General features: G+C 57.8%; 102 protein-coding genes and 1 pseudogene (2 of these 103 cut by a window edge). 76 read left to right on the top strand and 27 right to left on the bottom strand.

Translation table 11 applies throughout. From position 1 onward, the window contains the following. Both sucB and IEU99_RS02365 read right to left on the bottom strand, forming a co-directional pair. Positions 1-1,966, bottom strand: the 5' portion of a protein-coding gene (gene sucB / locus IEU99_RS02370; RefSeq protein WP_188358273.1) for a 2-oxoglutarate dehydrogenase, E2 component, dihydrolipoamide succinyltransferase. Its footprint begins 179 nt before the window's first position; the window shows 1,966 of its 2,145 coding nt (coding positions 1-1,966); it begins with the start codon at positions 1,964-1,966; its stop codon lies beyond the left edge, outside the window. Between the two features lie 194 nt (positions 1,967-2,160). Next, positions 2,161-3,660 carry a leucyl aminopeptidase gene (locus tag IEU99_RS02365; RefSeq protein ID WP_128889501.1) on the bottom strand — a complete coding sequence of 500 codons (1,500 nt, stop codon included), beginning with the start codon at positions 3,658-3,660 and terminating at the stop codon, positions 2,161-2,163. A 116-nt stretch (positions 3,661-3,776) separates the two neighbouring features. On the opposite strand from IEU99_RS02365, the gene IEU99_RS02360 reads away from it, so the two are divergent. Next, positions 3,777-4,877, top strand: a complete 1,101-nt coding sequence (locus tag IEU99_RS02360) for a branched-chain amino acid aminotransferase (RefSeq protein ID WP_128889502.1) — start codon at positions 3,777-3,779, stop codon at positions 4,875-4,877. Positions 4,878-4,934: 57 nt separating this feature from the next. On the opposite strand, the gene IEU99_RS02355 is transcribed toward IEU99_RS02360, so the two are convergent. The 4 genes from IEU99_RS02355 to IEU99_RS02340 form a co-directional block, all read right to left on the bottom strand. Continuing rightward, positions 4,935-5,756 carry an adenosylcobinamide-GDP ribazoletransferase gene (locus tag IEU99_RS02355; protein ID WP_128889503.1) on the bottom strand — a complete coding sequence of 274 codons (822 nt, stop codon included), beginning with the start codon at positions 5,754-5,756 and terminating at the stop codon, positions 4,935-4,937. Positions 5,757-5,760: 4 nt separating this feature from the next. Next, the gene (gene cobT / locus IEU99_RS02350; protein WP_128889504.1) at positions 5,761-6,825 is read right to left on the bottom strand and encodes a nicotinate-nucleotide--dimethylbenzimidazole phosphoribosyltransferase; all 1,065 of its coding nucleotides are present in this window, start codon (positions 6,823-6,825) and stop codon (positions 5,761-5,763) included. Positions 6,826-6,893: 68 nt separating this feature from the next. Next, a complete protein-coding gene (locus IEU99_RS02345; RefSeq protein ID WP_128889505.1) occupies positions 6,894-7,421 on the bottom strand; it encodes a bifunctional adenosylcobinamide kinase/adenosylcobinamide-phosphate guanylyltransferase in 528 nt (175 codons plus the stop codon). 4 nt (positions 7,422-7,425) lie between these two features. Then, on the bottom strand, positions 7,426-8,067 hold the full coding sequence (locus IEU99_RS02340) for a DUF3043 domain-containing protein (RefSeq protein ID WP_229718341.1): 642 nt from the start codon (positions 8,065-8,067) through the stop codon (positions 7,426-7,428). 241 nt (positions 8,068-8,308) lie between these two features. Between IEU99_RS02340 and IEU99_RS02335 the strand changes: the two genes are divergently transcribed. Further along, a complete protein-coding gene (locus IEU99_RS02335) occupies positions 8,309-8,653 on the top strand; it encodes a HesB/IscA family protein (RefSeq protein WP_128889507.1) in 345 nt (114 codons plus the stop codon). 253 nt (positions 8,654-8,906) lie between these two features. Here IEU99_RS02335 and asnB read toward each other — a convergent pair whose 3' ends face one another. After that, positions 8,907-10,829 carry an asparagine synthase (glutamine-hydrolyzing) gene (asnB, locus tag IEU99_RS02330; protein WP_128889508.1) on the bottom strand — a complete coding sequence of 641 codons (1,923 nt, stop codon included), beginning with the start codon at positions 10,827-10,829 and terminating at the stop codon, positions 8,907-8,909. A 547-nt stretch (positions 10,830-11,376) separates the two neighbouring features. Here asnB and ctaC point away from each other — a divergent pair. The 12 genes from ctaC to IEU99_RS02270 all read left to right on the top strand — a co-directional run bounded on the left by ctaC (position 11,377) and on the right by IEU99_RS02270 (position 24,747). Beyond that, positions 11,377-12,480: an aa3-type cytochrome oxidase subunit II gene (ctaC, locus tag IEU99_RS02325; protein ID WP_128889509.1), complete on the top strand. Its 1,104-nt coding sequence runs from the start codon at positions 11,377-11,379 to the stop codon at positions 12,478-12,480. Between the two features lie 17 nt (positions 12,481-12,497). After that, positions 12,498-12,929, top strand: coding sequence for an aa3-type cytochrome oxidase subunit IV (ctaF, locus tag IEU99_RS02320; RefSeq protein ID WP_128889510.1), 432 nt, complete (start codon positions 12,498-12,500; stop codon positions 12,927-12,929). Between the two features lie 488 nt (positions 12,930-13,417). After that, positions 13,418-14,035 (top strand): aa3-type cytochrome oxidase subunit III, encoded by a 618-nt coding sequence (ctaE, locus tag IEU99_RS02315; protein ID WP_128889511.1) that lies wholly within the window; start codon positions 13,418-13,420, stop codon positions 14,033-14,035. 68 nt (positions 14,036-14,103) lie between these two features. Beyond that, positions 14,104-15,000 carry a cytochrome bc1 complex diheme cytochrome c subunit gene (qcrC, locus tag IEU99_RS02310; RefSeq protein WP_188358272.1) on the top strand — a complete coding sequence of 299 codons (897 nt, stop codon included), beginning with the start codon at positions 14,104-14,106 and terminating at the stop codon, positions 14,998-15,000. Further along, positions 14,997-16,214 (top strand): cytochrome bc1 complex Rieske iron-sulfur subunit, encoded by a 1,218-nt coding sequence (gene qcrA / locus IEU99_RS02305; protein WP_128889512.1) that lies wholly within the window; start codon positions 14,997-14,999, stop codon positions 16,212-16,214. The genes qcrC and qcrA overlap by 4 nt, the downstream gene beginning before the upstream one ends. After that, the gene (qcrB, locus tag IEU99_RS02300) at positions 16,211-17,833 is read left to right on the top strand and encodes a cytochrome bc1 complex cytochrome b subunit (RefSeq protein ID WP_128889513.1); all 1,623 of its coding nucleotides are present in this window, start codon (positions 16,211-16,213) and stop codon (positions 17,831-17,833) included. The genes qcrA and qcrB overlap by 4 nt, the downstream gene beginning before the upstream one ends. Positions 17,834-18,479: 646 nt before the next feature. Then, positions 18,480-19,091, top strand: a complete 612-nt coding sequence (locus IEU99_RS02295) for a C40 family peptidase (protein WP_128889514.1) — start codon at positions 18,480-18,482, stop codon at positions 19,089-19,091. 170 nt (positions 19,092-19,261) lie between these two features. After that, entirely contained in the window at positions 19,262-20,269 is a 1,008-nt protein-coding gene (locus IEU99_RS02290; RefSeq protein WP_371869461.1) for a C40 family peptidase, read from the top strand. 1 nt (position 20,270) lies between these two features. Further along, positions 20,271-21,401: a glycosyltransferase family 4 protein gene (locus tag IEU99_RS02285; RefSeq protein WP_128889515.1), complete on the top strand. Its 1,131-nt coding sequence runs from the start codon at positions 20,271-20,273 to the stop codon at positions 21,399-21,401. Between the two features lie 79 nt (positions 21,402-21,480). Continuing rightward, the gene (locus IEU99_RS02280; RefSeq protein WP_128889516.1) at positions 21,481-22,422 is read left to right on the top strand and encodes an ROK family protein; all 942 of its coding nucleotides are present in this window, start codon (positions 21,481-21,483) and stop codon (positions 22,420-22,422) included. 119 nt (positions 22,423-22,541) lie between these two features. After that, positions 22,542-23,267, top strand: coding sequence for a lysophospholipid acyltransferase family protein (locus tag IEU99_RS02275; RefSeq protein ID WP_128890795.1), 726 nt, complete (start codon positions 22,542-22,544; stop codon positions 23,265-23,267). Positions 23,268-23,613: 346 nt separating this feature from the next. Further along, on the top strand, positions 23,614-24,747 hold the full coding sequence (locus IEU99_RS02270) for an acyltransferase family protein (protein ID WP_421757482.1): 1,134 nt from the start codon (positions 23,614-23,616) through the stop codon (positions 24,745-24,747). A gap of 27 nt (positions 24,748-24,774) precedes the next feature. Here the strand turns inward: IEU99_RS02270 and IEU99_RS02265 are convergent, their stop codons facing one another. Continuing rightward, positions 24,775-26,061, bottom strand: a complete 1,287-nt coding sequence (locus IEU99_RS02265; protein ID WP_128889518.1) for a glycosyltransferase 87 family protein — start codon at positions 26,059-26,061, stop codon at positions 24,775-24,777. A gap of 159 nt (positions 26,062-26,220) precedes the next feature. Between IEU99_RS02265 and IEU99_RS02260 the strand changes: the two genes are divergently transcribed. Then, positions 26,221-26,736, top strand: coding sequence for a polyadenylate-specific 3'-exoribonuclease AS (locus IEU99_RS02260; protein ID WP_128889519.1), 516 nt, complete (start codon positions 26,221-26,223; stop codon positions 26,734-26,736). A gap of 88 nt (positions 26,737-26,824) precedes the next feature. Next, on the top strand, positions 26,825-28,213 hold the full coding sequence (locus tag IEU99_RS02255; RefSeq protein WP_164931146.1) for a class II 3-deoxy-7-phosphoheptulonate synthase: 1,389 nt from the start codon (positions 26,825-26,827) through the stop codon (positions 28,211-28,213). Positions 28,214-28,282: 69 nt separating this feature from the next. Here the strand turns inward: IEU99_RS02255 and IEU99_RS02250 are convergent, their stop codons facing one another. Beyond that, the gene (locus IEU99_RS02250; protein ID WP_128889520.1) at positions 28,283-30,631 is read right to left on the bottom strand and encodes a PASTA domain-containing protein; all 2,349 of its coding nucleotides are present in this window, start codon (positions 30,629-30,631) and stop codon (positions 28,283-28,285) included. 124 nt (positions 30,632-30,755) lie between these two features. Between IEU99_RS02250 and IEU99_RS02245 the strand changes: the two genes are divergently transcribed. Beyond that, the gene (locus tag IEU99_RS02245) at positions 30,756-31,124 is read left to right on the top strand and encodes an Rv2175c family DNA-binding protein (RefSeq protein ID WP_164931147.1); all 369 of its coding nucleotides are present in this window, start codon (positions 30,756-30,758) and stop codon (positions 31,122-31,124) included. Here IEU99_RS02245 and IEU99_RS02240 read toward each other — a convergent pair. Then, positions 31,093-32,574, bottom strand: a pseudogene (locus IEU99_RS02240) (alpha-(1->6)-mannopyranosyltransferase A); the annotation flags it as partial. The gene IEU99_RS02245 and the pseudogene IEU99_RS02240 sit on opposite strands and share 32 nt — an antisense overlap. 16 nt (positions 32,575-32,590) lie before the next feature. Continuing rightward, positions 32,591-33,721, bottom strand: a complete 1,131-nt coding sequence (locus tag IEU99_RS02235; protein ID WP_128889522.1) for a polyprenyl synthetase family protein — start codon at positions 33,719-33,721, stop codon at positions 32,591-32,593. Between the two features lie 257 nt (positions 33,722-33,978). Between IEU99_RS02235 and metF the strand changes: the two genes are divergently transcribed. Continuing rightward, the gene (gene metF, locus IEU99_RS02230) at positions 33,979-34,956 is read left to right on the top strand and encodes a methylenetetrahydrofolate reductase [NAD(P)H] (RefSeq protein WP_128889523.1); all 978 of its coding nucleotides are present in this window, start codon (positions 33,979-33,981) and stop codon (positions 34,954-34,956) included. Positions 34,957-35,016: 60 nt separating this feature from the next. Here metF and IEU99_RS02225 read toward each other — a convergent pair whose 3' ends face one another. Beyond that, positions 35,017-35,586 (bottom strand): GNAT family N-acetyltransferase, encoded by a 570-nt coding sequence (locus IEU99_RS02225; protein WP_229718340.1) that lies wholly within the window; start codon positions 35,584-35,586, stop codon positions 35,017-35,019. Between the two features lie 363 nt (positions 35,587-35,949). Between IEU99_RS02225 and IEU99_RS02220 the strand changes: the two genes are divergently transcribed. From IEU99_RS02220 to IEU99_RS02120, 21 genes are all read left to right on the top strand, one after another. Then, positions 35,950-36,363 carry an SAV_6107 family HEPN domain-containing protein gene (locus tag IEU99_RS02220; RefSeq protein ID WP_128889524.1) on the top strand — a complete coding sequence of 138 codons (414 nt, stop codon included), beginning with the start codon at positions 35,950-35,952 and terminating at the stop codon, positions 36,361-36,363. Between the two features lie 283 nt (positions 36,364-36,646). Beyond that, positions 36,647-37,030, top strand: coding sequence for a DUF3040 domain-containing protein (locus IEU99_RS02215; protein ID WP_128889525.1), 384 nt, complete (start codon positions 36,647-36,649; stop codon positions 37,028-37,030). Positions 37,031-37,583: 553 nt separating this feature from the next. Next, positions 37,584-38,015: a division/cell wall cluster transcriptional repressor MraZ gene (gene mraZ, locus IEU99_RS02210; RefSeq protein ID WP_123959905.1), complete on the top strand. Its 432-nt coding sequence runs from the start codon at positions 37,584-37,586 to the stop codon at positions 38,013-38,015. A 170-nt stretch (positions 38,016-38,185) separates the two neighbouring features. Further along, complete coding sequence (gene rsmH / locus IEU99_RS02205; RefSeq protein WP_128889526.1) at positions 38,186-39,178, top strand: 16S rRNA (cytosine(1402)-N(4))-methyltransferase RsmH; 993 nt, start codon at positions 38,186-38,188, stop codon at positions 39,176-39,178. 45 nt (positions 39,179-39,223) lie between these two features. Further along, positions 39,224-39,961: a cell division protein FtsL gene (ftsL, locus tag IEU99_RS02200; protein ID WP_229718339.1), complete on the top strand. Its 738-nt coding sequence runs from the start codon at positions 39,224-39,226 to the stop codon at positions 39,959-39,961. Between the two features lie 113 nt (positions 39,962-40,074). Beyond that, a complete protein-coding gene (locus IEU99_RS02195) occupies positions 40,075-41,982 on the top strand; it encodes a peptidoglycan D,D-transpeptidase FtsI family protein (RefSeq protein ID WP_128890799.1) in 1,908 nt (635 codons plus the stop codon). Between the two features lie 91 nt (positions 41,983-42,073). Next, positions 42,074-43,642, top strand: a complete 1,569-nt coding sequence (locus IEU99_RS02190) for a UDP-N-acetylmuramoyl-L-alanyl-D-glutamate--2,6-diaminopimelate ligase (RefSeq protein WP_128889527.1) — start codon at positions 42,074-42,076, stop codon at positions 43,640-43,642. Further along, the gene (locus IEU99_RS02185) at positions 43,639-45,156 is read left to right on the top strand and encodes a UDP-N-acetylmuramoyl-tripeptide--D-alanyl-D-alanine ligase (protein WP_128889528.1); all 1,518 of its coding nucleotides are present in this window, start codon (positions 43,639-43,641) and stop codon (positions 45,154-45,156) included. The genes IEU99_RS02190 and IEU99_RS02185 overlap by 4 nt, the downstream gene beginning before the upstream one ends. Next, complete coding sequence (mraY, locus tag IEU99_RS02180; protein ID WP_128889529.1) at positions 45,153-46,253, top strand: phospho-N-acetylmuramoyl-pentapeptide-transferase; 1,101 nt, start codon at positions 45,153-45,155, stop codon at positions 46,251-46,253. Before IEU99_RS02185 ends, mraY begins: the two co-directional genes overlap by 4 nt. 3 nt (positions 46,254-46,256) lie before the next feature. After that, positions 46,257-47,621, top strand: coding sequence for a UDP-N-acetylmuramoyl-L-alanine--D-glutamate ligase (gene murD / locus IEU99_RS02175; protein ID WP_128889530.1), 1,365 nt, complete (start codon positions 46,257-46,259; stop codon positions 47,619-47,621). 16 nt (positions 47,622-47,637) lie between these two features. Next, positions 47,638-49,173 carry an FtsW/RodA/SpoVE family cell cycle protein gene (locus tag IEU99_RS02170; RefSeq protein ID WP_128889531.1) on the top strand — a complete coding sequence of 512 codons (1,536 nt, stop codon included), beginning with the start codon at positions 47,638-47,640 and terminating at the stop codon, positions 49,171-49,173. Further along, positions 49,174-50,226: an undecaprenyldiphospho-muramoylpentapeptide beta-N-acetylglucosaminyltransferase gene (gene murG, locus IEU99_RS02165; protein WP_128889532.1), complete on the top strand. Its 1,053-nt coding sequence runs from the start codon at positions 49,174-49,176 to the stop codon at positions 50,224-50,226. Positions 50,227-50,306: 80 nt separating this feature from the next. Further along, positions 50,307-51,731: a UDP-N-acetylmuramate--L-alanine ligase gene (gene murC, locus IEU99_RS02160; protein WP_128889533.1), complete on the top strand. Its 1,425-nt coding sequence runs from the start codon at positions 50,307-50,309 to the stop codon at positions 51,729-51,731. Then, a complete protein-coding gene (locus IEU99_RS02155) occupies positions 51,731-52,378 on the top strand; it encodes a cell division protein FtsQ/DivIB (RefSeq protein ID WP_128889534.1) in 648 nt (215 codons plus the stop codon). The genes murC and IEU99_RS02155 overlap by 1 nt, the downstream gene beginning before the upstream one ends. 181 nt (positions 52,379-52,559) lie before the next feature. Beyond that, positions 52,560-53,804 carry a cell division protein FtsZ gene (gene ftsZ / locus IEU99_RS02150; RefSeq protein WP_128889535.1) on the top strand — a complete coding sequence of 415 codons (1,245 nt, stop codon included), beginning with the start codon at positions 52,560-52,562 and terminating at the stop codon, positions 53,802-53,804. A 3-nt stretch (positions 53,805-53,807) separates the two neighbouring features. Then, positions 53,808-54,533: a peptidoglycan editing factor PgeF gene (pgeF, locus tag IEU99_RS02145; protein WP_128889536.1), complete on the top strand. Its 726-nt coding sequence runs from the start codon at positions 53,808-53,810 to the stop codon at positions 54,531-54,533. A 163-nt stretch (positions 54,534-54,696) separates the two neighbouring features. Next, positions 54,697-55,137, top strand: coding sequence for a cell division protein SepF (locus IEU99_RS02140; protein WP_128889537.1), 441 nt, complete (start codon positions 54,697-54,699; stop codon positions 55,135-55,137). A gap of 156 nt (positions 55,138-55,293) precedes the next feature. Beyond that, on the top strand, positions 55,294-55,593 hold the full coding sequence (locus tag IEU99_RS02135; RefSeq protein WP_128889538.1) for a YggT family protein: 300 nt from the start codon (positions 55,294-55,296) through the stop codon (positions 55,591-55,593). Positions 55,594-55,897: 304 nt separating this feature from the next. Further along, positions 55,898-56,857: a DivIVA domain-containing protein gene (locus IEU99_RS02130; RefSeq protein WP_128889539.1), complete on the top strand. Its 960-nt coding sequence runs from the start codon at positions 55,898-55,900 to the stop codon at positions 56,855-56,857. Between the two features lie 314 nt (positions 56,858-57,171). Continuing rightward, the gene (gene ileS, locus IEU99_RS02125; RefSeq protein ID WP_188358271.1) at positions 57,172-60,324 is read left to right on the top strand and encodes an isoleucine--tRNA ligase; all 3,153 of its coding nucleotides are present in this window, start codon (positions 57,172-57,174) and stop codon (positions 60,322-60,324) included. 59 nt (positions 60,325-60,383) lie between these two features. Further along, complete coding sequence (locus IEU99_RS02120) at positions 60,384-61,724, top strand: DNA polymerase IV (protein WP_128889541.1); 1,341 nt, start codon at positions 60,384-60,386, stop codon at positions 61,722-61,724. A gap of 8 nt (positions 61,725-61,732) precedes the next feature. On the opposite strand, the gene IEU99_RS02115 is transcribed toward IEU99_RS02120, so the two are convergent. Further along, a complete protein-coding gene (locus tag IEU99_RS02115; protein WP_128889542.1) occupies positions 61,733-62,674 on the bottom strand; it encodes an asparaginase in 942 nt (313 codons plus the stop codon). Between the two features lie 155 nt (positions 62,675-62,829). On the opposite strand from IEU99_RS02115, the gene IEU99_RS02110 reads away from it, so the two are divergent. Beyond that, complete coding sequence (locus tag IEU99_RS02110) at positions 62,830-63,495, top strand: WKL family lipoprotein (RefSeq protein WP_128889543.1); 666 nt, start codon at positions 62,830-62,832, stop codon at positions 63,493-63,495. A 105-nt stretch (positions 63,496-63,600) separates the two neighbouring features. Here the strand turns inward: IEU99_RS02110 and IEU99_RS02105 are convergent, their stop codons facing one another. Beyond that, complete coding sequence (locus tag IEU99_RS02105) at positions 63,601-64,488, bottom strand: hypothetical protein (protein ID WP_128889544.1); 888 nt, start codon at positions 64,486-64,488, stop codon at positions 63,601-63,603. Between the two features lie 192 nt (positions 64,489-64,680). On the opposite strand from IEU99_RS02105, the gene lspA reads away from it, so the two are divergent. The 4 genes from lspA to IEU99_RS02085 all read left to right on the top strand — a co-directional run bounded on the left by lspA (position 64,681) and on the right by IEU99_RS02085 (position 66,969). Further along, positions 64,681-65,190 (top strand): signal peptidase II, encoded by a 510-nt coding sequence (gene lspA, locus IEU99_RS02100; protein ID WP_268234352.1) that lies wholly within the window; start codon positions 64,681-64,683, stop codon positions 65,188-65,190. Next, positions 65,183-66,106: an RluA family pseudouridine synthase gene (locus IEU99_RS02095; protein ID WP_128889546.1), complete on the top strand. Its 924-nt coding sequence runs from the start codon at positions 65,183-65,185 to the stop codon at positions 66,104-66,106. The genes lspA and IEU99_RS02095 overlap by 8 nt, the downstream gene beginning before the upstream one ends. An 89-nt stretch (positions 66,107-66,195) precedes the next feature. Further along, positions 66,196-66,405, top strand: a complete 210-nt coding sequence (locus IEU99_RS02090) for a YgaP family membrane protein (RefSeq protein ID WP_128889547.1) — start codon at positions 66,196-66,198, stop codon at positions 66,403-66,405. 24 nt (positions 66,406-66,429) lie between these two features. Continuing rightward, positions 66,430-66,969: a hypothetical protein gene (locus tag IEU99_RS02085; RefSeq protein ID WP_128889548.1), complete on the top strand. Its 540-nt coding sequence runs from the start codon at positions 66,430-66,432 to the stop codon at positions 66,967-66,969. Here IEU99_RS02085 and rarD read toward each other — a convergent pair. After that, positions 66,941-67,801: an EamA family transporter RarD gene (gene rarD / locus IEU99_RS02080; protein WP_128889549.1), complete on the bottom strand. Its 861-nt coding sequence runs from the start codon at positions 67,799-67,801 to the stop codon at positions 66,941-66,943. The two genes, IEU99_RS02085 and rarD, sit on opposite strands and share 29 nt — an antisense overlap. A 107-nt stretch (positions 67,802-67,908) precedes the next feature. Between rarD and dnaE the strand changes: the two genes are divergently transcribed. Next, positions 67,909-71,469 (top strand): DNA polymerase III subunit alpha, encoded by a 3,561-nt coding sequence (gene dnaE, locus IEU99_RS02075; RefSeq protein WP_128889550.1) that lies wholly within the window; start codon positions 67,909-67,911, stop codon positions 71,467-71,469. A 67-nt stretch (positions 71,470-71,536) separates the two neighbouring features. After that, on the top strand, positions 71,537-72,829 hold the full coding sequence (gene ilvA / locus IEU99_RS02070; protein ID WP_128889551.1) for a threonine ammonia-lyase IlvA: 1,293 nt from the start codon (positions 71,537-71,539) through the stop codon (positions 72,827-72,829). Here the strand turns inward: ilvA and treZ are convergent. Beyond that, positions 72,826-74,505: a malto-oligosyltrehalose trehalohydrolase gene (gene treZ / locus IEU99_RS02065; protein WP_128889552.1), complete on the bottom strand. Its 1,680-nt coding sequence runs from the start codon at positions 74,503-74,505 to the stop codon at positions 72,826-72,828. The genes ilvA and treZ overlap by 4 nt on opposite strands. Before the next feature lie 41 nt (positions 74,506-74,546). On the opposite strand from treZ, the gene IEU99_RS02060 reads away from it, so the two are divergent. The 3 genes from IEU99_RS02060 to IEU99_RS02050 are packed head-to-tail and all read left to right on the top strand — an operon-like array spanning position 74,547 to position 75,839. Further along, positions 74,547-75,182: a YigZ family protein gene (locus IEU99_RS02060; protein WP_128889553.1), complete on the top strand. Its 636-nt coding sequence runs from the start codon at positions 74,547-74,549 to the stop codon at positions 75,180-75,182. A 58-nt stretch (positions 75,183-75,240) separates the two neighbouring features. Next, the gene (locus IEU99_RS02055; protein WP_229718373.1) at positions 75,241-75,468 is read left to right on the top strand and encodes a hypothetical protein; all 228 of its coding nucleotides are present in this window, start codon (positions 75,241-75,243) and stop codon (positions 75,466-75,468) included. After that, positions 75,465-75,839 carry an RNA-binding S4 domain-containing protein gene (locus IEU99_RS02050; RefSeq protein WP_128889555.1) on the top strand — a complete coding sequence of 125 codons (375 nt, stop codon included), beginning with the start codon at positions 75,465-75,467 and terminating at the stop codon, positions 75,837-75,839. The genes IEU99_RS02055 and IEU99_RS02050 overlap by 4 nt, the downstream gene beginning before the upstream one ends. Before the next feature lie 9 nt (positions 75,840-75,848). Here the strand turns inward: IEU99_RS02050 and IEU99_RS11030 are convergent, their stop codons facing one another. The 7 genes from IEU99_RS11030 to IEU99_RS02020 all read right to left on the bottom strand — a co-directional run bounded on the left by IEU99_RS11030 (position 75,849) and on the right by IEU99_RS02020 (position 84,425). Further along, positions 75,849-75,971 (bottom strand): hypothetical protein, encoded by a 123-nt coding sequence (locus tag IEU99_RS11030; protein WP_268234351.1) that lies wholly within the window; start codon positions 75,969-75,971, stop codon positions 75,849-75,851. A 107-nt stretch (positions 75,972-76,078) separates the two neighbouring features. Beyond that, positions 76,079-77,098 carry a GTP pyrophosphokinase gene (locus IEU99_RS02045; protein ID WP_229718337.1) on the bottom strand — a complete coding sequence of 340 codons (1,020 nt, stop codon included), beginning with the start codon at positions 77,096-77,098 and terminating at the stop codon, positions 76,079-76,081. A gap of 7 nt (positions 77,099-77,105) precedes the next feature. After that, positions 77,106-79,484, bottom strand: coding sequence for a malto-oligosyltrehalose synthase (treY, locus tag IEU99_RS02040; protein ID WP_128889557.1), 2,379 nt, complete (start codon positions 79,482-79,484; stop codon positions 77,106-77,108). A 91-nt stretch (positions 79,485-79,575) separates the two neighbouring features. Further along, entirely contained in the window at positions 79,576-80,229 is a 654-nt protein-coding gene (locus tag IEU99_RS02035; protein WP_128889558.1) for a hypothetical protein, read from the bottom strand. Positions 80,230-80,325: 96 nt separating this feature from the next. After that, on the bottom strand, positions 80,326-81,633 hold the full coding sequence (locus tag IEU99_RS02030; RefSeq protein ID WP_128889559.1) for a 3'-5' exonuclease: 1,308 nt from the start codon (positions 81,631-81,633) through the stop codon (positions 80,326-80,328). A gap of 15 nt (positions 81,634-81,648) precedes the next feature. After that, positions 81,649-83,829: a glycogen debranching protein GlgX gene (gene glgX / locus IEU99_RS02025; RefSeq protein WP_128889560.1), complete on the bottom strand. Its 2,181-nt coding sequence runs from the start codon at positions 83,827-83,829 to the stop codon at positions 81,649-81,651. Then, positions 83,826-84,425, bottom strand: coding sequence for a TetR family transcriptional regulator (locus tag IEU99_RS02020; protein ID WP_229718336.1), 600 nt, complete (start codon positions 84,423-84,425; stop codon positions 83,826-83,828). The genes glgX and IEU99_RS02020 overlap by 4 nt, the downstream gene beginning before the upstream one ends. A gap of 222 nt (positions 84,426-84,647) precedes the next feature. Here IEU99_RS02020 and IEU99_RS02015 point away from each other — a divergent pair, with 222 nt between their 5' ends. The 16 genes from IEU99_RS02015 to pyk all read left to right on the top strand — a co-directional run bounded on the left by IEU99_RS02015 (position 84,648) and on the right by pyk (position 98,552). Beyond that, positions 84,648-85,307: an Rv0361 family membrane protein gene (locus IEU99_RS02015; RefSeq protein WP_128889561.1), complete on the top strand. Its 660-nt coding sequence runs from the start codon at positions 84,648-84,650 to the stop codon at positions 85,305-85,307. A 133-nt stretch (positions 85,308-85,440) separates the two neighbouring features. Then, the gene (locus IEU99_RS02010; protein WP_128889562.1) at positions 85,441-85,947 is read left to right on the top strand and encodes a hypothetical protein; all 507 of its coding nucleotides are present in this window, start codon (positions 85,441-85,443) and stop codon (positions 85,945-85,947) included. 259 nt (positions 85,948-86,206) lie between these two features. Continuing rightward, a complete protein-coding gene (gene hisD, locus IEU99_RS02005) occupies positions 86,207-87,520 on the top strand; it encodes a histidinol dehydrogenase (protein WP_128889563.1) in 1,314 nt (437 codons plus the stop codon). A 162-nt stretch (positions 87,521-87,682) separates the two neighbouring features. After that, on the top strand, positions 87,683-88,786 hold the full coding sequence (locus tag IEU99_RS02000; RefSeq protein WP_128889564.1) for a histidinol-phosphate transaminase: 1,104 nt from the start codon (positions 87,683-87,685) through the stop codon (positions 88,784-88,786). A gap of 45 nt (positions 88,787-88,831) precedes the next feature. Beyond that, positions 88,832-89,431, top strand: a complete 600-nt coding sequence (gene hisB, locus IEU99_RS01995; protein WP_128889565.1) for an imidazoleglycerol-phosphate dehydratase HisB — start codon at positions 88,832-88,834, stop codon at positions 89,429-89,431. Between the two features lie 2 nt (positions 89,432-89,433). Then, positions 89,434-89,634 carry a CG2302 family histidine operon protein gene (locus IEU99_RS01990; RefSeq protein ID WP_128889566.1) on the top strand — a complete coding sequence of 67 codons (201 nt, stop codon included), beginning with the start codon at positions 89,434-89,436 and terminating at the stop codon, positions 89,632-89,634. Positions 89,635-90,000: 366 nt separating this feature from the next. Then, positions 90,001-91,245 (top strand): MFS transporter, encoded by a 1,245-nt coding sequence (locus tag IEU99_RS01985; protein ID WP_128889567.1) that lies wholly within the window; start codon positions 90,001-90,003, stop codon positions 91,243-91,245. Positions 91,246-91,256: 11 nt separating this feature from the next. Next, on the top strand, positions 91,257-91,886 hold the full coding sequence (hisH, locus tag IEU99_RS01980; protein ID WP_128889568.1) for an imidazole glycerol phosphate synthase subunit HisH: 630 nt from the start codon (positions 91,257-91,259) through the stop codon (positions 91,884-91,886). A 59-nt stretch (positions 91,887-91,945) separates the two neighbouring features. Continuing rightward, complete coding sequence (priA, locus tag IEU99_RS01975) at positions 91,946-92,674, top strand: bifunctional 1-(5-phosphoribosyl)-5-((5-phosphoribosylamino)methylideneamino)imidazole-4-carboxamide isomerase/phosphoribosylanthranilate isomerase PriA (RefSeq protein ID WP_128889569.1); 729 nt, start codon at positions 91,946-91,948, stop codon at positions 92,672-92,674. Further along, a complete protein-coding gene (locus tag IEU99_RS01970) occupies positions 92,671-93,462 on the top strand; it encodes an inositol monophosphatase family protein (protein ID WP_128889570.1) in 792 nt (263 codons plus the stop codon). Before priA ends, IEU99_RS01970 begins: the two co-directional genes overlap by 4 nt. After that, positions 93,441-94,217, top strand: coding sequence for an imidazole glycerol phosphate synthase subunit HisF (hisF, locus tag IEU99_RS01965; RefSeq protein ID WP_128889571.1), 777 nt, complete (start codon positions 93,441-93,443; stop codon positions 94,215-94,217). Before IEU99_RS01970 ends, hisF begins: the two co-directional genes overlap by 22 nt. Before the next feature lie 5 nt (positions 94,218-94,222). After that, on the top strand, positions 94,223-94,579 hold the full coding sequence (gene hisI / locus IEU99_RS01960) for a phosphoribosyl-AMP cyclohydrolase (RefSeq protein ID WP_229718372.1): 357 nt from the start codon (positions 94,223-94,225) through the stop codon (positions 94,577-94,579). Further along, positions 94,576-95,181: a TIGR02234 family membrane protein gene (locus IEU99_RS01955; protein WP_128889573.1), complete on the top strand. Its 606-nt coding sequence runs from the start codon at positions 94,576-94,578 to the stop codon at positions 95,179-95,181. The genes hisI and IEU99_RS01955 overlap by 4 nt, the downstream gene beginning before the upstream one ends. 87 nt (positions 95,182-95,268) lie before the next feature. Beyond that, positions 95,269-96,075, top strand: a complete 807-nt coding sequence (gene trpC / locus IEU99_RS01950; RefSeq protein ID WP_128889574.1) for an indole-3-glycerol phosphate synthase TrpC — start codon at positions 95,269-95,271, stop codon at positions 96,073-96,075. Positions 96,076-96,153: 78 nt separating this feature from the next. Further along, positions 96,154-96,975, top strand: coding sequence for a prolipoprotein diacylglyceryl transferase (lgt, locus tag IEU99_RS01945; protein WP_229718371.1), 822 nt, complete (start codon positions 96,154-96,156; stop codon positions 96,973-96,975). A 158-nt stretch (positions 96,976-97,133) separates the two neighbouring features. After that, complete coding sequence (gene pyk / locus IEU99_RS01940; RefSeq protein WP_128889576.1) at positions 97,134-98,552, top strand: pyruvate kinase; 1,419 nt, start codon at positions 97,134-97,136, stop codon at positions 98,550-98,552. Positions 98,553-98,605: 53 nt separating this feature from the next. Here pyk and IEU99_RS01935 read toward each other — a convergent pair whose 3' ends face one another. The 3 genes from IEU99_RS01935 to IEU99_RS01925 form a co-directional block, all read right to left on the bottom strand. Continuing rightward, complete coding sequence (locus tag IEU99_RS01935; protein ID WP_128889577.1) at positions 98,606-100,981, bottom strand: glycogen/starch/alpha-glucan phosphorylase; 2,376 nt, start codon at positions 100,979-100,981, stop codon at positions 98,606-98,608. Between the two features lie 94 nt (positions 100,982-101,075). Then, positions 101,076-102,284, bottom strand: a complete 1,209-nt coding sequence (locus IEU99_RS01930) for an amidohydrolase (protein ID WP_128890801.1) — start codon at positions 102,282-102,284, stop codon at positions 101,076-101,078. Positions 102,285-102,351: 67 nt separating this feature from the next. After that, the gene (locus tag IEU99_RS01925) at positions 102,352-103,665 is read right to left on the bottom strand and encodes a DUF4921 family protein (protein ID WP_128889578.1); all 1,314 of its coding nucleotides are present in this window, start codon (positions 103,663-103,665) and stop codon (positions 102,352-102,354) included. A gap of 25 nt (positions 103,666-103,690) precedes the next feature. Between IEU99_RS01925 and IEU99_RS01920 the strand changes: the two genes are divergently transcribed. Next, positions 103,691-104,098: a hypothetical protein gene (locus IEU99_RS01920; protein ID WP_128889579.1), complete on the top strand. Its 408-nt coding sequence runs from the start codon at positions 103,691-103,693 to the stop codon at positions 104,096-104,098. On the opposite strand, the gene IEU99_RS01915 is transcribed toward IEU99_RS01920, so the two are convergent. After that, a complete protein-coding gene (locus tag IEU99_RS01915) occupies positions 104,062-105,144 on the bottom strand; it encodes a glycerate kinase (RefSeq protein ID WP_128889580.1) in 1,083 nt (360 codons plus the stop codon). The two genes, IEU99_RS01920 and IEU99_RS01915, sit on opposite strands and share 37 nt — an antisense overlap. Positions 105,145-105,300: 156 nt before the next feature. On the opposite strand from IEU99_RS01915, the gene gdhA reads away from it, so the two are divergent. From gdhA to smc, 10 genes are all read left to right on the top strand, one after another. Continuing rightward, entirely contained in the window at positions 105,301-106,644 is a 1,344-nt protein-coding gene (gene gdhA / locus IEU99_RS01910) for an NADP-specific glutamate dehydrogenase (protein WP_128889581.1), read from the top strand. 128 nt (positions 106,645-106,772) lie between these two features. Continuing rightward, entirely contained in the window at positions 106,773-107,789 is a 1,017-nt protein-coding gene (locus tag IEU99_RS01905; protein ID WP_128889582.1) for an esterase/lipase family protein, read from the top strand. Between the two features lie 298 nt (positions 107,790-108,087). Continuing rightward, positions 108,088-109,098 (top strand): esterase/lipase family protein, encoded by a 1,011-nt coding sequence (locus IEU99_RS01900; RefSeq protein WP_128889583.1) that lies wholly within the window; start codon positions 108,088-108,090, stop codon positions 109,096-109,098. Between the two features lie 88 nt (positions 109,099-109,186). Beyond that, positions 109,187-110,296 (top strand): HNH endonuclease signature motif containing protein, encoded by a 1,110-nt coding sequence (locus tag IEU99_RS01895; protein WP_164931148.1) that lies wholly within the window; start codon positions 109,187-109,189, stop codon positions 110,294-110,296. Positions 110,297-110,350: 54 nt separating this feature from the next. Continuing rightward, a complete protein-coding gene (locus tag IEU99_RS01890; protein WP_128889585.1) occupies positions 110,351-111,061 on the top strand; it encodes an ATP synthase subunit B family protein in 711 nt (236 codons plus the stop codon). Between the two features lie 12 nt (positions 111,062-111,073). Next, positions 111,074-111,580 (top strand): YceD family protein, encoded by a 507-nt coding sequence (locus IEU99_RS01885; protein WP_128889586.1) that lies wholly within the window; start codon positions 111,074-111,076, stop codon positions 111,578-111,580. Next, positions 111,577-112,338, top strand: coding sequence for a ribonuclease III (gene rnc, locus IEU99_RS01880; RefSeq protein ID WP_128889587.1), 762 nt, complete (start codon positions 111,577-111,579; stop codon positions 112,336-112,338). The genes IEU99_RS01885 and rnc overlap by 4 nt, the downstream gene beginning before the upstream one ends. A 128-nt stretch (positions 112,339-112,466) precedes the next feature. Next, complete coding sequence (locus IEU99_RS01875; protein WP_128889588.1) at positions 112,467-113,927, top strand: alanine/glycine:cation symporter family protein; 1,461 nt, start codon at positions 112,467-112,469, stop codon at positions 113,925-113,927. Continuing rightward, entirely contained in the window at positions 113,928-114,203 is a 276-nt protein-coding gene (locus IEU99_RS01870; RefSeq protein ID WP_128889589.1) for an acylphosphatase, read from the top strand. 30 nt (positions 114,204-114,233) lie between these two features. Then, a protein-coding gene (smc, locus tag IEU99_RS01865) for a chromosome segregation protein SMC (RefSeq protein WP_128889590.1) crosses the window boundary here: on the top strand, positions 114,234-115,343 show its 5' portion. The gene runs 2,343 nt beyond the window's last position; the window shows 1,110 of its 3,453 coding nt (coding positions 1-1,110); it begins with the start codon at positions 114,234-114,236; the stop codon falls past the right edge of the window.

The raw sequence follows: 115,343 nt of genomic DNA, 5'->3' as shown, positions 1-115,343 counted from the left end.
GAATAGCGGCGGTACCCAGGATGCCGGCCTGCGGAGGCACGAGGATCGGGGTATCAGACAGTGCGCCTTCAGAGCCGATGTTGGTGATGGTGAAGGTAGCGCCGGAGAGGTCCTGTGGCTTGAGCTTGTTGTTGCGAGCCTTATCGGCAAGCTCAACGATGGCCTGAGCCAACTCGGGCAGGGTCTTTTCCTGTGCCTTGTGAATCACCGGAGTGAGCAAACCGCGAGGAGTGTCCACGGCGATAGCCACGTTCACGTCAGCGTGGTAGGTCATTTCCTTCGACTCAGCATCGTAGGAAGCATTGACGTTGGGGTGGCTGACCAAAGCCTCAACCGTTGCCTTGACAAAGAAGGGCAGGTAGGTGAGGTTTACGCCGTACTTTTCCTTGAAGGCAGGCTTTGCGGTCTTGCGCAGCTCGGCCACCTTGGTCACGTCGACTTCCTGGAGGTGGGTGAGCTGTGCGGAAATCTGCAGCGCTTCCACCATCTTCTTGGCGGTGATCTCACGGATGCGCGAGACCTTCTGCGTGGTGCCGATCAGCTCTGCCTTCTCAGGATCCACCGACTTGGTAGACCAGTTGGCGCGCTCGCCCTTCGGTGCTTCCTTGCTTTGCTCGGCAGGAGCATCCTGCTGCGACTTCGAACCCTCGGCAGCGGCCAGCACGTCCTGCTTGCGGATGCGACCACCAATGCCGGTGCCCTCAACGGAGTTGAGATCCACGTCGTGCTTTTCGGCGAGCTTGCGTACCAGCGGGGTCACATAAGGAACCTTGCCGGAAGTAGCGCTTTCCTTCTTGGACTCTTCGGCCTTCTTCTCAGACTTCGGAGCTTCCTTCTTGGGCTCCTCAGCCTTCTTTTCAGGCTTGGCTTCTTCCTTCTTGGGCTCTTCCTTAGGCTCTTCGGCCTTTTCTTCGTCCTTGGAATCCTGCTTCTTCTCGCTCTTTTCCTCGGACTTGGCAGCGCTTGGGTCGCCAACGCGCACGATGACGTCGCCGACGTCTACCGTCTCGTCTTCTTCGGCGAGGATCTCCAAGATGGTGCCGGCTACGGGGGAAGGAACCTCGGTATCAACCTTGTCGGTGGATACCTCAAGCAGTGCCTCGTCTACCTCGACGGTGTCGCCGACGGACTTCAGCCACTGGGTGATGGTGCCTTCGGTGACAGATTCGCCGAGTTCCGGCATCACCACATCGGTGGCTTCACCGCTGGCCTCCTCGCTGGAATCCGAGGAGTTGGACGACTCTGCTTCTTCCACCGTGTCGTTGTCTTCCTTGTTCTCGGCTTCTTGAATAGCCTCTTCGGAAGGAACATCGCGGTCTTCTTCGGCAACGTCATCCGAGTCATCCGAGTCATCGGAGCCTGCTGCATCGGCGTCACCGATGCGCACGATAACCTCGCCAACATCAACGGTGTCGTCTTCTTCGGCCAGGATTTCCAAGATGGTGCCGGCTACGGGGGAAGGAACCTCGGTATCAACCTTGTCGGTGGATACCTCAAGCAGTGCCTCGTCTACCTCGACGGTGTCGCCGACGGACTTCAGCCACTGGGTGATGGTGCCTTCGGTGACGGACTCGCCAAGCTCAGGCATAGCCACATCGGTGCCCTTGCCAGAGGACTTAGCGGCAAGCTTTGCCTCTTCTTTGTCCTCAGAGGTTTCCTCGGAAGCTTCTTCAGCGCTGCTTTCCTGAGACTCTTCCTCCTTGGAATCCTGATCCTCGGAAGCTTCATCGGCATCACCGATCACGGCGATCACGTCGCCGACATCGACCGTGTCGTCTTCTTCGGCGCGGATTTCTAAGATGGTGCCGGCTACGGGGGAGGGAACCTCGGTATCGACTTTGTCGGTGGATACCTCAAGTAAAGGCTCGTCTACCTCGACGGTGTCGCCGACGGACTTCAGCCACTGGGTGATGGTGCCTTCAGTGACGGATTCGCCAAGCTCAGGCATCTCTACGGAGTGCGCCATGTGTTTAGACTCCTCGAAAGTTTGCAAAAATGAACGTATATACCTTCAGACAGTACCGTGTTTTGGCCACGAATGTGACCTTGGCCAATGGGCGCGTGAGCCGTCACCACGGTTGAGGCTCGCGCTTTGGCGTCGCCGGCATCATTGTCTGCTGCCTGCCAGGAACAATGCCGGCGAGGATGCCACGAGCCCCCCTAGTCCTGATGGGAATTCGCCAGCGTCTGAAGGGCTGCGATAAAGGTGCGGACTGGAACGCCGGTACCACGCTTGGGGGTGTAGCCGTGGGCGCTGCTGGAGTAGCCAGGGCCTGCGATATCGAAGTGCACCCATTGCACTCCCTCGCTGACGAAGTGGCTCAAGTACCAAGCAGCCACCATCATGCCGCCCTTGCGGTCGCGGGAGATGTTTTGCAGATCAGCCACCGGGGACTTGATGGCCTCGCCGAGTTCTTCGGGCATGGGCATAGCCCAGGCCTGTTCGCCGACGTCATTGCCGGTATCGGCCATGAAGTCGCAGAATCCATCAGAACCCATCACGCCGGCTGTGCGATCGCCTAGGGCCACGAGCTGCGCGCCGGTGAGCGTTGCCACCTCCATGAGGTATTCGGGCTCGTCTTCGCATGCGCGTGCGATGGCATCGGCAAGCACCAAACGGCCTTCGGCGTCGGTGTTGAGAATCTCGGAGGTTAAGCCACCATAGTGGCGGATGACATCGCCGGGACGATACGCCGAGCCGCCAGGCATATTTTCTGCCAGAGGAATGGTGGCGGTGACCTCAATGTCGATACCCAGGCGAGCAGCAGCAATGATGGTGCCCACCACGGCCGCGGAACCGCCCATATCGGAGATCATGTCGTCCATATTGGCGCCCGGCTTGATGGAAATTCCGCCGGTATCGAAGGTGATGCCCTTGCCCACCAGCGCTACACGGTGCTTGGGGTTTTCGGGCGACCAACGCAGACGAACCAGGCGAGGCTTGCGTGCGGATCCACCGCCGACGGCCACGATGCCGCCGAAGCCTTCTTCTTTGAGCTGCTCAAAATCCAACACCTCGACCTCAAGGTCGAAGGCCTCGGCGTAGGAGACGAGCTCATCGGCATAGGTTTCGGGGTAGAGCGAGGAAGAAGGCGTGTTCACCAAGTCGCGGGCCAGCATCACCGATTCGGAGGTGATGAGGGCTTGCTCGAATACTTCCCGCTCGTCTTCATCGCCAAGGAAGCTCAACAGCTCCACCGGGGCCTTGCCCGATTCCTTCGAGCGAACGCCACTGAAGTGGTACGCACCGAGCAGGAATCCCTCAACGGCAGCCTGCATACCGAAGGCACCGAGCGTCACCACAGCATGACGAACCCCGGCGAGTGAACGAGCAGCAGCACCGCAGGCACGACGCAGGGATTCATCGCTAAGTTCTTCGGCCTCACCTAAACCAACGCCCAGCAGGAAATCAGCATCGACGTTTTCTGGCGCGGGAACTCGCAGCAATTCACCCTCGCTGCCCTTGGCGCCCAGAGCCTCGAAAGTGGTGAGCAAGCTGCGCGAGGTTGGGGCGTCGAAAAGCTCCGACACTGCAAGTTCGATGGAATCTTCTGCCGAAAACAGTGGCACCACAATGGCGTTGCTGCCCTGAGGTAGCGAAGAAAGCAGCTCAGCATTACTCCGGCTACCGGTGGCTGGGAGGTTAGTGGAAATACTCACGAAAAATGCACCTTTGCTTGTCGACGTTACGTGGTGGCCGCTAGGGGTAGTTGCAGCACACCCAACAGAGCCTAATCAACCGCCACGATTCTTGTGGCGGTGTAGGTTGAAATACTATGAGCGAACTTTCATTTAGCATTCATAGAACTGAAAACCCCACCTCCCCGGAGCGCCTCGCTGAAATCCTCGAGGCCCCGGGATTTGGCAACTACTTCACCGACCACATGGTCACCATCGACTGGAATGCCGAAGAAGGCTGGCACAACGCCCAAGTGCGCCCCTACGAGCCATTCAGCATCGACCCCGCCAGCTCCGTGCTGCACTATGGCCAAGCAATTTTCGAAGGAATTAAGGCCTACCGCCACGAAGACGGCCACATCAAAACCTTCAGGCCAGAGATGAATGCACGCCGCATGCAACGCTCCGCTGAGCGCATGGCTATGCCCGAACTGCCTGAAGATCTCTTTATTGAATCGCTGCGGCAGTTGGTTGACATTGATCAGCAGTGGGTGCCCAAAGCCGGGGGAGAAGAAGCGCTCTACCTGCGCCCCTTTATGATCGCCACCGAAACCACCCTGGGCGTGCACCCCTCAGCTACCTACACCTACGCGGTGATTGCCTCACCCGCAGGTGCATATTTCTCCGGTGGAATTCAGCCCGTGTCGGTGTGGCTTTCCGAGGACTACACCCGCGCCTGCCCCGGAGGTACCGGTGCCGCGAAGTTCGCCGGAAACTACGCAGCCTCCCTGGCCGCCCAAGCCCAAGCAGCAGAAAAGGGCTGCGATCAAGTGGTGTGGCTGGATGCCATTGAGCACAAGTACATCGAAGAAATGGGCGGCATGAACCTCTTCTTTGTCTTCGGCGAAGGCGAGGATGCCCATGTGGTTACTCCTCGACTCTCCGGTTCCCTGCTGCCAGGTGTGACCCGTGATTCCCTCCTGCAGGTAGCTCGCGACTGCGGCTACACCACCGAAGAACGCCTCGTATCCACCGATCAGTGGCGCGAGACCGCCCAAAACGGCGAAATGAGCGAGGCATTTGCCTGCGGTACCGCCGCGGTGGTGACCCCAGTTGGTTTTGTGAAGTCCACAGCGGGCGAATTTGAGGTAGCACACGGCAAAGCGGGCAAGATCACCATGCAGCTTCGCGAGGTGCTCACCGGCATCCAGCGCGGCAGCGTAGAAGATACGCACAACTGGATGCACACCCTGGTCTAAAAAACCATAAGAAAAGCGCCCGGCACACACGGTGGTGTCGGGCGTTATCTTTTGCCTCTAGTAGCTCAGGGCAAGGACTACCAGGGCAATGGTGGTGCACAGGTGAATAACAAAACCACAGCAATCGCCGTTGAGGCCTTCAAAGCGGCGATGGCAGTGCCTGCTCAGGACGAAGGCGCTAGCGCAGCTCACCGCCAAGGCAAGCAGGCAGGCAAGCCCAAACGCTGGGGCAAACGGCAAGGTAGCAACACACACCACCGCATAGCTAGTGATCCACAACAGCAAGCGTGAGGTGGGAATAGTGCCGATGATTTGCGCTGCAAACCCAGTGGGCTTCATGGGTTTGCAACTCTTGTGGCACACAAAGAGCACCCCAAGGCGCCCGATGGCAGGCCCTGCCGCGATTGCTGCTAAACGCAGGGGGATATCCCACGAGGTGCTGGCAAGGGTTCCGATGGCCGCTGTTTGCGCCAGCAGCGACAACAAGCCCGAAGCGGCGCCAATGAGGCCGATGTGTGGATCGGCAAGCACCTCGCGAGCTTTCGCCGGAGAGCCATAACTGCCGAGCGCATCAGCGACATCGCCAAGGCCGTCTAAATGCATAAAACGGCCGAATAATTCCATCGCCGTGACGGCCAACACCCCAACCAATAAAGGGGAGGCTTCAAGGGCAATACCCACCCCAGCCACGAGTGCCGCGATGACGCCATAGACCATGCCCACGAAGGGCACAGAGGTAATCACCCTGGCTCCTGTGATGCGATCAAAAGCAGTGGCGCCCCGAATGGGCAGGATGCTTAACCAGCTCAGTGCGGTCAGCGGCCCTTCTACGATGGCAGGGCCGTGGGAGCCTTCAACGAAATCGACTTTGTCGGACATACGTTTAGATGCTGCGTTCCGGGGGAACCGCATCGCGCCCGGAAACCTGGGCAGATTCAAACGTGGCCATATCGTTCATAATCGCGGTGGCCATGTGCACAAAAGGCACCGCCGCTGCCGCACCTGAACCCTCGCCGAGGCGCAAACCCAAGCGCACGAAAGGCTCAAGGCCGAGATAGTTCAGCGCGAAGCTATGGGCAGGTTCAGCCGATTGATGGCCTGCTTGCCACCAGCGGCGCGCGCCGGGGGCGAATTGCTCTGCAAGCAAAGCCGCTGCAGTGACCACCACGCCATCAAGGATGACAGGAGTGCGACGGACTGCAGCCTGCGCCAAGAAAGCTGCCATTGCCACGAGCTCCGGAGAGGTCACGCTGCGGGCCAAATCCAAAGGGGCGTGGCGGAAAGTGCGGGCGCGGAACATCGCGTCGCGCACGGCCGCAACTTTGCGCATCCAGCCTTCATCATCAACGCCAGAGCCACGGCCGGTGACCACCACGGGCTCTTGGCGGGTGAGCAGGCCGATGATGACTGCCGATGGGGTGGTATTGCCAATACCGAGGTCACCGGCCATCAAGAGATCGGCTCCTGCATCGACTTCCTCATCAGCGATGCGCTTACCAATTTCGATAGCCCGAACGAGCTCTTCTTCGCTCATGGCGTCTTCGCGATCAATCGAGCCGCAGGATTTGGAAACTCGCTCATCTCCGAAGACATCGTGGTTGAGCGAAATATCGGCGACGCGCACACCGGTGCCAGATTGATTGGCAATCACATTGACCCCCGCGCCACCGCGGCGGATATTCTCCGCCATCTGGATGGACACCTCGATGGGGTAGGGGGAAACATTTTTGGTGGCAATGCCGTGATCGCCGGCAAAAACGACCAGGCGAGGGCGTTGGATCTTCGCCGGAGGCACTTGTCCTTGGCAAGCAGAAAGCCACACTCCAAGATCTTCTAAGCGCGCGAGGGAGCCAGTGGGTTTGGTCAACTCCAATTGGAACTCACGGGCCGCGCGCTCATGCTCGGCGCTTGGCTCTTGGATTTTTGGGAAAAAGTCCGAAGGTTGCATCTCAGCTTTAAGTCCTCAGTAATAGGCGCGGTGATCCCACATAACGCACGTCGCTTCAGCGAGCTTTGTTATGCAGGTTTCAACTTTAGCTTCTGGCCGGCCACCACAAGCAGAACTTCCTCGCACACCTCGGCTACCGCCTGGTTCAAGGTGCCTAAACAATCGCGAAACGCCCGGGCCGAGGGATGCTCGGGCACGATGCTCATGCCCACTTCTGCGCTGACGATAATGACATCACCCGTGGCAGCATCAAGCGCCTGGACTAATTCCTGCTCCAGGCCCGCCAAGAGCGCTCGGGGATCATCCCAGCCTTGTGCTGCATCAATACGGGCGGTCAACCAGGTCGCGAGATCGTCGACAAGCATCGTGCCTGAAGCATGCTGGCTTAGGCACTCACAAAGATCAGTCTTGTCCTCGGTGCGCCAATGACTCGGGCGGCGTTCGACGTGGCGGGCGATGCGGGCTTGGAAATCTGCATCAAAGGCCTGGTCAAAAGGCCGAGCGGTAGCCACATATACACAATCGCCATCGCCAACAAGGGATTCAGCGATGCCGGATTTTCCGGACCTGGCACCGCCGAGCACAAGCGTGCGCACCCCGTTAAACCACCTTCTGGCCGAGCTCTACGCGCGGCTTCGGGGTACGCCAACGACGCGGCTGAGTAGCGCGCGAATAGGCATAAAAGCCCATGGAAGAACCACGAAGCTTGGTGTCAGGGAACTTCTCACGAGTGGCTCTGGAGGCGGCGCGACCCAACACGATGCCTTCGACCAAAAAGGCCAGCATCATAAGCATCGCTGCCATCGAGGCGATGCTGGCGAAGGTCGGAGCCCACTGCCCAACAAAGAGCACCACCAGCAGCAAAAGGGCTACCGGCATGACAAAGTTGCTGGCATAGCGCCTGGAATCGACAAAATCTCGCAAGAAACGCTTCTCGGGGCCGCGGTCGCGATCAAGCAGGTACTGCTCCTCGCCGCGATCCATACCGGCTTGAGCCTCACGCTGGCGCTGCTTGCGTTGCTCCTTTTGCTTAGCTTTATATTCCTTCCACTCCTCGGAAGACATGGAAGCCTTGAGCTCTTTTTTCTCCTTTCGAGACTCACTCCACGATTGCTGCGGAGCAAAACGAGCCTCAAAGTTGCCGGCGTGCTGCTCGGCTTCCTTGCGCTTCGGGGTCGGCCGACCTTTCTTAGGGGTATAGCCCTTGGGAAGATTCTCAGTATTATCCTGCGATTGATTCACGCTCACTAGGGTACAAGCCCGCGAAAGTTTTTCGGGAATAGCACCGCACTGCCGGGGGTTGTATCCGGTGGGTGCCAAACCCTGCACGCCACGGCTTGGCGCGATGGGCTTGAATGGTTGCCCTAGCGTCTTTTCGCAAATGTAGCGTAGGCTACAACCGCTACCGCAACTCGTTCTAAAGTATGAGCGTTGCACGGAGCGAGAAAAACTTTTGTACGAACATCGAGGAGAACGAGCACTGATGACCACTGCCAACACCAATACCGGCGTCATTCTCACCGAGGCTGCTGCCGCCAAGGCAAAGGCATTGCTAGGCCAGGAAGGCCGCGATGATCTTTCCCTGCGCATCGCCGTGCAGCCCGGTGGCTGCGCTGGACTGCGCTACCAGCTTTACTTCGACGACCGTGAGCTCGACGGCGACAAAGAAGACATCGTAGGCGGCGTTCGCCTCGTGGTGGATAAGATGTCCGTTCCTTATCTCACCGGCGCAAAGATCGACTTTGCCGACACCATCGAATCCCAGGGCTTTACCATCGATAACCCCAACGCCGGTAGCTCCTGCGCTTGTGGTGACTCCTTCAACTAACCCCACACAAGGCCCGGGTTACGCGGGCCTGATTTAAAAAACACCCGCTGCCTTCATGCAAAGGCGGCGGGTGTTGTGCTTTTTAGCTGGGGCGCGCTAGGGGTGCTGGGGGAGCGGGCGCGGTGCCGGCTAGTTGTGCGGGGCGCGGTGCTCCTGGTTCGGCGGAGCGGCGCGGTGCTAGGGAAGCAGTGCTCCGGCCTGCCGCGCCCGCCCGCTTTTGTTCCGCTCGTTTGTGAGCGCTAGAACCCTGCCTTTAGAGGTAGACGGGGTAATCGCGATCTTCGATGCCCGGGTCGATGCGGTGCTCGACGAAGATGCCGTGCCAGACCATGAAGGCGAGCACCGTCCACAAGCGGCGGGAGTGATCGCTTTGGCCATCGCGGTGCTCGTTGAGCATGGCAAGGACGGCCTTTTTATCAAAGATCTCATCGGTTTGAGATGCGTTGATTTGGTCCTGCGCCCAACCGAAGAGCTCGTCACCGGCAAGCCAATTGCGCATCGGCACAGGGAATCCGAGCTTCTTGCGGTGCAAGACGTGCTCGGGAACGATCTGCTCCATAGCCTTACGCAGGGCGTACTTGGTGGTGCCGTGCGAAATCTTGAGGTCATAGGGGATCGTCTCTGCCACGCGGAACACTTCTTTATCAAGGAAGGGAACGCGAAGCTCAAGAGAGTGCGCCATATTGATCTTGTCGGCTTTGACCAAGATATCGCCGCGCATCCAGGTGAACAGGTCAAGGTGCTGCATGCGCGCAACTGGATCCATATGGCGAGATTCCGCGTAGATCGGTGCGGTGACCTCGCGGTGATCCCATTCGCGCTTGGCCCAAGGAATCACGCGTTGCATTTGCTCGAAGTTAAAGGAACGAGCGTTGCCGTAGTAGCGCTCTTCCATCGTCATGGAGCCGCGGTCGAGCAGGGACTTGCCCTTCACGCCCTCGGGGAGCATCTTGGAAAGCTTGCCCAGATTGCGGCGCAAGGGGGAGGGGATCTTTTCAAATGGTGCAAGCGATAGCGGCTCTTTATAGATGGTGTAGCCACCAAAGAGTTCGTCGGCACCCTCGCCGGACAACACGACCTTGACATGCTTGCGTGCTTCTTGAGCCACGAAATACAGCGGCACCAGGGAAGGGTCAGCTACGGGATCGTCGAGGTACCACATGATCTTAGGGATCGCGTCGGCGTATTCCTCGGGGCTTACGATCTTGACGATGTGCTCTGCGCCGATGGCTGCGGCCGATTCCGCAGCTACATCAACTTCTGAGTACCCTTCGCGCTCAAATCCGGTGGTGAAGGTAAGCAAGTTGGGGTTGTGGCGCTTGGCAAGGGTGGCAATTGCGGTGGAGTCGATGCCGCCGGAAAGGAAAGAACCGACGGTCACATCGGCACGCATGTGCTTTTCCACGCTGTCTTCCAAGGCCTTGGCAATGCGGTCGAAAAGATCCTGCTCCGCGCCCTTCGGCACGGGTTGTGCCGGGAATTGGGGGCGGAAATAGCGTTCTTGCTCAACCTCGCCACCGGGGTACACCGTTGCGGTGCAACCGGATTCAATGCGGCGGATTTCTTTGTGCAGGCTTTCAGGTTCCGGCACATACTGCAGATCCACGTAGTGCTCAATGGCCCTGCGGTCAAGGTCGAGGCCGAGACCGATGTCCTCGGACATCTCCAAAATGCACTTCTTCTCAGAGGCGAAGACGGTGCCTGCTTCGGTGGTGGCGTAATACAGCGGTTTGATGCCGAATTGATCGCGAGCGAGGAAAAGTTTGCGCTCGTAGGTGTCCCAGATGGCAATGCCGAACATTCCGCGCAGGTGGCGCACAACGTCTTTGCCCCAGTGGTGGAAGCCCACGATGATCGGTTCGCCATCGCCTTCTGTATAGAAGGAGTAGCCGGCTTCTTGCAGTTGTTCGCGAAGCTCGAGGTAGTTGTAGATCTCGCCATTGAATGTCATGGCGTAACGGTGCGGTTGGCCTTCCGGGCCCCAGCGCAGCGGCTGATGGGAGTGCTCAAGATCGATAATCGAGAGACGGTTAAAACCGAACACCGCGGTCTCGTCGTGCCAGGCGCCGGCCTCGTCTGGGCCGCGGTGCCGCATGCATGGCAATGCCTTATTAATAGAGTCCACGAACGCTGCTGCGTTGTCGTGGCTAGTGACCATTCCTAGAAGCCCGCACATACCGAGGCGAGTCTCCCTTCCTTATCGTTTGTGTGCTTTGCTGCTTGAGCCCGCGATAACGGAATAAAGCTCGACATATCAGAAGCACCAATCTACTCTCTCGGAGCCGAAAACGCTGTATTGCAACAAGCCTTGAGCTTTTCGACGATCCGGGGGTTCGAGGGCAGAAGGGTCGCTGAATCAAGGTGCGTTAGTCGGTAGGAATAGTGGGGTATCCATAAGGTTGATATGGCGGTTCACGCTTGTGATATGGACTACACGAGCAGTGTTGGGGTGACGTTCAGACGAGCCCCTGAAATGCCATTCATGCCGTTTACGCTGCGTTGAGCCATGTTAAGCAAGCTGGCAAATGCCTGAAACCGCTGCAAGGTGGCTGTGAGTAGCGTTCAAAATCCGCCGGTAAATGCGCTATCCTGCGTTAATAGACGTGAATGGAAAAGCCAGCGGCATGTCCAAAGTGCGTTTGCCAAGAACCAAACTTGGTAAATCCCCAGGGCATCGGCAGGTTTTCATTCGAAGAACTAGTGCAATAGGAAGGCAGACGCGCGTGAAACAACAGCAGCAGCGTGGCTTTAGCCGTAAGGCACTGCTAGCCGGTGTCCTCGGCATCGGTGGCTTCGCCCTTGCGGGATGCGACGTGGAGGCTCCGGGCGGCGTGCTCGGCAAGGCGCTCGCATTCGGCTGGCCGGAAGGTATTACGCCGGAAGCAACCGCAATGTATAACTTCTGGGTTTGGGTTTGGGTTGCAGCCTGGACCATCGGCTTCATCATGTGGGGCCTGTTCATCTACGGCATGTTTGCTTGGAGTGCTAAGCGCGCCAAGAAGGCTGGCAAGGATGAGTTCCCCCGTCAGACCCAGTACAACATCCCGCTTGAGCTTGTGCTCACCATTGTCCCAATCGTCATCGTGATGGTGCTGTTCTTCTTCACCGTCCAGACTCAGGACAAGGTCACCGCTTTGGACAAGGATCCAAAGGTGAAGGTGGACGTGACCGGTTACCAGTGGAACTGGAAGTTCGGTTACCGCGAGGTTGCCGGTGAGCTTACTCAGGACGGCAACGACTACAACGGTGTAGACGAGGTTCGTCAGCAGCAAGCTGAAGAGACCAAGTACGACGACGAGGGCGCTGGCATTAAGCACCCCAACCCGATCAATGGTCGTTCCATTGGCGATAAGTCCTACTTGAACTTCGACAAGATCGAAACCATCGGTACCACCAACGTGGTTCCCGTTCTGGTGCTTCCTTCCGATACCGCCATCGAGTTCTCCTTGGCATCGGATGACGTATCCCACGCATTCTGGGTTCCCGAGTTCCTGTTCAAGCGCGACGTGTACAACCACCCCGAGCAGAACAAGCAGGAACGTCGCTTCCAGATCGAGAAGATCGAAGAAGAGGGCGCCTTCGTTGGTCGCTGTGCTGAAATGTGCGGTACCTACCACGCCATGATGAACTTCGAGATCCGCGTTGTGTCCCCAGAGAAGTTCAAGCAGTACCTGCAGTACCGCATCGACAACCCTGAGGCGGAGAACTCCGAAGCCTTGGCTTCCATCGGCGAAGCCCCCTACGCCACCAGCACCGCGCCGTTCAACCCGGACCGTGCGACCGTCGATGGCGACAACGCCCAAGATCCCAACGGCGCGCAACGCTAGAACGAGAGGACTGAACAATGAAGGCTAGCTCCAAGATCATGTACGGGATCTCCGTATTCATGTTCATCGTCTCCATCATCTACGTGTTCGCAACCATTCACGTATCTGACTCCGGCAACATCAAGGGCTATGAGTGGGCAGGCGGTATCTCCCTGTTCCTCGCCACTGCACTTTCCTTGATGCTCGGCGGTTACCTCCACTTCACCGAAAAGCGCATCGACGTGCTCCCAGAAGACTGGGAAGAGGCTGAGATTTCCGACGGTGCCGGCACCCTGGGCTTCTTTAGCCCCGGTTCCATCTGGCCTCTGGCAATGAGCGGCTCCATCGCTCTGCTCGGCTTCGGCATCATCTACATGCACTACTGGTTGATCGCATTGGGCGCTGTGTGCCTGATCTACACCACCACGATGCTGAACCTTCAGTACGGCCTTCCGAAGGAAAAGCACTAGTTCCTTCTCGCGTCTGCAAACGCCCCGACACCCCTCGCTTTGAATGGCGGGGGTAGTGTTCGGGGCGTTCGTGTATTTCACGGAGGCGCAAAATAAAACCCACGTGATAAGGGGTATGTGGGGCTTGAGTCTTTGCAATGTCGTCCCGCGGGGGAGGGGCATACAAAAGTTGGTATCGCCGGTATCTTCGGCCTCCACGATTGTGAATTAACTCTCACGCTAAAAGGGCATGTATCAAAGGAAACTGTGATCCCTGAGACGTAACTGAAAGCAGTCTTTTGAGAACCTGGATTGCGCTTTTCAAAGAAGCGTTAAATGACCTGCGAAAACTGTGCGTCGTTTAGCTAGGTCAAAAAGTTCCACGCAAAGAAAAAATTTTTTCTGCAGGGATCTGACGGTGTGGGGGTGCCAAATGTAGTGCTCGAAAAGCGAAAACGGGCGGGGGCAAAAACGTGACTCACCCGGCGGGAACCGCCATACTAGAACACGTGACGAGCGCAATTGGAAACAAAGGTATGGCAGCACCACAACGTGTTGCGGCACTGAACCGACCCAACATGGTCAGTGTCGGCACGATTGTGTTCCTGTCTCAGGAATTGATGTTCTTCGCCGGCCTGTTCGCGATGTACTTCACCTCGCGCGCAAACGGCATCGGCAATGGATCTTGGAAGGAGGGAGCGGATCACCTCAACGTCCCATACGCACTGGCAATCACCATCGTGCTGATTTCTTCGTCCTTCACGGCGCAGTTCGGCGTGTTTGCTGCAGAGCGTGGCGACGTCTTCGGTCTTCGCAAGTGGTTTGCGATCACCATCCTGCTGGGTTCGATCTTCCTGGTTGGCCAGGCATACGAGTACTACCACCTGGTAGAGCACGGCATGACCATCCCCAGCAGCGTCTACGGTTCTACGTTCTTCATCACCACCGGCTTCCACGCGGCTCACGTGCTCGCAGGTGTGCTGGCATTCGTCGTGGTGATGCTGCGCATCAGCAAGGCGAAGTTCACCCCAGCACAGGCAACCGCCGCAATGGTGACGTCGTACTACTGGCACTTCGTGGACGTTGTCTGGATCGGCCTGTTCATCACGATCTACTTCATCCAGTAGGACGCGGTTGTGCATAGCGTTTCGACGCTGACCGCCCCTCACTTTCCGTATTCGAGACACAAAGGGAAATGATGGATACCAATCCCACCAATCACGAGGCAGTCGAGCAGACTGTCTCGGCAACAAAGGCAAAGAAGGTGAAGACGCGCCGCAAGCTTCGCCGTACGCTTGCTGGAGCATTCGCACTTTCTGTTGGCCTTACCGGTGCCGGACTGCTGGTGAACGCCGCAACCCCGGACGCCCAAGTTGCTACGGCCCAAAAAGATGAGCAAGCACTCATCGAAGAGGGCAAGACCATTTACGACACCGCCTGCATCACCTGCCACGGTGCCAACCTGCAGGGTGTGAAGGAACGCGGTCCGTCCCTCGTCGGCACCGGCGCTGGCGCTGTGTACTTCCAGGTTCACTCCGGCCGTATGCCGATGACCCGCAATGAGGCACAGGTGCCCCGCAAGCCTGCGCGTTACACCGAAGCCCAGATTCTGGCTTTGGCCGCATACGTAGACGCCAACGGCGGTGGCCCCGGCATCGTTTATAACCAGGACGGCTCCATTGCTATGGAATCCCTCCGCGGTAAGAACTACGACGGCAAGATCGATCCAGCCGATGTCGCTCGCGGCTCCGATCTGTTCCGCCTCAACTGCGCCTCCTGCCACAACTTCACCGGCCGTGGCGGCGCACTGTCCTCCGGTAAGTACGCACCTGTGCTTGATCCCGCCAACGAGCAGGAGATCTACCAGGCCATGCTGACCGGCCCTGAAAACATGCCGAAGTTCTCCGACCGCCAGCTCACCGCTGACGAGAAGAAGGACATCATCGCCTTTATTAAGTCCTCCAAGGAAACCCCCAGCCCCGGTGGTTGGAGCCTCGGTGGTCTCGGCCCCGTTACTGAGGGCATGATGATGTGGCTCGTCGGAATCGTGGTCCTCGTGGCCGCCGCATTGTGGATTGGATCGCGCTCATGAGCAATAACGAGAAGCAATACACCGAAAAAGAACTCAACGGTATGAGCAACGATGAGCTCGCACGTCTGGGCACTGAGCTCGACGGCGTGACCGTTGCATACCGCAAAGAGCGCTTCCCGATCGACAACGATCCGGCTGATAAGCGCGCTTCCCGCACCGTCGGCATCTGGTTGGGCATCGGCATCGTTGCCGCCATCGCCTTCCTGGCCGTGTACCTGTTCTGGCCTTGGGAGTACAAGGCACTGGGCGAAGAAGGCCTGTGGTTCTACACCTTCTACACCCCATTGCTCGGTCTCACCGCTGGCCTCGCCATTCTTGGCCTGGGTATCGGCGCAACCCTGTACGTAAAGAAGATCATCCCCGAGGAGATCGCCGTACAGCGTCGCCACGATGGTCCTTCCGACGAGGTCGACCGCCGCACCATCGTTGCTTTGCTCAACGATTCTTGGCAGACCTCCACCCTTGGACGCCGCAAGGTCATCAAGTCCATGCTCGGCGTCGGTGGCCTGCTCGCCGGCCTCGTGGTCATTGCACCGCTCGGCGGCATGGTGAAGAACCCCTGGAAGAAGGGCCCGCTCGGTATTCAGGGTGACGGTACCCTCTGGACCTCCGGTTGGACTCTTCACAATGAAGGCGTGAAGCTTTACCTCGGCCGTGACACCGGTGTCGTTGCCGAAAAGCACGAAAGCTCCATCGGCGATCACTACACCACTCAGGGTGTTACCCGCCTGGTGCGTATCCGCCCCGAGGATCTCGCTGCTGGCGCAATGGAAACTGTGTACCCCTTGCCCGCAGACCTGGTCAACGATGGCGATCAGTACGACGCCAAGGCTGATGTTTTCGAAGAGCAGATGCACTCCATCCACGGTCCTCGTAACCCTGTGATGTTGATTCGCCTGCGCTCCGAAGATGCGCTGAAGGTTGTTGAGCGTCAGAACCAGGAAGATTTCCACTACGGCGATTACTACGCCTACTCGAAGATCTGCACGCACATCGGTTGCCCGACCTCGCTGTACGAGGCTCAGACCAACCGCATCCTGTGCCCGTGCCACCAGTCGCAGTTCGACGCTTTGCACTACGGCAAGCCGGTATTCGGTCCTGCTGCCCGTGCTCTGCCTCAGCTGCCGATCACCGTTGACGAAGAGGGTTACCTCGTCGCCGCAGGCAACTTCATCGAGCCTGTCGGCCCGGCATTCTGGGAGCGTCAGTCATGAGCAACAAACTAGCCGAAATCGGCAACAACATTGACTCGCGGTACACGGCTTCTGCCGGTATCCGCCGTCAGATCAACAAAGTATTCCCGACCCACTGGTCGTTCATGCTGGGTGAGATCGCTCTCTACAGCTTCATCATCCTGCTGCTGACCGGTGTGTACCTGACCCTGTTCTTCGATCCTTCGATCACCAAGGTCATCTACGACGGCGACTACCTCCCACTTAACGGTGTGGAAATGTCCCGTGCATACGAAACCGCACTGAACATCTCCTTCGAGGTTCGCGGCGGTCTGTTCATCCGCCAGATGCACCACTGGGCAGCCCTGATGTTCATGGTCGCCATGACCGTGCACATGCTGCGCATCTTCTTCACCGGCGCATTCCGTCGCCCGCGTGAAGCAAACTGGATCATCGGTGTTGTCCTGCTGCTGCTGGGCATGGTTGAAGGCTTCATGGGTTACTCCCTGCCCGACGACCTGCTCTCCGGTGTTGGTCTGCGCATTATGTCGGCCATCATCGTTGGTATGCCAATCATCGGCACCTGGCTGCACTGGCTGATCTTCGGTGGCGACTTCCCCTCCGATTTGATGCTCGACCGCTTCTACATCGCTCACGTGCTGTTGATCCCGGGCATCATCCTCGGCCTGATCGCCGCTCACCTTGCCCTGGTTTGGTACCAGAAGCACACCCAGTTCCCGGGCGCTGGTCGCACCGAGAACAACGTGGTTGGCGTTCGCATTCTGCCGCTGTTCGGCCTGAAGGCTGCTGCCTTCGGTCTGCTCACCGCTGGCGTGCTCGCACTGATGGCTGGTCTGACCTCCATCAACGCCATCTGGAACCTTGGCCCGTACAACCCCTCGCAGGTATCCGCAGGTTCTCAGCCCGACATCTACATGCTGTGGACTGACGGTGCTGCCCGTGTCATGCCCGCTTGGGAGCTCTACATCGGCCGCTACACCATCCCTGGTGCCTTCTGGGTAGCCATGCTGTGTCTGGTGCTCGTGATCCTGTTGGTGACCTACCCCTTCATCGAGAAGAAGATCACCGGCGACGATGCACACCACAACTTGCTGCAGCGTCCTCGCGACGTTCCAGTTCGCACCTCCCTGGGTGTTATGGGCATCGTGTTCTACTTCCTGCTCACCCTCTCCGGTGGTAACGACCTCTTCGCTTACCACTTCGATATCTCGCTGAACGCTATGACTTGGGTAGGCCGCATCGGCTTGATCATCCTGCCGCCGCTGTCTTACTTCATCACCTACCGCATCTGCATCGGTTTGCAGCGTTCCGACCGCGAGGTGCTCGAGCACGGCATCGAGACCGGCACCATCAAGATGATGCCGAACGGCGCCTTCATCGAGGTGCACCAGCCACTTGGCCAGGTCGACGAGCATGGCCACGCTATCCCGCTGGAGTACCAAGGTGCAGCCGTACCGAAGCAGATGAACCAGCTCGGCTTCGCAGGCTCCCCCGGCCGCGGTAGCTTCTTCTCCCCGGATCCTGTTGATATCCGCGAGAAGGCAGCACGCATCGAGGAAGCCAACCACCACGAAGAGGTGGAGATGTACGAAAACCTCCAGCGCGCCAACCGTGCACGCGACGAGGAACAAGAGCGCTAGTCACCGCTCCATCGAATACGGAAAGTCTCTTCCATAAAAGAGGCCGGCATATGCCGGCCTCTTTTTTCATTCCTTATATATAGGAGCAAGAAAAGTTAGCCATGCTGCCTCAAGGGCGTCCCATGGGCTGTGGGGGAGTGATCTCTAGGGCAGAGGTGCTGATATTGATCGACATTATGGCGTTATGTATCGCCCTATACGTCACCAAAAGCACCGCGATATGGCACTGAAACGCTCGGTGTGAGCAAGAACACATCGAGTAAATGTGGTGTCTTATTGAAACTATGGCGGGTTGCGTTAAAGCCTTCAAGTAATACTTGATAGTTCTACGAAAAGCCCAGTTCAACGGGTGGAAATACCGTGCCGGTTTTAGTGCTATGCTTGCAGGAAATCTTCGGGGGCGGGGTAGAGGTTATGTGGTCTTGAAACGATCACGGGTTGATAACGAAATGATTACGGCGTTTCGAGTAGACAATGTTTGTTGCAATTTCGTAACCTAATCGAGACATTTCGTGAAGGGCTTCAAGAGGAAGCGTGGAACGGACAACGAAGAACTAGAACGTCTTCGAAGTCTCAGATGAGTTAAAGAGAAATTGAAGCCGTAACGGGTTTCCCGTTGGACAAGAAATGATTTGGAGAATCAATCGTGGCTAAGCACCGTCGCAACAAGCAGAACGCCCGCAACGCAGCCGTAGCATCGGCAGCAGTGGTGGGCGCTGCAGCAGCCCTGGCCCCCGCCGCGCAGGCATTCGAAATCACCGAGCCTTTCACCGGCCAGTCGGTACAGGTTCCTGGCGTTGACGCGCTCAACACCGGCAACATCACCAACCTGGTAGAGGCACCCTTCGCTCAGCAAGGCATCGACCTGGGTCTTGGCTCCCTCGCGGCCGCTCCGGTTTCCGCTCCTTTGTCCTCTGAAGGTCAGAAGATCGTGGACGCTGCTCGCACCAAGATCGGTTCCCCTTACGTGTGGGGCGCTGCAGGCCCGAACGCCTTCGACTGCTCCGGCCTGACCTCCTGGGCATACAGCCAGGTTGGCAAGTCCATCCCGCGCACCTCCTACGACCAGGCTGCTGCCGGCCGTAAGGTTTCCCGCGATCAGCTCCAGCCCGGCGACATCGTTGCCTTCTACTCCGGTGCATCCCACGTTGGTATCTACACCGGCCACGGCACCGTGATCCACGCTCTGAACGAAGGCACCCCGCTGTCCGAGTCCCCGCTGGACTCCATGCCGTACCACAGCGCTGTTCGCTTCTAAGCGCAACGCTTTCTTGAGCCGTCACCTGAAATAAGGTGGCGGCTTTTGTAGTTCTGCCCCTCGTTTCACATGCTTCACAATTTTGGTGTTTGTGTATTAAGAATCGGCGGTGTGCGGCTATAGTGACCTAAGATTTGCTTTTCTTCCGTAGCGTTAAAGGATCTGGTGACGTGAACTTCCATTCCAAAAAGCTCATCGCTGCAGTGGGCTCAAGCCTCCTGCTGCTTGGTATGGCACCCAGCGTGTCCGCAGATGAGGTTGATGCGTTGATCCAAGAGATGGACCACATCTCTCATGAAGCCAGCGCCAAAAACGAGGAAGTAAAGCAGCTCCAGCTCGACCTAGAGCGCGGAGACGACAAGCTGGACGAGCTCAAAGCTCGCGCCGCAGCGGCCGCTGTGGAGGCTGATAAAGCCCGAGACCGGGAACAGGCCTACCGCCAGGAAGTCAACCGTCTTGCAGGCTCCAAATACCGCGGCGCCACTATCGATCCTTTGAGCAATGCGCTCGGCGCCGACTCGCCGCAGTACGCCATCGACCGTGCTTCCTACATGTCCACCCTGACCCGCAACGCCAATGAGGCACTGAAGGACTTGCGTCAGGTTACTCAGCAAGCCGCGAAGAAGCGCAGCGAGGCAGACCGTTCTGTAGCGGCAGTGACCTATGAACAGAACTCACTGAAAAAGCGCGAAGAGGAGCTCGACCGCCAGCAGGCAGAACTCAAGCAGCGCACCGATGAGATCCTGGATCGAGTCAATGGCCTCTCGGCCGAGCAGCGCGCCCGCTGGGAACTGAAAAACGGCCCGCTGCCCATCGATCCCGCTGCGCTTTCAGCCGCCGCTTCTGGTGCCGTTCAGGCAGCGTTGAGCAAACTTGGCGCCCCTTATGAGTGGGGCGCGGCAGGCCCGGATGCCTTTGACTGCTCCGGCCTGGTGGTGTGGTCCTTCCTGCAGCAGGGTAAACAAGTCCCTCGTACCTCTCAGGCGCAAATGGCAGGTGGTACGCCGGTGGATGTGAATAACCTCCAGCCGGGCGACGTGGTGGGCTATTACCCTGGCGCAACCCACGTTGGCATCTACATCGGTGATGGCAAGTTGGTGCACGCCTCCGATTACGGCATCCCTGTGCAGGTTGTGGCCGTAGACTCCATGCCCATCTATGGTGCACGTCGCTACTAACGTGCCAAAGCTTCTACTCGTAACCAACGACTTCCCTCCAACCCTTGGGGGGATTCAGTCATACCTGCGTGATTTTCTCGGCACGCTGCCACCTGAAAATGTGGTGGTATTTGCATCCACCCAAGACGAGGCCGCAGCGCAGCACTACGATCGGCACCTCGAGTACCCGGTCTATCGTTGGCATCGCAAAGTCATGCTGCCAACGCCGGCTACGGCACGCCGGATGCAGGAGATCATCGCCGAAGAGGGCATCGACACCGTGTGGTTTGGAGCAGCAGCCCCACTGGCGCTCATGGCCGCTCAGGCTCGCAAGGCCGGAGCGCGTCGCGTGATCGCATCTACCCACGGCCACGAGGTTGGTTGGGCCATGACACCTGTTGCCCGCCAACTGCTTCGCGTGATTGGCAATAACGTCGATGTCGTTACCTATATCTCCGATTACACTCTGGGCCGAATCCAAGGGGCCTTTGGCTCCCATCCCGCCTTCGAGCATTTACCTTCTGGAGTAAGCCTCGAACGCTTCAGTCCACCCGAGAACGTAGAGGAAGTTCGCAGCAGCCTGGGTTGGGATGGTCAGCTAGTGGTGTTGTGTACCTCCCGTTTGGTGGCTCGCAAAGGTCAAGACACGCTCTTAAAGGCGTGGCCTGAGGTGTTAAAGCGCCACCGGAATGCCCGGCTGGTGATCGTGGGGCAGGGAAGTTATGAGCCAACATTGCGTAAGCTTCGCGCGCAGCTTGGTCCCGATGCCCGCACCGTTTCGATGCCGGGCCGGGTATCGGAGACGACGATGGAGCAGATGCTTCACGGTGCTGATATTTTTGCCATGCCCTGCCGCACCCGGGGCTATGGCCTTGATGTTGAAGGCCTGGGCATTGTCTATCTTGAGGCTCAGGCAGCCGGTTTGCCGGTGATCGCCGGCGATTCCGGTGGGGCGCCTGAAACCGTCACCCCAGAAACGGCCATCGTGGTGCCAGGTGGCAATGTGTCTGAGCTTATTTGTGCGCTCGATGAGCTTTTGGGCGACGCTGAGCGTCGAAAAGCTATGGCCTTAGCTTCTCGACGCCACGTAGAAGAGCACTGGACGTGGGAAATTATGGGGGCTCGCCTGCGTGCCATCGTGGGGTTTAGCTAAAGCGCTTTGCAGGCAGATATACTGCTTTGCTTAGACATCAGGTGTATAAAGACCTGCCCCGGACGCAGAAGGCCCCACCATGCCGCTCATTGAACCCGACCAACCCGTAACCGTCGGATTTGATATTGGTGGCACCAACCTTCGGGCGGCAGTCGTGGCATCGGGCACCATCGTCGAGCAACGATCGGTGGATACCCCCAAAGATGCCGAGGAGCTGCAGCGAAGCATCGTCGAATTAGTCGAAGCAATCCGCGAACACTACAACGTCACCGGTGTTGGACTGGCCATCGCAGGCTTTCTGGATCCCGAATGCGAAGTGGTTCGCTTCGCCCCACACCTGCCTTGGCGTGATCGCGAAGTGCGCAAAGAACTCAGCCAGGCTCTAGGCCTTCCCGTGCGCCTTGAGCACGACGCCAACTCCGCCGCGTGGGGCGAATACCGCTTCGGTGCTGCGCAGGGCGTGGAAAACTGGGTACTCTTCGCCGTCGGAACCGGCATTGGCGCCACCCTGATGGATCAGGGTCGGATTTATCGCGGCGCTTTTGGCACGGCACCAGAATTCGGTCACCTCTGCGTGGTGCCGGATGGACGCCCCTGCCCCTGCGGCAAACGCGGCTGCCTCGAACGCTATTGCTCGGGCACTGCACTGGTGCAAACCGCCCAAGAAATGCTGGAAGCCCAACCCGAACGCGATTCGGTGCTGCGTGGCCAAGGCGATTTCAGTGGCAAAGCCGTCATGCAAGCAGCACGGGCAGGCGATGCGCTCGCCCTGGAAGTCTTCGACGACTTTGCCACGTGGCTCGGTAAGGCACTGTCGATCGTTGCCGATGTTCTCGACCCCGGATTGATCGTCATCGGCGGTGGCGTTGCCAGCGCCTGCGATCTGTATTTGGAGCGCGCAAAACAAGTCCTCGCGGAGTCGATCGTGGGGGCTGGTCACCGACCCCTGCCCCAAGTGCGCTGCGCGCAACTTGGGGGAGATGCGGGCATGATTGGCGTGGCAGATTTAGCTGGCCAATAACAAGAAATGTCGCTGTGAGATGCGGAGATAATTCCAACTACATCCCTTGATAATTTCTTTGAAAAAATCTCCGGAACTGCGATATTGTCAATTGCATGCGAATCCTCGGAAGTGCGAACATCCCCAATAAGTGGTACTGGGTTTTCAAGCATGTGCTCATTGGGCCTTGGCTAAAAGTGCTCAATCGACCCGAGGTTGAACACCTTGAGCGCATTCCCAACCAGGGGCCTGCCATTTTGGCCTCAAACCACCAGGCCGTGATGGATTCCTTCTACTTCCCGCTGGTGTGTGAGCGACAACTGACATTCCCGGCGAAAAGCGAATACTTCACCGGCACGTCGCTCGTCGGCAAGCTACAAAAGTGGTTTTTTACCTCTGTAGGCCAGATGCCAATCGAGCGTGGATCTGCCGAGGCGGGAGATCAACTCCTTGAGGCGGCCACCAAGGTGCTCGATAACGGAGACCTCTTCGGTATCTACCCAGAAGGCACCCGTTCCCCGGACGGTCGCGTGTACAAGGGCAAGTCGGGGATGGCTCGAATCGCATTGCTGTCAGGAGTCGATGTCATTCCTGTGGCCATGATCGATACCCGCAAAGCCAATCCGATTGGCTCCTGGATTCCACGCCCGGCCAAAGTTCGCATGAAAATCGGCCAACCCATCGCCCCGCGCGCCTTCGTAGAAGAAGCTGGACTCGACCCAGATTCCCACGAAGCAGCCCGCTACCTCACCGACCACGTCATGCACACCCTCGCAGAGCTCGTCGGCGTGGAGTACGTCGACATCTACGCCTCAGAGGTGAAGGCATCGCTCGAAGCGGGTAAGGGCTACCCCGAAGGAGCCTAAGCCCCTTCGCCGATAATTCGCCACGAAACCGCCAGGATACGGCTTTCTTTAGGCCAAGTCTCTGGAGCGGTTCGTGGCGTTTCTTGCGTGAAGTGACTATGCAGCGCCTTAAAGCGACGCTAAACTGGAGGTTTGTTTGCGTGTCACCAGTGCGTTGCCAAGCGTCAGGTGAGCATAGCGTGGCGATGAGGCCGCTTTGCCTCAGGCGAAGGTTCACCAACTAACGCTGTGCTCAACACTGCAGAGACACACAAGCACCTGGTGCGTATAACAAGCCACCATGCCCTTAGATGCCTGGAAATGCCTGGAAGGAGCCGTCGTGCCAGTCGCCGCGCCTCAACAACGCATGGCGTGGCCAGACGTAGCCAAGGGGCTGTCCATCCTGGGCGTGGTGCTCTTGCATATCACCCTCGCTGTTCCCGATGGCTCAGAAACCTTCGGTGCCCACGCCAATGAACTGCTAGCGCCGTTGAGAATGCCACTGTTTTTCCTGGTTAGCGGGTTCTTCTCCGTCAAGGTATTCCGGTTCAGCTTTGTCCAGCTATGGACGAAGCGCCTCTGGTTCCTCGCGGTGCCCTATCTGTGCTGGGCTCCGGTGGAGATGTGGCTGAAAAATTACGAGTGGTTTGCGTTCCTTGGGCAGCCGATGCCCGAGAAGGACTACTACATTGACTCACTCATCGAGTCGAGCAACATGTATTGGTTCCTGCACTCCCTGGTGCTGTTTACTATGGTCTTGTGGGCAACCAAGGTGCTCCCAGCTTGGGCCAGGTGGGGCGTGCTTGTCCTGGTGATCATCTTCGCGCCCGTCTTTCCTTATCCACCCCTGGTAGCCAAGGTATCGACCTACTTACCCTGCTTTTTAATTGGTGCGTATGGCAGGCCACTGATTGAGCGTTTTGCCAACCAAGCCTTAAAACCATGGGCGCTGTTGATTGGGTTGCTCAGCTACATGGCAGCCAAAGAAGTATTGGTCCAAGCTGAAAACATCAACGATGCCCAGTTCCACCAAGTGCTCAACACCGTGGCCACGGTGCTGCACCTGCCCGGTGGCATCATCCTGGCAGTGCTGCTGGCCAAAATCCCTGTGCTTGGAGAAGCACTCAAGCGCATCGGCCGACACACCCTGGTGATCTATATCAGCCACCCCATCGCCTTGACGGTGATCTTCGGGTACGGGTTCCGCTACCGCGAAGGCGGGATCGGCCTGGATGTGCCCGAATTAATGGGGCACACCACTACCTGGGTCCTGCTGTGCATTCCAGTGACCATCGCAGGGGCATTCGCCATGCAATTGCTGAGCAAATTGCCGGTGATCGGATGGACGCTTTTCCCTCCGAGCCCAGAGGCCTTCCATGCCTGGCTGCGTCCCCACAGCGCCAAGGCGCGGAAACGAATGCGCGCCATGCGAGCACTGCACCCGGTGGAGCGCCGGGCGCGGGAGCAAGCACAGCGCGAGGATCGTCAGGCGCTTCAATAACACGCCTGGATTGCGGCGCAGAGCAGCCTAGGATTCGGCGGCGCTTTGAACTGCAGGCGCCTTTTGTGTTCGCACCGGCAATACGCACATGAGCACAATGGCGATCAGCGCGAATTCAACAAAGGCGTTGCCAAAGAGTTGCTGGCTTAAGCTCCACGCGCGTTCGGCATCTTGATCACGTGGCAACATCCAGTGAGGGGCTCGAACGGAAAATACAGTAAATACCAGCGTGAAAGCGCCCAGCAGCCAACTGGAACGTTCGATGGCTGCGTAGGTCAATGCAAGGAGCGCCGGGGCAATCCATACCCAGTGGTGCGACCAGGACACTGGCGAACACAATAACGCCACCGCTGCGTTTGCCGTGACCCCGTACACCACGGCGGGGTCATCGGCGCGAAGCGAAACCCGCCACATGGCAAAAGCAATGAGCGCGATGCTGAGGACGACAAGCAACAGCCATAGGGCAGAAGATTCCACGCCCGCGCGCGTGAGCACACCGCGAATGGACTGGTTGCTCGGCCAAGCGAGGTTACCGATGCGCCCGGGATCGCGCAGGGTGCTAAACCAGTATGTGCTTGAGCTTGCAGGTGCGAGCACCCAGGCGATAGCGCTGAGCGCGAGGGCACTGAGCACTGAAGTTGCCGCAGCACGCCATTGGCGATTGACAAGGAAGTACAGGCCAAAGACAGCCGGGGTGAGCTTGATGGCTGCGGCCAATCCGACGAGGATGCCTCGGGGGAGCCGCTTTTGTTTTGGCACGATGTCGAGCACCACCAGCCACATCAACACCACATTGACCTGTGAGAAGCTCATGGTCTCGCGCATGGGTTCAAGCACGAGCATCAGGGGGAGCACCACCGTTGCTAGACCACGGACTTGCGCTGAAGTCCACATTGGAAGCAGGCGACGGCTCACCATCACCAACACGTGCCACAGCAGCAAGGCGGTGATCACGTTGAGTATCGTCGCGCCAATATTGACTGGGAAAAGAACGAAGGGGCTAAACAGAATGGCCGCCAGCGGCGGGTAGGTGAAAGGAAGATAGATGCCCCACACCGAGTAGTCGCGGGTATAAAGATTCTCGCCAGCTAAGTAGGCCTTAGCGCCTTCCCGGTAGACGTCGAAGTCAATATGGTAGCGAAACCACTCATCCACGCTGAGGGTGCCAAAGGGAACCGCGTAGAGCGTATGAGAGAGGTTCCACGACACCATCCAGGCGCAAGCAATGAGCACTGCAAGAGTTACCACGAAAGGGTGGCTGACAATGCGCGCTAGTTCGGGCAGTGTTCCTTGAGGTCTTGGAGTAGGGGTCACACTGGCTGATTCTAGATCCCCGTCGAAGGGTGCGGTGCGTTCGCCTTGGTGGCCGTGGTTTAGGCTTGGGGTTGGCGCAGATCTGCGAAGTCAAGCTTCAGCGTGCGCACCAAACCCGTGACGAAAACCCAATGCCTCAAAAAGTAAGGTTGCCTGGCAGTGCGTTATTTCTACGACACCGAGTTCATTGAAGACGGCTCTACTATTGAGCTTGTCTCCATTGGCATCGTCGGCGAAGACGGCAGTGAATACTATGCCGTTTCTACTGAGGCGAATCATCAGCTCGCTAACCGCTGGGTTCGTGACAATGTGTTAAATAAACTGCCGAATCCCTCAAACCAAGCCTGGAAGTCGCGGGAGACGATTCGCCGCGAGGTGCTCGATTTTCTCACCCACCACGATGACAGGCCTCAGCTTTGGGCGTGGGTGGGTGCCTATGATCACGTGGTGCTGGCACAGCTTTGGGGCGATATGCGAAGCATGCCACGGCAACTCCCGCACTATACTCGTGAGCTGCGCCAATACTGGGAAATGGCCGGCAAGCCAGCGCTCCCGGAAGTGCCTGCAGGCAACCACGATGCCTTGGTGGATGCACGCCATAATTTAGAGAAGTTCAAAGCCTGCATGCGGGTGTTGCCGCTGGATGCACAGAACCAATTCCAGAGCCGGGCCTGAAATATTTGCCCATGAGGTTGCCCCCGCCATATGGGTATAAGTGGCGGCAGAGGTTGGGATTTTGCGCACTCGTGCTAGACATATGTGTGTGAGTTGGACAGTTGATATCCCCAAAGACGTGCTTCCCGATCTGCCACCGTTGCCTGATGGATTGCAGCAGCGCTTTGAAGACGTCGTCGCCCGCGATGCCAAGCAGCAGCCCTCTTGGGATCGCCACATGGCCGATAACGTGCGCAAAATTCTTGAATCCGTGCCCCCAGTGGTCGTTGCACCGGAGATCCGTAAGCTCAAAGAGCAGCTTGCCGACGTCGCCAATGGCAAAGCATTTTTACTGCAAGGCGGAGATTGTGCTGAGACTTTTGAGTCGAACACAGAGCCACACATTCGCGCCAATGTGAAAACGCTGCTCCAAATGGCTGTGGTGCTCACCTACGGCGCATCCACCCCAGTGGTGAAGATGTCTCGTATCGCTGGCCAGTACGCAAAGCCGCGTTCCTCTGACCTTGATGGCAATGGTCTGCCGAACTACCGCGGCGACCTGGTCAATGGTGTCGACGCCACTGAAGAAGCGCGACGCCACGACCCAGCTCGTATGATTCGTGCCTACGCAAACTCCTCCGCCGCCATGAACCTGGTGCGAGCACTCACGGCTTCCGGTACTGCGGATCTTTCCCGCCTGACCGAGTGGAACCGTGAATTCGTAGCGCAATCGCCAGCGGGTGCTCGCTATGAGGCACTGGCTCAAGAAATTGAGCGCGGTTTGGACTTCATGAACGCTTGTGGCGTCCACGATGACACCCTGCGTGCAGCAGATATCTTCTGCTCGCACGAGGCCTTGGTCGTGGACTATGAGCGCGCCATGCTTCGCCTCGCACAAAACGACGAAGGCGAGACAGAGCTCTACGATCTCTCCGCCCACCAGCTCTGGATTGGTGAGCGCACCCGCGGCATCGAAGATTTCCACGTGAACTTCGCTGCCTTGATCGCTAACCCCGTGGGCATCAAGATCGGCCCGACCTGTACTCCGGAAGAAGCTGTGGCCTACGCCGACAAGCTCGACCCCAACTTCGAGCCCGGCCGCTTGACCATGGTGGCAAGGATGGGCCACGACAAGATTCGTAGCGTCTTGCCGGGCATCATTGCTGCAGTGGAAAACTCCGGCCACAAGGTGATTTGGCAGTCTGACCCAATGCACGGGAACACCCATACCGCTTCGAATGGGTACAAGACCCGTCACTTTGACAAGGTGATCGATGAGGTTCAGGGCTTCTTCGAGGTACACCGCGCTTTGGGCACGCACCCTGGTGGTATTCACATCGAATTCACCGGCGAAAACGTCACCGAGTGCCTTGGTGGCGCCGAGGACATCACCGATGTTGATCTGCCCGGCCGCTATGAGTCTGCCTGCGACCCTCGCTTGAACACCCAGCAGTCTTTGGAATTGGCCTTCTTGGTTGCAGAAATGCTGCGTAACTAAATAGGGCGAACCCAAAACCAACAAACGCCGCGCTCCTAGATTTCTAGGCTGCGCGGCGTTTGCTGTGTCTTAACCACCGATGACTTTTAAGGTGATGGTGCTGCCGGGTGGGGCGCTACCGCCTCGCGGGCTTTGAGAATAAACTCGCGCGGCATTATTGCCTGAGCTTGCCTCGACCTTAAAGCCTGCATCTTCGAGCATCTGAATAGCATCGCCAAGCTTTTTATTTAAGACGTTTGGAATCTTGACCTCGCCAACCAATTCCATGCGCACTTGAGCTGTAGCCGGATCAACCAGGGTGCCGGGCGATGGCCATACTCGAGCTACCTCGTCTGGGCGCTTACCGCTATAGCTATCTGAACGGCTCACCTCGGTGACAACCACTCCAGCATCGGCTAAGACTTGCTCGGCCTCGTGCTGAGAGAGCCCCTCGACATCGGGAATTTTGATTGCGGTGGAGATCTTCAGCGTCACGGTGGAGTCGCGAGGTACCGCGGTGCCGGCGGGAGGCTCGGTAGCGAATGCATCGCCGGCTTCCTCGTCGCCGTTGAACTCTTCGGCCTCAGTGACACGCAAACCGGCCTCTTCAAGCTTTTTACGGGCCTGTTCAGCACTATCGCCTCGCACGCTGGGAATTTTCACCGGTGCAGGACCTTTAGAGATTTTCACCCTTACCTGGCTATTCGCCGGTACTACGGTGCCTGCTTGTGGGTCTGTTCCAATGACTTGGCCCACCGGAATGGCATTGTCGTATTCCTGTTGCTGCGACGCCACTGATAGCGTTACCTGTTTCAGCGCGGCGGTGAGATCATCCACGGTGCGACTCGGTGGCACCTCTGGCACCGTGGGCTGGCCTTGAGAGACCAATAAGGTGATGTTGTTGCCTTTAACGGCCTTGGACCCGACCTCTGGCCGGGTCCCTATCACTTGATCTGCGGGTTCATTGGAATACTCTTGTTCAACTCTGCTGCTAAACCCCGCATCTTCGATCATGGCGGTGGCTTCCACTTGGTCTAAGCCCAAGACTTGGGGAATCTCCCCATATCGTCCTGAGCCGAACCACCACGCACCAATAGCGATGGCGCCGGTGAACAAGGCAACCACAATCATCCAAATGGCGAACTTCCAACCAGAGCGGTTGCTTGCTGGCTTGACGTACTCCTGGGCGTGCTGCTGAACCTGGGGCGCCTGATGCTGATACTCCTCTGGCCTTGCAACCGGCTGCTGAGGCGCCGGGTAGGAGGCGGCAGGGGAGTAGGCAGGCGTTGGTGCCGCCACCGGTGGCATCGCCGTGGTCTCAGGCGCCTTGGGTTCATCATCATGGCCGTCGGGTTCCTGATAGTCAGGAAACAGCGCCTGCGTTTCATTGGGATTGTGGGCAGGTGCACCGCCGATAATCTCCGTGGCGCCCTCGGGCTTTCCAGAGGAATCCTCTCCAATGACTTCGGTACCGAATACCTCGGTGGCGTCTTGCTCGCGGGGGATATTGGTGGTGAGCAAATCAGTAGGGCCAATCGGGGCCACCATGGATTCCGATGCGCGATGAGCTGCTGCATTCAGCGGCACGGGAACTTGGAAGGCCGGCAGTGCAAGCTCTTGAGCCACGTCTTCTAAGGCGTGCAAGAACTCCTCGGCATCGGCAAAACGCTCTTCTGGATACCGCGTCGTTGCGGTGCCGACGAGCTCGTCGATAAGCGGAGGAACCCCAGCGATACGACTACTCGGTGCTGGAACGTCCTGGTCCAAACGGGCATAGGCGTGAGCGATTTGGGAGCTGCCATCAAAAGGTGTGGTGCCGGTAAGAAGCTCGAACAGCACGATGCCTGCTGAATACACATCGCTGGCGGGCGTGAGTTCTTCACCGGATACCTGCTCAGGCGAAAGGTAGCTGACCGTGCCAACGATTTGAGCACTGGTGGCCTGGGCTGCGGAGGCGGCTCGCACGAGGCCGAAATCTGCCAGCTTTACGCTGTGATCGCTGTGGATTAACACATTGTCGGGCTTGAGATCTCGGTGGATCATCCCCGCCTCGTGGGCAACAGCTAAACCGGTGAGCACCTGGCGCATCACGGCAACGGCGGCATGAGGTGGCATAGGCCCGCGTTCTGCGAGCAATTCCCGCAAGGTGCCGCCCGTGATCAATTCCATGACCAGGAATACTTCGTCGCCATCGGCTGAGAAGTCGTACACCCCAACGAGGCATGGGTGGCTAAGCTGCGCCATGGAACGTGCTTCACGCTGGAAACGCTGGCGAAATACCGGGTCGTCTAAATAGCGCTCGTGCATGACCTTGGCGGCTACCAGGCGCCCAAGGCGCACATCGAGGCAGCGGTACACCGTGGACATGCCGCCCTTGGCGATGGGCGCTTCGATCCGGTATCGGTTCTCTAAAAGATCACCTGCTTTAAGCTCTGCCATAGCTAATAGTATGGATGATGATGCTTTGGCATTGCGAACCTGGGTCGGAACTGTTGCCCCATCGTAATGAACTTGCCGTAGCGAAAACGTGGATTTGGAGCCTGTAACGGCTAGATTTGGCTAGGTGAGTTCGAAACAAGTTTCCTGGACCGTGTTAAGCCCTGAAGAGCCCTTGCTCTCTGTACCCGAGTATGCGGAGCGACTTGGCATTCCCGTTACCCGCGTGCATGACCTCATTGGCGAGCACAAGCTGATTTACGTGGTCAAAGACGGCGTGAAAATGATCCCCGAGGCATTCTTAAGCGCCAAGGGCACCACCAACAAGTTTGTTCCTGGCTGCATTGCTTTGCTTGCCGACGGCGGCTACTCCGATGAGGAAATCTTCAAATACCTCTTTGAAGAGGATGATTCCCTACCTGGTCGCCCAGTTGATGCCCTCCACGGGCACCTTGCGCGCGAAGTTATGCGCAGGGCTCAAGCCGCCGCGCTGTAGTGTCTCGCTCGAGTTTGAGAATGTGGCTTGTCATCCACCACGCCACAATCAACAGCAGCACCATCCACACTGGGTTATAAAGCTGGTGGTTGCCGCTGCCGGTAAATGCCATGGCAACCACAATCGAGGCACCGATGCTTAAACCGCGAAGCCAGCGGGGGCTGCGGAAGGTGCCCACTAGCGATAACACGCTGGCGTAATACCAAGGCAAGGTCACTGCGTTAAATACAAACGCCACCGTGTAGGCCGCCGCGGTGCCGCGGATGGCATCGCTCGGCGTTTTGCGGAAATGCCACCAGGTAAAGACCAAACCGATGAGCATGCCCACCATGGAGAGGCTGCGTACCACCGCCAGCACCGCGTTATAGGGGAAAGGCTCGATCACGAGCCCGCCCACGCTGGCGATCGCGCCAGTAATCAGCGATGGCAGTGCGAGGGGGTTGATCACCTTGGTATTGCCCGTCAGTGCTGCAATCCAGCCCCAGGATGCGCCAGAAAGCCAAGTGACCAGGGCCAAAATGCCGATGGTGATCAATGCGCCTAATACCGCGGTGCGTATAAACGTGGTCCAACGTTTCGCCGCTGGTTGCTGGGACACCACGATCCACACGGCAAATGGCAGGGCGATTGCTGCGGTGGCTTTCAGCGACATGCCGATGGCGATGATCGCTACACCTGGATAAAAGTGGCCTCGCAGCACCGCGAGCAGCCCGAGGCTTACGCATCCGACCATGATGGCCTCGTTGTGCATGCCGCCGATGAGGTGGAACACCATCACCGGATTCGCAACACCAATCCACAAAGCGTAGGCAGGGTCTGCGCCCAGGATGGTGGCGATGCGCGGAACCGACCAGGCGATCGCGGCGAAGCCTGCCACCGAGGCGAGTTTGAATAGTGCGATTTCGGCGGCGATGCTGCCGGGGAACAGGCTCGTGATGATCTTGCCGAGCCAAAGGTGCAGCGGGCCATAGGGGGTGGTGGTGTTGCGCCAGTCGTGGGAAACCTCATACAGCAGCGGCCCGGGGTTTGCGGAGGCGCCCTGGGTATAGGGGTCGAAGCCATCGCGAAGCAACGCCCCCTGCATGAGATATGAGTAGATATCGCGCGACATGATCGGGGCAGCGAACACTAAGGGCAGCACCCAAATCGTGATGATTCGAAGCAGGTCTGTGCTGCGCAGCGAACCTCTGGCGACGAGCCTGCCGGTGAGGAACCAGGCAAAAAGCAGCAGGGCCGTACCAACCCACAACGTGATATTGGAAAAGCCTGCGCCGTGGCCATAACTCAAAAATTCAAGGCCTAAAGCCTCCAGCGCGCCGCCACGGTGCCTGATGGCGCCGCCACCGAAGGATCCAAAGAACATCAGGATCGAGCCAAAAAGCCCCAACAGTGTGGGGTTGAATGCATCGAAGCGACGGGTGGTGAACTCGGCCATGGTCTCTCTTTTAGTGCTGCTGGAATGCGTCTTAGGATTTTCTTGAAGTGGCTAGCTGCGTGAGGCGGTACAGCATATCCATGGCCTCATCGGAGACGCCTAAGGCGCGTACTCGTTCGAGGTTGGCAATACCGGCGTCGGTGAGCTGTTCAATCCTTCGTTCGACTTCTTCCACAGCGCCGGTCTGGCGAATCAGCGAGGCCAACTGGGCAATGTCTTCTGGGTCTTCAATGGTGCCGACTTGCTCACGGATCTGGGCTGCCCAATCATTGCGTCCTTGCTCGAGGGCCAATTCGATGGCTCGGGTGACCAAGACCGTTCGTTTTCCTTCGCGCAGATCATCACCTGCGGGCTTTCCGGTGACCTCGGGATCGCCAAAAACGCCGAGCAGGTCGTCGCGAAGCTGGAAGGCGATGCCGATGTCCCGGCCGTATTCGCGTAGTTCCTTAATCAGCTCGGGGGAGCCTTGGGCGATCGCGGCGCCGATGTGCAGGGGGCGTTCGATGGTGTAGGCCGCTGATTTGAAACGATTGACGTTTTCCGCCAGTTGCAGGCTCTCACTGCCTTCTGATTCCAGGAAAATATCCAGCAGTTGTCCACCGATGACTTCGGTACGCATGGCGCGCCACGGTTCGATGGCTGCAACGATCTTGTCCATCGGCACTTTCGCGGTTAAAAACATATCGTCGGCCCACACCAGAGCCAGATCGCCCGCCAAAATCGCAACGGATTCGCCAAAGTGTGCTGCATCGCCGAGCCAGTGGTGGTTGGCGTGGTGGTGTTCTGCGGCACGGTGCACCGTTGGTTGGCCACGCCGGGTGTCGGAGGCATCAATCACGTCGTCGTGGGCGAGGGCGCAGGCCTGGATCAGCTCCAAAGCGCTGACCATCTGTAGCACTGCCTTGGCGTCGAGGGCATTATCGCCATCGCCAATTTCACCACCTGCGGCGTAGAAGCCGGCGAGCGCGTAGGCGGGACGAATTCGCTTGCCGCCGCTAAACACGAGATCTTTTAAGAAGTCCACGGCCAAAGCCGCTGGTTCGCCGATGCGTGCGATCTCTGGTTCGCGTTGCTCAAAAAAGCGCTTGAGTGTTGCTTCTACTTCCGTGACAAGAACCGGAAGATCCATGAGTTCGCTGTGCTGAGCAGGGCCTTGGGTCATTGCTGTGCATCAACTTTCCAAAGAGGGGATCAATAAGTGCGAGTGCGTAACTGTTACTAGCCTATGCCAGATCTGAATCGCGGCCTTTGTGCCACCTCCAAAGGTTGGTCTTAGCGCCATCAGAAATTGCTATGAAGCCGCGATCCTCACGCCCGGCGAAACGCAGTGGGTTCGTGGGGGTGCAGCGTGAATAAAAATACCGCCATCGGGCGGATTGCTTAGTATCGCCAAGCATAAATCTTCTACACTTTGCACCCATGCCTAGCATTCATGCTCGCTATCAGCGGCCTATCACCGACGTCATTGCCGACACCCCTCCGGGGCTTGTGCCTTTTTCAGTGGAGTTCATGCCCCCGCGCGATGATGCTGCTGAGCAACGGCTCTGGAATGCTGCCGTAGATTTCCACGATCTCGGTGCCGCCTTCGTCTCCGTGACGTACGGGGCTGGTGGATCGAGCCGCGAGCGCACCCTGCGTGTGGCAAAAAAGCTAGCCCAGCACCCCTTGACCACCCTGGTGCACCTCACCTTGGTCAATCACACCGTGGAGGAACTCCAGCAGATCCTGCGTGATTATGCAGATGCCGGCCTTTCCAACCTCTTAGCCCTTCGAGGCGACCCTCCGGGCGCAGATCCTTTGGGGCCGTGGGAGAAAACCGAAGGGGGCCTTGAATATGCCAGCGACCTCATTGAGATGGTGCGATCTCTGGAAGAAACCAAGCACTTTGAGGTTGGCATTGCGACGTTTCCTGAAGGGCATTTCCGCAGTCCTTCCCTAGAGCACGACACCGAGATGACTGTGCGTAAACTGCGCGCCGGGGCGGAATTTTCCATCACCCAGATGTTCTTCGACGCGGACTACTTCTTGCGTCTTCGTGATCGTCTCGTTGCGTGTGACCCGGAGCAGGGAGCCAAGCCGATTATCCCGGGCGTGATGCCGATTACCAGTATTCGCTCCGTGAAACGCCAGATTGAGCTATCCGGTGCTACGCTGCCGGATTCGCTTCGACGCCAACTGCTCGAAGCAGACGAGCGAGCCAAGATCACTGGTGCCGATGAAGTGCGCAAGGTGGGCATCGAGATCACCACCCAGATGGTCGACCGCCTCATTCGGGAAGGCGTGCCGGACGTGCACTTTATGACGATGAACTTCGCCCGTGCCACCCAGGAGGTCCTGCATAACTTGGGCATGGCGCCGGCGTGGGGCACAGAGCTCGGCCACGACGCTTTGCGGTAGAGCAACAAGCGGCCACGTGCTGTGCTGATAGCGCTGCGCTTTTTGTAGGGGGAATTGCGGTTACTGCGTTACCTGGCTCGGGGCGCGCAGTACCGCGAAGGGGCGGGGATCTCCAAGGAAGTAGAAATTACGCAGTACATCTTCAAACCCCACGGAGCGATACAGGTGAAAGGCAGCGCTGCGCTCCTGAGGCACTTCCGGGGTGGATAACAAGATGTTTGGGGTGTGAACCTGATTGAGTAGGTGCTGCAACAGCGCCCTGCCAATCCCTTTGCCTTGGGCGCGGGGATGCACGTGGATTTCTGCGAGCTCAAAGTAATTGCGAAGCCATAGTGCCGGAGCTTCTGTGGGGTGGGAACCAGGGTGCTGACGGCGAATGCCTTGGCTGATCTGCCGGTACCACCAATGTTCTGGCCTGCCAATAAAACCGTAGGTCACGCCAAGAAGCTCCTCGCCGCGTAATGCGCACGCAGCTACGAAGCCTGCTTCCATTACTGCTGATCGCCAGGAATGAATGGCTCGGGTGCGCAGAGAAGCTTCGTATCCCATCGCCTCGATATACAGGTCGACCAGCGCCGGAGCGTGGGTGGAAAAAGCTGCCGGAGGGAGATCGAGGATGGAATAACTCACCCCACTATGCAATCACGTTTCTTGTTGTTGTGGGTGCAGTTTTGCCCTCGGCATCTCAGGGGTTTCACCCGCGGGGGAGGAGGCCGTGAAGCGATAGGTGCAGCGATGACACCTGGGGCTTTTCGTGATTTGCCCATGACTTGCTATTTGCTCACGCAACCCCTGGCTTAACAGGTGATGCTATATGCCCGAGATGTGCGTGAGCTGGTGGAAGTGGGGCGAAAAATTTTTCTCAACCACTTTCGAAAATCGAACGACTGTTCTATACTGTTGATGAGCGGCTTGGAGGTTGTTTTCTAGAGTTTGGGTCAATCAAAGCGTGCAGAAAGCGTCAGTTCTGCAGGGATGAAAAGGAGCGGCACCATGAATACCGTTGTTTCTGCCACCACCGGATATCAGCGTCCCGGTAAGGCTGGCCAGTTGCTACATCAATCGGCAATGCTGCAGCGTGAAGCCGTCGCGATGCTCGAACGCGGAGACATCACTGTGGCTTTGGAATATGCCTACCGTGCAGCACTCCGTGTGGCGGGGGCGTGGGTTTCCCAAACCCCAATTGCTCGCCGGGTGCGCAAGCCTCAAGGCGTTTGGGCTCAGTTGGAACTCAGCGGCGAAGCCGGTCAGGCTTGGGCTCGAGAGTTTCACCCCTGGTCCACCCTTCGCGCACGGGCATCAATGGGGCTCGAGGTTGATGTCGATGCAGCGAAGGTTCGCGCACTGATGTCGCTAGTCGAGGACTTTGCTCAAGCTATCGATGGCGCAGCTCCCATGGCGGCCTAAAAAGGAAAGGCCTAGAAGAAAGAGAACTGCTTAAAAGCCCAAGGTGACAGTTCGCTTGCTTGGAAAATGTCTTCTGGCGGCTTCGGGGAGAGAAAGTTTTTCGCTCGCGGGCGTACAAAAAGTGTGGGAGCGCGGAACTTTAACGCTACGCTGGGCGTTATATTGAAGTGAAAGCCCCTTAGCGCGCTGAAGTTATTGCGACAATTTGCCTGTTAGCTTGCAAAAACATCGGCAATGGCAGCGTGCTGAGCAGCACCCCTAAGAGATCAACCGGAGGCAAAAGGTGGCACTTTCAGAGCAGGAACAGCGCGCCCTGTATGAGATCGAGCGTTCCTTGATGGCTGAGGATCCGAAGTTTGGCCGTTCGGTTGCCCGCGAGGGTAATGGCGGTATCGGGCACTTCTCGCTTCGCGGTATCGCCATCGTGGTGATTGGCTTGGTCATGCTGGTCGGTGGCATGGCATTGGCGCAGTCCAACCTCATGTTCGTCGCGCTGAGCGTGGTGGGATTCCTCGTCATGTTTGGTGGTGCCATTTGGATGCTTCGTGGCGGTGGCGGCGCTCCGGCAGCGAAGACCTCCAAGAAAGTAAAGGCAAAGCCGGCCAAGAGCCAAGGTGGCTTCGCCAGCAAGATGGAAGAAAACTTCAAGCGTCGCTTCGAGAACTAACGAGCGTCGCTTCGAAAACTAACTCAAGACCCGCACCTTGAGGGTCATGCCGCAGCCAAATCCTGGCTGTGGCTTTTTCATTTGCCTCACACGAGACCTAGGTGCCTGCAGGCCTTCTGGGGGATGCGGCTGGAGGGCCGTTATCGGGGCGTGCGAAGCCTCGATCCCCTCATTCCCCACATTCACCCACCCGAGCTTAAAGCGCGCCAAGATTTCCCCACTTTGCTCCACTGAGGCTTAGGAGTGTGTGGTTTAAGCGCGTTATAGAGGTAATAACAAACCATTGTGGCTGTTGTGGGATCGAATCAACGCTGATTTTTGGGTACTGCGTGGCGGGTATGGGTGCGTAGTCCCCACTCGATTGCTTGGCTATTATGCCTGTTAGAAGGGTATTAGTTGAGCGTCTTTTTTCTATTTTGAGTGTTGCTCCTGTTGTTTGTGGGGGAAAGTGGGGTAAGGTGGGCGACAGTGGATCACTAGCGATAGCGATGTGGCTGGTGTGAAACGGAGAACAGACTGGAGTTGTAGAGCCTGAGGGAGGTAGGTGACCAGCATGTTTCTTGGTACCTACACCCCAAAACTCGACGACAAAGGTCGCCTCACGCTCCCGGCGAAGTTCCGTGAAGACTTAGCAGGTGGCTTGATGGTGACGAAGGGGCAAGACCACAGTCTTGCTGTGTACCCCCGCGAGGAATTCGCGGCACGTGCCCGCAAAGCAGCGGCCGTATCGCGAACCAATCCGGAGGCACGCGCCTTTATTCGTAACCTTGCCGCCAGTGCTGACGAGCAACGCCCGGACGGTCAAGGGCGCATCACGCTATCGGCCGCGCACCGTGAATACGCGGGGTTGAGCAAGGAATGCGTCGTGATCGGCTCGGTGGACTTCCTCGAAATCTGGGATGCAGAGGCATGGAGCGCCTACCAGGAGCAAACCGAGGCGGCATTCGCTGCTGCTGAAGGCGAGTTTCTTGGCGATCTGATCTAAACAGTGCCCAAGGAGTGTACGTAGGACCTCCGCTCGGGGCGCGCTCTGGTGTACTTCCCCGATATCAGAGCGCCCCCGGGTGGGGATCTGTGTACACCCCAAAGCACACTGCACACACTGCAATCGCTGCAATCCACAACATCGACACCAACGCAAAAGGCAGGATCGACATGGCGCACCCCGAAACGCACCACGGTCACATTCCTGTCATGCGCAATCGCATGGGCGACCTGCTTGCCAAACCCATCGAGGCAATGGGCGAGCGTGCCGTCATCCTCGACGGCACCCTTGGCGCCGGAGGCCATAGCGAATACTTCTTAGAGCGCTTTCCTCAAGCACACGTGATCGGCCTCGACCGTGATAGCCGTTCGCTTGTCGACGCCCGCGCGCGCCTTGCCCCTTTCGGTGATCGCTTCCTAGCGCTGCACTGTCGTTTTGATCAATTCGAGCAGCCCCTGGCTGAGGCCGCCGCCGATGAGCAGCCCGCGGCCTGCCTTGCGCTCGAGCATGGCTTCGGTGGAGCCCTTTTCGATCTCGGTGTCTCTTCCATGCAACTCGACGAAGAAGAACGCGGCTTTGCTTACCGTGTCGACGCTCCATTGGACATGCGCATGGATCCAGCGACCTCGCTGACCGCAGCGACGGTGCTGAATACGTATAGCCATGGGGAACTTGCCCGAGTGCTCAAGGTCTACGGCGAGGAACGCTTCGCCGGCAAGATCGCCAGTGCCGTGATTCGTGAGCGCGAGAAGGAGCCATTTGATAGCTCTGCTCGTTTAGTGGAATTGCTGTACGCCACCATCCCCGCAGCAGCGAGGAGAAGCGGTGGGCACCCGGCGAAGCGCACATTCCAAGCGCTGCGCATCGAGGTGAACAAAGAGCTTGAAAGCATCGAGCAGGCCCTGCCAGCAGTGTGCAACCGTCTCGCCAGTGGAGGTAGGGCGGTGTTTATGTCCTATCAATCTTTAGAAGACAAGCTGGTCAAGCGCTTCTTCAAAGAGATCACTACCTCCAGCTCACCGCCAGGATTGCCGATGGAGCTGCCGGGGCATGAAGCGAAATTCTCGCTCATTACCCGAGGAGCTGAACAGGCTTCTGAGCAAGAAATACAAGACAACCCAAGAGCCGCTTCTGTTCGCGTCAGAGCAGTAGAAGCCCGATAAGAATTCCAAAACACCAAACTTTCCAGCCCCATTCAGGAGCCCATCATGACGATGACGCAAGGCACGCGCCGCCAGTCGAGCCACACCTCCCGCGACTTCAGCACGCATGCCTCCGTGATGGATGCGCCCACTCGTCGGGTTCGTAGCCCGCAACCAACACCGCAGCGCCGTCGCTTCCAGCACAAGCCCGGCTCGCAGCAGGTGTTTTCCTATCGTGGGCGTCGAATCGAACAAAAGAAGGCCGACCGCGGCCTGGTTCGCTTCGTCATCACCTTGACCTTGGTGTTGGTCATTGGTGTTGGCATCGCCATGGGGCTATCGGGCATGACCACCGCGCAGTCGTTTAAATTGCAAGAACTCCGCGCAACGGAATCCACGCTGGGCAATCAAATCGAAACGCTGCACCGCGATGTAGCCAATGCCAGCTCCACCGCCGAGCTGGCTAAAAAGGCCGCCGAAATGAACTTAGTGGTTCCCGATCAACCCGGCGTGTTGGCAACTGATCCGGAAGGCAACGTGGTTGAGCAGCGCCCCGCATCAGATTTGACCCGCCCGATTGTGGATATCAACGGCGATGCGATCCGCTCGAGGGCTGCTTCGAGTAATCCTGCAAAAACTGACGAGCTCAACGGTCAGCTCAATCCTGTTCCGAACCAAACTGCGCCACGTTCCGGCAATACTGCACCAAATGGCGCTACGCTTGCGCCGTACCCTGGGCAGGCTCCGCAGGCACCCGCACCGGCGGCGCCGCCCGCAGCCGAGACAAGAGGTGAGGCTCGATAGTGGATCGCTACTCGAACGACCCCCGCGGCGGGCGCTATTCCCGAAACGCGCGTTCGGGTGATCGCCCACAGCACTCAGGAGCGGCCGAGCATGAGGCCGCTCTTCGTCGTGAAATGAATACCCGTAAGCCTCAAGGGCGCGGGCAACGCGATGTGTTGCGTCGACGCCTGAAGCTGGCCGTCACCATCGGCGTGACCTTGGCTGTTGTGCTCACCGCCAGGTTGGGCTGGGTGCAGCTTGTTTGGGGCCCTGACCTCAGTGAGAAGGCCTCGCAACAGCGCACACGCATTTATGTTGATCCCGCGCGCCGCGGTGAGATTTCGGATGTTCGTGGCCAGCAGCTCGCTTACACCATGCAGGCGCGTTCGCTGACGACTTCTCCGGTGGTGCTGCGCAAAGAGCTACGCACGCTTGCAGATTTCCAACTTCAAGAGTCGAGTGATTACTACGACCTGAAAGAATCCGAGCGCGATGAACGCCTCGATGCGAAGGTAAAAGAGGAGATCGAGCGCTATGCCCGTGAAATTCCTCGTGCGATTGAGCAAGCCGGGGCGTCGAATGCTGAAGTCAGCGAAAAAGACATTCTGAACAAACTCAAGTCTGACTCCACCTACCAGGTGTTGGTGCGCAACGTTGATCCGGACGTAGCCGAGCAAATCGCCAAAGACTTCCATGGCATTGCCGCCGATATGCAAAGCATTCGGCAGTACCCCAATGGGGCCATCGCGGAAAATGTGATTGGCAAGATTAGCCAAGATGGAGAAGGCCAATTCGGCTTCGAGGCTTCCAATGACGGCATCTTGGCCGGAGTGGATGGCAGGAAGACCTTCGACGTCTCACCCGATGGCGTGGTGATTCCTGGCACCATGCGTGATGAAATCCCAGCCACCAATGGCGCCAAGGTACACCTCAGCCTTGATCTGGATCTGCAAACTTATGTGCAGCAGCAAGTAGAGCAAGCTGTGGCTAATTCAGGTGCAAAGAGTGCCTCCGCGGTGGTCCTGGATGCCAAAACAGCCAAAGTGATGGCCATGGCCAATTCGGCCACCATCAATCCCAATGGGGACATTGAAAAGCAGCTTGAACGTGGCAAAACATTTGCCAACACCACCATTTCTGCACCATTTGAGCCGGGATCTGTGGCGAAGGTGATTACCGCTGCCGGTGCAATTGAAGATAAGAAAACCACCCCAGATGAAGTGCTGCAGGTTCCAGGCAGCATCGATATGGCCGGGGTGAATGTCCGTGACGCATGGGTTCACGACGTTGCGCCTTATACCACTACTGGTGTGTTTGGTAAGTCTTCAAATGTGGGCACGTTGATGCTTGCCCAACGTCTCGGGGAGCAGCGCTTTAATGATCTGTTGCTGAAGTTTGGCATTGGCCAAACCACCGGCATTGAGCTTCCGAGCGAATCGGCTGGCCTTTTGCCCAACCTTTCGCAGTGGTCCGGCGGTACTTTTGCCAACCTGCCCATCGGGCAGGGCATGTCGTGGACGCTGCTGCAAATGGCCGGGGTGTATCAGGCCATTGCTAATGATGGCGAACGCATTGAACCGCGGATCGTCGATCATGTCGAAGACGCTTCTGGGTCTGTCGTGGAACAGCCCGAGCCGGAAAAGGTTCAGGTTGTCTCACCGGCGACGGCTCGTACCGTTCGCGACATGTTCCGCTCAGTAGCCCAAAGCGACCCCACTGGCGTGCAGCAGGGTACTGGCCCGCAGGCGGCGATTGATGGCTACCAAGTCTCAGGTAAGACCGGTACTGCCCAGCAGGTTGATCCCAACACCGGCGCGTACTCTAATTCGCGTTATTGGATCACCTTCGCAGGTATCGCGCCGGCGGATAATCCCCGCTATGTGGTGGCGATCATGCTGGATCAGCCTCAACGAGGAGTACACGGTGAGGGCGGACAATCCGCAGCGCCTCTGTTCCACGACATCGCTTCCTGGCTGCTCAATCGTGATAATGTGCCGCTTTCTCCGCCGCCAGAAGGCCAATTGGTGCTGGAGGCGCGTTAATGCGTGGTGAGATCGAAATGAGCACAGCAGGTGCTAGCCTTGACACTTTCTGGTGTGAGTGTCAAAAGAACGTTGTTGAAGGGAGCAAGGCATGAACATGCGGGTTGCGGATGTTGCACGCATCGCCGGTGGCACCGTGCACGGTGATGGTGACGTCATGGTGCACGGCATCGGATTGGATTCCCAAGAGCTGGCTGAAGGGGCACTGTTTGCCGCCCTGCCAGGCACCCGTAATCACGGCGCACGATTCGCTGCCGATACCCAAGCCGCAGCGATTCTGAGCGATGCTCAAGGCCTGGAACTTCTCCAGCAGGCAGGCGAACAGCGCCCGGTGATCGTGGTAGACGATATCCGCACCATCCTTGGTTCGGTGTCTTCGGCTTTGTACGACAACCCCTCCCAAAAGCTGTGCGTTATCGGCATTACCGGCACCTCAGGTAAAACCACCACGAGCTATCTGCTCGAGGCCGGGCTGATGCATGCCGGCCTCCACGTTGGCCTCATCGGAACGACTGGCACGCGCATCAATGGCGTGAAGGTGCCCACCCAACTCACCACTCCCGAAGCCCCGAAGCTACAAGAGCTTTTCGCACGCATGGTGGAACAAGGCGTTACCCACGTGGTGATGGAAGTGTCTTCTCACGCCCTGGCATTGGGTCGCGTAGGCGGCACCCAATTTGATGCCGCGGGCTTTAGCAACCTCACCCAAGACCACCTGGACTTCCATCCCACGATGGAAGACTATTTCGAGACAAAGGCAAAGCTCTTCGATCCATCGAGTGAGCTTAGCCCCGAGAAGTCAGTGATCTGCATTGATGATGAATGGGGCCAGGCCATGTTTGGGCGCGCCAAGCATCCCTGGGCGTTGGCGTCGAAAAGCTCCCAAGAAGGCGAAATTGTAGCCAATTACTTCGTTGAAGACGCACAAAGTGATGACGCAGGCACGCAGCGCTTCGTCCTGCACGCACGCGACAAACGCATCCCGGTAGACCTCAATATGCCCGGAGCCTTCAATATCACCAACGCAAGTTTGGCAATCGCCTTGGCAGATGCTGTTGGTGTGGATGCAACGGTGGTGGCTGAAGGCGTTGCCGGTGTGGGCGTACCGGGGCGTATGCAGCGTATCGACGCAGGCCAGGACTTCATTGCCGTCGTTGACTATGCCCATAAGCCCGCTGCAGTGGCCGCGGTGCTCGACACCATCCGTGCTCAAACACCTGGGCGCGTGGCAGTTGTGCTTGGTGCCGGCGGCAACCGTGACGTATCCAAGCGCGCGTTAATGGGCGAAGCCGCGGCGAGCCGGGCTGATTTGCTCATCGTGAGCGACGATAACCCGCGTGATGAGGATCCATCGCAGATTCGTCAAGCCATCATTGAAGGTGCCCAAGGCGTTGAAGATGGTGCGCAGGTTGAAGAAGAAGGCGACCGCCTCGAAGCAATCCGCAAGGCAGTGCGATGGGCGCAAGCAGGCGATGCCATCGTGGTAGCCGGTAAAGGCCATGAAGTAGGCCAGTTGATCCGCGGAGTGCAGCATCATTTCGATGATCGCGAAGCACTCGAAACCGCGATCCACGAGGCACTCAACACCCAAGAACACAGCGCTGAACACAGCGATGAACCCAGCGCTGATCCCAGTGCTCAAGCAGGCGATAACGCATGATTCCCCTCAACTTAGCTAGCATCGCCCAAGCCTGCGGTGGCACGTTGAGTGCCAGCGCCACGGGTGATGAGCGCATCACCGGCAAGGTGGAATTCGATTCTCGCAAGATCGCACAAGGTGATCTTTTTATTGCCTTGCACGGTGCCCGCGTTGATGGTCACGACTTTGCAGATCAAGTGATGGACGCTGGTGCTGCAGGCGCCTTGCTCTACCGCGATGTAGGAGTACCTGGAGTGCTTGTGGCCAAGGTGGAGCAGTCTGCCTCCAATGCTTATGCCACCGCGCATGACAGCACTGGTGCTGCAGCCAGCGTGATCGCTGGGATGAGCAAGTTGGCACGCTATGTTTGTGATCAACTCACCCCTCAGCTTTGCGTGGTAGGAGTGACTGGCTCTGCCGGAAAAACCTCGGCAAAAGACATGATGGCCAGCATTTTTTCCGCACAAGCCCCCACTGTGGCGCCACCTGGCTCTTTTAATAACGAGATCGGGCATCCTTATACGGTGCTGCGTTGTGATACCGACACCCGCTTTTTGGTGAGCGAACTTTCCGCCAGGGGAGTAGGCCATATTCGGGCCCTTACTGAGGTGGCCCCGCCGCATATCGGTGTGGTACTCAACGTCGGTTCTGCACACCTTGGAGAGTTCGGTTCGCAAGCCACCATCGCTAAGGCCAAGGGTGAATTGGTTGAGGCGCTTCCCGCTGATGGCGTGGCGGTGCTCAACGCCGATGATCCGCTCGTTGCTGCCATGGCTTCACGCACCGATGCCAAGGTCATGACCTTTGGCACCGCCGAGGATGCCACCGTGCGAGCAAGCGAGATCCGTCTTGATGCCCAGGCGCGCCCGGCGTTTCGCCTGCACACCCCCGAAGGTGATGCAGAGATCCAGCTCGGCGTATCTGGCGAGCACCAGGTGTGGAATGCGCTCGCAGCCCTTGCCGCAGCCCTTGCTGCCGGCGTGGATCTTTCTACCGCAGTCACCGCGATCCAGGCCCACCGCAATGCATCGGCCCACAGGATGGATGTACGCCACCGCGGCGATGGCCTGACGGTGATTGATGATGCCTACAATGCCAATGCTGAATCGATGCGAGCAGGCATTCGTGCCGCGGTGAGTACGGCGCGGGGCCGGCAAGGCCGGGCCATTGCGGTGCTCGGGCCGATGGGGGAGTTAGGTCAAGATTCCGCCCAAGAGCACGAGCGCCTCGGAACAGAGCTCGCGGCCTTAGGCGTGGACAAGCTCGTGGTGGTTGGCGATCAACCGGACGCCCAAGCTCTTGCGCGCGGCGCGGGATCGTTGACGGAAGCTGTGACGCAGACGCCTGAGCAGGCTGCGGGTGTCGTCGAAAAGCTTGCTGGCCCACGCGATACGGTATTGGTCAAGGCTTCAAATGCATTTCAACTTTGGCGTGTGGCCGATGCCCTGATGGCCAACGACGCGATCAATGAAGATCACAACGCGATCAATAAAGATCAACAGGAACTATCCGAACTGCAGGTGAATGACAAGTGACCCAAATCATCATCGCTGCCGCTGTGGCGCTGCTGGTATCGGTGCTGCTAACCCCGGTGCTGATCAAACGCTTTAGCGCCGAGGGAATCGGCCAGGAAATTCGTGAAGAAGGGCCGAAGTCTCACCTGCGCAAACGCGGCACCCCCACCATGGGCGGCATCGCCATTATCACCGCGATCTCTGTGGCGTACCTCGTCACCGGCATCTATGGCGAACTCACGCACCAAGGTGGTTTTAGCGCCACGGGTGCAGTGGTGATGTTTTTGATGCTCGCCCTCGGTGGTTTGGGCTTCGCTGATGACTTCATCAAACTCTACAAAGGCCGCAACCTCGGCCTGAATAAAAAAGCCAAGCTCATCGGGCAGTTCGCCGCCGCGATGATCTTCGGCGTACTCATCTTGCAGTTCCCCGATGAAAATGGCCTCACCCCAGGTTCTACGCATCTAAGTTTCCTGCGGGATATCGGTAGTTGGGATCTGGCGGTAGGCCCAACGATCATCGGCATCGTCGTGTTCCTCGCCTTTATCTACATTCTTGTCTCTGCCTGGTCTAATGCCGTAAACCTCACCGACGGCCTTGATGGGCTCGCAGCCGGCACCACCGGCATCGTGATGGGCGTCTACACCTTGATCACTTTCTGGCAGTACCGAAACGCCTGCACCGCCGGGGCAGAGCCGGGTTGCTATAACGTGCGTGACCCCCTCGACCTTGCCATCCTGGCCGCCGCTGGTATGGGCGCTTGCGTTGGCTTTTTGTGGTGGAATGCTGCACCGGCGCAAATTTTCATGGGTGATACCGGCTCACTGGCCCTCGGTGGCTTGGTCGCTGGCATCTCGGTGACCTCGCGTACCGAATTGCTCATGATCATCGTTGGTTTGCTCTTCGTGCTTGAGGCTGCATCGGTGGTCATCCAAGTGGCAAGCTTCAAAACCACCGGTAAGCGCGTATTCAAGATGGCTCCGCTGCATCACCACTTCGAGCACATCAATTGGGCCGAAACTACCGTGGTGATCCGCTTCTGGTTGCTCGCCGGCCTGTTCGGCATGATCGGCATCGCCTTGTTCTACGGCGAGTGGCTCTCCCTGGCGGGGGTATAACCCATGGCTTCAACTCTGCTCGACGGCAAGATTGTGGTGGCCGGCGCCGGCATCTCTGGCATCGGTACCGCCCGTTTACTGCAGTCGCTCGATGCGCAATTTGAGCTTGTCGACGCCTCCGCGGCAGCACTCGAACGTGCAGAAGGGATCCCCACCGCCCTCATTGGCTCCGACACACTCGACGGCGTGGCACTGGTCGTTACCTCTCCCGGCTGGCGCCCCGATTCGCCTTTGCTGGTCGAGGCACAGCAGCGCGGCATCCCCGTGATCGGTGACGTGGAATTGGCCTACCGTCTTGATCGTGATGGTGCCTTTGGGCAACCGCGCACCTGGATGGTGGTGACCGGCACGAACGGAAAAACCACCACCACCGCCATGCTCGCGGCGATGATGCAAGCAGGTGGCTTTGAGGCTCAAGCGGTAGGCAATATCGGCGTTTCCATCGCAGAGGCTTTGTTAGGCGAGCGCGTCGATGTGCTTGTTGCGGAGCTATCGAGCTTCCAATTGCATTGGGCACCAACGCTTGTGCCTGATGTGGGCGTGTTGCTGAACCTCGCCGATGATCACATTGATTGGCACGGCAGTTTCGAGGCCTATGCCCAAGCCAAAGCGAAGGTCCTGGCAGCACCAGTGCATATCGCAGGTATTGAAGATCCGGCGGTGGCTGAGCTGGCGGACGATCGCACCATCGGTTTTCGCCTTGAAGCTCCCCAGGCCAATGAGCTTGGCGTAAGAGACGGCATGCTCGTCTCTCGTGCTTTTGGTGATTCCAATCTTGTTTTGGCGCAAACCGAAGGCATCCAACCTCCCGGGCCTGCCGGCATTGCCGATGCCTTGGCAGCCGCCGCGGCTGCACGCTCCCAAGGGGTCAGCGCAGAAGCAATCGCCTCGGCGCTCGAAGGCTTCCAGGTGGCTGGACACCGCGGCCAAACAGTAGAAAACGAGGGTGGCGTCCTGGCCGTGGACAATTCCAAGGCCACCAACCCCCATGCCGCGGATGCTGCGCTTGCCGGATTTGAGTCGATCATCTGGATTGCCGGTGGGCAGCTCAAAGGCGCAAGCGTGGAAGAGCTCGTGCGCACCCACGCCCACCGCATCAAAGCGGCCGCGCTGCTTGGTGTGGATCGCGAGGAGATCGCCAGCGTGCTGCGCGAATATGCACCGGATGCGGAAATCATGTGCACCGCAAGTACCGACCCGGATAAGGCAATGGGCGAGGTTGTGGGCTTCGCGCTTTCTCGTTATGAGCAATCAGATGCCATTGTGTTGGCACCTGCGGCCGCAAGTTTAGACATGTACACCAGCATGGCGCAGCGCGGTGATCTTTTTGCCTACTACATTCAAGCATTAACCAAGTCAGCCAGATAGATCTTGAGGAGACACCATGGCACAGGGGTTGAACACCATTGCAAAGGCTTTTGGTTCGCGCCTGCGTGAAACCAGGCGCCGCCCCCTGGCCGACTACTACATCCTGATCATTGTCATCGGGCTGCTCACGGTCATTGGTGTCACGCTCGTGGCATCCAGTTCCATGACCTGGTCCATTTCGGCCGGCGGTAGCGCCTGGACTACCGCGCTACGCCAGACCATCATGGTGATCCTCGGCCTTGGTGCCGGCTGGCTGGCATTGCGAGTACCACCAGGTGCCGTGCGCCGTATGGCCTTGCCCTTTTTGGTGATCTCCATCCTCTTACTCATCCTGGTGCTTACCCCGCTTGGTACGGGCTATGAGCAGGTGGGTTCGCAATCGTGGTTGGTGCTTGGCCCCTTATCCTTCCAGCCCTCCGAGGTGGCGCGTATCGCCATTGCCGTATGGGGCGCGAGCTTCTTAGCCAATGGGGAACCCGGCACCAAAGAATTCAACCGACGCATGTACTGGTTTTTAGGCGTCAGTCTTGCCATGTGTGGATTGATTGCCATGGAACACGACACAGGCATGGCCGTGACCTTCCTGATCGTGGTCTTTGCCGTCTCGGTATTCGCAGGCCTTGATAGCCGCATGGTGTGGGGCACTGTCATCGCGGCCTTCGGCGCAATCGTCATTGTCTCTTTGGGTGGCGGCTATCGAAGCGACCGCATTGCCGTGTACTTCGATGCTCTCTTCGGGCGTTTCGACGACACCTCCGGCAAGGCCTACCAGTCCTATCAGGGCTTCCTTTCGCTTGCCGACGGTTCCCTCACCGGCTTGGGTCTAGGACAATCGCGCGCAAAGTGGTTCTACTTGCCTGAGGCCAAAAACGACTTCATCTTCGCGGTGGTAGGCGAGGAGCTCGGCTTTGTTGGCGCAGCCGTCATCGTGGCACTGTTTGCCACCTTGGGCGTGGTGGGATTCCGCACCGCGAAGCGCTGCTCGAATATGTACCTATCCCTGCTCGCCGGTGCGCTTACCGCATCGGTGGTGGTGCAGGCCTTTGTCAATATGGCCTATGTGGTTGGTCTTGTACCCGTGACAGGCATTCAGCTTCCGCTCATCTCCGCCGGTGGTACTTCCGCGATTATCACCCTTACGGCCATGGGCTTGCTGCTGAGCTGTGCTCGCCATGAACCCGAAGCTATCTCCGCCATGCGCTCCTATGGCCGCCCCACCCTCGACCGGATCGTTGGTTTACCTGAGCCTTCACTCGAGGGTATCTCTGCCAATAAAGCTGTACGAACCAAAGCAGCAGAGTCTGCCCGTGGTGCTCGCTCTGATACACGCCGTAGGCCAGCTCCAAGCCGAGAAGCTGGAAGAACTCGTCCACAGCGAGTAACCCCGGAGCGTGCGAATCCTCGTCGCGCAGAAGCGAAACCGGCCGCAGATACCGATGCCGAGCGTTTCAGCGGATATCGATCGCGCCGATCCCACGGCGGCGCTGGTAGCCTGAATAACCGTTCACGGGGGCAACACCCCGCCCCACATCGCGACCGCAGGAGGCGCTAAATGCAACACAGGAAGATCGTGGTTGCAGGCGGAGGAACCGCAGGCCACATTGAGCCAGCCATGGCAGTAGCAGAGGCGCTTCGTGAGCGCGGCTTTGACGTAGTGGCACTCGGTACTAACCGAGGATTGGAAACCACTATCGTGCCCGAGCGCGGTTTCGAGCTGGCATTGATCCAACCGGTGCCGGTACCGCGCAAGCTGAACATGGATCTTGTGCGTTTGCCGCTGCGTGTGTGGAAAGCCATGCGCCAATCACGCCAGGTGCTCAAAGACGCCGATGTGCTCATCGGTTTCGGCGGCTATGTTGCAGCCCCCGCCTACATCGCTGCACGATCCTTACGTATGCCCATGCTGGTGCACGAGGCCAATGCGCGTGCCGGTATGGCCAATAAGCTCGGCGTGTGGCTTGGCGGCATGGGACTCAACGCCGCACCCGACTCCGGCATGAAGGGCGAGGTTGTAGGCATCCCGATCCGCAATATGGAAGATCCCGAGGCCAAAGATCGCGCCGTGGAACTGTGGGGATTAGACCCAGAAAAGCCCGTGGTGCTGGTCACCGGCGGCTCGCAGGGAGCGGCCTCGATTAACTCGGCAGTAGCCGAGGGCCTTGACCGGGTGCTCGACCAGGGCATCCAGGTGCTGCATTCCTATGGCAAGAAAAACGAGGCGCCTGCATCCCGCGAAGGGTATGTGCCTGTGCCATATATCGAAGATATGGCCGCCGCATACGCCATTGCCTCGCTGGTGGTCTGCCGTGCAGGTGCTATGACGGTGGCGGAAAACACCGCTGCCGGCGTGCCAGCGGTGTATGTGCCACTGCCACATGGCAATGGAGAGCAAGGGCTGAACGCTTTGCAGGTGGTGCAAGCCGGCGGGGCGCAGTTGGTAGAAGACCAAGACTTCGACGGCACGGCCTTTGCCGACTATGTCACCGGCATCTTGGGTGATGATTCGCTTCGCGCCAGCATGGCAAAGCAAACCCAAGAAAGCGTTGGCGCCAATGCCGCAGAGCACATAGCCGATATGGTCTTACACATCACCAACGAAGATTAACCTCGCTGGATAGCATCACACTTGCCCGATGTCGTTGAACCACGACGTTTGACCCCCACCACAAAGGACACCAAAAGCTCATGATCGACCTCAGCCGTGTGCACATGATCGGAATTGGCGGTGCAGGCATGTCGGGCGTTGCCCGAATTTTGCTCGCCCGTGGTGCCACCGTATCTGGCTCCGATGTGAAAGATTCGCGGCCGCTTTTGGCCTTGCGATCCATGGGCGCCAAGATCGCCGTTGGCCACGCCAAGGAAAACCTTGAGCTTTCGGGCGAACTTCCCACGGTGGTAGTGACCTCCTTTGCCGCTATTCCGCAGTACAACCCGGAATTGGTGGCAGCACGAGATGCCGGCATCCCGGTGATCCGACGTTCCGACTTGCTGGCGGAGCTCATGGAGGGCTACCAACAGGTGCTGATCGCCGGCACCCACGGCAAAACCTCCACGACCTCGATGACGGTAGTGGCGATGCAGGCAGCCGGATTGGATCCAAGCTTTGCCATTGGTGGCCAGTTAAATAAGGCGGGCACCAACGCCCACCACGGCACGGGCGCTGCGTTTGTGGCGGAAGCCGATGAGTCGGATGCCTCCTTGCTTCGCTATAAGCCATCGGTGGCGGTAGTGACGAATATTGAGCCCGATCACCTTGATTATTTCCGTTCCGAGGAAGCCTATTTCAAGGTGTTTGAAGACTTCGCCGGAAGGATCGTCGAAGGCGGCTCCCTCGTGGTTTGCCTTGATGATCCCCATGCAGCAGCGCTGGGTGAGCGTTTCCACGACCGCCTGCAGGTTTTGGGCTATGGCACGGCCGAAGCGGCGAAGCGTTATCCCGAGCTGGCACATACCGTAGTGGAATCAATGCAGGTGGAAGCAGCCGGCACCCGCTGCGCCATCCGAGTGGGCGATCAGCACACCGAGGTATTGATGCGCATTCCTGGCACGCACATGGTGCTCAATGCCGCAGCCGCGTTAACGGCTGGGGTGCTCGCCGGAGGCGATTTGGAAGAACTTGCCCAGGGCATTTGTGATTTCTCCGGTGTGCGTCGTCGCTTCGAATTCCACGGGGAAGTCAACCAAGGCCCTGCCAAGCGTGCGCTGGTGTATGACGATTACGCCCACCATCCCACCGAGGTTGCTGCGGTGCTTCGCGCGGCTCGGGAACGCCAGGAGGCGATCGGTGGCGGCAAGATCATCGCCGTATTCCAACCGCACCTGTATTCGCGCACTATTGAATTTGCCGATGAATTTGCTCAGGCTTTGTCGCTTGCCGACGCCGCCGTGGTGTTGGATATCTACGGTGCCAGGGAGGAGCCGGTGGAAGGGGTGAGCTCGCGGATCATCACCGAATCGATGACGATCCCCACAGTGTTCGAACCCACCTTCCTCGATGTGCCAGAGCGCGTTGCTGAGATTGCAGAAGAACGAGACATGATCCTTACCATCGGCGCAGGCAGCGTGACCATGCTTGCCGATGAGATTTTGAAGCGTTTGAAGGAATCCTAATGTCGAAGCGGGTGTGGCTGAGCCTTGTGCTCCTCGTGGTGGTGGCGGCCATCCTGGCGGCAGTAGCGTGGTTTTCCCCGCTATTTGTGGCCAATAAGATTGAGGTGGAAGGCAATCAGCGCAGCAGTGTTGAAGAAATTGAACAAGCTGCTGATATCCCACAGGACGCAAAGCTTCTGCCTTTATCCAGCAAGAACATCGCTACCCGAGTAAGCCAATTGCCGTGGGTGGCAAAGGTGTCTGTGCACAAGCAACTGCCCGATACCGTCGTCATTGAAGTCTCGGAGCATCAGCCGGTTGGCTATATCGATAAATCCGATGGCCACCACATCTTCAACACCGAGGGCACGGTGTTTATGATCAGCGATGATCCCGCCGGTGCCACCAAGGTCATTGGCGATGATGAAGCTTCCCAGGAAGCCGCAGCCACGGTGCTGGCTGCCATCGATCCTGAGCAACGCGGCAGGATTGCAGAGATCGAGGCGAAAAATCCCAATGCGATTTCTTTGAAGTTGGATAATGGCCACACCATCTTTTGGGGTTCTTTAGAAAACACTCACAATAAGGCGGTGGCGATGAAGGCCGCGCTTGCTCGTGAGGAGCAGTTTGTAGATATTAGCGCCGCACCCGATATCGCTGTGCGATAAAACCGCAGGTCAAAACTCTCAAGTAGAAGTTTAGGGTCTCGACACGCGGGGAAATGTCCGCCACATTTTGCCTCGCGTCGTTCAAGATGGTTGTAATGCATCGCCAACCCAGGGTCGTTTCCAGTGGCGATGAGTCGCATAGCTAGCAACAAACTTGTGAAAAGAAAGGCGAGCCTCGCTCATGACTTCCCCAGATAACTACCTCGCCGTCATAAAGGTCGTCGGTGTCGGCGGCGGTGGCGTCAATGCTGTTGACCGCATGATCGAAGAAGGTCTCAAGGGCGTGGAGTTCATCGCCGTGAACACCGACTCTCAGGCGCTTATGTTCTCCGACGCCGACGTGAAGTTGGATATCGGACGCGAAGCCACCCGTGGCCTCGGTGCCGGCGCCAACCCCGAGGTTGGTCGCACCTCCGCTGAGGACCACAAATCCGAGATCGAAGAAACCCTCAAGGGTGCCGACATGGTGTTCGTTACCGCAGGCGAAGGTGGCGGCACCGGCACCGGCGCTGCACCCGTGGTTGCCAGCATCGCCAAGAAGATGGGCGCGCTGACCGTCGGTGTGGTTACCCGCCCCTTTAACTTCGAAGGCAAGCGCCGTACCCGCCAGGCCATGGAGGGCATCCAGGCACTGCGCGAAGTCTGCGACACCCTCATCGTCATCCCCAACCAGCGCTTGCTGGAGATGGGGGATCCGGACCTCACCATGGACGAAGCCTTCCGTGCTGCCGACCAGGTGCTCTACAACGGCGTGCAGGGCATTACCAACCTCATCACCATCCCCGGCATGATCAACGTCGACTTTGCCGACGTGCGTTCCGTGATGGCAGACGCAGGCTCCGCACTCATGGGTGTCGGTTCCGCCTCTGGCGATAATCGCGTATTCGAAGCAGCTCAGCAGGCCATTAACTCCCCGTTGCTCGAAGCCACGATGGAAGGCGCTACCGGCGTGCTGCTGTCTGTTGCTGGTGGTTCCGACCTCGGCCTGCAGGAAGTCAACGATGCATCCAGCATGATTTCCGAGCTTGCCGACGACGACGTGAACCTCATCTTCGGTACGATCTTCGACGATAACCTCGGCGATGAAGTGGTCGTGACCGTGATCGCCACCGGTTTCAATGGCGTAGAAAACAAGCTACCTTCAAAGAAGGAGCCAGAACAGGCCGCGTCTTCGCCTACTCCGGCACCGGAATCGAGCTCGCTGTTCCAGCAGGACGAGGCCCCAAGCCCACGTCATGCGCTCAGCGATGAAGAGCCGCAGCGCTACGACTCCACGCGCCAGCAGCCACAGCGTGGCGAGGCTCGCGAAAACTACGGTTCACGTTCGGGTCTGTTTACCAACCGCGAAGAACGTCGCGATAGCTACAACGATCGCTACAACCGCGGCGATGAAGACGATATCGACGTTCCGGACTTCCTTCGCTAAGGCATGAGCACTGGAAACGACCGCCCCGTCCGCAAGGTATTTAGCACCAAAGCGGGCGGGGTCTCGCTTAAGCCCTACGCCTCGTTTAACTTGGCCACCCACGTCGGTGACGATCCAGAGCATGTAGCCGCGAACCGTCAACGCCTGCAAAGGATCCTTGATCTGCCAAAGATTCAATGGATGGAACAAATTCATTCCAATACCGTGCGGGTAGTCGAGGAGTACCAACCGGAGCCCATTGAGGCCTGCGATGCCATGGTGAGCACCTTAAGAGGCGTCGGCCTTGGTGTGCTGGTGGCAGACTGTGTGCCCATTTTGCTCTCGGACCACGAAGCAGGGGTCATTGCGGCGGTCCACGCCGGACGACTCGGTGCAAGAAACGGCATCCTGCCAGCCACCGTTCGCTGCATGCTGGAGCTCGGCGCGCGAGCCGAACATATCCACGCCTTGCTTGGCCCTGCTGCTTCAGGCAGCAACTACGAAGTACCAGAGCCCATGGCCCGGGATGTAGAGCAGCACCTGCCTGGTTCGATGGTGCGCACCAGTGCAGGTACCGCAGGTTTGGACCTGCGCCGCGGCTTGGTGGTGCAGCTTTATGGCCTGGGTGTGCACAATGTGTACTCAGATCCCCGGTGCACGATCGAGGATGAGTCTTTCTTTTCCTACCGGAGAGAGGGCACGACTGGGCGCCAGGCAGGTGTGGTGTGGTTGCCGGAGCACAACGGCTAAAAAGATTCACCAAAAGTTTAATCTTTCAACCGTGTCATTCGCGCAAGAACACCCACTTGGCAGATAGGTTTTAAGTCAGGCAGTACATCTTGCATAACGCAAGGCAGCACAATTTTTTCCGAAACGCAGTTCACTGAGCAGGTGAACACCGAAAGGGACACAGATGTCATTTGTGAAGAAGACCAAGGAATTCTTCGGGCTCGACGAGGCCGCGGCCTACGAAGAGGATGCTTACTACGGCGAGCCTCGCTACGAGCACACCTCGAGCTACGCTCCTGAGCGTTCCTATGACCGCTACGAGGCTTATGATCGCCGAGATGTACGCGCTGCGTATCCTTCTTCGATCGTGACCATCAGCGCTCACTCCTACAGCGATGCAAAGCGTGTGGGCGAGGCTTTCCGTGACGGTGACGCTATCGTGCTGGATCTGCGCGACCTGCCCCGCGATGAGGCAAAGCGTTTTGTGGACTTCTCCGCCGGCCTGGTCATGGCTGTTGATGGCGATCTGTGGAAGCTGGACAACATGGTGTTCGGTCTTCGTCCTCCGCAGGCCGAGGATCTGAGCCAGGAAGATCTTCGCCGCTCTGCTCGCGTGCACTCATAGCCGAATCTTTCTTCGGCGCCGTTAAAGCACCGGCTCATCTTTGATCCCTCACCACCTGCTGTGCGAGTGTCCCTCAGCGCTATAAAGAAGGTGGTGGGGGATAACTCATGTAGAATGCCGGTGTTCAACTAATAGAAAAGAAATCGTGGGAACCTCGTGAGTCTAGTTTTTGACATCCTGATTCTGCTCCTCACCATCTACACCTGGATCTTAATTGCGCGCATTCTAATTGAGATGATCCAATCATTTTCGCGCCGTTTTACTGCCCCGAGTTGGTTTATGGTGATTGCCGAATTCTTCTTCGTGCTCACCGATCCACCGGTGCGTCTGCTTCGTCGTTGGATTCCACCACTTCGTCTCGGCCAGGTCGCCTTGGATGTTTCCATCCTGGTGTTGTTCTTCGGCATTCAGTTGTTGATCCTTTTGCTGCGTGTGCTGCAGGCGCAAATTGTATAAGGTTGAGCTTGAACCTGAGGTATGCGGCACTTTTTAATAATCCGCGACCTGGGCTTTTCTAAGTTTTTCAAGGCAATTTGCCTGTCAAAGTGGGAAAGCAGCAGGAAGGTTCGCTAAACTTTCAATGGAAACAACTAGTTGCAGCGATACTTTGGTTTCCTAACCGAGTGCCGGTGCACAATATTTTGATGAATTTTGTGCAAAGTTCCCACAATCTTCCGGTTGTGCGTTATTTTGGACAAAGACACATATTGTTCCTGGGTGTTACCTGGGAGCAAAGAACCATCTCGAAGGGAAGAGCTCCATGCCGCTGACTCCAGCCGATGTGCATAACGTCGCTTTTAGTAAGCCACCGATCGGCAAGCGCGGATACAACGAGGACGAGGTAGACCAGTTCCTTGACCTGGTTGAGGACACGCTTGCGGAGATCCAAGAAGAAAATGAGGACCTCCGTCAGCAGGTTGAGGAGCTGAAGGCAGAGGCAGGCCAGTCCGGCCCCGCTCCGGTTCGTACCGCTTCCTCCACCGACGAGTCCAAGATCCGCGAGGAAATCGAGGCATCGCTCAAGGCCGAGTACGAGGGCAAGCTTGCCGACGCCCGCCGCGCCGCAGAGCAGGCGCAAGGCGAACTCGCAAGTGCTCGCAAGGAACTGAAGTCCGCACAGGAAGAGGCCCGCCGAGCCAAGTCGGCTGGCGCTCAGCCCCAAGCTGCCGCTGCCGCACCCGTCGCAACTGATGAGCCCGCCAGCGCCGAGACCCACATGCAGGCCGCCAAGGTGCTCTCGCTTGCTCAGGAGATGGCTGATCGCCTCACCTCCGATGCTCGCGCCGAGTCCGACTCCATGCTCACTGAGGCTCGCGAAGCCGCCGAGCAGCGTGTACGCGAAGCTGATGAGCACGCGAAGCGCACCGTCAGCGAGGCAGAGCAGAAGGCTCATGCACAGCTCTCCGACGCTAAGCAGCGCTCCGAAACCATGGTGGCTGAGGCCAAGCAGAAGTCCGAAAAGACCATCGCCGACGCCAACGCCCAGGCAGAAGCTCAGGTACGCAAGGCCGAGGATAAGGCCAATGCCCTCCAGGCAGACGCAGAGCGTAAGCACACCGAGATCATGGCTACTGTCAAGCAGCAGCAAAACGCTCTGGAGACCCGCATTGCAGAGCTGCGCACCTTCGAGCGCGAATACCGCACTCGCCTGAAGACCCTCCTGCAAAGCCAGTTGGAGGATCTCGAAAGCCGCAGCACCTCCGCACCGGAAGGTCGCTAAGCCAACGTTGGGCGTTTACGCCCGATCAGCCCCGCCTGAATAAGGTGGGGCTGCTTTTGTTTGAGGTGGCGCTGATGCATCCTTGGCGCGATGCGCTATAGTGAGTGTCCATATGGCGTTGATCCGGCAATCACCGGTGAGCCTTCGGAAGAAACCTCGCGGCTTGTTCAAGCCCATGGGGAAGTAGAACCGAACGGGTGGGACCGTTATCTCCTTCATAACGAAGTGGAGTGGCAAAGCTGCTCAAGCAGGGTGGTACCGCGTGGGAAACCGCGTCCCTGCCAATAAAACAGACGTTATGAAGGAGCAACATCATGGGTGATATTGGCAAGGTATATCCGCGCGTAGATATGACGGGCGGATCTTCAAAGTTCCCGGATATGGAACGCGAAGTCCTGGATTATTGGAAGAAAGACGACACCTTCCAGGCCACGATCGAGCATCGCAAGGGCAATGAAGAATACGTCTTCTACGATGGCCCTCCTTTTGCCAATGGTCTGCCACACTACGGCCACCTGCTTACCGGTTACGTCAAAGACATCGTTCCGCGCTACCAGACCATGCGCGGCTACATGGTGCCCCGCGTCTTCGGTTGGGATACCCACGGCCTTCCAGCCGAGCTAGAGGCTGAAAAGCAGCTCGGTATTAAAGACAAAGGCGAAATCGAGCAGATGGGCTTGGCCAAGTTCAACGATTACTGCGCGACGTCGGTGCTTCGCTACACCAAGGAGTGGGAAGAGTACGTCACCAGGCAGGCGCGCTGGGTGGACTTCGAACACGGCTACAAAACCATGGATCCCGGATACATGGAATCCGTGATCTGGGCATTCAAGCAGCTTTATGAAAAAGGCCTGGTCTACCAGGGCTTCCGCGTATTGCCGTACTCCTGGGCAGAGCACACCCCGCTGTCGAATCAGGAAACTCGCCTTGACGATTCCTACAAGATGCGTCAGGACCCAACGCTGACCGTGACCTTCCCAATCACAGGTGTGCGCAAAGGTGCCACGGCCGATAAGGATCTCGTGGGCGCACTCGCGCTTGCATGGACCACCACTCCGTGGACCTTGCCATCCAACCTCGCCCTCGCAGTGAACCCAGAGGTTGAATATGTACTGCTGGCACCGGGACAGGGGTGCGTCGACAAGCTTGAAGGCCAACGCGTCTTGCTGGCTCAGGCTCTGGTTGGGCAATATGCCAAGGAACTGGGCGACTATGAATTGCTCCAAACACTGAAGGGCAGCGAGCTCGTAGGCCTTGAATATGAGCCGATTTTTGGCTACTTCAAGGATCAGCCCAACGCCTTCCAGATTCTTGGCGCTGACTACGTCACCACCGAAGACGGTACGGGTATCGTGCACCAAGCACCGGCATTCGGTGAAGACGATATGAACACCTGTAAGGAAGCAGGCATCGACGTCGTCATCCCTGTGGATCTCGACGGCAAGTTCACCTCCGAAGTGCCCGAATACGCAGGCCAGTTGGTCTTTGATGCCAACAAAGACATCATCCGTGACCTCAAAGCTGCAGGCAGGGTGGTACGCCACCAGACCATCGAGCACTCCTACCCGCACTCCTGGCGCTCCGGCGAGCCCCTGATCTACATGGCGCTGCCATCGTGGTTTGTTAACGTCACCGAGATTCGCGACCGCATGGTAGAACTCAACCAGGAAATCGAATGGATGCCCGAGCACATTCGTGATGGCCAATTTGGCAAGTGGCTTGAGAATGCTCGCGACTGGAATATCTCGCGTTCACGCTACTGGGGCTCGCCCATCCCGGTGTGGGTATCGGATAATGACGAATATCCGCGCGTAGACGTCTACGGTTCGCTCGATGAGCTCGAGCAAGATTTCGGTGTGAGGCCAAAGAACCTGCACCGCCCCTACATCGACGAGCTCACTCGACCCAACCCAGATGACCCAACGGGCAAGTCCACCATGCGCCGCGTTCCCGACGTGCTCGACGTGTGGTTCGACTCCGGCTCCATGCCCTTTGCCCAGTTCCATTACCCCTTCGAGAACAAAGAGTTCTTCGAGGAGCACAACCCGGCCGACTTCATCGTCGAATACATCGGTCAAACCCGCGGCTGGTTCTACCTGCTCCACGTGCTTTCTGTAGCACTGTTCGATCGCCCCGCGTTTAAGAAGGTCGTGGCCCACGGCATCGTGCTCGGTGATGACGGGCTCAAGATGAGCAAGTCCAAGGGCAATTACCCCAACGTCAATGAGGTCTTCGACCGCGACGGCTCCGATGCGATGCGCTGGTTCCTCATGTCGAGCCCCATCCTTCGCGGTGGCAACCTCATCGTGACTGAGCAGGGCATCCGCGAGGGGGTGCGCCAGGCACTGCTGCCGATGTGGAATGCCTACTCCTTCCTGCAGCTCTACTCCTCCCAGCCTGCCCAGTGGTCGGTGGATTCCACCAACACGCTGGATCGCTATATCCTGGCCAAGCTGCACGATCTTGTTGCCAACACCACCGAGGCTCTGGATAACACCGACATTGCGCGTGCCTGCGATGAGGTGCGCTGGTTCTGCGATGCCATGACCAACTGGTATGTGCGCCGATCCCGTGACCGTTTCTGGGAAGGCGATCAAGCACACCCAGAGGCCTTCAACACCTTGTACACCGTGCTCGAAACCCTCACCCGCGTTGCAGCCCCGCTGCTGCCGATGGCAACCGAAGTGATCTGGCGCGGACTCACCGGTGGTCGTTCTGTGCACCTGCAGGATTACCCCAACGCTGCCGACTTCCCAGCCGACGACGCGCTGGTGGCAGCCATGGACGATGTGCGCAAGGTGTGCTCGGCAACCAGCAGCATCCGCAAAGCCAATAAGCTGCGCAACCGCCTGCCCCTAGCCAAGCTCACAGTGGCGTTGCCACAGGCCGAGCGTCTTGAACCGTTCAAGGCGATCATCGGCGATGAGGTCAACGTCAAAGAGGTCGAACTCACCTCGGATGTTGATTCCGTCGGCCGCTTCGAGGTAGCCGTGAACGCCAAGGTGGCAGGGCCTCGCTTGGGCAACGACGTGCAAAAGGCCATCAAGGCCGTCAAGTCCGGCAACTACGAGCGCCGCGGCGACGTGGTGGTAGCCGATGGCATCGAGCTGCGCGAGGGCGAGTTTAATGAGCGCCTCGTCGCCGCCAACCCCGATCACACCGCGCGTATCGATGGCGTGGATGGGCTCGTCGTGCTCGACCTTGAAGTCACCGAGGAACTTGAAGCCGAAGGTTGGGCCGCCGATGTTGTGCGTGGCCTCCAAGATGCTCGTAAGGCCAAGGGCTTTGCTGTGTCCGATCGCATCGAGGTCACTTTGGTGGCCGATAAGTTCGAGTGGGCCAAGCGCCACCAGGACATGATTGCCAAGGAAGTGCTTGCAAGCACGTTTGAGGTGCAGCCAGCAGATAGCGCCGCAGGGGAGCAGGAGATCATCTCCGGGGTCACTGCCACCTTGCAGAAGGCCTAGCCGGAAGGCCTGCTTCGATATTGTGTTCGACCCAGCGTTCGCGGTAGCCTACAAGGGCTATGCGACGCTGGGTTTTGCACATCGATATGGACGCGTTTTACGCCTCCTGTGAACAACTCACGCGCCCTACGTTGCGCGGCCGCCCCGTGCTCGTTGGGGGAGTTAGCGGCCGAGGCGTTGTTGCCGGGTGCTCCTATGAGGCCAGAGTGCTTGGCGCTCATTCGGCTATGCCCATGTATCAAGCCCGCAACCTGGTGGGCTATAGGGGCGTAACCGTTGCACCAAGGGCAGCGCTATATAAGCACCTCTCGCGCCAAGCCTTCGAAGTGTTTGGCGAATTCGGCGGCATCGTCGAGCAGGTATCCATTGATGAGGCTTTTCTAGAGCCAGAAGAAATCCAAGACTTAGCCCCGGAACAGGTGCGCCGTTGGGTAGAAACCATGCGCGCGGCTGTTCGCGAACGCACCGGCCTGAATGCCTCGGTTGGGTGCGGGCCGGGTAAACAAATCGCCAAAATTGGCTCAGGGCTTGCCAAACCCAATGGCGTGGCCTTGATTGCTCAAGAATCTCTCGAGACGGTGATTCACCCGCTGCCGGTTGGCAAACTTTGGGGCGTCGGCCCGGTGACGCGCCAAAAACTCGGCCAGCTTGGCATCGAGACGATCGGCGATCTTGCGGCAATGAGCGAACGCGAGGTCGATATTTCCCTCGGGGCGACCGTCGGCAGGGCGCTGTGGATGATGGCGCGTGGCCACGATGATCGCCCAGTGGCGGTGCGAAAAATTGCCAAGCAAATCTCCGCGGAGCACACCTATCCAAAAGACCTCAATAGCGTTGCAGAAGTCGACGCAGCGCTAGAGCGAGCAGCCAATGATGCACACCGCCGTTTGCTTCACGACGGCCGCGGCGCCAGAACCATCACGGTGAAACTAAAAATGGCGGATTTCCATATCGAGTCGCGCTCTGCCACCTTGGACTACGCCACCGATAACCTCGAAACACTCAAAGCCATGGCAAAAAAGCTGGTGCGATACCCGGACGACGTGGGGCCAATCCGTCTGGTTGGCGTGGGTTTCTCAGGCTTGGATCAAGCACGCCAGGACGTGCTTTTTCCCGAGCTCGACCAAATCGTGAGCACCGACCGCGACGTAGATTATGAGGCCGGGGTGCGTGACCACCAGGCCCCGGTGGCGGTCACGCTGGAACAGCCTGAGCAGGGCTGGAAAGCCACCCAAGACGTCTTCCACCCTGACTACGGACACGGCTGGATTCAAGGTATTGGGCTAGGCAAGGTCACTGTGCGTTTTGAAACACGCAGCACCGGCGTGGGGCGAGTACGAACCTTCGACGCCTCAGACCCCGCACTCCAGCCCGGCGATCCGCTCGATAGCCTGGCCTAGGCCAAGACTTAGAACAACGTTGCTGGGTGCACGCCCGAAGCAATGGCGATCGCGAGCAGAACTCGCGCTTGGCCTGCGCGGAAGTAGGTGGAACCAATAGCGCCTTTGTGCGCCAGGGTGGAGCCTCCACCGGCCCCGCCGTAGGTGCCAGCAACCTCTCCACGCGGCACACGAGTAGTGATCACCACGGGAATATCTGCCTCAAGTGCTTCATCTAAGGCTTGAGCCATCGCAGTGCCCACATTGCCAGAGCCCATACCCTCGATCACGAGACCTTGGGCACCCTGTTCAATGGCCGCGCGCACCAGGTGGCCATCGGCGCCGGGATATGCGCTAATGATCGGCACAGCAATCCCTTTGAGGTGCTGTGGTGCCACAGGTTCAGCCCGCAACGGTTCTTCGGGGCCATTGGTGGCAAAGGCGAGCTCATCTTGAGCGTGCCACTTCACACAACCGCGGGCGGGGAGTACGGCATGCCCAAAGACGACGAGCACGCCGATATCCCGAGCCGAGGTATCGGAGGCCACCATCACGGCCTCAAAAAGGTTGCCCGGGCCATCACTTTGCGGGTGGTTAAAGGGCTTTTGCGCACCGGTGAGCACAATCGGGCGGGGATCGTTGTGGAAGGTATCAAGCGCAATCGCTGTTTCCTCCATCGAATCAGTGCCGTGGGTGACCACCACGCCGATAACGTGCTCTTCGTCCAAAGCATCGTGGCTAGCTTGGAGGATCTCGTCGATATCACCGAAGTCCATGGAAGAAGAATCAAGGCGGTTTAATTCCCGAACCTCGATCTCTAGATTCCCGGCGAATCGTTGCGCTACCGGCTGGACAAGCTCTTGGCCACTGACCGTGGGAATCAACGCGCCGCGTTCATCGGCGGTACAAGCGATGGTCCCACCAGTGGTGATCACAATAACTTTGGGCAATGGTTCTTTCGAATCATTCATGCCTTGAGCTTGCCATACGCGCCTGTGCTGCGTGGCAAACAGGTTGGCCTTTATCGAGATTTTTAGAGGAACGCGCTACCATTTGCCCGAGAAGCCCGCATCGATGTGGCAGCTTGCTAGCTGCTTACTTGATGCCCCAACACGAAGGAGAACTCGTGAAGCTTTCCAAAACGCTGGCAGCAACCGCAGCCTTGAGCATGGCCTTGACCATGGCGGCCTGCTCCAATGACGACGACAAGGAAGCAGAGTCCAGCAGCTCTTCTACTTCGAGCTCCAAGGCGGCTGCCCAGGCAGAAATGCCCACCGCCGCTGATCTCAACGCGATCGTTGCTGTGGCAACCGACCCCAACGCTCCGATTGAAGAAAAGCAACAAACCGTCCAGGGCAGCAATGTCGATCCGGCACTCTTTGAGGTCCTGACCCGTTCGAAGCAAGAATCCGGCGCAGAGTTCATCGTCGTTGACCCAGTGCTTCCCGGCTACGCACCCAACTCGGTGCTGGCCACCGTGAACGTCAATATCCCTGAGCAAGAGCCCCAAACCGCCGATAACGTGGAATTCATCTTCGAAGACGGCCGATGGAAGCTCAGCCAAGACTGGGCATGTACCTTGCTGAAGAACTCCGTACCTGAAGATCAGGTACCGCCGATGTGCATCGACGAGCCAGCCCCGCCGGCACCGGCTGAAGGCGAAGCACCTGCCCCTGAAGCCCCAGCACCGGACGCACCGGCTCCTGAAGCACCTGCACCCGATGCTCCGGCTCCCGAGGCACCAGCCCCTGACGCTCCTGCACCAGAGGCACCAGCACCAGAAGCTCAATAAGCTTTCTACTGCTTAGAGCAATACGCGGCGCACCCCTTGCACCTTGCCGGTACGTTCCGGTGAGTGCCGATGGGATGCGCCGCGTTGGCGTCGAAAAGCTCCCTGCTACTGGCTATAGCGCACCGCAGCCCCAAAATCTTGAAGGACGCGGGCGGGGGAGTCGTCCTGGCCATACACCACGCGAGTAACCGCGCTGAGCTCGCCGGACTGGGGCAGCGGCTCGCGCAAATCAATGCGCAACGTCGCAGTACTGGTGGTACGAGAACTCAGCACCTTCAACTGCACGTTGCCATCATCGATGGCGCCTTCGGCCGGGCGGCGCTCAATCGTGGCATCCAGATCAACGGAATGATCGTCGAGGGCGCGAATGGTGTAGGTGGTCGTTTGCAACATATTGGTGCCCAAAGACACCAAGGATTCCACGCTCCACTTGCCACCAACGCCCAGAGCCTCATCAGGGAAAACCACCTGATTGGCAACCAAGGTGCGCAGATATTCCTCGGTGATGCCACGGCCACGGTCAGTCGCATCCACCGGAGCCGCAAAATTCACCGAGGTGATCTTGCCACTGGCATCGGCAAACCAACCGGCTTGGAACCCATCACTTGAAGCCACGTCCTGGCCAAGCTCTAAATCATCAATGCGCGGATTATGCAGCCGAAGGCTAATCGAACGCGAACCATCGTCTTCACGAACCTGCGCATCGGCTTCGGCCTTCAAAGAAGTGGTATCCACCGATGAAGGTGCCTCGGCTTGAACCTGCGCCTGATCACTTGCCTGCTGGCCAAAACCACTGGCAATAGCGATATTGACAGACTGCTCGGCATCGGAATCCTCATAGCGCAACACGCGGCCGGGCTGTGCTCCCTGCTCTAGCACCTTGATCTTCGGCGCCTCGACGGTCACACCGACCGCCTCTTCCACCTTGGCATCATCACTGGGTTCATCACTGCACGCAGCAAGCCCCAAAGAGCCACATAGGGCGAGTGCCAAAAACGCCCGCCGCCTGGAGGGCTGCGGCTTGAGGGCTTGGCCATGGCCACCATGCTTGGTGGAAGTCGGCTTAAAAAGTGAAGCTAAAAGCGGTGTTGTTCGGTCCACCCCAAGCACGTTACCGCACCGGCTGATGCTGATGAGGGCTGTTCAGTTGGCACTTTGTGCGCTGAGTTTGCAAAGATAAAGGCCGTGACGCGAAATGTAAGGAGTACGAGCAAGAATCGCTGGTTGATGATTCCGATCATCGCTGTAGTGGCAGTGATCGATCAATTGGTCAAGGAATATATGTTGCACCATCTCCAAGGTGGTCAGGTGCACTACCTCATCGGAGACTGGTTCCGCTTCCGCCTATTGTTCAACTCCGGCGCAGCCTTTTCCTTTGGTGAAGGCGCCACGTGGATCTTTACCACCATCCAGCTCGTCTTTGTCTTTGCGGTGCTGTTATTTGGTCACCGGGTCAACGATCGCTGGTCTGCCATCGGGTTAGCCCTCATGGCAGGCGGTGCCCTTGGCAACGTCATTGACAGGCTCTTTCGCGCCCCCGGCTTCTTCGTGGGCCACGTGGTCGATTTCATCTCGGTGGGCAATTTCGCAGTGTTTAACCTTGCGGATTCGGCAATCACCTGCGGGGTAGTGGTGTTCGTCATCGGCATGTTCATCCAAGACCGCCGAGCCAAAGCTGGTGAGCCCCATGCGTGATCAGCGCCAATTATTCGTCCCCGAAGGCCTTGCGGGCTTGCGGGTAGATCAAGCGATTTCCAAATTATTCGGCATCTCCCGCACCGCCGCCGCTGAACTTGCCCAGGCAGGAGATGTGCTTGTCGACGCCTCCGCTGTGGCCAAATCTGATCGCCTCCACGAAGGGGCATGGCTGGAAGTCACCCTGCCGGAAGTACCCGATCTTGAGCCCAAAGAAGAACTCATCGAGGGCATGGATATTCTCTACTCCGATGAGGATCTGATCGCAGTGAACAAGCCCGTGGGCGTGGCCGCGCACCCCACCTTGGGTTGGGAAGGCCCCACCGTGATCGGCGGCCTCGCTGCGGCAGGATTTCGCATCTCCACTTCCGGGCCACCAGAACGCAAAGGCATTGTCCAACGCCTCGATGTCGGCACCTCCGGGGTGATGGTGGTGGCGGCCAGCGAACGCGGCTACTCGGTGCTCAAGCGCGCTTTCAAGCAGCGCACGGTATCTAAGACCTATCACGCGCTGGTGCAAGGCCACATGGATCCACTTCAAGGCACCATCGAAGCCCCAATTGGCCGGCACCCTTCAGCAGGGTGGCGCTTTGCCGTCACCAGCGATGGCAAGCACGCCGTGACCCACTATGAAACCATCGAGGCTTTTGCAGAGGCCTCGCTTTTAAAAATCCACCTCGAAACCGGACGCACCCACCAAATCCGCGTTCACACCTCGGCTTTGCATCATCCTTGCTGCGGAGATCCCATGTATGGCTCGGATGCGAAACTGGCGCAACGCTTGGGGCTTGATCGCCAATGGCTGCACGCGGTGAGCTTGGGCTTCCACCACCCAGCCGATGGCCGCTGGATGGAAATCGAGTCCCCTTATCCCGATGATCTCCAGCACGCGCTCGACGTGCTGCGAGCCGGCTAGGATGCGCGCTTTCGGGGTTGCTAGCTGAGTTGCGGATCACAGGCGAAACCGCATGTGGGCGGCGGTAGCACTTTTTATGCTTAGAAACTATGAAGCGAAACGAAAACAACACGGATCGCGCGATCCGTGGCGCAGCAGCAGTATTGGCTGCCATCGGCGCATTTGCGGCATTTAATGGCGATAAAACCGTACTCGGCGTGGTGCTCGCCATCGTGACCGTGGTGCTTGCCGGAACGGCATTTTCGGGATTCTGCCCCGCATACACCCTCTTTGGCATCAACACCTGTAAGCGCAAATAACACCGACAATTACAATAAGCGAGCGTGGACACCACAGACCGCGCTCGCTTTATTATTGCCATCGGCAGCCTGCTTGCCCTCGTGATCCTGCTCGTTGTACTCGCTGGCAATCAACCAGGCACTCAGACCACGATGCATAACGGAGATGTGCTTGGAAAGCAGGAAGAAGAAACCTTCCAGCAATACCAAGACCGCGCAACACGCACCCTTGAAGGCCGAGGCGAACGCTTTGCGCTCATCACCTTCCAGCAACCGCTGAGCCCAACAAGCGCTGAACAAACCTTAGAACCAATTGGCCGAGTCAATGCCGTCGTGCTCGATTCCAGCGCGCCACTTGCCTTGCCGGAGCCCGTAGCGCCCGAGGGGCGTGCCGACGTGATCCGGCGCTACCAATCCTTTGCTGGAGCCAAGGATGCGCCGCTGCAGGCAGCCGTAGTACGAGAAGAACTGCTCACGCTTCGCGAGCTTGCAGCCCAACCCGATATCGCTGCCATTGAAGCCTTGCCTGACGACGCCGCATGGGGTCACTTCGGCATCACCCTCGTGCGCGCCCCCGCTGCCTAATACTTAAGTCAATCAAATACAGCGCCACGGATACCCAAATCACCACAAAGCCTATCCAGCGAACCGTGCTGAGGTGCTCGTGCATGATAAACACAGCCCAAAGCATCTGCATGGTCGGCGTGATGTACTGGAGCATGCCAATGGTGGCCAAGGGGATGCGCTTGGCTGCCGCGCCGAATAACAACAACGGCACGGCAGTGACAACACCGGTAGACACCAAAAGCAGCGCGTGGTCTACGCCGTGTGCCGCAAAACTATTGCTGCCGGAAGCCTCGAGCCACGCCACGTAGCCGAGCGCAAACGGCGCTGTCACAATCGTCTCCGCAGTCACCGATGCCTGAGGCGAGACGCTCACGCCCTTTTTCACGAGCCCATAAAGCCCAAAGGAAAAGGCGAGCAGCAGGCCCATGATGGGTGGCTGGCCACCAACAATGGTCAAAAGCAACACCGCTGCCGCTGCAATGCCAACGCTGAAGACCTGCAAGCGTCGAAGGCGCTCGTGCAAAAACACCACACCGAGCACCACGCTTACCAGGGGATTAATGAAATAACCCAGCGCCGCATCGGCCACGTGGCCGGAATTGACGGCAATGACGTACACCAGCCAATTCACGGCAATCAACAACCCCGACGCACTCAGGCGAAGCCAGGTGCGTGGCGATGCCCGGAACAGCTCATGCCAACGACGCGTGAAGGTGAGCACGCCTGCCATAAACACCAGCGTCCAAATGATCCGGTGGGCAATAATTTCCAGGGGCGCTGCTGGTTCTAGCAGGGGGAAGTAGGCAGGAAATAACCCCCACAGCAGGTACGCGAAGATGCCAAAGAACACGGCACTTAACCTACCCTCGGGTATTACCTCGAAGGGGCAACGGGTGAAAACTTGCCCCTGTGCTGGGCAAAGTGGCGAAGTTGCCAAGACCAGTAGACTGCTTAACCATGGCGAAACAATCCTCCTTTGTACACCTGCACAACCACACCGAGTACTCCATGCTCGACGGTATGGCGAAGGTGGATATGTTGGCCGAGGAAGTTTCGCGGCAAAAGATGCCGGCCGTGGGCATGACTGACCACGGCAATATGTTTGGCACCGATGCGTTCTATCACGCCATGTGCGATGCCGGCGTCAAACCAATTATCGGCATCGAAGCCTATCTGGCACCTGAATCGCGCTTTAATAAAAACCGCATTCGTTGGGGCGAGATGCACCAAAAAAGCGATGACGTTTCCGCCTCCGGTGCCTATTTGCACCAAACCATGCTTGCCGAAAACGCCGAGGGGCTGCATAACCTCTTTTATCTTTCCTCCATGGCCTCCTATGAAGGCCAGCTTGGCAAGTGGCCTCGTATGGACGCTGAGCTGATTGCAGAACACGCATCCGGCATCATCGCCACCACCGGCTGCCCTTCAGGTGATGTGCAAACGCGTCTTCGCCTCGGGCAATTCGATGCCGCACTTGAGGCAGCCGCGATGTGGCAGGACATCTATGGCAAAGACAATTATTTTCTAGAGCTCATGGACCACGGCCTCGATATTGAGCGCCGAGTCCGTAGCGAGTTGCTAGAAATCGGACGCAAGCTGGATCTTCCACCACTGGTGACCAACGACTGCCACTATGTGTTGGAATCTCAGGCCAAAGCACACGAGGCGATGTTGTGTGTGCAAACCGGAAAAACGCTGAATGATCCAGACCGCTTCAAATTTGATGGCACCGGCTACTACATCAAATCGGCGCAGCAGATGCGCGAAATTTGGGACGACACCGTACCCGATGGCTGCGATAACACCTTGTGGATCGCAGAACGCGTGCAAGACTACGGCGAAATCTGGGAAGCACACCCGCACGACCGAATGCCCATCGCCGATGTGCCAGAAGGACACACCCCCACCAGTTGGCTACGCCATGAAGTGATCGAAGGGCTCAAGGAGCGTTTCGACGGCGGCGAGGTGCCCAAGGAATATATCGATCGTGCCGATTACGAGATCGACGTGATCGACATGAAGGGTTATCCCTCCTACTTCCTGATCGTTGCCGAGCTGATTAAGCACGCGCGATCCATCGGCATTCGCGTTGGTCCCGGCCGTGGTTCTGCCGCCGGTGCTTTGGTGGCCTACGCGCTGACCATCACCAATATCGACCCCATCGAGCACGGTCTGCTGTTCGAGCGATTCCTCAACCCCGAGCGCCCCTCGGCACCGGATATCGATATCGACTTCGATGATCGCCGTCGCGGTGAGATGATTCGCTATGCCTCCAATCGTTGGGGCGAAGACAAAATTGCCCAGGTGATCACCTTCGGCACGGTGAAAACCAAACAGGCCATCAAAGACTCAGCCCGCGTGCAATACGGCCAACCGGGCTACCAGATCGCCGATATGATCACCAAGGAATTACCGCCGGCGATCATGGCAAAAGATATTCCGCTTTCGGGCATCAAGGACCCGAATCACCCGCGCTATGCCGAGGCCGGTGAGGTGCGCAAACTCATCGAAACCGACCCGGACGTACAGAAGATCTATGAAACGGCTGTGGGCCTCGAGGGTGTGATTCGCCAACCCGGTGTGCACGCCTGTGCGGTGATTATGGCCAGCGTGCCGCTGCTTGATCACATTCCTATGTGGAAGCGCCCTGCCGATGGAGCCTTGATTACCGGCTGGCCATATCCGGCCTGCGAAGCAATCGGCTTGCTCAAGATGGACTTCTTGGGTCTGCGTAACCTCACCGTGATCGGCGATGCTCTTGAAAATATTAAAGCCAACCGCGGCGAAGAGGTAGACCTCGAAGCGCTCGAAACCGATGACCCAAAGGTCTATGAGCTGCTTTCGGGTGGCCATACTCTTGGCGTGTTCCAGCTCGACTCGGGCGGTATGCAGGAGCTGCTCAAGCGCATGCAGCCGACAGGCTTCAACGACATCGTTGCATCCCTGGCGCTGTATCGCCCAGGACCTATGGGTGTGAACGCCCACAATGACTACGCCGACCGCAAAAACGGGCGTAAACCCATTGAGCCGATTCACCCCGAGCTTGAAGAAGCACTCAAAGACATCCTGGAAGAAACCTATGGTCTGATCGTGTACCAAGAGCAGATCATGGAGATCTCTCGCAAGCTCGCCAATTACACCGCCGGTGAAGCCGATGGATTCCGTAAGGCCATGGGTAAAAAGAAGCCCGAAGTGCTGGCGAAGGAATACGCGAAGTTTTCCCAAGGCATGTTCGACAATGGCTTTTCCAAAGCCGCCGTGGATGCGCTGTGGGGCACCATCGAACCCTTCGCCTCCTACGCCTTTAATAAGTCGCACGCCGCCGGTTATGGGCTGGTGTCTTATTGGACTGCCTACTTGAAGGCCAACTACACCGCCGAATACATGGCTGCGCTGCTGACTTCCGTTGCCGATAAGAAGAATAAGTCGGCGCTATATCTGGCCGATTGTCGCCACCTTGGCATTTCCGTGCTTTCACCAGACGTCAATGAATCCGGCTTGAACTTCATGCCGGTAGGAGAGCGCATCCGTTTTGGTCTAGGTGCTGTGCGCAATGTTGGCGCCGATGTGGTTGAAGCGATTGTCGAGGCTCGCGATGAGCAAGGCAACTTCAAAGACTTCTCCGACTACCTGGATAAAGTCCCCACCGTGGCGTGCTCCAAGCGCGTGATTGAGTCTTTGATCAAAGCCGGAGCCTTCGATTCACTCGAGCATCCCCGCAAGGGCCTGATGCTCATCCACGAAGACGCGGTGGACTCAGTTCTGGCCACCAAGAAAGCCGCAGATAAAGGCCAATTCGATCTTTTTGCAGGACTCGGCGGCGGGGATGATGAGGCCCCCAATGTCTTCGCCGTTCAGGTGCCCGATCAGCACTGGGACCGCAAACATGAGCTGGCCTTGGAACGAGAGATGCTTGGTCTGTATGTATCAGGCCACCCCCTCGATGGCTTCCAAGACGCCCTCGATGCTCAAACCGATACTCCTTTGACCACAATTTCTGAAGGCGAATTACGCCACGGCACAGAGGTGGTGATCGGCGGAATTATCGCCGGTGTTGATCGTCGAGTCAGCAAAAAAGACGGCTCGCCCTGGGCGATTGTGACGGTTGAAGACTATAACGGCGCCCAAGTTGAACTCCTGGTGTTTAGCAGGCTGTATGCCATCGTCGCCCCGCAAATCGTCGAAGACAACATCATCGTCGCCAAGGCACATATCTCGGTCAAAGATGACCGCACCTCGCTGTTCGGCGATGACCTCAAAGCCGCCGAGCTCGGCCCCGGTGGGGGTGCTGGCTTGCCGCTGCGACTGACAATGCGCACCGATCAGTGCTCACTGGAAAACATTGCCAAGCTCAAAGCAGTGCTTGCCAATAACAAGGGCGAATCGGACGTGTACCTCAATATTGTCCATGGCGAGGAATCGCGATTGATGATCCTCGGCGAGCATCTTCGAGTAGAGCGCTCGGGAAGCCTCATGGGTGACCTGAAGGCGACGATGGGCCCCGGCATCCTGGGGTAGAACCTGGCGCCGTCATAGCCCACTGCTCACCGCGAGGCTGAATGCAGTGGGCTAAACTCTGTAGGCCATGAGTGAAAATGCACAGTCGATTCCGGACGCAAATGTTCATGCCGCCGATATCCAGATGGCGCAGGCACGAATTTCGGCGTCGATTGCGCCCACACCGCTGCAGTACTGTGCTCGCCTCTCTGAGCTCACCGGGGCAGAGGTGTATCTCAAGCGTGAAGATCTCCAAGATGTGCGCTCCTATAAAATCCGCGGTGCGGTCAATGCCATCTCCCAACTGACTCCCGAGCAGCGTGAGCGAGGCATCGTCACTGCTTCTGCCGGCAACCATGCCCAGGGCGTGGCATTTGCCTGTCGCACCATGGGCATCCAGGGGCGCATCTACGTGCCTGCTGCAACGCCGAAACAAAAGCGCGATCGCATCATGGTGCACGGCGGCAGCAATGTCGAACTTGTGGTGGTAGGCGCAAACTTTGATGAGGCCTCAGCCGCGGCCCATGAGGATGCCGCCGCAACTGGTGCAACCATCATCGAGCCTTTCAATGATCGCAACACCATTATCGGCCAGGGCACTGTTGCCGCCGAGGTGCTTGCGCAATTGACCAGCATGGGTAAATCCCTCGACTCGATGGTGGTGCCCGTCGGCGGCGGAGGCCTGATCTCTGGCATCTTGAGCTACCTGGCGGATATGGCCCCGCGCACCTCCGTTGTTGGCGTTGAGCCAGAAGGTGCTCCATCACTGCAGGCTGCGTTAGAGGCAGATCAGCCCGTTGCTTTGGCGACGGTTGACCCCTTCGTTGATGGCGCTGCGGTAAAAAAGATCGGCGATATCAACTTCGCCATCATTGAAAAGAACAAGGGCAGGTTACACAACCTCACCGTGAGCGAGGGCGCGGTGTGTACCGAGATGCTCGACCTGTATCAAAATGAGGGCATCATCGCCGAACCTGCAGGTGCACTGTCTGTCACGGGGCTCAAAGAGCTCAACTTCAAGCCCGATCAGGTGGTGGTGTGCATCATCTCAGGTGGCAATAATGACGTGCTTCGCTACGGCGAAGTAATGGAACGTTCCCTAGTTCACCGCGGCCTCAAGCACTACTTCTTGGTCAATTTCCCCCAGGAACCAGGGCAATTGCGCACCTTCCTCAACGATATTTTGGGCCCCGACGACGACATCACGCTTTTCGAGTACCTCAAGCGAAACAACCGCGAAACCGGCACCGCCTTGGTTGGTTTGCAGCTTGGTCGCGCCACGGATCTCGACGGTTTGATCCGGCGCATGGATGCCTCGCGTATTGAGTGCCGCCGCCTTGAACCCGGCACCGCCGAATACTCTTATCTCGTCTCGCTCTAGAACTCCCGAATTCGATACTCCCAAGGGCCTAGGCCCTGGGAGTGATCGGCAGCGCCGGAGCAATTGGCCTGAAGTTCCAAGTGCTCATAGCGCAGGTACAGCACCTGCCCCTCAGTGCTGACCTCAAATTCGCCATAGTCGCGCTGAGCAAGACGGTGCTTCTTGCGCAGCGCAATCAGCTCGCGATAGGTAGAAAGCATCGCTTCTTGATCTTGGTCGAAATCCCAATTGAGTCGCGCTGACTCGAAGGTTGCTGGATCGGCAGGATCTGGCACCTCCTCTGGCTTCCAGCCATGCTGTGCAAATTCTTCGAGCCGGCCTTGCGAGGTTGCCTGGTTCAGCCCTGCTGATTCATGAGAACAAAAGAAGGGGAAGGGGCTTTGAGCTGCGAATTCTTCACCCATAAACAACATGGGAACATAAGGGCTCAGCAGCACCAAAGCCGCTTTGAGCCGGAGTTGCTCAGCGCTTAAGTTTTGAGAGGGACGATCGCCGAGTGCGCGGTTGCCTGTTTGATCATGCGTAGTGGTGTAGGTAATGCCGGCTTGGGGGCGAATATCGGCGCTGAGTTCGCGGCCATGGGTGCGTGCGCGAAACGTCGAAAAGCTGCCTTGGAAAAAGTACATGTCCTCCAGCGTCTTTTTAAGCCCCGCGATGCCTGCCTTGGCGTAATCGGAATAGTAGGCCTGGTCCTCGCCGGACACGAGCGTGTGAATGCAGTGGTGAATATCATCGACCCACTGCCCAGCAAGGCCGTAGCCCGAAGGGGAAATCAGGCGCGGATCATTGAGGTCACTTTCGGCAATCAGATACTTGTGCCTGCCAGTTTTTGCTTCCACGTCCTCGGCAACTGCCTGCAACTGCTCCATGATTGACCACGCACCGCGATCGTCGTAGGCGTGCACCGCGTCGAGCCGAAGGCCATCAATGTGGAAATCTTCGAGCCACTGGCGCGCTGCATCCAAGCAATACAAACGCACCTCATCGGAATAGGGGCCGGAGAAATTCACCGCCTCGCCCCAACCCGTGGTGGCGTCGCTGAGATATGGGCCAAAGGCAGGAAGATAATTGCCATCGGGCCCGAAGTGATTAAACACGACATCCAAAATCACGCTGATATCGCGGCGGTGGCAAGCATGAACAAGCGAGCGCAAACCCTCGGGCCCGCCATATGCTTCGTGGACGGCGAACCAATCCACGCCGTCATAGCCCCAGTTGCGAGTGCCTCCAAAAGGCTGCACCGGCATGAGCTCAATGGCCGTAACCCCAAGCTGCTGCAAATAATCCAAGCGATCTTCTACACCGGCGAAGGTTCCCTCAGGGCTAAAGGTGCCCACATGAAGCTCATAGATCACCTCTTCGGCCAAAGGCCTGCCACGCCAATGCTGATCGTCCCAAGTTCCGGGATCGATGACCTGACTCAGGCCATGCACACCATCGGGTTGGCGCTGGCTTCGAGGATCAGGCAGAACCGGCCCGAAATCTTTAGCCCCAGGGCAGCGAAGACGGAATCCATAACGCTGCGAAGGCTCAAGGCGCGTATCGCAGGCGAACCACCCATGTGGATGCGTGGCCATGGGAATCTCGTTGCCTTCGACGCACAATAAAACGTCGGCTGCTCGTGGTGCCCACACGGCGGTGGGCTGATCAGGGCGGGTAGAAGCTGGGAAGGTCATAATGCACCAGTGTAAAAGCACAAAAGATACACTGCGAAAGCATGTACCTGTGCCCAGTTGAAGAAACCTTTACCGCAGAACTCGAAATTAAGCGTTCGAAATTTCTTTGTTTTATCCACCGGGCCGATACAGAAGACGCAGCTCGCGCATTTATTGCAGACATCAAAGCCACGTACCCAGATGCACGGCATCACTGCAGTGCATTTATCTGCCATCAGGAAGGATTCACACCAATTGAGCGATCCTCCGATGATGGGGAACCATCTGGCACGGCAGGCCAACCCATGCTCGATGTGCTGCGCGGCAGTGGGATCGAAGACATCGTGGCGGTGGTGGTGCGTTATTTCGGGGGCATCAAACTCGGCGCCGGAGGCCTAGTCCACGCCTATTCGGAGGCGGTGAGCTTAGGTTTAGAGCAAGTACGCACCGTGCGACGCACGCAGGTTGGGCTTTATCAGGTGCAATTAAGCCACGCCCAAGCCGGCCCAGTTGAAGCCCGACTCAGAGCAGCAGGGGTGCAGGTGCTTCAAAGCGATTATGGCCAAAAAGTCACGCTGACCCTTGGGGCACAAGAAGAGCACGTCGATCACCTCCGCGCCTTGCTTGCCGAGCTCACCTCAGGTGCAGCAAAGCTGCAAGAAGCGGGGAGCACGTGGATGGAAGAAGCAGTCGAATAACTGTGAAGGTAGGCGCCGGGCGGGGTAGATGCGGCAGGTTAAAATGAAGGCTGTGACTATGCAACGACGCCCAAGAAATAGCATCGAACAACGCAAAGCCGATGTGCGCAAATACTCCAAAACTGCAGCGGTCGGGGTGATCGGTGGCGGCGGGATAGCGCTTATTGGTTTGCTAGCCGGTGCCAGCTCGCTGATCGTTATCGGATTGGTTTTGGCTATTGCTTTGGGTGGTTTTGGCGTGGCGAAGGTGCGTTCGATTACGAACTATCGAGATCCTCAGGCATGAGTGGCTCCGTTCGGATCGATGCCTGGGTGTGGGCGGTGCGTTTGGCTAAAACCCGCGCTCAAGCAGCCGAGGCCTGCAAGGCTGGGCACGTCAAGCTCAATGGCACTGCGGTGAAACCTTCACAGCAGGTGGTGGTGGGCGATCATGTGAGGGTGTGGCTGAATCACCACGAAAAACGCGTTGAGGTTACCCAACTGATTCGCAAGCGCGTTGGGGCTGCAGTCGCCCGGGAGTGCTATATCGACCATTCTCCTCCGCCCCCGCCGAAAGAGATTATTGCCTCGATGCCGAAGCGCGATCGAGGAGCCGGGAGGCCAACAAAAAAGGAGCGCCGCGAGACTGATCGTTTGCTCGGCAGGCGCCCCAGGTAGCAGGTTGGCTTAGAGGTTGATCCAAGCCGGAGGGAAGTCGATGTTGAATTGACGGAAGGCATCGGCGATGGCGAGCCCCCACACGTGGACTGCGTCGGCCAGTTGCGGGAAGAGTTCAAAAATAACCTGCATAAAAGATCTCCTTCGTATGAAAGCCTTTGATTCAAGGCTAATCAAAATGTTGATCGCCACCTTAGCGCCTCGCTCGCAGGCGCGCTAGCGTTTGGGCCTGAGGCTCGCTAGGGTTCCTGCTCGAATAAGACAGTGGGATCGGCCTGCCTGGCTTTGTGCAAAGCCTCAAGCCGCCTGCGCAAGCGAGGGATGCGCTGTTTGGGGTGCGCACCGCTGCTGCCTGTTTTTTCGATATGCGTTTCGCCAAAGCTCAGCAGCAGGAGGTCGTCGATAAGCCGAATTTGCCCCGGTTGGAAGCGATAATCAAGGCCGTCGCGGACTAAGGCGATGCGCTGCGGGGACAGCAATTGGCGCAATTGCGATGCGGTGGTGATGTCGTGGGCGTGAAGCAACTCTTCGAGCCATTGATAGTGTTCGCTGCGCGAAGGTGGCACGGTATTGCCCAAGATCATTGCGATGATGCCCGGCAGGGTCTCTGCCGAAAACGCCACATCCTTGCTGGAGGTGGTGTCGGGTTCCCGGATCGCGGCAATTTGATCGAATTGTTGGTCTGCAAGCTCGATCAGGCCGGCGGTGAGGGTAAATGCGCGGTCGATTTGTGGGTCAAGATCTGTTGCGCGTTTATAGCGAATATCGTGCTCGAATTCTGCCCAGGCATGCTGCAAGACGGTGCGGATCTGAACTTCAAATTGCTGCCCGAGGTATTCGCGAAGGCTTTCCACGCGCTCATCGACTTTCAAAATCAAATGATGCGAGCCGTAGCCAAAACCTCCCGAGATTCGTGTTTGGGCGGTCTTATCCACTGAGCGCACAACACTAAAAACATCGTCGATGGCGTCAATGACGTGGGGGATCTCGGTGGAATGCAAGGTGGTGATGCGCACACCAATAATGTCGTGCACATCCTGCCAAGGATCGGGATAGATCCACTTGCCATCTGCCTTTTTATTGGCTTTGGCTTTTAAGGAGCTCCACTTTTTCACCCGGGCAGCAACCCGGTCGTAGGTGAGGCCGGCATCTGCAAGCACATCTTCGAAAGCATCCACGAAATCCTCAGCAGCCTGAGGATGCTCCTGGTTAAACGCACGAAGCTTTTGGCTCAACTGCGTGATGCGCTTCGACCCCACGAGGCTCCTACCTTTCTTTGACCAATAAACAACAAGGCAATGTAGCAAACAGCTCCGCGCACTCCACCGTTGCGCTATAGCTTCTGCCGCTAAGCTCATCGCGCCAAGTACCAGAAGGAAGCTTCAAAGTGGTGTTCTCCCACTCCTCGGCGCATTGCCAACGCGCGGGTTTACGCACGGCAAAGGCAATCACGTGCAGCACACCATTGGCATCACCACGGGCAAAGCCGATGCACTTAGATTCCGCAGGTCCTTGGGCAAATACTGCCTGGTAGGAACCGCCAACGAAGCACTCCGGTATCCTTGCCCTCAGCGCTAAAGCGGCGTGAGTGAGCTGCAATTTCGCGGCATCTGGGTTGCTGAAATCCGGCGGTGCGGCAAGCAGTTGCTTCCTGCGGGTGTAATCGACAAAGCGGCGATTATCTGGATCCACCAGGGAGTCGTCGAAAAGCTCAGTGCCCTGATACACATCGGGGATGCCCGGGGCGCAAAGCTGCAGAAGTTTCCTGCCCAGAGAAATCGGGAGGGCCGCCTGCTCAAGCTTTTCGACGAACGCGCTGATCAAACCGGTAGCAGGGCCAGAGAGCAGTGCATCGATCCAATCGCCTACGGCCCGTTCAAATTGCTCATTGGGCTCGGTCCAACTGGTGTGCACCCCGGCCTCGCGCACCGCTTTGAGCCCATAGTCTTGCACTCTTGAACGCAGTGTCTCGGTGATGTCACCATCGGCAGGCCATACGCCGAGAATGTTCTGCAAAAGGAAATGCCCAGTGCCGCCGTCGGGTGCGGGGACAAGCTGGTGGACCTTGTGGCATAGCTCGACAAAGCCTGCCGGGTCTAAGGTGAGCGCGATAATGCGGGCGCGTACATCTTCGCTGCGTTTGGTGTCGTGGGTAGACAGCGTGGTCATCGCACGAGGCCAGAGTTTTGCACGCTCTTGCTGCAGCATATGAAATTCCGCCGCGGAGACACCGAAGCGACCCGGCGCGCCACCGACTTCTTGCAAGGCCACCAAACGGCACGCGCGATAGAAGGTCGTATCCTCCACGCCCTTGGCCATCACGGCGCCGCAGACTTGGGCAAAACGGGTTGCTGCCTCTCCATTGGCGAGCATGGCGGCGGCGAAAACATCGAGTGCAGCTCTGCGGGTGGGGAAGCGGTGGGCGTGATCGGCGATGGCGGTGGCCGTTAATCGCGACAGGGAAAGATAATCGGCTCGGTACACCGGCATTTCTGCCACCAATTCGATCACCGTCTCGCGCAGAAGTTCCTCACTGACGCTGTGGCCGCCGGTGGAGAAATTATCTGCTCGAATGGCGCGAAGGAGCCGAAGAATCTCCGCATTCAGTTCTCCGGCGGCTACTTCGGCTTTTAACATATGCTCCGTGGCGGCAATGGCGGTGGCATTCCAGGTGGATCCCGATTGCTCCAAGGCCAGCATGCTCAATGCGTCTTCGGCACTGCGGTGCACGAATACCCCGTCGAATTCCCTTAAGGCGTCGTAGCCAGTGGTGCCATCGACTGCCAAACGCGGATCCAAGGGCTCTTCTACGCCGAGAATTTTCTCAATCACCAGCCACCGATCACCGATTAATGTTCTGAGCCTTTGGAGGTAGGCAAAGGGATCGGCGAGGCCGTCGGGGTGATCGACGCGCACACCGTCGATGAGGTCTTCTTCAATCAACTGCCGGATCATGGCATGGGAGTGCTCAAAGACTTCCGGATCTTCTTGGCGGATACCGGCGAGGTCGTTTACGGAGAAAAACCTGCGGTAGTTGATGACACCTGTGCGCCAGTCCAGCAGCGCATAGTGCTGGTTTTGGTATGTCTCAAGTGGTGTTTTCTGCCTTGTGCCGGGGGCAATGGGGAAGAGGTGTTCATAGTAGCGAAGCACCTCTTCACCTTCGACCTGGTCGAATTCCAATGCCTTTTCATCGCCTTCGGCGCCTAAGACCGGGAGTGCGATGCGGCCATTGGCGCCATTGTCTTGTCGGAAGTCGATATCGAAGTAGTGGGCATAGGCGGAGCCTTGACCATGCTTGAGTACATCCCACCACCAGGCATTTTGGATTGGTGTAGCAATGCCTACGTGATTGGGCACGATATCGATGACCACGCCCATGCCGAGAGACTTCGCGTGGTGGGCAAGGCTGCGGAAACCGTCGATGCCACCGAGCTCAGGGTTGATCACCGTGGGATCCACTACGTCATAGGAGTGCGCTGAGCCTTCGCGCGATTGCAGGATCGGGGAGAGATAAATATGGCTCACGCCCAAATCGTGAAGGTATTCCAAAATATCTTCGGCCTCGGAAAAACCGAAGGCACGACCATTGGGATCAGCTTTAGGGCCTCGAAGCTGCAGACGGTAGGTTGCGGTGATATTCACGCCATTAACCCTAGGTGAGATCCACCACCTGTGGGCGCACCTTGAGCTGGGCGTGTGTAAAAGCGAAGCTGCCAGATATACGGCATGTGCCTTATGCCGACAATAAGGAAGCAAAGCGGATGGGTTGCACCTTGCCAAAGCGTTGGCTGATCCAATGTTCAAGCAGCGGGCAGGCGGTGGGGCTGAGCAATACTGTGCGGTGATCGGGGGCGAAAAATACTGGCGGCGCGCCGAAAACGTTGCTGAAGTGACGGTGGATAATGCCGTGAAGGTGCGGATGAGCCAACCAGCCCGAAGGCAAAGAACCGGGTGTATCCATTTGCATCCCGGCGCTGGGTTGGCCGGTAAGTAGCGCAGATGGGCGCGCCCGAAGGGCTAAACCAGATTCGGTGGTGGCGCGTTTCATGGCGTTCTCGGCGGCAAGCTCGAAGGCCTGCACAAGGCTGAGGCCAAGCGCCTGGAAGGTGCGTACTTTCAGTGGAATGTGAGGGGCGTGCATATGCACGAACTCGGCACTGTGGTGATCATTCAGCCGAAGCCGAGCCACAGCAGCCGAGCGATCCAGAGGCTGTTTGCGTCTTTGTTGCCCACCGGGGCTGGGGTGAGCAGCCTCGGTGTTGTGCGCTAGTCGGAGCACAATGCCTGCCTGAAATTCTTCTGCCTGGGCAATGAAGCGCTCGTGGCGTGCTGCCACGGTGTTGGCGCTGTGCTGATCGTTTGGTGGAAATGTGATGCTTTGCTGCATGAACCTTCTCAACCCCTTGGCCACTGATGCTTGCTAAAGAAAAACCTTCTATAGCTCTTTGACGCATTTGGGGGCTGATCGGTTCCCTACAACTTTTTAAAACGGGGGGTCTTCTTCCAAACCGAGCTGGGTGACAAGCTCTTCTTTGGACCAAATCTCCAGCTTTTGGCCTTTTGCTTGCAGCTCTTCGGCACGCTTGAGCTTGGAAGTTTTTCCCTCCCATGGACCTGAGACCAAGATGGTGGTTTTCTTGGTCACGTTCTTTGCCACATGCGCACCCTGCTCGGCCATGGCGTTCCATAATTGGCCCTTGGAGTAGGGCTCGAAGTCTCCGGAAAGCACCACGGTTTGGCCATAGAGATTGCCCGCTGGGTCTGCCTGGGTATTGGCCTCTGGAATTTCATCGGGAGTGGCAACCTTGGCCCAAGGCTGCCGAGGCTTCTTCGGCTGCTGTGACTGCTCTGGGGTCAGCGCTGCTATTTCTACGTCGTCATTGGCTTTGAGGCTGCGATCACGCAACACCGGATACACCTTCGAGCCGTCGAGGTGGCCAAGCTGGAAGCCTAAGGAGTGCATCACATCAGCTAAGGAACCTTCGATGCCATCGCGTTGAGCAAGTGCCACGACGATGCCTGCGCATGCCTCTGCATCGGCGCCTGCGTCGTGGTGACGTTGCAAGACCACGTCCAAGGCCTTGGCCACGGTGGGCAGGCGGTGATTGACCACGTCGAGCTTTGCTGCTCGCGCCAGTGCTAGGGAGCAGCCGAAATCAACCTCGGGCACCTCAAGGCCGGCGCTGATGCAGGCTCGACGCACAGCGGTCATATCGAATTGGGCGTTGTGGGCTAAAAGCGGTGAGCCATCCATCCAGGTGCCAAGCCTTTGCAGCGCCTCGGAAAATTCAGGGGCATCGGCGATATCTTCTGCGGTGATGCCGTGGATGGCGATATTGGCATCATCGAAGGTGTTGAGCTCATCCGGGGGAGTACACAGCCATGCGTCTTGAGCAACAACTGCACCATCGCGAACCTTGCACACGCCGATCTGACAGATCGAACCCCAGTCGGCGTTGGCGGTTTCCACATCAATGGCGAGGAAATCGAGCCCAGGCACCACGACCGCCGGAGCCACCTTGCCCTGCGCTGCGGCTTCTAGTGCATCCACGCAGCGCTGTTGTTCCTTTGTGGCCCCAGGGGCAAAGTTGATCACCACATCGCCAATGCTGATTGCACCCATGGTGGTGGCAGTAGGCAGCGCTATCTGGCTGATGGCGTGGGCATCGCTGAGCTCTATGTGCTCATCGGTGGCCCCAAGGGCGCGTTGGAGTAGCGAGTAGCGCAGCCTTAACTGTTGGCCATTGAGTTGCAGATGGCATCCGTGGGCGTGGAATTCAGCAGCGGGCATACACGTTCCTTTTGGCTACAGGCTGTATTCGTCGGTGGGCTTCTTTTGTTCTGGCTCGACCATACGCAACAACATGGAGGTGCGAGCCGGCAGCTCGATCGTGCCACCCGATTGGATGATTAACGCTTCTTCCGGGTGCCCGGTGTCTTGGTCGGTATCAACGATCATCTTCCAGGAGGCACCGTATTGCTCACTGGGAAGTGTGAACTCGATGGGCTCGTGATAGGCGTTGAACATCAAGATGAAGGAGTCGTCGACAAGCCTCTGGCCGCGCATATCCGTTTCGGTGATGCCTTGGCCGTTGAGGTAGACCATGAGGGATTTGCCGAAGGCGAAGCCCCAGTCGTCTTGCGTCATCAAGCGTCCGGCGGGGGTCAGCCATGCGATATCGCGGTCGCGCACCTCCGAGCCCAGTGGTCCGCCGGCTAGGAATCGACGGCGACGGAATACCGGGTGGTTTTGGCGAATTCGGATTAGTCGCTTGGTGAATTCGACAAGCTCTTCATTTTCGCTAGCCAGATCCCAATTGATCCAACTGAGCTCATTGTCCTGGCAGTACACATTGTTATTGCCGCGCTGCGTCCTGCCCATCTCATCGCCGTGGGCAAGCATGGGAGTGCCCAGGCTCAGCAACAAGGTGGTGAGGAAGTTTCGGTGCTGGCGTTCTCGCAGCTTCAGCACCGTTTCATCATCCGTTGGGCCTTCAACACCGCAGTTCCACGAGCGGTTGTGGCTCTCGCCGTCACGGTTGCCCTCACCATTGGCAGCATTGTGTTTTTCGTTATAACTGACCAGGTCGTTGAGGGTAAAACCATCGTGGGCAGTGACAAAGTTGATGCTCGCCGTAGGCCTGCGGCCATTATTGGCGTAGAGATCAGAAGAGCCAGTGATGCGTGAGGCGAATTCGCCGAGGGTGGCGGGCTCGCCGCGCCAGAAATCGCGAACCGTATCGCGGTACTTACCGTTCCACTCCGTCCAAAGGGGAGGGAAGTTGCCTACCTGGTAGCCGCCTTCGCCCACGTCCCAGGGCTCGGCAATCAGCTTCACCTGGGAGACCACTGGGTCTTGCTGTACAAGATCAAAAAACGTTGCAAGCCTGTCGACGTCATGTAATTCACGAGCCAATGTGGATGCAAGATCGAAACGGAATCCATCCACATGCATCTCGGTGACCCAGTAGCGCAGAGAATCCATGATCATCTGCAATGGGTGAGGATCGCGAACATTCAGGGAGTTGCCCGTGCCGGTGTAGTCCATATAATGCGCGCGGTCGCCGTCGACAAGCCGGTAGTAGGCCTCGTTATCAATGCCGCGGAACGCGATGGTAGGCCCGAGGTGATTGCCCTCAGCGGTGTGGTTGTACACCACATCCAAAATGACCTCGATGCCTGCCTCGTGGAAGCTTCGGACCATGCCTTTAAATTCGCTGACGGCTCCGCCGGGATTGCGAGAGGCCGAATAATCCTGGTGCGGGGCGAAAAAGCCGAAGGTGTTATATCCCCAATAATTGCGCAGGCCAAGGTCGCGCAGGCGATCATCCTGGAGGAATTGGTGCACCGGCATCAGCTCCACGGCGGTAATGCCAAGATCTTTGAGGTACGCAATGATCGCAGGATGCGCCAAACCCGCGTATGTGCCGCGAAGCTCCTCGGGCACATCCGGGTGAGTCATGGTCATGCCCTTGACGTGGGTTTCGTAAATGACCGTCTCATTAAAGGGGATCTTCGGTGCGCGGTCGGCACCCCAATCGAAGAAGGGATTGACCACCACAGACTTCATGGTGTGCGGCAGGCTATCTTCGGTATTCCTGCCAGTGGGATCATCGGGGTTATTGATGTCGTAGCTAAACAGGGAAGGGTGGCCATCAAACTCGCCATCAAAGGCCCTGGCATAAGGGTCGACGAGCAGCTTGGTGGCGTCGCAGCGCTTGCCTGCGGCTGGATCATAAGGGCCGTGCACGCGGTAGCCATAGCGCTGGCCCGGGGTGACGCCGGGAAGGTAGCAGTGCCACACATGCGCATCCACCTCGCGCAATTCGATGCGCTCTTCCTGGTCGTTTTCGTCGATCAGGCACAGCTCCACTTTGTCTGCAACATTGGAAAAGATTGCAAAGTTCGTGCCAGCGCCGTCATAGGTTGATCCCAAAGGGTATGCGTCGCCGGGCCAAATCTGGCGTGCCGGTGCTGAGTCAGTCATGCATCAGACTCTAGCGCGCGGAGTCCCGAATCAATCAAGCGCACACCTTGAAGGAAATGATGGGAATCAGCATCACATTCAGCAGGCATCTGTGAGCCATCCCCAGCCTCTTGCTCGATTGTGGTGCTGGCGCTGTGACCCGCCGTCGCCTGGGCTGCCTGGTGTTCTGCCTGCGCAATCACGGTGGATCCGAGCACAAAATGCAGTGCAGTGCTTGCCCCTAGCTGTGCTTGAGGCCCATCAATAGCGGCAGCGAGTACTGCTTCAATGTCATGGCGTAAATCGGCATCGCTGACTGCGGCGCTAATTAGTTCGGCACCATCGCGATGTGCCAGCATGGTGCGACGAAGCTGCACGCAGGCTGTCTCGAGAGAATCAAAACTCGTGGTGCTCCACTGTGCTAGGAGATGCCTGGCGGTGGCGTCGATAAGCGCTTGCTTGTTTTTAAAATGCCAGTACAAGGCGCCAGGAGCCACGCCCAATTGCGAGGAGACTCGCCGCATCGTCATATCGGCGAGCCCATAGCTATCGAGAATTTCGATGCTCATAGAAATGATGGAGGCCTTGCTTAATTGCACACCGTCTACCTTAGCCAAGAGCATAAACACCCCGCGGGGCTTCTCAGATGCAGGCTGTGCTTGAACGCAGCGGTGGTAATCTTTGCGGACACAGCGCCGATATAGGCCACAGGATGCCGATGCGCTGGTTGCGTGAAAAGAACACGTGCTCGCCTTCAACACTTTTGTGAATGGTGGCCAAAAAACGCAGCGGCAATTGGCAGAAAACAACACGACGAAAGAAGATCGAAGAACGTGCGCATGACTCAGCAGTTAAATATCCGGACCCTTGTAGCTATGCCGGTGCTCGCCGCACTGGCCTTGGCTGCATGTGGATCCGAAGAAGAAGCCGAGCAGGCCACCTCGAGCGTGACCACCACCAAGACTTCAACATCCACCGCAGCACCTTCGGAAGAATCCTCGGAGCCGAGCACCGAAGAAGCAGAAGATGAGCAGCGCCCCACCGAAGGCCCAACCGAGGGCGTGGAGGCACTTGAACAACCACCAGCAACCGTGCAGCGCCCAGAATCTGTGGCGGAGCCTGAGTTTGCTCAATTCGAGCCCGTAGAAGGCGGGCAACCGGCAAGCGAAGAAGACCGAGCTGCCATCGAAGCGCTCGTGAGAGGCCAAGACGAGCAGGTGGGCTTCCGCGATTACCTCAGCTACGTGCCGAACCACACCTGTAGCCGAGTCAAGGATCAAAGCGATCCCGAAGCCTATGATCTTTCCCAATTGCCGAACACGCCCATCAAGGACGATCCGCAATTCGCCGCCGGTAATCCTCACACCGAATCCGTCTCTGACGTGATGGTCAATGGTGACGAGGCATCCGCCACGGTGGTTGCCGTATCGAAGGGCGAGCAGTCGAAACGCACCATGCGTTTCCACCGCGAGGGCGGCGAATGGACCTTCTGTAACTAAGCCTTGTGTAGGTGTGGTTGCATGCCCCTGTGAACACCGTTGGTGTTTGCGGGGGTTTCGTTTATGGGGAACGTTTATCGGTGGGGTACGTTTGGGCGTCGAAAAGCTCTTGGAACAACGAAAGGAACCCGTCATGGCGAAGCGAAGGTTGATTTCTCCGACGTTTGGCGCCTACGCGGGTGCCTTTGCCCTGATTGTGCTGGGATTTGTGCTCGCCGGGCTTGCATGGACGCCGCTGCGACCAGCCTATGAAGGCACGCTGCAAAGCGACGGGGCCATTGAATTAGCCAGCCCGGAACAAAACGTGCAATTTGGTTCCTGGATCAGCTTCATCGCTATCACCGCGCTGCTCGCTGGCATTGTCACGGTCTTGGTCTTACGAAAATTTCCACCGCGGCTCGGTGTGATGTGCTGGCTCGTGCCCACCTTGCTTGTCGCCACCGCGAGCTTTGCCTGGAGCAGCGATATCCTTTTGCACTTTATGGTTCGAGGAACGCAAGTAGGCGACAGCCTGAGCTTCGTTCCGCCCCTGCGCCTGGGGGTAGGAGTATTGGTGGCGCCCTGGGTTGGCTCGGTATTGATGTTTATTGCTTTGCTGCTGCGAGCCGAAGATGACCCGCAGGAGGAATTGCAGGGCTAGCGTCGGCGCCGGTTGCAGGTGTTTGCTGCTGATTGTTGTTGCATCGGGTCTGATTGGTCCGTCGGGTCCGGATCAACACTGCAAGAGTCTGACACTGTGCCCCACGCAAAATTTGCGCGAGGGTGAAAAAATTCGAAAGAAAGCGTATCGGCGCTATAATTTGCGTGCGTTGACTTCACCCTCGCCAGCCCGAGGTGAAGACGACAACGAAGGCCAAATAGTTTTTACACACCTGATATATAAGGAACGCGCGCACAGCATGCTCAATCGAATCGACTTGCGGGGCAAATCCATTGACAAACGAAGCCTGCGACAGGCACTGCCGCGCGGAGGCACCGATGTGCAATCCGTGCTGGCAACGGTAGAGCCCATCGTGCAAGCCGTGCGAGAAGGTGGCGCGGCCGTCGCATTGGATTATGGGGAGCAATTCGATCACTGCCGCCCCGAATCGGTTGTGGTGCCACAAGAGCGAATCCAAGCCGCCGTCGAGGCATTAGAGCCGCATGTGCGCGCAGCATTAGAGGCATCAATCGAGCGCGTGCGCGCCGTTCACGCCGCACAACGCCCAGCAGAGCACACCACCACCTTGGCCGATGGTGCAGAAGTAACTGAACGCTTCATCCCCGTTGAACGCGTAGGCCTCTACGTTCCCGGTGGTAACGCTGTGTACCCATCCTCGGTGATTATGAACGTGGTGCCAGCCCAAGAAGCAGGCGTGGGCTCGCTCGTGGTGGCCTCACCGGCACAAGCACAATTCGACGGCCTGCCGCACCCCACCATCTTGGCGGCCTGCGGCCTTTTGGGCGTAGAAGAAGTGTGGGCCACCGGCGGTGCGCAAGCAGTAGCACTGATGGCCTATGGCGATGATGATCTCGAACCGGTGGACATGATTACCGGCCCCGGCAATATTTTCGTTACCGCCGCCAAGCGACTGGTTCGCGGTGTTGTGGGCATCGACTCGGAGGCTGGCCCTACCGAAATTGCGATCCTTGCCGATGATTCTGCTGACCCGGTCTGGGTAGCCTACGACATGATCAGCCAGGCAGAACACGATGTGATGGCCGCATCGGTGCTGATCACGGATTCCGAACAGCTCGCCGATGCTGTAGACCAAGCCATTAGTGATCGCTATCAGGTGACCCGCAATGCTGAACGCGTAGCCCAAGCCCTCGAAGGTGAGCAGTCCGGCATCGTGTTGGTGAGCGACCTTGAAGCCGCCATTGCTGTTGCCAATGCCTATGCCGCTGAGCACCTGGAAATCCACACCGAGCACGCCGCAGATGTCGCTCGACGTATCCACCATGCGGGCGCCATTTTCGTCGGTGGGTTTAGCCCGGTGCCGCTGGGAGATTATTCCGCAGGCTCAAACCACGTACTGCCGACCTCCGGGAGTGCTCGCTTTAGCTCGGGGCTTTCCACCCACACCTTCCTTCGGGCAGTCAACGAGATCCACTACGACGAAGCAGCACTCAAAGAAATTGCAGAGCATGTAGTCAACTTCGCGGATGCCGAGGATCTTCCCGCCCACGGAGAAGCAATCCGTTGCCGCTTTGAGCAACTCGGCACCTCCTAGCTGCACCACTCAACAACTGCTTGAAGGCCAGGCCGGCGGCATTTGATATGGCACCGCCCGAGCCTGGCTGAGCAATCAAGCTCTTGATACTGATTACTTCATACTGATTCAACGACTTAAACGACGTTTCCCTACGGGGTTCTCAATACAGAAAGCACACGCGTGTCCAACATTGATGTCAATGACCTGCCGTTACGTGAAGAACTACGCGGCGAGAAAGCTTATGGCGCACCCCAATTGCAGGTGAAGGTACGCCTGAACACCAACGAAAATCCCTACCCACCATCGGATGCACTGGTAGAAGAAGTTGCCCACGAGGTGGCGTTGGCATCCAAAGAGCTCAACCGCTACCCGGAACGCGACGCAGTGGAGTTACGCACCGCTCTTGCCCGCTATATCTCGGAACAAACCGGTGTGCAGGTCGGTTTCGAGCAGGTGTGGGCCGCCAACGGTTCCAATGAGGTGCTGCAGCAACTACTCCAGGCCTTCGGCGGCCCCGGTCGATGTGCCCTCGGATTTACCCCGAGCTACTCCATGCACCCAATTTTGGGCAAGGGCACGCAAACCGAATTTATTGCCTGCCCGCGCGATGAAAACTTCCGCATCGACGTCGATGCAGCCCTTGAGGCAATTAAGCAGCATCGCCCCAGCATCATTTTCATCACCACTCCGAATAACCCGACCGGTGACGTCACCAGCCTCGAAGACATCGCCACCATTGTTGAGGCCGCGCCGGGCATTGTCATTGTTGATGAAGCCTATGCAGAGTTCTCCGATTCGCCTTCAGCACTGACACTCCTGGAGCGTTTCCCCGCAAAGCTCGTGGTGTCGAGAACAATGAGCAAAGCCTTCGACTTCGCAGGCGGCAGACTTGGTTATTTCGTAGCCGATCCGGCCTTTGTGCAGGCAGTGATGCTGGTGCGCCTGCCTTACCACCTTTCCTCGCTATCGCAGATCACGGCAACTGTGGCGCTTCGCCACAGTGAAGAGACGCTCGGTACGGTGGCGCTGCTGGCAAAGGAACGCGAACGCGTCGCAGCGGCATTGAACGATATGGGCTACCAAGTGGTGCCGAGTGAATCCAACTTCATCCTCTTCGGATCCTTCGAAGACCAGCACGAGGCGTGGCAGGCCTTCCTTGATCAAGGTGTGCTGATCCGCGACGTAGGCGTTACAGGCTATCTGCGAGTGACCATCGGGCTGGTAGAAGAAAACGATGCGTTTATCAACGCTGCACGTGCGATCATGGAATCAACGCAGCACTAACACCGACTCACACCCAGCCAACAACAATTTCCCAAGGAGTAAGCGATGACGCGCACCGCCACCGTCACCCGCACTACCAGCGAATCCGACATCACCGTCAGCATCGATCTCGACGGCAGCGGCAAGGTGTCAGTAGATACTGGGGTGCCCTTTTTCGACCACATGCTCACCGCATTCGGTGTGCACGGCGCCTTCGATCTTCAGGTGCAAGCCAAAGGTGATACGCATATCGATGCCCACCACACCGTCGAAGACACCGCCATTGTGCTCGGTCAAGCCATCGCGCAGGCCGTGGGGGATAAGAAGGGCATTCGTCGCTTCGGCTCATTCGATCTGCCCATGGATGAAACCCTGTGCCAAGCAGTGGTGGATTTCTCCGGACGCCCCTATTTTGTGATGCGCGGTGAACCAGAAGCAATGGTGCACACCGTCATTGGTGGGCACTACGCCACGGTGATCAATGAGCACTTCTTTGAGTCTTTGGCACTCAACGCCAAAATCACCCTGCACGTGCTGTGCCACTACGGGCGTGATCCGCACCACATCACCGAGGCGGAATTTAAGGCGGTGGCTCGAGCAATTCGCCAGGCAGTAGAACCTGATGGGCGCCTTGCAGGCATCCCCTCAACGAAGGGAGCGCTCTAAGCATGATCTTTGCGCAAGAAACCCCAAACACAGGCAGCGTGGTGCTCATCTATGTGTTATTCCTGCTTGCGGGTTTGCTCGCAGGTGGTGCATGGACGGTGTACCGCAATCACTCGAAATTCCTCGGTGTCGCCCTTGGCGGCTGTGCTGTCATGGCTGCAGCAGCAGGCATCGTGTGGGCGATTGGCTTCTATACCTCTTAACCCAAGCGAACGCCCGGCTGTGGCACATGCGCGGCCGCGTCACGCTGCCTGAAATTTCCTGCCGGCGCTGCTGAGCTATCTGGCTTCGACGAACCCGGCTTGCAAACGTGCCCCCGGGATGTGCCCTGTGCGTGACGCATCCGGGGGCATTGTTGCAGCTTGAATTGACTTCTTTGCCGCAGGGGATAGTGTCGATGGCAGATTCAAACGCATAAGGCTCCGAAGCTTTCTTCGGGGTCATTCATTTTGCCCTGTTCCATCCCATCGCCACCTCGGAGGTGAACCATCACTGCTACCGCTGTACAAGATCGTGTCAATGAAGCTCAGCGCTCCACAGTTTCGTCGGTGCTTCGATTACCAGGGCTAATGCCCACGATTATTGCGGTGGCGGCGGCGTTTGCGGCCTTTTCCATTCTGCTTCCGGTCATTCCTCTGGCGGTTATTTCCCATGGCGGCACCGATACGCTCGCCGGTATGGCCACCGGCGTGTTCATGGCTGTCACGGTGGCAACCCAGTTGATCACGAATCGTTTGGTGCAGCGTTTTGGTTTCCGCCCGGTGATGTTGGTTGCCGCGTTGTTGCTGGGGTTGCCGGCTTTGTGGCATATGTTCAGCTTCGCTGCGCCCTCGGTGCTCGTCGTGGCAGGGCTTCGCGGCATCGGCTTTGGTGCACTGTGCGTGGCGCAGTACGCCCTCGTTGGCCAACTTGTTCCAGCCGGCATGCTGGGCAAAGCCTCGGGGTTAATCGGTGTGTTCGTTGGTGCCTCGCAGATGGTGTTTTTGCCGGTGGGGCTTTGGCTTCTCGACGCCGGCGTATCCATGAACATCGTCTTGTTGCTCGCGGCGGCCGTCGCATTATTGGCAGCAGTCATGTGCATCTGGATTCCATCAATTGAGCCGGAGCGCCCGGAACCGTGGTCGCCTGAGCACGATCCGGCCGTAAAGAAAGTCTCCTTGCGGCGCCGGGTCACCATGCGCGTGGTGCGTAGGCCAAGGCGCAAAGGCATGAAAGTCACCATCGCTCCTGCAATCGCACTGGCCAGCGTTTCTATGGGCTACGGTGCCGTTTCCAGTTTCCTGCCGGCCTCTGTGCGCGAAGCCGACCCCATCAGCGGTGCCTCAATCGCAGGCATGATGCTCTCGATCGTCGGTTTGGCTCAACTTGTCTCGCGCTATATCTCCGGATCCATTGCTGATCGCCAGAACAAAGCAGGCCTTGGAATGCTGCCCGGCCTAGCGCTGTCTTCTGTGGGCATGGCTGGAATGTGTGCGGTGATTGCCTGGGGTCTACCGCTGTGGCTGCTGATCATGGCGGCTGTGTGCTTTGGTGCTGGTTTCGGGCTGGTGCAAAACGATGCGCTGCTGGAGATGTTCCTGCGTGTGCCCCGCGAGCGTCTAGGTTCTGCCTCCACGGTGTGGAATGCGTCCTTTGATACCGGAACAGGTATCGGTGCGATCACCTTGGGCATGGTGGCTGCATCGCATGGTTATACGGGTGCATTCCTGTGCGGTGCGATCTTGGTCATGCTGGGCATTACGGCAGAAGTGATTGATCGGGTGCGCAGAAGCAGGGCACTTGCCAAGCTCAGCGCCAGCGAAGCTCTCCGGTAGGATCAGCGCTTATGAAAACTGTGGCGCTGCTTGATTATGGCTCCGGCAATCTGCGTTCTGCTCAACGAGCACTTGAGCGAGTAGGCGCAGAGGTAGAAGTAACGAGGGATCCCGACGTGGTGCTCTCGGCCGATGGATTGCTCGTGCCCGGTGTGGGCGCATATGCGGCGTGCATGCAGGGGCTTCGAGAAGTCTACGGTGACCGCATGATCGGCCAGCGCCTGGCAGGAGGCCGCCCCGTGATGGGGATTTGCGTTGGAATGCAGATCCTTTTCGATCAAGGCGTAGAGCACGGGGTGCAGGCCAAAGGTACTGGGGAATGGCCCGGTGTGGTCGAACGCCTTGATGCTTCGGTGCTGCCGCATATGGGTTGGAACACCGTAGATGTTGCCCAGGGCAGTGAGATGTTCCGTGGCATTGAAAACGAGCGGATGTATTTCGTTCACTCGTATGGTGTTCGGGATTGGGTGTTTGAAGGTGATGATCTCACCACCCCGCCGTTGGTTAGTTGGGCCTGCCACGAACAGGATCGCTTTGTAGCTGCGGTGGAAAATGGTCCGCTGTGGGCCACGCAGTTCCACCCGGAAAAATCCGGTGATGCAGGTGCGGAGTTGTTGAAGAACTGGGTTCGTACCCTCTAAGTACCCTCTAAGTGCACCTTCCTGTAGCTCGGCGGATGTGCCCGCTACACTAATTGGCTATGACCTTTACGCTTCTTCCCGCCGTCGATGTGGTTAATGGCCAGGCCGTGCGCCTCAATCAAGGTGAGGCCGGCACCGAGCAATCTTATGGCAGCCCCCTCGAGTCAGCGCTTCGCTGGCAAGAGGCAGGGGCAAGCTGGCTTCACTTTGTCGATTTGGATGCCGCTTTTGGCCGTGGATCCAATCACGAAATGATGGCGCAGGTCGTCGAAAAGCTGGATTTGCAGGTGGAATTAACCGGCGGTATTCGCGACGACGAAAGTTTGGAGCGAGCACTCGGCACCGGCGCGCAGCGGGTCAATATTGGCACCGCGGCGCTGGAAAAGCCTGAGTGGATCGCCGATGTGTTGGCCCGATACGGCGACAAAGTTGCGGTGGATCTGGCTGTGAAGCTTATCGACGGCCAATGGCGCACCCGTGGCAAAGGATGGGTCAGTGATGGCGGCGATCTTTGGGAAGTCCTCGAAAGGCTCGATGCAGCAGGCTGCCAACGATTTGTCGTCACCGATGTGTCCAAAGACGGCATGATGAGCGGACCGAATGTTGATCTGCTTCGCGATGTCGCCGCCGCCACGGACGCCAAAATCGTGGCATCCGGTGGTATTAGCACCCTTGATGACGTGCTCGAACTTGCCAAGTACGAAGAAGAAGGCATCGATTCGGCCATCATTGGTAAAGCGCTCTACGAAGGCACCATCGACCTGCGTGAGGCACTTCAAGCCCTATGAGTGATTATGCTGCGCTGCTCCAGATTGCCCGGGAGTGTGTAGAAGAAGCCGCGGAACTCTTTCGCGCAGGGGTAGGCGCAGGGCCTGCACTTGATAAAGGCCGCGGCGATTTCGCAACAGAAGTAGACCTCGCCATCGAAACACTGCTGAGCAAGACGCTCAGCCAGCGCACGGGCATTCCTGTTGTAGGCGAGGAGCTTGGCGGAGATACCTCCAACACCATGTGGGTTGTTGACCCCATCGATGGCACATCGAATTATTCTGCCGGCAATCCCATGTCGGCTATCTTGCTTGCCCTAGTTGCCGATGGGCAGCCCAAGGTGGCTATTACAGCGATGCCATTAACGGGCCAGTACTTTGCCTCCTGCGAAGGCATGCCCTTAGAACACAGCGCTCATGCCCAAGGGCAGGGCCATGTTGGGTTTTCCACCATCACCAGTAAGACGAGCTCGCCGGTGCCGCAGGCCATGCGCTTAGATATGCTCGGCGATCTGGCGTGTACTCGCTATCGCCCCAGAATCACCGGCTCCGTGGGCGTTGATTTGGCCTACGCGGCGGCGGGGGTGTTTGCAGCGGGAGTTTCTTTAAGCCCTAATATTTGGGACAACGCCGCAGGAGTGCTCTTGGGCAGATCCGCGCGCTGTACTGTGACTGACATCTGGGGCAATCCCTGGGAATTAGGGGCTGTCGGTGCCGTGATCGGTGAACCGGAAGCTCATCGCACCATCATGAAGATCATGCGTGCGCGCATGGATAAGGAGGCGGAATGGCTGTCGCAATCCGAGTAATCCCTTGTTTGGACGTCGACCAAGGCCGCGTGGTCAAAGGCGTGAACTTTCAAGGGCTTGTCGACGCCGGCGACCCCGTGGAACTTGCTGCCCGCTACGACGCCGAGGGCGCAGATGAACTGACATTCCTGGATGTCTCTGCCTCCAAAGATGGTCGCGGCACCATGCTTGATGTGGTTCGAAGAACTGCCGACCAGGTCTTTATCCCACTGACGGTGGGAGGGGGTGTCAGAAGTGCCGAAGACGTGGATCAGCTTCTGCGCGCCGGTGCCGACAAAGTCAGCGTGAATACCTCAGCGATCGCACGCCCTGAGTTGCTTCGTGAACTTTCACAGCGCTTCGGTGCCCAGTGCATCGTCTTAAGCGTGGACGCCAGGCGCGTACCCGAAGGCGGAACGCCGCAGCCCTCTGGATTCGAGGTCACTACCCACGGCGGCTCCCGTTCTGCAGGCATTGATGCCATCGAGTGGGCCCGGCAAGGCGAAGCGCTTGGTGTGGGCGAAATTTTGCTCAACTCCATGGACGGCGACGGCACCAAGGAAGGCTTCGATCTCGACCTTCTGGCTGCCGTGCGTGAAGCGGTCAATATTCCAGTCATCGCCTCAGGCGGAGCCGGCAAGGCAGAGGATTTCCCACCTGCAGTTGAAGCCGGTGCCAATGCAGTGCTCGCGGCGTCGATTTTCCACTTCGGGGAAGTCACGATTGGCAAGGTCAAAGAGGCGCTCATCGATGCCGAATATGAGGTGCGCCAGTGAGCGAACTGCAACCAGCCGATGCGGCGCTGGATCCCGCCATCGCCCAAAGGGTGCGCTTTAATGCTCAAGGGCTTGTGCCAGCCATCGTGCAATCAACGCAAGGTGAAGTGCTTATGCTTGCCTGGATGGATGAACATGCCCTGGCTTATACCATCGCGACGCGAAAAGGCACCTACTATTCGCGATCGCGCAAAGAATATTGGATCAAGGGCTTAACCTCAGGGCATACCCAATACGTGCATGAGGTTCGCCTCGATTGTGATGGCGATACAGTGCTGTTGACCATCACCCAGGAAGGCGCTGCCTGCCACACCGGCAGCCGCACCTGTTTTGATGCTGATCTGGTGTTAGGAAGCGAATGAAAAAGACCGCAGCCTTATTGCTCGCTCTCGCCGCTGGCATGCTCGCTGGAGCTGCGTCCATGACGTGGTTCGATGTCAGTGCCCATGACGATAAATCAGGGGCCATTGAAACGAGCGTAAGCGGAGCAACTTGGTCAAAAGAAGTCACGGCAATCGCCTTAGCCCTGGCTGCCGCCTGCATTGCGGGGCTCGCGCTTCGCCGCACCGGACGTCGCATCATCGGCATTGCTGCTGCGATCCTGAGCGCCTTGGGTGCATTGCCCTTTGTTGCCGTTTTAAGCAGCGAGGCAGATCCAGAACGCATGCACAAACTGTTGAGCGAGCGTGATGATCAAGGCGTTGCAGTGCTGACCAACTGGGCGCAAATCAACCAGATCGACCTACATCCCTTCGGCCCAATTCTTGGGCTTATTGGCTGCGCACTTGGTCTGGTGGCAGGTGTCTTATTGGCCATGCGCCCAGGCCAAGAGCAACGCGATAAATATCAACGCAGCCAGATCCGCGAAGAAGAATTGGAACAAGACCCTGATTCTGAGCGCGCCCTCTGGGACGCCATCGATGCTGATATCGATCCGACGGATCGTGAGCCGAAGTCGAAATAACCAGGTCTTTGGCCTTCGATTTCTTTGCAAGCACCGTAGCCAAGTACCCTCAGTAGCAATCGCCTACATCACAGACGGGGATCGATCATGGCTTCGGTGTTTCACGAGATCATCAGCGACGTCAAAGGTGACGTCGCCGCTCGGGAGGCTCGCGTATCTTTTGTTGAGATTAAAGCCCGTTCGCGCGCTTGTCCCGCCCCGCGAGATGTAAAGGCCACCCTGGAGCAGCCAGGGTGCGAGGTCATTGCAGAAATAAAGCGCGCAACTCCCGCCCAGGGGTTGCTGGCAAGAATCGAAGATCCTGTGAAGCTTGCCCAGGCGCTTGTCGACGGGGGAGCAGCCCTGATCGCCTGCCACACCGACCCAAAGCGTTTTAAGGGCTCATTGGAAGAAATGGCTGCGATTAGCGCTGCCATTGACGCGCCCGTGTTGTGCCGCGACTTCATTGTCGATCCCTACCAAATCCACGAGGCGCGTTGTTATGGCGCCGATATGCTCACCTTGCGCCCAGCGATGCTGGATCAGGCGCGTTTAAGTGCGCTGATTGACCGCACCGAATCTTTAGGCATGACCGCCTTGGTAGAGGTAAGAAACACCCAGGAAGCCGATAGAGCCATTGCCGCCGGGGCTTCAGTGATCGGGGTAAACGCCCGCGATTTCGCCACCATGGAGTTGAATATGGAGGCGTTTGCCACCATCGCGCCGGGGCTGCCCAAGCATATGTTCCGCATTGCTTTATCGGGTGTGCGAAGCGCTAAAGAGCTACTCAGCTACGCTGCTAGTGGAGCAGATGCGGTGGTGATTGGTGAAAGTATCGTCACCGCCGAACACCCTCGTGAAGCATGCAGGGTGTTGGTTGCCGCCGGGCGTCACCCGGCGTGCCCCTCGCGTTAAATTTCAACACTTGCCTGGAGAACATTTGTGAGCACCGATGTATTAGCTTCGATTCCTTCGCCACCCCAAGGCGTATGGATGTTAGGGCCTTTGCCAATTCGAGCCTATGCCCTGTGCATTATCCTCGGCATCCTGGTGGCCATTTGGGTATCCCAAAAGCGCTACGCGGCCCGTGGCGGCGATCCGCAAGTGGTTGGCGATACTGCCATCGTGGTGGTGATTGCCGGCATCATCGGTGGACGTTTGTATCACGTGATTACGGATCACCAAAAGTACTTTTGCGATACCTGTAATCCGGTGGACGCGCTCAAGATCACCAATGGTGGCCTTGGTATTTGGGGTGCAGTGGCCCTCGGCGCGGTGGCTGTGTACGTGTTTTTGCGCATCAAGGGCGTGCCCTTTGCGCCGTTTGCAGATGCAGTGGCACCGGCGGTGATTTTGGCCCAGGCGATTGGGCGTCTAGGCAACTGGTTTAATCAGGAGCTCTACGGCGGGCCCACCGATCTGCCGTGGGGGCTTGAGCTGTATCAGCGAGTCAATGAGGCCGGAAAGTATGCGCCGTTGACGGGCCGCTCCACCGGGGAGATCATTGCCGTAGTGCACCCCACCTTCTTATATGAGATCGTGTGGAATCTGCTCGTGTTCGCTGTGTTGCTGTGGGCAGATCGCCGATTCCGCTTGGGGCATGGCCGGGTATTTGCGTTGTATGTGGCCGGCTATTGTTTGGGGCGTTTCTTTATCGAGCACGTCCGCGTCGATGAAGCGACGATGATTTTTGGCCTCCGCGTCAACATCATTGTCAGTGCCGTGGTCTTCATTGTTGCGGTGGTCAGCTTCGTATTCTTGCCCAAGGGGAGAGAGTCTGAAGCGGAAGTCCGGGGCGAAAAACAGCAGGTGTGATAAAGAACACGTCCGTATTAATTCCGTGGGAGTTTTTCCGACTATGCCCGCTCATGTCCGGTTTATCGGTATTTTCCACGAGTGCGGATGAATTGATTGGCATGGATCGTCGACAAGCGAAAGTGCGCAGGCTGGCGGGCGCGGTTATCGTTTGAACCATGGAACGTCGCACCAAAATTGTTTGTACGCTAGGGCCTGCCGTCGCAAGCGCTGAAGGAATTCAGGGACTTGTAGAGGCAGGCATGAATGTCGCCCGCATGAATATGTCGCACGGCGAGCACGCTGATCACGAGCAGAACTACAAGTGGGTTCGCCAGGCCACCGATAAGACCGGCAAGGCAGTTGGTATCCTCGCCGACCTCCAAGGCCCCAAGATCCGCCTTGGACGCTTCACCGACGGCGCCACCGTATGGGAAGACGGCGAAGTCGTTCGCATCACCGTCGACGACATCGAAGGAACGCACGACCGAGTTTCCACCACCTACAAGAACCTCGCCAAGGACGCCAAGGCCGGCGATCGCTTGCTTGTCGACGACGGCAAGGTCGCCCTCGAATGCATTGAGGTCGATGGCAACGATGTTGTTTGCCGTGTGGTTGAAGGCGGTCCCGTGTCGAATAACAAGGGCGTCTCGCTGCCAGGTATGGACATCTCCGTGCCCGCGCTTTCCGAAAAAGACATCCGCGACCTTCGCTTCGCCATCAACCTGGGCGTCGACATCATCGCGCTGTCCTTCGTCCGCTCCGCCGCCGACGTTGAACTCGTGCACAAGATCATGGACGAAGAAGGCCGACGCCTTCCTGTCATTGCCAAGCTTGAAAAGCCCGAAGCGGTCGACGGATTGGAATCCATCGTCTTGGCCTTCGACGGCATCATGATCGCCCGCGGCGACCTCGGCGTCGAATGCCCGCTCGAGCAGGTGCCGCTGTTCCAGAAGCGCGCCATCCAGATCGCTCGCGAAAACGCCAAGCCGGTGATCGTGGCAACCCAGATGCTCGACTCCATGATCGAGAACCTGCGCCCCACCCGCGCAGAAGCCTCCGACGTAGCCAACGCTGTGCTCGACGGTGCCGACGCCGTCATGCTCTCCGGTGAGACCTCAGTGGGCGTTGATCCCCAAAACACCGTGCGCACCATGTCGCGCATCGTCTCCTACGCAGAAATCGACGGTCGCGTGCCGAACCTCGCGCACATTCCTCGCACCAAGCGTGGCGTTATTTCCTACTCGGCCCGCGACATTGCCGAGCGCCTCAACGCCAAAGCAATCGTGGCATTTACCACCTCTGGCGACACCGCCAAGCGTATTGCTCGACTGCACTCGCATCTCCCGCTGTTGGTATTCACCCCCAACCAGGCTGTGCGCTCCCAGCTCGCGCTGACCTGGGGTGCTGAAACCTTCCTCACCCCGGAGGTCAAAGACACCGACGAGATGCTCGCCCAGATCGACGAGCAGCTCCTTGCCATGGATCGCTACCACCGCGATGACATGATCGTGCTGGTCGCAGGTACTCCTCCCGGAGTGTCCGGTAACACCAACATGATCCACGTCCACCTGTTGGGCGAAGATCTGCACATCTAGTGCATAGGAAAAGGGGGCGGTGTGAAACACACCGCCCCCTTTAGCGTTGCCAATTATGGGTGAATTGGGGTTGCCTGAAGCTTCCACACCTCGCGGGCGTAATCGTTGATGGTGCGGTCAGAAGAGAAGCGACCAGATTCGCAAATATTGATCCAGCACTTCCTGGCCCACGCAATGGTGTCTGCGTAGTCTTCGGCCATGCGATCACGAGTTTCGCGATAAGACTCGAAATCACCCAGCACGTAGTACACGTCCGGGGTTTCCCAACCATTGCCATCAAGCAATGAGCCACGCAGATCATGGAACCAACCGGAGCCATTGTCGTTGAGGGTGCCGTCGACAAGCGCATCAATAGCGCGCTTGAGTCCGGGAACCGTCTCATACAAAGCCTGCGGGTTGTAATGAGCCTTCAGCTCGGGCAGCTCCTCAACCTTGGCGCCGAAGATATACGCGTTCTCATCGCCAACAGACTCGACGATTTCCACGTTGGCACCGTCGAGGGTGCCGAGGGTCAGCGCGCCGTTCATCATGAACTTCATGTTTGAGGTGCCGGAGGCTTCCTTACCAGCAGTGGAGATCTGCTCGGAAATATCGCTGGCGGGGATGATGTGCTCGGCGGGGGAGACGTTGTAGTTTTCTACAAACACCACGCGAATAACATCCGAGACCTCTGGGTCATTGTTGACCAAATTGGCAATCTCGTTGATGAACTTGATGACTGCCTTGGCGCGAATATAGCCGGGAGCAGCCTTGGCGCCGAAGATGAAGGTGCGAGCAGGAACCGTTTCGCCATCTTTGATGCGGTAGTACAGATCCAGAATGTACAAGGCGTTGAGCAACTGGCGCTTGTATTCGTGCAGACGCTTGATCTGGGTATCGAAGATGGATGCAGGATCAACCTCGATGCCGTCGCGCTCTTGAATCCATTGAGCGAAGTCGCGCTTATTCGCGGCCTTGATCTCCATGAGCTCTTGCATCACTGCGTCGTCTTCGGCGAAGTGGCGCAGCTTTTTCAGCTCGTCAAGCTCGGTGACCCACGCATCTGATCCTGCAAGGCGGGTCAGTAGTGCAGCCAGGCGAGGATTGCACATCTTCAGCCAGCGACGAGGAGTCACACCATTGGTCTTGTTATTGAACTTCTCTGGCCACAATTCGTGCCATTCCTTGAGCGTGTCCGCCTTGATAATCTCCGTGTGCAACGCAGCCACACCATTGATGGAGTAGGCGGCGTAGCAGGCAATCCACGCCATGTGCACATTGCCGCCGGATACGGGAGCCATGTACTCGATGCGATCGTGGTCAAGACCAAGCTGCGCCATCTGCTCGCGGAAACGGCGATCAATTTCTTGCGTGATTTCCCAAACGCGGTAGAAAAGCTGCTGGAAGATGGTGACGTTCCACTGCTCAAGAGCCTCGGCAAGCACGGTGTGGTTGGTATAGGCGAAGGTTTCGCAGGTGACCTTCCACGCATCATCCCAGCTCATGCCGTGATCGTCGAGAAGCAGGCGCATGAGCTCGGGAATAGCGAGCACCGGGTGGGTGTCGTTGAGCTGAATGCAGTTGTACTTGGCAAAGTCGCGAAGATCATCGTGATGCGCAAGGAAGTTATCGATCATCTGCTGGAGCGAAGCAGACACAAAGAAATACTGCTGGCGCACGCGCAGCACCTTGCCGGCGTAGGTGGTGTCATTTGGATAGAGCACACGGCAGATATCCATCACCGCTTCGCGCTCGACGATGGCGTCGGTAAAGCGCTGAGAGTTAAAGGCGTCGTAATCGAACTCGGCCATTGGCTCTGCCTTCCACAGGCGAAGCGTGCCAACATTGTCGGTGCCATAGCCGGTGATTGGCATGTCGTAGGGGGTGGCGCGCACGGTCATATCGTCGAAGCGAACGATGCGCTGTTCATTGTCCCTGCGGATGGTGAAGGGGTAGCCATCTTCACGCCATGCGTCTGGCTCTTCGGACTGGAAGCCCTCGTTGAAGGTCTGCTTGAACAAACCATAGCGATACAGCAGGCCATAGCCGGTCACGGGATAATTCTGGGTGGCGCAGGAATCGAGGAAGCATGCAGCCAAACGTCCCAGGCCACCATTGCCCAAGGCGGCGTCATTTTCGGCCTCGAGGACGTCGGAAAGCTCATGGCCTTGAGCGCGAACCGCTTCGGCGACGTCATCTTCAAGCTCGAGGTTGGTGAGGTTATTGAGCAACGCTCGACCCATGAGGAACTCTGCAGAAAGGTAGTGCTGCTGACGGGTCGCGTTATACGCCTTGGTGGTCGCTGCCCAGTTTTCTGCGAGCGAATCCATCACAGCCCCGGAGAGCCCGAACCAGAATTTGCGATCTGTGGCCTCTTCTGGCGCGGTTCCCGAAGCGCTGCGAACAAAGCCCGCGATGCGCTGCGTCAGATCGGATGAGGAATCCCTCATATATTTCTCCTTGAATCTTCAACAATGCAAAACACGCCTCATGCTACCGGTTCAACAGCAAGTTTTCCCCAGGAGCTTGTCGACGCGCCGCATCTCATTGTTTGCGTTGTAAATACGTCATTGCCGCCACCACTGCAGCTTTCGTTGCTGCTTCAATGGTCGGTTCATAATCTGGCAAGAAATTCGCCATGTGATTCACCGGCACCATCTCGCCGATCGCGCCGGCCTGCTCAGCTTCTTGCCAAAGCGCCCTCGGCGTGCATCCAAGAGTCCAGTAGAGATAGGGAGCGCCAAATGCTGCCGGAATATTGGCAAAGTCCTCCGATGCCGTCCAACGATTCGCCGTGCGTGATTCAGCACCAAATACGGCATCGAAATTCGCACGCACACGCGCAAAAACGTGGGGATCATTATCCGTTAAAGGCCCGTGCGCGAAGTAGCGGAAACTCGGCGGGTGACAACCAGAAGCAGAGCATTCGCCTCGTACCACTCGTTCGATAGCGGCATAGAGTCGCGCTTTTACTTCTTCGGAATAGGTACGGCAATTCACCACGATGCGTGCCGTGCCGGGGATGGTGTTATTAGAGTGGCCCGATTCCAGCGTGCCGACGGAAATCACGGCGAAGTCGGAAGGCGCGATCTCCCTGCCCACAATGCCTTGGAGGCGCACCACGATCATGGCGGCGGCAAAAGTGGGGTCAATGGAGTTGTGCGGCATCGAACCGTGGGCGCTTTTCCCCTTGATCGAAATTTCAATTGAGTCGCAGGCAGCAGCGGCAGCGCCGGGCATGGAAAACACGCGTCCTGCAGGTCCAGCAACAATATGCTGACCTAAACACACCGTCGGCGTTGGGATTTTGGCGCTGAGTCCATCGGCAACCATGATCTGCGCACCGGCACCATTTTCCTCTGAAGGCTGGAACAAGGCGATGTAGGTGCCCGACCAAAGATCGCGGTGTTCGTCGAAAAGCGAAAGGGCGCTCAACAGCGCCGTGGTGTGCATATCGTGGCCGCAGGCATGCATCTTGCCCTTGATTTGCGAGGCATAAGCAGCACCTGAATCTTCGCTCACGGGAAGGGCATCGAAATCTGCGCGCATCAACACATTCGGGCCTTCGCCATTGCGCATTACAGCCACGATGCCATACCCACCGATGGGGCTGATGACCTCGCAGTCGAAAGCCTCAAGGGCGCGGAGAATCTTCTGGGCCGTCAGGCGTTCCTCGCCGGAAAGCTCAGGGGCGCGGTGCATAGACGTATAGAATTCGAATTGCCAGGGCTGGTTTGTATAACCACTCAGCATCCTCGTGATGCTGTTACTCACAGATTCACCTCAAACACGATCATTATCGACGTAACACGCATCAACGCTAGCAGCGTTGCGAAAGCAAAGGGTTATATTTCAAGGAATTACGCTGCACCGTACATTCCTCAGCAATCCGAATATTGCCGATATGGCCTTGATCACGAAGCTCGTAGAGTTTCGGCACCACTCGATCGCGCACATCCCAAGGCGAAAGCGTGTTGAGGTAAATCTTGGTGCCACCTTCAAACCCGGCGAGGGTGGAAACGCGCCACTTGATCATCACGCGCCACGGCATTGCCAGATCCAAGCCCGCAGGCTTGTGGTGCCATTCCTCATTACACGGCACCTCCGGGCCAGCCGCCGCGTGGCAGGCGTGCAGAAGATCGCTCATTGCCTCGACTTCTGCAGCACTTTGCAGCCACGGTTCGGCAGTTGCCGACTTCGAAAACACCTCAAGGGTGGGGTAGCGGTGCCCGAAGCCTGCAAAGCACACGGCATGATCATTTTCAGCGATGATCAAATTCTGCTCGGCGGCATAATCCACCGCCCACTCGTTATACATATTCGAGTTGCTACGAAGACGACTGATCTCGTTTTGCGCAGCAAGGCCGCGCTCGTCAATCGCCACGAGTTGCTTATGCAAATGATCAAAGGATGCGCCGGCTGGTTTGAGCCAATTTTGAAATACCGCCACATAGTGGGCATAGCGATTTCTGCGATACAGATCCGCCATCGAGTCGATAGTGAACCTGATCAAGTCGTGGTGCTCTTGTCTGCTCAAGGTGCCAGCGGAGGCAAGCTGCGCGCTATTTTCAGCGCCATCGACGAAATGGCGACGCGCAATGATGACATCGTGGCCGCCGCCGAAAAATGCCTGACCTGCCCTAAGGAGATCTTCTTCGGGAAGCTCAGGATCAAGCCCTGCCGCGCGTCGTTTGGCTTGGACCGTTTTTATGACGTGCTCGCGCCCCAAGTCGCTGTGGAGATACCCCTGCATCCAGTCTTGAGTTCTGGCATCCATGGTGTAGCCGTAGTTTTCACGCCAGTAGTCGTAACTGACGATCTCAAAGAGGTTTGCCACGCGGCGAAAATCCGCCGAGCCATCGACGTGCTCCGGGCTACGAGTTTCAATCCTTCCACCGGTGATGCGCGATTTTTCTGGGGGCGTTTCAAAAACACGATCACTACAAAACGCACACGTCGTGCTGAAATCGTGTGCTTCGAGCAAGCGCGTGTCGGCGGTGGGGTGGGTGAGAGGGCGATTGCCGCGCCCAGGCACCGTCCAAACTTCAGTGCCTGAAAATGGGTTGATTTGCTTAATCGTGCCATCGGCCATGGTTTGAATTGGCGCAACGCGGGAATACATCTGAGCACTCATGGATTCAAGCGTATACCCTGACCTCATGAGTATCGCGAGTATCCATTTCGACGTGCTGGCTCCCGAGCCCGCTGCCAAACTGCTGCCTCAACGCTTCAAAGACCTCAGTGCGCTGCTCATTGAAAAAGGCATGATTGAAGAAGCTGAAGTCGAGCTCAGCATCCCCCGCAATGCATTAGAAACTGAACTTCGCGCGGTGTATCTGGAAACCTACGAGGAACTCCCGCCGGTCGATCCCGAGAGCATGCGGGTGTATCGCCTCAGCGTTGATGTTCACGCGAAAGCTTCACTCAATCAGGTAGCGATGCTGTATTCGCGCCTGCTTACCCCGCCCGCGTCCTTGCCGAATGATCCGGTTGCACTAGCCGACGAGGAGCAATTCGAGCAGCCCGCGCCCTATCCCTGGTTTGTGAACATCGAAGCGAAGCGCTGAGCTACCACGCGACCAGCGTCAACCAGTTGCGTTTCGGGGTCGCCATCGCCGAGCGTGATCTGCCAGGCATCTGCTTGAGCATCATGGCTGCCAGCAACAATCGCCACAGGGGTGGATCCGGCCATATCAAGGATGGTGCCGACGACCTTGCCGCGGGTTGATTGCTGATCAAAGCGCCCCTCGCCGGTGATGATGAGGTCGGCATCCATATCGCCTAGCCCGGCGGCCTCGGCGATCACCTTCGCGCCGGGCAAGATTTGCACCTGTGGCTCACCGTGCAGCATGGCCGAAAGCCAGGTGATGCCAATGGCAACGCCACCCGCAGCGCCCAACCCAGGAGTGTTGGGATCGACGCCGGTGATTTCACAAAGACGTGCCAGTCCGGCATCGAGCTTTTCGACGTCTTCGGCCGAAGCTCCTTTCTGTGGACCAAAACACGCCGCTGAGCCCTGGGGGCCAGTGGCCGGATTATCCACGTCACTTAACAACACCCACTGCACGGCTGCTGCAGGGATATTCAGCATGGCGGTATCGATGTGATCGAGTTGCCTGAGGCCCTCACCGCCTTGAGGGATGCAGTGGCCTTGGGCATCAACAAGATTGGCTCCTAAAGCGACCAAGATGCCACTTCCGCCGTCGGTTGTTGCGGTGCCACCAAGGCCGAGCACGATGGTGCGTGCGCCGCGGCTTTGGGCGTCTGCGATGAGCACGCCGGTGCCATAGGTGTCGGCGGTGAGGGGACGTGGGGCGTCGATAAGCGTGATGCCAGATGCTGCGGCGACGTCGATATAGGCGGTGGCGGTGGGCTCGTCGAAGCGATAGCTCGCCTCAATGAGGCGGCCGAGCGCATCGGTTGTGGGGAGAGTCACATCTGTACCTGTAAAGCGGGTTGCAGTGCCCTCGCCACCATCGGCCATGGGGGCTAAAACCACCTCGCAGTCGAGCACTTCTTGCACCCCGTGAGCAAGCCATTGTGCAGCTTGATCGGCATTCGCGGTGCCTTTGAAGGAGTCAGGGGCAATGATGATCTTCGCGGGTGTGTTCATGGTGTTTATCGTCCCACAGGTGTTTGAGAAATGCGTCTTAGGGCACATGTGAGGGCAGAAGTGTTCCCCTCGGCTTTAATCAAACTTTCTATCGGTCTATAGTTACCTGCACACGCCAACCACATCCCGTGGTGCCGAAAGAGATTGGAAAAGCGCATGGCAATTGACGACAAAGTCTCCGCAATCTACGACGAGCTGCTCAAGCGCAACGCCGGTGAACCTGAGTTCCACCAGGCTGTGGCAGAGGTGCTCGATTCGTTGAAGATCGTGCTCGAAAAAGACGAGCACTACGCTGACGATGGCCTGATCCAGCGCCTTTGTGAGCCCGAGCGTCAGCTCATCTTCCGCGTGCCATGGACCGATGACGAGGGCAACGTTCACGTCAACCGCGGATTCCGCGTCCAATTCAATTCCGCACTTGGCCCCTACAAGGGTGGTCTTCGCTTCCACCCCTCGGTCAACCTCGGCATTATTAAGTTCCTCGGCTTCGAGCAGATCTTCAAGAACTCCCTGACCGGCCTGCCCATCGGCGGCGGCAAGGGTGGCTCGGACTTCGACCCCAAGGGCAAGTCTGATCGCGAAATCATGCGATTCTGCCAGTCCTTCATGACCGAGCTCTACCGTCACATCGGTGAATACCGCGACGTTCCTGCCGGTGACATCGGCGTCGGCGGCCGCGAAATCGGCTACCTCTTCGGTCAGTACCGTCGCCTTGCTAACCAGCACGAATCCGGTGTGCTTACCGGTAAGGGCCTGGCTTGGGGCGGCTCCCTGGTTCGCACCGAAGCAACCGGCTACGGCCTGGCATACTTCACCCAGGAGATGCTCAAGCACCACGGCGAGTCCTTCGAGGGCAAGAAGGTTATCGTCTCCGGTTCCGGCAACGTTGCTATCTACGCCATCCAGAAAGTCCAGGAGCTCGGCGGCACGGTTATCGCTTTCTCCGACTCCGGCGCATGGGTTGAATGCCAAGACGGCGTAGACGTAGAAAAGCTTCGCGACGTCAAGGAAGTACGTCGCGAGCGCGTCAGCGCCTACGTGGACGAAGTTGAAGGTGCAGTGCTGCACGAGGACGGTTCCATCTGGGATCTGCCTTGCGACGTGGCCCTGCCTTGCGCCACCCAAAACGAGCTCAACGGCGACCACGCCCGCGTTTTGGCCGACAACGGCTGCGCCTACGTGGCCGAAGGTGCCAACATGCCTTCTACCGCCGATGCAATTGAGGTCTACCGCGAGCGCGGCATCCACTTCGGCCCCGGCAAGGCTGCCAACGCCGGTGGTGTGGCAACCTCCGCACTGGAGATGCAGCAGAACGCTTCGCGTGACTCCTGGACCTTCGACTACACCGACGAGCGTCTGCGCGAAATCATGATCAACATCTTCAAGACCTGTGCCTCCACCGCCAAGGAATATGGCCATGAAGGTGACTACGTCATCGGCGCAAACATCGCCGGCTTCAAGAAGGTAGCCGACGCAATGCTTGCCCAGGGCATCATCTAAACAGCGCCTCTCAAGCTCAAAGCCACACCCATTTTGGGTGTGGCTTTTGTGCGTATCGATGAAATGCGCATGGCTAAATTAAATTGAGATTTAAAATATGATACGTCGACATCTCAGAAAGGAACCCGATGGTTATTCGACGTATCTCCCTTCTTGCCGGTGCAGCCCTCAGTGCATTGGCGTTAACGACGTCTATGCAAGCCCAAGCGCTGCCCGGCGCACCGGTGCCCGATGCCCAGGTGGAATCCTGGACGGCGATGGGGCCACAACTTGAACCTGCAAAAACCCTTCCAGGCGCCCTCACCATCGCGATGGGTGCTCATCATCCAAGCCCCAAGGGTGCAAACGAAGCCTGTGATCTCACGGCAGGCGAGAATCCGGTCGTGCTGATTCACGGCATGACCTCGAATGCCTATTCCAGTTTCGGCGCGATCAGTCCGGTGATTAAGTCTCAAGGACGGTGTGTATATGCAATGAATTATGGCTACTACACCGCTGAAGACGCCGGCTCATCCGCCACTGAGCTATTGCCGGGGTTCTATGGCTACGGCGCTTTGGATCGCTCATTGGCGCAGGTAAGTGAGCATATTGAGTTGGTCAAGCGAGAAACCGGCGCACAGAAGGTGGATCTCGTGGGTTGGTCTGCCGGCGGAACCCTCGCAGCGGCCTATGCAAAACAGGTCGGCGCCTCCGGTGTTGGCACGGTGGTGTCGATTGATGGTGTGCTCCACGGAACGACGATGGGTGGATTGTCCCACCTGGTGGATCAATCCCGCGCTGCTGGCGTTCCCACCGATGCGTTGATTTCCGCGACCTTAGGGCCCGCCGGTAACGACTTGCTCAAAGGCTCTGAGTTCATGCAGCGGATGAATGAGGGAGGTTTGGAGGTTCCCGGCGTTCGTTACGTAGCCATCTCTACGCTTTACGACGAATCCGCAACGCCTTTGGAAGCAACCCAATTTAACGCTGGCGACTACCAAAATTTGGTCATCCAAGATGGTTGCCCCAGCGATAAGGTAGATCACCTCGGTACCCCCTATGACGATCGTGCGATCGCGATGGTGGCCAATGCATTAGGTGGAGATGTGGCCTTAACCTGCGGGCTGGAAATCGGACCCGCAGCCGGCCTCTCGAGCCAACGCTAGTAGTCAAACGAAACGCTCCCTTGCGCTTTCGGGCGTGGGGGAGTGTCGTGCGTCTATGGGCTGAAAAATCGGAACGACCTGCCGTTACCCCCTGATGTGCAATGTTTAGCTTTTGGGTTCCAAGTCGAGGGCGTTGCGGTGATCTAAGGCCATTTTCAATGGATTTCGTTGGCTGCTTCGGTAGAAGTTCTCTCTCGGAAAGCTAGCAAAATAGAAAATCTGTCAAAGTTCTTTACACAAGGTCTATTTATATTTTGGATGGAGTTCAACATCCCTTCGACTTTCTCAAAGGAGCGTTATGGTGTTCCATCCTCGAGCAAAAAGCATTGCTGGGGTAGTGCTACTGGCCTGCACCGCCTTCCTGAGCCCAGTCTCGGCCTCGGCACAAACAAATGAGGCAGAAGTGGCCGCGTGGACCGGAATGGGCGCGCCGATGGCTTCGAGCAAAACCCTGCCGGGCGCGGCTCTGCGCGCATTGCAAAGCCCATATGCCAGCCCAACCGGAGCGAATGCTGACTGTGTTAGCAGTCCAGAAGAGCCACCGGTGGTGTTAATCCACGGCATGACTTCAAATTCCTACGCCTCTTTTGGCGCTATCGCTCCCGCACTGGCAGCGCAAGGCAAGTGTGTTTTTGCCATGAATTATGGCTACTACGGCACCGACACTCCTGCGGGCTCTTCCGTAGCTGGATCACTGCCGGGCTTCTTTGGCCTAGGTCCAATGCAAGCATCACTCGAGGAGCTGTCTGGCCAAATTGAGCAGGTCAAGCAGCACACGGGGGCAGAAAAAGTAGACCTGGTTGGCTGGTCTGAAGGTGGGGCTCTGGCGGCGGCGTACGCGAAACTGCAAAAAGATGATGTGCGTACTGTCGTTTCAATCGCGGGTGTGCTTCGGGGCACCACTGTACTTGGCATCTCAAATCTCCTAGAACGCGCCAACGCCGTGGGGATGGATACCAGCCGGGTCATATCTGCAGGTCTAGGTCCAGCAGGTAATGATCTGCTCGAAGGGTCTGACTTTATGCTCGCCCTTAGAGAAAACGGCATTGAGGTTCCGGGTGTGCGTTACGTGGCAATCTCGACCTTGTACGACGAAGCGGCAACTCCGCTGAGCGCGACGCAATTCAGCGGCGGTGAATATCGCAATATCGTGGTCCAAAACGAGTGCCCCCAGGATCGCGTCGACCATCTCGGCATGCCCTATGACCCTCGTACGATCGCTTTCGTTCAAGAAGCCTTGGGTTTGTCGGTAGCGATCCCATGTGTGAAAAATGTAGGCCCTGCTGCGGGTTTAAGGCAGCCAGCCTGATGTAACAACACTATTTCCCCTCACCGGTTGCGGGCATCGAATACCTGTTCTATATTCGTGCTAAATGATCCATTCGGGGAGGGGAACAATGGGAAATTTCAGGCACCAGCAGCCCAGCGATGCGGGAGAATTTCAGCGCCGCATCAATGAGTTGAACATTGAATTTTGGACAGCGCAGCATCCGGTTGATTCGGCGGATTTCCACACGCAGCTCGACCGGATCGCCAGTGAGATGAATATCAGCCGGCACGAGGTCAGAATTGGAATGCGCGTTGGCGTGATGCTTCGCCGGTTTGAGCGTTTTGCCCAGTGCATTCGAGAGCACGGCTATCACATCAATATGGCCAAGCTCAGCACGGTGGAGCAGCATGTTGTGGCCATTCAGGCCGAGCATCAGCCCCAGGTTGAGCAGTTCTTAGTTGAATACTTCACGCCAAATGTCGATGACGAAGTGCTCCCGCAACCAGCGACGATCGCGAAACATCTCAGAAGTTTTATTGCCACGATTGACGAGCGCGCCGCGAAGACCCCTCGGGGTAACCAACAACGCCGAGCCCGGTTTATCCGCAACCACAACGGCACCACCCGTTTTAGCGCCAACCTATCCGATGTTGAGGCAGCCAAACTTCAAGCCGTGCTGAAAAAGGAACAGCGCGACGGCATGGAGCTAGTAGACGCATTTGCCAAAGCGATCGACTCCCGCACCATCACCAAGGTTCACTTGCACCTTTTCAAAGATCCAGCCGGTGTGCACCATCTTCTAGGTTCCGGTCCGCTTTTCGACGCCCCCGCTCTAGTGGCCAAAGCGACCCCACATGAAATTGATGCACAGGCTTCCACTGCTGAATACCGACCCACGCCTGAGATAAGGAAAACGGTGCAGCTTCTCGACGGAACCTGCCGCTACCCAGGTTGCTCGCGCCCCGCACAGGAGTGCGACCTCGACCACGTGATCAATTTCGACGAAGGCGGCCCCACCGAGCCTTCAAATCTTGCCTGCTTATGCCGCTTTCACCACACGATGAAAACCTCCGGCAGGGTCCATTACACCCTGCATAAGGATCGCACCATCACCTGGTATTTCGGTGAAAACACCAAAACAACTAAGCCCCACGGCGAAGCGATTCCACGCGCAATGTTTTCTCAAACATGGGCTGAACACGAAAACAAGCGCATCAAGCTCCGTCGATCTGCCTAGCGACACGCCCGCCAGCCTGCAGAAAAAGCCACAAGGCGCGTTTACGATGGAAACATGTACCGCGTATTCGAAAGCCTTGATGAACTAGTCCAAACCGTAGAGCAAGCCTACGGCGTACCCATGACTTCAAACTGCATGGTGCCCCGCAATGAAATGCTCGCACTTCTCGACGATTTGCGAAACGCTTTACCCGTAGAGCTCGACGACGCCCAAGACGTGCTCGACCAGCGCGATGAGATTATCCGCGGCGCAGAAGAGCGCGCCAATAGCACCATCGAGAAAGCCAGCGCGGAGGCTGCTGATCTTGTAGAAGGCGCTCGACAAGATTCCGAGGCCATGGTTGCAGACGCAGAAAACCGATCACACGCCGCAGTGGCTAAGGCTGAGGACGAAGCAGATCGAATTGTCGGAAGCGCGCGTCGTGAAGCTGAAGACACCGTTGCTCGTGCCCAAAACGAAGCGGATCGACTTGTTGCAAACGGCAACGAGCAGTACCAGCGCAGCGTCGACGAGGGTCTTGCTGAACAACACCGTTTAGTCAGCGAATCGGAAGTGGTTCGCCGTGCCGATGAAGAGGCACACCGCATCGTTGATGCAGCTCACGCGGACTCCAACCGTCTGCGTCAGGAATGTGATGCATTCGTAGAAAACAAGCTCGCAGAGTTTGAAGAGGCCCTTTCCTCGACCCTGCGTACTGTTGCCCGAGATCGTCGTGCCCTGCGTAGTGGCGCAGGTGCTTCCGGCACTAGGAGTTATGAGGGGTAGAATTCAACGGTGATGAATAACGAATCTTCACCGTATGTGTTCGATGTTGGAAACGCCCTTCGTAGTGGCATCACGGAAGTGTTGCTCAACGAAGGGCCTACTCCGGTGCGTGTTGGCCCGGAGATGATCGCTGTTCCTGAGGGAAAGCAGGTTCGCGTTGAGGCGCGGATCAACCCCTTGGGTGATGCCGTGATGGTCGACGCGACGCTGGATGCGGAGCTTGAGGGTCAGTGTGTCCGTTGCCTTGCTGAGCTTCGCCCGCACCTGCACTTGGATGTTCAGGAAGTGTTCGGCGTAGATGAGGACTTTATTCAGGGTGACGATCCCGAAGATGACGAGGTTCCTCCGCTGATCGACCATGATGCTGTGAATCTCGAGCAGCTTTTCCTCGATGAAGCCGGCCTCAATCTGCCTTTTAGCCCTGTGTGCGAGGGCGAGTGCGAAGGTGATGTGCCTGAGCCGGATGACGAAGGAGAAGTTCGGGACATTCGCTGGGCTGGATTGGAGAAGTTCTTGTGAGCAGGAGGCGTCGAAAAGCTTCTGTTGAGGTCATGCAGTTCGGCGACCTCGATTATGCGCCCTTAATGGATGCCTTCGGTGTGGTTATCCCTGATGAGCTGCTGAATTTGGCGCTCACGCACCGCTCCTACGCAAACGAAAAGGGCTTTTTGCCGAACAATGAGCGTTTGGAGTTCCTCGGAGACGCGGTATTGGGACTTTCGGTAGCCGGCAGGCTTTTCGACGTCTACCCCTCGCGGCCTGAAAGCGATATTTCCAAGATGCGCGCCAGCATTGTCAGCCGTTATGCGCTGGCGGAGGTGGCCAAAGAAATCGGGCTTGGCCAGTACGTGCTGCTGGGTCGCGGTGAGCTTCTCACTGGGGGCCGGGAGAAAGATTCAATCCTGGCGGACACGATGGAAGCGATGTTGGGTGCGATTTACCGTGCTCATGGCTTCGAGGTGGCCCGTGATTCTGTGCTTCGCTTGTTTGAGTCGCGGATTCAGCACGCAAGCGCTGAAGATCGTCACCTGGACTGGAAGACTTCCCTGCAGGAGCGTCTCGCCGAGTTGAAATTCCCTGTGGCTCGTTATGTCGCTGAGGTTGAAGGACCTGATCATGAGCAGCACTTCACCTCGACGGTGATGGTCGCGGATCATGCTTTGGGTCAGGGGCGTGGCCGGGCGAAGAAATTTGCTGAGCAGGAGGCTGCGCGGCGCGCAGTTCAGGCTTTGGAGTCGGTGGAACGTCAGCAAGAGATTGCGCGTTCATTGGCCTAAGCTACTGCTCTGATTGACATTTGGAGGGGCGTGCGTCGCCCCTCCGCCACCTTGTGCGGTATGTCATATTTGGCTCAGATGTTGTTCTGATGCATAACTCTGGGCTGGTGGGGGTTAGGATGCTGCACATGGAAAGTGTCCAAACCTTCATCGCCAATGTCATCAATGACAATCTTTGGCTGTTTATCTCCTTCCTGCTGCTCGGCGCAGGTATCTACTTTGGTGTGCGCACCCTCGTCGTGCAGATCCGGATGATCCCCGAGATGTTCCGCTCTGTGGGCGAGAAGCCCTCGGATTCCGCGACTGATGAAAAAGGCATCAGTGCATTCAAAGCGTTCAGCATTTCGGCTGCTTCTCGTGTGGGCACCGGCAACGTCGCCGGTGTGGCGGTTGCAATTACCGTGGGTGGCCCCGGTGCTGTGTTTTGGATGTGGGTCGTTGCCATCGTCGGTGGCGCCACCGCCTTCGTCGAATCGACGTTGGCCCAGTTGTGGAAGACCCGCAACGCTGATGGGTCTTATCGCGGTGGCCCGGCGTATTACATGACGCGAGGCCTCAATGCTCGTTGGCTGGCGGTGATCTTCGCTTTCGCCATCACCTTCACGTATGGCTTTGTATATAACTCGATCCAATCCAATTCGATCGCCGAGTCGATGGGCGAGTCGTTCGGGCAGGATTCCTTGTGGTTTAAGGCTCTCATCGGTTTGGTGCTTGCCATCATCACTGCGCTGATCATCTTCGGTGGTGTGCAGCGCATCGCTGATTTCACCCAGATCGTGGTGCCTGTGATGGCTGTTGCTTACCTCGTCATCGGCATCGTGGTGGTAGCGGTGAACTTCCAGGAAGTCCCCGGCATGATCGCTGATATCGTCGGCAGTGCTTTGGGCTTTAAAGAGGTACTGGGTGCAACCTTGGGTCAGGCATTCTTGATGGGTATGCGCCGCGGTCTGTTTTCCAACGAGGCCGGTGAGGGTTCTGCTCCGAACGCTGCGGCAACTGCGACTGTGTCCCACCCCGTGAAGCAGGGTCTGGTGCAAACCTTGGGCGTGTACTTCGACACGATTCTGGTGTGCTCGATTACTGCCTTCATCATTTTGCTCAACAACCCCACCTACGGTGCAGAGGTGCAAGGCGCCACGCTTACCCAGCAGTCGCTTGCAGCAGAACTCGGTGGCTGGGCAGTGCACTTCGTTACCCTGATCCTGTTCTTCTTGGCTTTCTCCTCGGTGATCGGTAATACCTACCTCGCGCAGGCGAATATTGAGTACTTCACTGAGTCGAAGGTGGTTATGACTATCTTCCGCGTGGTGGTCTTGGCATGTGTGTTCTTAGGTGCGATTGGTTCGGTGCCGCTGGTGTGGGCGCTTGGCGATACGTTCGCCGCGATCATGGTCCTGATCAACCTCACGGCCATCATCCCGATGGCAGGTATTGCGGTGAAGCTGCTGGCGAATTACTCGGCGCAAAAGGCCAAGGGCTACGATCCGGTCTTCCACGAGGACATGTTGCCTGGTGTTGCCAACATTGAGTGCTGGGATGGCTCGGATCCGGTGACGCACCGTAACGGCCAAATTGTCAGGAGTGTGTAAATGTCTGCTCGTTTAACCGCTTGGGTTCATGGCCAGGTGCAAGGCGTTGGTTTTCGTTGGTGGACGTATTCGCAGGCGAAGGAGCTGGGTCTTGCTGGTTCTGCAACGAATCTCGCTGATGGTCGCGTATGCGTTGTGGCTGAGGGGCCGCAGCAGGCATGTGAGGAATTGCTTGAGCGTTTAAGCGCGCAGGATCCCACGCGCCCGGGTCATGTGGATTCGGTGATCGAGCGTTGGTCGGAGCCGAAAGGGGTGCGTGGGTTTAGCACGCAGTAGCAGGCCAAAGGCTCTGCTAAAATTCCTCGGGTGTATTTGAAGTCGCTGACGTTAAAGGGTTTTAAGTCCTTCGCGTCGGCGACTTCTTTGAAGTTCGAGCCCGGTATCTGTGCCGTCGTGGGGCCGAATGGTTCGGGCAAGTCGAATGTGGTGGATGCGCTTGCCTGGGTGATGGGCGAGCAGGGGGCAAAGACGCTTCGCGGCGGCAAGATGGAAGACGTGATCTTCGCCGGGGCGGGGCAGCGCAAGGCTTTGGGTCGCGCAGAGGTCACCTTGACCATCGATAATGCTGATGGTGCTTTGCCGATTGAGTACTCCGAGGTGTCGGTGACTCGGCGAATGTTCCGCGATGGCGCCAGCGAGTATGAGATCAATGGTCAGCGTGCTCGCTTGATGGACATTCAAGAGCTGTTGTCGGATTCCGGCATCGGCCGCGAAATGCACGTCATCGTAGGCCAGGGGCGTTTGTCGCAAATTTTGGAGTCTCGCCCAGAGGATCGACGCGCGTTTATCGAAGAAGCCGCCGGGGTGCTCAAGCATAAGCGTCGAAAAGAAAAAGCCCAGCGCAAACTCACTGGCATGCAGGCCAATCTGGATCGCTTGCAGGACTTGACGGAGGAACTCAAAAAGCAATTGAAGCCTCTGGCCCGTCAAGCCAAGGCGGCCAAGCGTGCAGCCACAGTCCAGGCGGATCTTCGTGAGTCGCGTCTGCGTCTAGCCGGCCATCAGCTTGCTCAGCTTTACGACGCCCACGCCACCCATTCCCAGGCCTTCGATGAGGCATGTGACCTCCACGCCTCATTGCAACAGCAGATGCAAACAGCCCAGCATGCGCTGCAGCAGGCCGAGTCCGAGCTGGCGAATACCCAACCGCAGGCCCAATCGGCCCAAAAGCTCTGGTTTGATTTATCAGCGCTGAGCGAGCGTATTGCTGCGACCTCTCGGGTGGCGAGCGAGCGAGCATCGCATTTCCAACCCGTTCCCTTTCCTGGTGAAGATCCTTCGAGTTTGCTTTCTCGTGCCGAGCAAGCCGAAGCCGAGCTTGAGCAATTCGCCTCTGCTGCCGATATTGCCGCCGAGCGTTTAGAAGCAATCCGCGAAGAAGTCGAGGAGCGTGCCGAGGTTGCGGCTGAGGCTGAA

The sequence above is a fragment of the Corynebacterium pelargi genome, assembly GCF_014635485.1.
In the GTDB taxonomy this organism is placed as follows: domain Bacteria; phylum Actinomycetota; class Actinomycetes; order Mycobacteriales; family Mycobacteriaceae; genus Corynebacterium; species Corynebacterium pelargi.
Note: the sequence above shows the minus strand (reverse complement) of the source record. Positions and strands in the feature narration are given on the sequence as shown.

What these genes read in the sequence shown, in the direction of transcription:
- IEU99_RS02360 (WP_128889502.1), top strand. Translation starts at nt 3,777, where the DNA reads ATGAGCGAACTTTCATTTAGCATTCATAGAACTGAAAACCCCACCTCC.
- IEU99_RS02355 (WP_128889503.1), bottom strand. Translation starts at nt 5,756, where the DNA reads ATGTCCGACAAAGTCGATTTCGTTGAAGGCTCCCACGGCCCTGCCATC.
- cobT (WP_128889504.1), bottom strand. Translation starts at nt 6,825, where the DNA reads ATGCAACCTTCGGACTTTTTCCCAAAAATCCAAGAGCCAAGCGCCGAG.
- IEU99_RS02335 (WP_128889507.1), top strand. Translation starts at nt 8,309, where the DNA reads ATGACCACTGCCAACACCAATACCGGCGTCATTCTCACCGAGGCTGCT.
- asnB (WP_128889508.1), bottom strand. Translation starts at nt 10,829, where the DNA reads ATGTGCGGGCTTCTAGGAATGGTCACTAGCCACGACAACGCAGCAGCG.
- ctaF (WP_128889510.1), top strand. Translation starts at nt 12,498, where the DNA reads ATGAAGGCTAGCTCCAAGATCATGTACGGGATCTCCGTATTCATGTTC.
- qcrC (WP_188358272.1), top strand. Translation starts at nt 14,104, where the DNA reads ATGATGGATACCAATCCCACCAATCACGAGGCAGTCGAGCAGACTGTC.
- qcrA (WP_128889512.1), top strand. Translation starts at nt 14,997, where the DNA reads ATGAGCAATAACGAGAAGCAATACACCGAAAAAGAACTCAACGGTATG.
- qcrB (WP_128889513.1), top strand. Translation starts at nt 16,211, where the DNA reads ATGAGCAACAAACTAGCCGAAATCGGCAACAACATTGACTCGCGGTAC.
- IEU99_RS02280 (WP_128889516.1), top strand. Translation starts at nt 21,481, where the DNA reads ATGCCGCTCATTGAACCCGACCAACCCGTAACCGTCGGATTTGATATT.
- IEU99_RS02270 (WP_421757482.1), top strand. Translation starts at nt 23,614, where the DNA reads ATGGCGTGGCCAGACGTAGCCAAGGGGCTGTCCATCCTGGGCGTGGTG.
- IEU99_RS02250 (WP_128889520.1), bottom strand. Translation starts at nt 30,631, where the DNA reads ATGGCAGAGCTTAAAGCAGGTGATCTTTTAGAGAACCGATACCGGATC.
- IEU99_RS02235 (WP_128889522.1), bottom strand. Translation starts at nt 33,721, where the DNA reads ATGACCCAAGGCCCTGCTCAGCACAGCGAACTCATGGATCTTCCGGTT.
- metF (WP_128889523.1), top strand. Translation starts at nt 33,979, where the DNA reads ATGCCTAGCATTCATGCTCGCTATCAGCGGCCTATCACCGACGTCATT.
- IEU99_RS02220 (WP_128889524.1), top strand. Translation starts at nt 35,950, where the DNA reads ATGAATACCGTTGTTTCTGCCACCACCGGATATCAGCGTCCCGGTAAG.
- mraZ (WP_123959905.1), top strand. Translation starts at nt 37,584, where the DNA reads ATGTTTCTTGGTACCTACACCCCAAAACTCGACGACAAAGGTCGCCTC.
- rsmH (WP_128889526.1), top strand. Translation starts at nt 38,186, where the DNA reads ATGGCGCACCCCGAAACGCACCACGGTCACATTCCTGTCATGCGCAAT.
- ftsL (WP_229718339.1), top strand. Translation starts at nt 39,224, where the DNA reads ATGACGATGACGCAAGGCACGCGCCGCCAGTCGAGCCACACCTCCCGC.
- IEU99_RS02195 (WP_128890799.1), top strand. Translation starts at nt 40,075, where the DNA reads ATGAATACCCGTAAGCCTCAAGGGCGCGGGCAACGCGATGTGTTGCGT.
- IEU99_RS02190 (WP_128889527.1), top strand. Translation starts at nt 42,074, where the DNA reads ATGAACATGCGGGTTGCGGATGTTGCACGCATCGCCGGTGGCACCGTG.
- IEU99_RS02185 (WP_128889528.1), top strand. Translation starts at nt 43,639, where the DNA reads ATGATTCCCCTCAACTTAGCTAGCATCGCCCAAGCCTGCGGTGGCACG.
- murD (WP_128889530.1), top strand. Translation starts at nt 46,257, where the DNA reads ATGGCTTCAACTCTGCTCGACGGCAAGATTGTGGTGGCCGGCGCCGGC.
- IEU99_RS02170 (WP_128889531.1), top strand. Translation starts at nt 47,638, where the DNA reads ATGGCACAGGGGTTGAACACCATTGCAAAGGCTTTTGGTTCGCGCCTG.
- murG (WP_128889532.1), top strand. Translation starts at nt 49,174, where the DNA reads ATGCAACACAGGAAGATCGTGGTTGCAGGCGGAGGAACCGCAGGCCAC.
- murC (WP_128889533.1), top strand. Translation starts at nt 50,307, where the DNA reads ATGATCGACCTCAGCCGTGTGCACATGATCGGAATTGGCGGTGCAGGC.
- IEU99_RS02155 (WP_128889534.1), top strand. Translation starts at nt 51,731, where the DNA reads ATGTCGAAGCGGGTGTGGCTGAGCCTTGTGCTCCTCGTGGTGGTGGCG.
- ftsZ (WP_128889535.1), top strand. Translation starts at nt 52,560, where the DNA reads ATGACTTCCCCAGATAACTACCTCGCCGTCATAAAGGTCGTCGGTGTC.
- pgeF (WP_128889536.1), top strand. Translation starts at nt 53,808, where the DNA reads ATGAGCACTGGAAACGACCGCCCCGTCCGCAAGGTATTTAGCACCAAA.
- IEU99_RS02140 (WP_128889537.1), top strand. Translation starts at nt 54,697, where the DNA reads ATGTCATTTGTGAAGAAGACCAAGGAATTCTTCGGGCTCGACGAGGCC.
- IEU99_RS02130 (WP_128889539.1), top strand. Translation starts at nt 55,898, where the DNA reads ATGCCGCTGACTCCAGCCGATGTGCATAACGTCGCTTTTAGTAAGCCA.
- ileS (WP_188358271.1), top strand. Translation starts at nt 57,172, where the DNA reads ATGGGTGATATTGGCAAGGTATATCCGCGCGTAGATATGACGGGCGGA.
- IEU99_RS02120 (WP_128889541.1), top strand. Translation starts at nt 60,384, where the DNA reads ATGCGACGCTGGGTTTTGCACATCGATATGGACGCGTTTTACGCCTCC.
- IEU99_RS02115 (WP_128889542.1), bottom strand. Translation starts at nt 62,674, where the DNA reads ATGAATGATTCGAAAGAACCATTGCCCAAAGTTATTGTGATCACCACT.
- IEU99_RS02095 (WP_128889546.1), top strand. Translation starts at nt 65,183, where the DNA reads ATGCGTGATCAGCGCCAATTATTCGTCCCCGAAGGCCTTGCGGGCTTG.
- IEU99_RS02090 (WP_128889547.1), top strand. Translation starts at nt 66,196, where the DNA reads ATGAAGCGAAACGAAAACAACACGGATCGCGCGATCCGTGGCGCAGCA.
- dnaE (WP_128889550.1), top strand. Translation starts at nt 67,909, where the DNA reads ATGGCGAAACAATCCTCCTTTGTACACCTGCACAACCACACCGAGTAC.
- ilvA (WP_128889551.1), top strand. Translation starts at nt 71,537, where the DNA reads ATGAGTGAAAATGCACAGTCGATTCCGGACGCAAATGTTCATGCCGCC.
- treZ (WP_128889552.1), bottom strand. Translation starts at nt 74,505, where the DNA reads ATGACCTTCCCAGCTTCTACCCGCCCTGATCAGCCCACCGCCGTGTGG.
- IEU99_RS02060 (WP_128889553.1), top strand. Translation starts at nt 74,547, where the DNA reads ATGTACCTGTGCCCAGTTGAAGAAACCTTTACCGCAGAACTCGAAATT.
- IEU99_RS02055 (WP_229718373.1), top strand. Translation starts at nt 75,241, where the DNA reads ATGCAACGACGCCCAAGAAATAGCATCGAACAACGCAAAGCCGATGTG.
- IEU99_RS02050 (WP_128889555.1), top strand. Translation starts at nt 75,465, where the DNA reads ATGAGTGGCTCCGTTCGGATCGATGCCTGGGTGTGGGCGGTGCGTTTG.
- IEU99_RS11030 (WP_268234351.1), bottom strand. Translation starts at nt 75,971, where the DNA reads ATGCAGGTTATTTTTGAACTCTTCCCGCAACTGGCCGACGCAGTCCAC.
- IEU99_RS02035 (WP_128889558.1), bottom strand. Translation starts at nt 80,229, where the DNA reads ATGCAGCAAAGCATCACATTTCCACCAAACGATCAGCACAGCGCCAAC.
- IEU99_RS02030 (WP_128889559.1), bottom strand. Translation starts at nt 81,633, where the DNA reads ATGCCCGCTGCTGAATTCCACGCCCACGGATGCCATCTGCAACTCAAT.
- glgX (WP_128889560.1), bottom strand. Translation starts at nt 83,829, where the DNA reads ATGACTGACTCAGCACCGGCACGCCAGATTTGGCCCGGCGACGCATAC.
- IEU99_RS02015 (WP_128889561.1), top strand. Translation starts at nt 84,648, where the DNA reads ATGACTCAGCAGTTAAATATCCGGACCCTTGTAGCTATGCCGGTGCTC.
- IEU99_RS02010 (WP_128889562.1), top strand. Translation starts at nt 85,441, where the DNA reads ATGGCGAAGCGAAGGTTGATTTCTCCGACGTTTGGCGCCTACGCGGGT.
- hisD (WP_128889563.1), top strand. Translation starts at nt 86,207, where the DNA reads ATGCTCAATCGAATCGACTTGCGGGGCAAATCCATTGACAAACGAAGC.
- hisB (WP_128889565.1), top strand. Translation starts at nt 88,832, where the DNA reads ATGACGCGCACCGCCACCGTCACCCGCACTACCAGCGAATCCGACATC.
- IEU99_RS01990 (WP_128889566.1), top strand. Translation starts at nt 89,434, where the DNA reads ATGATCTTTGCGCAAGAAACCCCAAACACAGGCAGCGTGGTGCTCATC.
- IEU99_RS01985 (WP_128889567.1), top strand. Translation starts at nt 90,001, where the DNA reads ATGCCCACGATTATTGCGGTGGCGGCGGCGTTTGCGGCCTTTTCCATT.
- hisH (WP_128889568.1), top strand. Translation starts at nt 91,257, where the DNA reads ATGAAAACTGTGGCGCTGCTTGATTATGGCTCCGGCAATCTGCGTTCT.
- priA (WP_128889569.1), top strand. Translation starts at nt 91,946, where the DNA reads ATGACCTTTACGCTTCTTCCCGCCGTCGATGTGGTTAATGGCCAGGCC.
- IEU99_RS01970 (WP_128889570.1), top strand. Translation starts at nt 92,671, where the DNA reads ATGAGTGATTATGCTGCGCTGCTCCAGATTGCCCGGGAGTGTGTAGAA.
- hisF (WP_128889571.1), top strand. Translation starts at nt 93,441, where the DNA reads ATGGCTGTCGCAATCCGAGTAATCCCTTGTTTGGACGTCGACCAAGGC.
- IEU99_RS01955 (WP_128889573.1), top strand. Translation starts at nt 94,576, where the DNA reads ATGAAAAAGACCGCAGCCTTATTGCTCGCTCTCGCCGCTGGCATGCTC.
- trpC (WP_128889574.1), top strand. Translation starts at nt 95,269, where the DNA reads ATGGCTTCGGTGTTTCACGAGATCATCAGCGACGTCAAAGGTGACGTC.
- lgt (WP_229718371.1), top strand. Translation starts at nt 96,154, where the DNA reads ATGTTAGGGCCTTTGCCAATTCGAGCCTATGCCCTGTGCATTATCCTC.
- pyk (WP_128889576.1), top strand. Translation starts at nt 97,134, where the DNA reads ATGGAACGTCGCACCAAAATTGTTTGTACGCTAGGGCCTGCCGTCGCA.
- IEU99_RS01935 (WP_128889577.1), bottom strand. Translation starts at nt 100,981, where the DNA reads ATGAGGGATTCCTCATCCGATCTGACGCAGCGCATCGCGGGCTTTGTT.
- IEU99_RS01930 (WP_128890801.1), bottom strand. Translation starts at nt 102,284, where the DNA reads ATGCTGAGTGGTTATACAAACCAGCCCTGGCAATTCGAATTCTATACG.
- IEU99_RS01925 (WP_128889578.1), bottom strand. Translation starts at nt 103,665, where the DNA reads ATGAGTGCTCAGATGTATTCCCGCGTTGCGCCAATTCAAACCATGGCC.
- IEU99_RS01920 (WP_128889579.1), top strand. Translation starts at nt 103,691, where the DNA reads ATGAGTATCGCGAGTATCCATTTCGACGTGCTGGCTCCCGAGCCCGCT.
- IEU99_RS01915 (WP_128889580.1), bottom strand. Translation starts at nt 105,144, where the DNA reads ATGAACACACCCGCGAAGATCATCATTGCCCCTGACTCCTTCAAAGGC.
- gdhA (WP_128889581.1), top strand. Translation starts at nt 105,301, where the DNA reads ATGGCAATTGACGACAAAGTCTCCGCAATCTACGACGAGCTGCTCAAG.
- IEU99_RS01905 (WP_128889582.1), top strand. Translation starts at nt 106,773, where the DNA reads ATGGTTATTCGACGTATCTCCCTTCTTGCCGGTGCAGCCCTCAGTGCA.
- IEU99_RS01900 (WP_128889583.1), top strand. Translation starts at nt 108,088, where the DNA reads ATGGTGTTCCATCCTCGAGCAAAAAGCATTGCTGGGGTAGTGCTACTG.
- IEU99_RS01895 (WP_164931148.1), top strand. Translation starts at nt 109,187, where the DNA reads ATGGGAAATTTCAGGCACCAGCAGCCCAGCGATGCGGGAGAATTTCAG.
- IEU99_RS01890 (WP_128889585.1), top strand. Translation starts at nt 110,351, where the DNA reads ATGTACCGCGTATTCGAAAGCCTTGATGAACTAGTCCAAACCGTAGAG.
- IEU99_RS01885 (WP_128889586.1), top strand. Translation starts at nt 111,074, where the DNA reads ATGAATAACGAATCTTCACCGTATGTGTTCGATGTTGGAAACGCCCTT.
- IEU99_RS01875 (WP_128889588.1), top strand. Translation starts at nt 112,467, where the DNA reads ATGGAAAGTGTCCAAACCTTCATCGCCAATGTCATCAATGACAATCTT.
- IEU99_RS01870 (WP_128889589.1), top strand. Translation starts at nt 113,928, where the DNA reads ATGTCTGCTCGTTTAACCGCTTGGGTTCATGGCCAGGTGCAAGGCGTT.